This window comes from Jatrophihabitans sp. (assembly GCF_036000465.1).
GTDB lineage: Bacteria > Actinomycetota > Actinomycetes > Mycobacteriales > Jatrophihabitantaceae > Jatrophihabitans.
Genome location: NZ_DASYFV010000013.1, coordinates 1 through 114,079 on the forward strand (window position 1 = coordinate 1; position 114,079 = coordinate 114,079).

General features: G+C 72.3%; 104 protein-coding genes and 1 riboswitch (1 of these 105 cut by a window edge). Of the genes, 49 read left to right on the plus strand and 55 right to left on the minus strand.

The window, feature by feature from the left end; all coding sequences use genetic code 11:
* Positions 1-490: ATPase, T2SS/T4P/T4SS family (locus VGN18_RS04410; protein ID WP_327538429.1), on the minus strand; the 490-nt coding region annotated here is incomplete at its 3' end.
* A 376-nt stretch (positions 491-866) separates the two neighbouring features.
* Here VGN18_RS04410 and VGN18_RS04415 point away from each other — a divergent pair.
* The 6 genes from VGN18_RS04415 (at position 867) to VGN18_RS04440 (ending at position 8,036) form a co-directional block, all read left to right on the plus strand.
* The gene (locus tag VGN18_RS04415) at positions 867-1,454 is read left to right on the plus strand and encodes a hypothetical protein (RefSeq protein ID WP_327538430.1); all 588 of its coding nucleotides are present in this window, start codon (positions 867-869) and stop codon (positions 1,452-1,454) included.
* A gap of 133 nt (positions 1,455-1,587) precedes the next feature.
* Positions 1,588-2,808 (plus strand): serine/threonine-protein kinase, encoded by a 1,221-nt coding sequence (locus VGN18_RS04420; protein ID WP_327538431.1) that lies wholly within the window; start codon positions 1,588-1,590, stop codon positions 2,806-2,808.
* The gene (locus VGN18_RS04425) at positions 2,805-3,227 is read left to right on the plus strand and encodes a hypothetical protein (protein WP_327538432.1); all 423 of its coding nucleotides are present in this window, start codon (positions 2,805-2,807) and stop codon (positions 3,225-3,227) included. The genes VGN18_RS04420 and VGN18_RS04425 overlap by 4 nt, the downstream gene beginning before the upstream one ends.
* Positions 3,228-3,331: 104 nt before the next feature.
* Positions 3,332-4,705, plus strand: coding sequence for an NAD(P)/FAD-dependent oxidoreductase (locus VGN18_RS04430; protein WP_327538433.1), 1,374 nt, complete (start codon positions 3,332-3,334; stop codon positions 4,703-4,705).
* A gap of 33 nt (positions 4,706-4,738) precedes the next feature.
* Positions 4,739-5,770, plus strand: a complete 1,032-nt coding sequence (locus VGN18_RS04435) for a zinc-binding metallopeptidase family protein (protein ID WP_327538434.1) — start codon at positions 4,739-4,741, stop codon at positions 5,768-5,770.
* A gap of 76 nt (positions 5,771-5,846) precedes the next feature.
* A complete protein-coding gene (locus tag VGN18_RS04440; protein WP_327538435.1) occupies positions 5,847-8,036 on the plus strand; it encodes a putative bifunctional diguanylate cyclase/phosphodiesterase in 2,190 nt (729 codons plus the stop codon).
* Positions 8,037-8,042: 6 nt separating this feature from the next.
* Here the strand turns inward: VGN18_RS04440 and VGN18_RS04445 are convergent, their stop codons facing one another.
* The 4 genes from VGN18_RS04445 to VGN18_RS04460 form a co-directional block, all read right to left on the minus strand.
* Entirely contained in the window at positions 8,043-8,462 is a 420-nt protein-coding gene (locus tag VGN18_RS04445) for a hypothetical protein (RefSeq protein WP_327538436.1), read from the minus strand.
* 49 nt (positions 8,463-8,511) lie between these two features.
* Positions 8,512-9,177, minus strand: a complete 666-nt coding sequence (locus VGN18_RS04450) for a hypothetical protein (RefSeq protein ID WP_327538437.1) — start codon at positions 9,175-9,177, stop codon at positions 8,512-8,514.
* Between the two features lie 132 nt (positions 9,178-9,309).
* A complete protein-coding gene (locus VGN18_RS04455) occupies positions 9,310-10,797 on the minus strand; it encodes a flippase (RefSeq protein WP_327538438.1) in 1,488 nt (495 codons plus the stop codon).
* A gap of 30 nt (positions 10,798-10,827) precedes the next feature.
* Complete coding sequence (locus VGN18_RS04460; protein WP_327538439.1) at positions 10,828-11,814, minus strand: beta-ketoacyl-ACP synthase 3; 987 nt, start codon at positions 11,812-11,814, stop codon at positions 10,828-10,830.
* 94 nt (positions 11,815-11,908) lie between these two features.
* On the opposite strand from VGN18_RS04460, the gene VGN18_RS04465 reads away from it, so the two are divergent.
* Complete coding sequence (locus VGN18_RS04465) at positions 11,909-12,865, plus strand: SDR family NAD(P)-dependent oxidoreductase (protein WP_327538440.1); 957 nt, start codon at positions 11,909-11,911, stop codon at positions 12,863-12,865.
* Here the strand turns inward: VGN18_RS04465 and VGN18_RS04470 are convergent.
* Positions 12,849-13,721, minus strand: a complete 873-nt coding sequence (locus tag VGN18_RS04470; RefSeq protein WP_327538441.1) for an ROK family protein — start codon at positions 13,719-13,721, stop codon at positions 12,849-12,851. The genes VGN18_RS04465 and VGN18_RS04470 overlap by 17 nt on opposite strands.
* A gap of 88 nt (positions 13,722-13,809) precedes the next feature.
* A complete protein-coding gene (locus VGN18_RS04475; protein ID WP_327538442.1) occupies positions 13,810-15,015 on the minus strand; it encodes an acyl-CoA dehydrogenase family protein in 1,206 nt (401 codons plus the stop codon).
* Between the two features lie 216 nt (positions 15,016-15,231).
* Here VGN18_RS04475 and VGN18_RS04480 point away from each other — a divergent pair, with 216 nt between their 5' ends.
* Entirely contained in the window at positions 15,232-16,197 is a 966-nt protein-coding gene (locus VGN18_RS04480) for a family 43 glycosylhydrolase (protein ID WP_327538443.1), read from the plus strand.
* Between the two features lie 19 nt (positions 16,198-16,216).
* Here VGN18_RS04480 and VGN18_RS04485 read toward each other — a convergent pair whose 3' ends face one another.
* Complete coding sequence (locus tag VGN18_RS04485) at positions 16,217-17,629, minus strand: CYTH and CHAD domain-containing protein (protein ID WP_327538444.1); 1,413 nt, start codon at positions 17,627-17,629, stop codon at positions 16,217-16,219.
* Positions 17,630-17,688: 59 nt separating this feature from the next.
* Between VGN18_RS04485 and VGN18_RS04490 the strand changes: the two genes are divergently transcribed.
* Complete coding sequence (locus VGN18_RS04490; protein ID WP_327538445.1) at positions 17,689-18,411, plus strand: 4'-phosphopantetheinyl transferase family protein; 723 nt, start codon at positions 17,689-17,691, stop codon at positions 18,409-18,411.
* On the opposite strand, the gene VGN18_RS04495 is transcribed toward VGN18_RS04490, so the two are convergent.
* Genes VGN18_RS04495 through VGN18_RS04505 form a run of 3 tightly spaced genes read right to left on the minus strand, consistent with a single transcriptional unit; the run spans position 18,344 to position 24,649 of the window.
* Positions 18,344-19,669 carry a M1 family metallopeptidase gene (locus VGN18_RS04495; protein WP_327538446.1) on the minus strand — a complete coding sequence of 442 codons (1,326 nt, stop codon included), beginning with the start codon at positions 19,667-19,669 and terminating at the stop codon, positions 18,344-18,346. The two genes, VGN18_RS04490 and VGN18_RS04495, sit on opposite strands and share 68 nt — an antisense overlap.
* A complete protein-coding gene (locus tag VGN18_RS04500; RefSeq protein ID WP_327538447.1) occupies positions 19,666-23,550 on the minus strand; it encodes a Pls/PosA family non-ribosomal peptide synthetase in 3,885 nt (1,294 codons plus the stop codon). The genes VGN18_RS04495 and VGN18_RS04500 overlap by 4 nt, the downstream gene beginning before the upstream one ends.
* Before the next feature lie 40 nt (positions 23,551-23,590).
* Positions 23,591-24,649 carry an alpha/beta hydrolase gene (locus VGN18_RS04505; RefSeq protein WP_327538448.1) on the minus strand — a complete coding sequence of 353 codons (1,059 nt, stop codon included), beginning with the start codon at positions 24,647-24,649 and terminating at the stop codon, positions 23,591-23,593.
* Between the two features lie 154 nt (positions 24,650-24,803).
* Here VGN18_RS04505 and VGN18_RS04510 point away from each other — a divergent pair, with 154 nt between their 5' ends.
* Both VGN18_RS04510 and aqpZ read left to right on the plus strand, forming a co-directional pair.
* A complete protein-coding gene (locus VGN18_RS04510) occupies positions 24,804-26,333 on the plus strand; it encodes a catalase (RefSeq protein ID WP_327538449.1) in 1,530 nt (509 codons plus the stop codon).
* Between the two features lie 101 nt (positions 26,334-26,434).
* Complete coding sequence (gene aqpZ / locus VGN18_RS04515) at positions 26,435-27,175, plus strand: aquaporin Z (protein ID WP_327538450.1); 741 nt, start codon at positions 26,435-26,437, stop codon at positions 27,173-27,175.
* Positions 27,176-27,235: 60 nt separating this feature from the next.
* Here aqpZ and VGN18_RS04520 read toward each other — a convergent pair whose 3' ends face one another.
* Positions 27,236-28,195, minus strand: coding sequence for a CoA ester lyase (locus tag VGN18_RS04520; protein ID WP_327538451.1), 960 nt, complete (start codon positions 28,193-28,195; stop codon positions 27,236-27,238).
* A gap of 157 nt (positions 28,196-28,352) precedes the next feature.
* Here VGN18_RS04520 and VGN18_RS04525 point away from each other — a divergent pair, with 157 nt between their 5' ends.
* Both VGN18_RS04525 and VGN18_RS04530 read left to right on the plus strand, forming a co-directional pair.
* Positions 28,353-29,657: a magnesium transporter MgtE N-terminal domain-containing protein gene (locus VGN18_RS04525; protein ID WP_327538452.1), complete on the plus strand. Its 1,305-nt coding sequence runs from the start codon at positions 28,353-28,355 to the stop codon at positions 29,655-29,657.
* Positions 29,650-30,171: a DUF1003 domain-containing protein gene (locus VGN18_RS04530; RefSeq protein ID WP_327538453.1), complete on the plus strand. Its 522-nt coding sequence runs from the start codon at positions 29,650-29,652 to the stop codon at positions 30,169-30,171. The genes VGN18_RS04525 and VGN18_RS04530 overlap by 8 nt, the downstream gene beginning before the upstream one ends.
* Positions 30,172-30,173: 2 nt before the next feature.
* On the opposite strand, the gene VGN18_RS04535 is transcribed toward VGN18_RS04530, so the two are convergent.
* From VGN18_RS04535 to VGN18_RS04545, 3 genes are read right to left on the minus strand one after another with little or no spacing between them, the layout of a single operon-like run.
* A complete protein-coding gene (locus tag VGN18_RS04535; RefSeq protein WP_327538454.1) occupies positions 30,174-30,476 on the minus strand; it encodes an AzlD domain-containing protein in 303 nt (100 codons plus the stop codon).
* Positions 30,476-31,129: an AzlC family ABC transporter permease gene (locus tag VGN18_RS04540; RefSeq protein WP_327538455.1), complete on the minus strand. Its 654-nt coding sequence runs from the start codon at positions 31,127-31,129 to the stop codon at positions 30,476-30,478. The genes VGN18_RS04535 and VGN18_RS04540 overlap by 1 nt, the downstream gene beginning before the upstream one ends.
* On the minus strand, positions 31,126-31,647 hold the full coding sequence (locus VGN18_RS04545) for a MarR family winged helix-turn-helix transcriptional regulator (RefSeq protein WP_327538456.1): 522 nt from the start codon (positions 31,645-31,647) through the stop codon (positions 31,126-31,128). The genes VGN18_RS04540 and VGN18_RS04545 overlap by 4 nt, the downstream gene beginning before the upstream one ends.
* 45 nt (positions 31,648-31,692) lie before the next feature.
* Between VGN18_RS04545 and VGN18_RS04550 the strand changes: the two genes are divergently transcribed.
* Positions 31,693-32,817: an Mrp/NBP35 family ATP-binding protein gene (locus VGN18_RS04550; protein ID WP_349259835.1), complete on the plus strand. Its 1,125-nt coding sequence runs from the start codon at positions 31,693-31,695 to the stop codon at positions 32,815-32,817.
* Between the two features lie 23 nt (positions 32,818-32,840).
* Here the strand turns inward: VGN18_RS04550 and tatB are convergent, their stop codons facing one another.
* The 4 genes from tatB to sigE form a co-directional block, all read right to left on the minus strand.
* On the minus strand, positions 32,841-33,392 hold the full coding sequence (tatB, locus tag VGN18_RS04555) for a Sec-independent protein translocase protein TatB (RefSeq protein ID WP_327538458.1): 552 nt from the start codon (positions 33,390-33,392) through the stop codon (positions 32,841-32,843).
* A gap of 19 nt (positions 33,393-33,411) precedes the next feature.
* On the minus strand, positions 33,412-35,076 hold the full coding sequence (locus VGN18_RS04560; RefSeq protein ID WP_327538459.1) for a trypsin-like peptidase domain-containing protein: 1,665 nt from the start codon (positions 35,074-35,076) through the stop codon (positions 33,412-33,414).
* A gap of 111 nt (positions 35,077-35,187) precedes the next feature.
* The gene (locus tag VGN18_RS04565) at positions 35,188-35,712 is read right to left on the minus strand and encodes a hypothetical protein (protein WP_327538460.1); all 525 of its coding nucleotides are present in this window, start codon (positions 35,710-35,712) and stop codon (positions 35,188-35,190) included.
* The gene (sigE, locus tag VGN18_RS04570) at positions 35,712-36,293 is read right to left on the minus strand and encodes an RNA polymerase sigma factor SigE (RefSeq protein ID WP_327538461.1); all 582 of its coding nucleotides are present in this window, start codon (positions 36,291-36,293) and stop codon (positions 35,712-35,714) included. Before sigE ends, VGN18_RS04565 begins: the two co-directional genes overlap by 1 nt.
* 176 nt (positions 36,294-36,469) lie before the next feature.
* On the opposite strand from sigE, the gene VGN18_RS04575 reads away from it, so the two are divergent.
* From VGN18_RS04575 to VGN18_RS04600, 6 genes are read left to right on the plus strand one after another with little or no spacing between them, the layout of a single operon-like run.
* Entirely contained in the window at positions 36,470-37,831 is a 1,362-nt protein-coding gene (locus tag VGN18_RS04575; RefSeq protein WP_327538462.1) for a pyridoxal phosphate-dependent decarboxylase family protein, read from the plus strand.
* A gap of 43 nt (positions 37,832-37,874) precedes the next feature.
* The gene (locus VGN18_RS04580) at positions 37,875-38,513 is read left to right on the plus strand and encodes an O-methyltransferase (protein WP_327538463.1); all 639 of its coding nucleotides are present in this window, start codon (positions 37,875-37,877) and stop codon (positions 38,511-38,513) included.
* An 11-nt stretch (positions 38,514-38,524) separates the two neighbouring features.
* A complete protein-coding gene (locus VGN18_RS04585) occupies positions 38,525-38,803 on the plus strand; it encodes a DUF4031 domain-containing protein (protein WP_327538464.1) in 279 nt (92 codons plus the stop codon).
* A 9-nt stretch (positions 38,804-38,812) separates the two neighbouring features.
* The gene (cofD, locus tag VGN18_RS04590) at positions 38,813-39,793 is read left to right on the plus strand and encodes a 2-phospho-L-lactate transferase (RefSeq protein WP_327538465.1); all 981 of its coding nucleotides are present in this window, start codon (positions 38,813-38,815) and stop codon (positions 39,791-39,793) included.
* Positions 39,790-41,139: a coenzyme F420-0:L-glutamate ligase gene (locus VGN18_RS04595; protein WP_327538466.1), complete on the plus strand. Its 1,350-nt coding sequence runs from the start codon at positions 39,790-39,792 to the stop codon at positions 41,137-41,139. The genes cofD and VGN18_RS04595 overlap by 4 nt, the downstream gene beginning before the upstream one ends.
* A complete protein-coding gene (locus VGN18_RS04600; protein ID WP_327538467.1) occupies positions 41,132-41,947 on the plus strand; it encodes a serine hydrolase domain-containing protein in 816 nt (271 codons plus the stop codon). The genes VGN18_RS04595 and VGN18_RS04600 overlap by 8 nt, the downstream gene beginning before the upstream one ends.
* 80 nt (positions 41,948-42,027) lie before the next feature.
* Here the strand turns inward: VGN18_RS04600 and VGN18_RS04605 are convergent, their stop codons facing one another.
* The 4 genes from VGN18_RS04605 to VGN18_RS04620 all read right to left on the minus strand — a co-directional run bounded on the left by VGN18_RS04605 (position 42,028) and on the right by VGN18_RS04620 (position 46,776).
* On the minus strand, positions 42,028-42,948 hold the full coding sequence (locus VGN18_RS04605; RefSeq protein WP_327538468.1) for a hypothetical protein: 921 nt from the start codon (positions 42,946-42,948) through the stop codon (positions 42,028-42,030).
* A 70-nt stretch (positions 42,949-43,018) separates the two neighbouring features.
* Complete coding sequence (locus tag VGN18_RS04610) at positions 43,019-44,089, minus strand: NDP-sugar synthase (RefSeq protein ID WP_327538469.1); 1,071 nt, start codon at positions 44,087-44,089, stop codon at positions 43,019-43,021.
* 52 nt (positions 44,090-44,141) lie between these two features.
* A complete protein-coding gene (locus tag VGN18_RS04615) occupies positions 44,142-45,422 on the minus strand; it encodes a SpoIID/LytB domain-containing protein (protein ID WP_327538470.1) in 1,281 nt (426 codons plus the stop codon).
* Between the two features lie 100 nt (positions 45,423-45,522).
* A complete protein-coding gene (locus VGN18_RS04620) occupies positions 45,523-46,776 on the minus strand; it encodes a SpoIID/LytB domain-containing protein (RefSeq protein ID WP_327538471.1) in 1,254 nt (417 codons plus the stop codon).
* 179 nt (positions 46,777-46,955) lie between these two features.
* Between VGN18_RS04620 and VGN18_RS04625 the strand changes: the two genes are divergently transcribed.
* From VGN18_RS04625 to VGN18_RS04635, 3 genes are all read left to right on the plus strand, one after another.
* Positions 46,956-48,431, plus strand: coding sequence for an LCP family protein (locus VGN18_RS04625; RefSeq protein ID WP_327538472.1), 1,476 nt, complete (start codon positions 46,956-46,958; stop codon positions 48,429-48,431).
* A 96-nt stretch (positions 48,432-48,527) separates the two neighbouring features.
* Positions 48,528-49,757 carry an LCP family protein gene (locus VGN18_RS04630; RefSeq protein WP_327538473.1) on the plus strand — a complete coding sequence of 410 codons (1,230 nt, stop codon included), beginning with the start codon at positions 48,528-48,530 and terminating at the stop codon, positions 49,755-49,757.
* Positions 49,758-49,773: 16 nt separating this feature from the next.
* On the plus strand, positions 49,774-50,484 hold the full coding sequence (locus tag VGN18_RS04635; protein ID WP_327538474.1) for a TIGR03089 family protein: 711 nt from the start codon (positions 49,774-49,776) through the stop codon (positions 50,482-50,484).
* A gap of 9 nt (positions 50,485-50,493) precedes the next feature.
* Here VGN18_RS04635 and VGN18_RS04640 read toward each other — a convergent pair whose 3' ends face one another.
* Both VGN18_RS04640 and VGN18_RS04645 read right to left on the minus strand, forming a co-directional pair.
* On the minus strand, positions 50,494-50,991 hold the full coding sequence (locus VGN18_RS04640; RefSeq protein WP_327538475.1) for a hypothetical protein: 498 nt from the start codon (positions 50,989-50,991) through the stop codon (positions 50,494-50,496).
* 219 nt (positions 50,992-51,210) lie between these two features.
* Positions 51,211-52,374, minus strand: coding sequence for an acyl-CoA dehydrogenase (locus tag VGN18_RS04645; protein ID WP_327538476.1), 1,164 nt, complete (start codon positions 52,372-52,374; stop codon positions 51,211-51,213).
* A 247-nt stretch (positions 52,375-52,621) separates the two neighbouring features.
* Positions 52,622-52,708, plus strand: a riboswitch (ZMP/ZTP riboswitch).
* Between the two features lie 29 nt (positions 52,709-52,737).
* On the opposite strand from VGN18_RS04645, the gene VGN18_RS04650 reads away from it, so the two are divergent.
* Complete coding sequence (locus VGN18_RS04650) at positions 52,738-54,186, plus strand: glycine hydroxymethyltransferase (protein ID WP_327538477.1); 1,449 nt, start codon at positions 52,738-52,740, stop codon at positions 54,184-54,186.
* Between the two features lie 3 nt (positions 54,187-54,189).
* Here the strand turns inward: VGN18_RS04650 and VGN18_RS04655 are convergent, their stop codons facing one another.
* Both VGN18_RS04655 and VGN18_RS04660 read right to left on the minus strand, forming a co-directional pair.
* Positions 54,190-54,738 carry an NUDIX hydrolase gene (locus VGN18_RS04655; protein WP_327538478.1) on the minus strand — a complete coding sequence of 183 codons (549 nt, stop codon included), beginning with the start codon at positions 54,736-54,738 and terminating at the stop codon, positions 54,190-54,192.
* Between the two features lie 37 nt (positions 54,739-54,775).
* Positions 54,776-55,129 carry an arsenate reductase family protein gene (locus tag VGN18_RS04660; protein WP_327538479.1) on the minus strand — a complete coding sequence of 118 codons (354 nt, stop codon included), beginning with the start codon at positions 55,127-55,129 and terminating at the stop codon, positions 54,776-54,778.
* Positions 55,130-55,215: 86 nt separating this feature from the next.
* Between VGN18_RS04660 and VGN18_RS04665 the strand changes: the two genes are divergently transcribed.
* Together VGN18_RS04665 and VGN18_RS04670 are read left to right on the plus strand one after the other, a co-directional pair.
* Complete coding sequence (locus VGN18_RS04665) at positions 55,216-56,151, plus strand: asparaginase (protein WP_349259836.1); 936 nt, start codon at positions 55,216-55,218, stop codon at positions 56,149-56,151.
* Positions 56,152-56,178: 27 nt separating this feature from the next.
* Positions 56,179-57,126 carry an alpha/beta hydrolase gene (locus VGN18_RS04670; RefSeq protein WP_327538481.1) on the plus strand — a complete coding sequence of 316 codons (948 nt, stop codon included), beginning with the start codon at positions 56,179-56,181 and terminating at the stop codon, positions 57,124-57,126.
* A gap of 7 nt (positions 57,127-57,133) precedes the next feature.
* On the opposite strand, the gene VGN18_RS04675 is transcribed toward VGN18_RS04670, so the two are convergent.
* Positions 57,134-58,447 (minus strand): DUF1501 domain-containing protein, encoded by a 1,314-nt coding sequence (locus VGN18_RS04675; protein ID WP_327538482.1) that lies wholly within the window; start codon positions 58,445-58,447, stop codon positions 57,134-57,136.
* A 36-nt stretch (positions 58,448-58,483) separates the two neighbouring features.
* Entirely contained in the window at positions 58,484-59,956 is a 1,473-nt protein-coding gene (locus VGN18_RS04680; protein WP_327538483.1) for a DUF1800 domain-containing protein, read from the minus strand.
* 186 nt (positions 59,957-60,142) lie between these two features.
* Here VGN18_RS04680 and VGN18_RS04685 point away from each other — a divergent pair, with 186 nt between their 5' ends.
* The gene (locus VGN18_RS04685) at positions 60,143-60,313 is read left to right on the plus strand and encodes a hypothetical protein (protein WP_327538484.1); all 171 of its coding nucleotides are present in this window, start codon (positions 60,143-60,145) and stop codon (positions 60,311-60,313) included.
* A gap of 43 nt (positions 60,314-60,356) precedes the next feature.
* Positions 60,357-61,796: an NADP-dependent phosphogluconate dehydrogenase gene (gene gndA, locus VGN18_RS04690; protein ID WP_327538485.1), complete on the plus strand. Its 1,440-nt coding sequence runs from the start codon at positions 60,357-60,359 to the stop codon at positions 61,794-61,796.
* A 15-nt stretch (positions 61,797-61,811) separates the two neighbouring features.
* Here gndA and VGN18_RS04695 read toward each other — a convergent pair whose 3' ends face one another.
* Entirely contained in the window at positions 61,812-63,809 is a 1,998-nt protein-coding gene (locus VGN18_RS04695) for a SpoIID/LytB domain-containing protein (protein ID WP_327538486.1), read from the minus strand.
* A gap of 192 nt (positions 63,810-64,001) precedes the next feature.
* Between VGN18_RS04695 and VGN18_RS04700 the strand changes: the two genes are divergently transcribed.
* Positions 64,002-65,597, plus strand: coding sequence for a serine/threonine-protein kinase (locus VGN18_RS04700; RefSeq protein ID WP_327538487.1), 1,596 nt, complete (start codon positions 64,002-64,004; stop codon positions 65,595-65,597).
* Positions 65,598-65,600: 3 nt separating this feature from the next.
* On the opposite strand, the gene gnd is transcribed toward VGN18_RS04700, so the two are convergent.
* On the minus strand, positions 65,601-66,620 hold the full coding sequence (gene gnd / locus VGN18_RS04705) for a phosphogluconate dehydrogenase (NAD(+)-dependent, decarboxylating) (protein ID WP_327538488.1): 1,020 nt from the start codon (positions 66,618-66,620) through the stop codon (positions 65,601-65,603).
* A 3-nt stretch (positions 66,621-66,623) separates the two neighbouring features.
* A complete protein-coding gene (gene pgi / locus VGN18_RS04710) occupies positions 66,624-68,285 on the minus strand; it encodes a glucose-6-phosphate isomerase (protein WP_327538489.1) in 1,662 nt (553 codons plus the stop codon).
* 130 nt (positions 68,286-68,415) lie between these two features.
* On the opposite strand from pgi, the gene VGN18_RS04715 reads away from it, so the two are divergent.
* Complete coding sequence (locus VGN18_RS04715; protein WP_349259837.1) at positions 68,416-69,720, plus strand: UDP-glucose/GDP-mannose dehydrogenase family protein; 1,305 nt, start codon at positions 68,416-68,418, stop codon at positions 69,718-69,720.
* Positions 69,721-69,741: 21 nt separating this feature from the next.
* Here VGN18_RS04715 and VGN18_RS04720 read toward each other — a convergent pair whose 3' ends face one another.
* On the minus strand, positions 69,742-70,224 hold the full coding sequence (locus tag VGN18_RS04720) for a hypothetical protein (protein WP_327538491.1): 483 nt from the start codon (positions 70,222-70,224) through the stop codon (positions 69,742-69,744).
* A gap of 90 nt (positions 70,225-70,314) precedes the next feature.
* Between VGN18_RS04720 and VGN18_RS04725 the strand changes: the two genes are divergently transcribed.
* Entirely contained in the window at positions 70,315-71,166 is an 852-nt protein-coding gene (locus tag VGN18_RS04725; protein WP_327538492.1) for a heavy metal-binding domain-containing protein, read from the plus strand.
* Here VGN18_RS04725 and VGN18_RS04730 read toward each other — a convergent pair.
* From VGN18_RS04730 to VGN18_RS04745, 4 genes are all read right to left on the minus strand, one after another.
* Positions 71,163-71,819, minus strand: a complete 657-nt coding sequence (locus VGN18_RS04730; protein ID WP_349259838.1) for a cytidylate kinase family protein — start codon at positions 71,817-71,819, stop codon at positions 71,163-71,165. The genes VGN18_RS04725 and VGN18_RS04730 overlap by 4 nt on opposite strands.
* Positions 71,820-71,877: 58 nt before the next feature.
* The gene (locus tag VGN18_RS04735; RefSeq protein ID WP_327538494.1) at positions 71,878-72,468 is read right to left on the minus strand and encodes a DUF4232 domain-containing protein; all 591 of its coding nucleotides are present in this window, start codon (positions 72,466-72,468) and stop codon (positions 71,878-71,880) included.
* A gap of 91 nt (positions 72,469-72,559) precedes the next feature.
* Complete coding sequence (locus VGN18_RS04740) at positions 72,560-73,270, minus strand: DinB family protein (protein WP_327538495.1); 711 nt, start codon at positions 73,268-73,270, stop codon at positions 72,560-72,562.
* Positions 73,271-73,806: 536 nt separating this feature from the next.
* Complete coding sequence (locus VGN18_RS04745) at positions 73,807-74,376, minus strand: dienelactone hydrolase family protein (protein WP_327538496.1); 570 nt, start codon at positions 74,374-74,376, stop codon at positions 73,807-73,809.
* Positions 74,377-74,438: 62 nt separating this feature from the next.
* On the opposite strand from VGN18_RS04745, the gene VGN18_RS04750 reads away from it, so the two are divergent.
* The 3 genes from VGN18_RS04750 to VGN18_RS04760 are packed head-to-tail and all read left to right on the plus strand — an operon-like array spanning position 74,439 to position 77,340.
* Complete coding sequence (locus VGN18_RS04750) at positions 74,439-75,053, plus strand: transcriptional regulator (protein WP_327538497.1); 615 nt, start codon at positions 74,439-74,441, stop codon at positions 75,051-75,053.
* Positions 75,054-75,069: 16 nt separating this feature from the next.
* The gene (locus VGN18_RS04755) at positions 75,070-75,984 is read left to right on the plus strand and encodes a DMT family transporter (protein ID WP_327538498.1); all 915 of its coding nucleotides are present in this window, start codon (positions 75,070-75,072) and stop codon (positions 75,982-75,984) included.
* Between the two features lie 48 nt (positions 75,985-76,032).
* Positions 76,033-77,340, plus strand: coding sequence for a cytochrome P450 (locus VGN18_RS04760; protein WP_327538499.1), 1,308 nt, complete (start codon positions 76,033-76,035; stop codon positions 77,338-77,340).
* A 72-nt stretch (positions 77,341-77,412) separates the two neighbouring features.
* Here VGN18_RS04760 and VGN18_RS04765 read toward each other — a convergent pair whose 3' ends face one another.
* Positions 77,413-78,030, minus strand: a complete 618-nt coding sequence (locus VGN18_RS04765; protein WP_327538500.1) for an acVLRF1 family peptidyl-tRNA hydrolase — start codon at positions 78,028-78,030, stop codon at positions 77,413-77,415.
* Between the two features lie 10 nt (positions 78,031-78,040).
* Positions 78,041-79,006: a DMT family transporter gene (locus VGN18_RS04770; protein ID WP_327538501.1), complete on the minus strand. Its 966-nt coding sequence runs from the start codon at positions 79,004-79,006 to the stop codon at positions 78,041-78,043.
* A gap of 73 nt (positions 79,007-79,079) precedes the next feature.
* Here VGN18_RS04770 and VGN18_RS04775 point away from each other — a divergent pair, with 73 nt between their 5' ends.
* Positions 79,080-79,616, plus strand: a complete 537-nt coding sequence (locus tag VGN18_RS04775; protein WP_327538502.1) for a CGNR zinc finger domain-containing protein — start codon at positions 79,080-79,082, stop codon at positions 79,614-79,616.
* An 8-nt stretch (positions 79,617-79,624) separates the two neighbouring features.
* On the opposite strand, the gene VGN18_RS04780 is transcribed toward VGN18_RS04775, so the two are convergent.
* The 6 genes from VGN18_RS04780 to VGN18_RS04805 all read right to left on the minus strand — a co-directional run bounded on the left by VGN18_RS04780 (position 79,625) and on the right by VGN18_RS04805 (position 86,549).
* A complete protein-coding gene (locus VGN18_RS04780) occupies positions 79,625-80,488 on the minus strand; it encodes an ABC transporter permease (protein ID WP_327538503.1) in 864 nt (287 codons plus the stop codon).
* Between the two features lie 206 nt (positions 80,489-80,694).
* Positions 80,695-83,337: an alpha/beta fold hydrolase gene (locus tag VGN18_RS04785; RefSeq protein ID WP_327538504.1), complete on the minus strand. Its 2,643-nt coding sequence runs from the start codon at positions 83,335-83,337 to the stop codon at positions 80,695-80,697.
* Positions 83,338-83,412: 75 nt separating this feature from the next.
* Positions 83,413-84,165, minus strand: coding sequence for a hypothetical protein (locus tag VGN18_RS04790; RefSeq protein ID WP_327538505.1), 753 nt, complete (start codon positions 84,163-84,165; stop codon positions 83,413-83,415).
* Positions 84,166-84,361: 196 nt separating this feature from the next.
* Complete coding sequence (locus tag VGN18_RS04795; protein WP_327538506.1) at positions 84,362-84,847, minus strand: sigma-70 family RNA polymerase sigma factor; 486 nt, start codon at positions 84,845-84,847, stop codon at positions 84,362-84,364.
* A gap of 47 nt (positions 84,848-84,894) precedes the next feature.
* Complete coding sequence (gene purE, locus VGN18_RS04800) at positions 84,895-85,395, minus strand: 5-(carboxyamino)imidazole ribonucleotide mutase (RefSeq protein WP_327538507.1); 501 nt, start codon at positions 85,393-85,395, stop codon at positions 84,895-84,897.
* Positions 85,392-86,549 (minus strand): 5-(carboxyamino)imidazole ribonucleotide synthase, encoded by a 1,158-nt coding sequence (locus VGN18_RS04805; protein WP_327538508.1) that lies wholly within the window; start codon positions 86,547-86,549, stop codon positions 85,392-85,394. The genes purE and VGN18_RS04805 overlap by 4 nt, the downstream gene beginning before the upstream one ends.
* Before the next feature lie 134 nt (positions 86,550-86,683).
* Between VGN18_RS04805 and VGN18_RS04810 the strand changes: the two genes are divergently transcribed.
* A complete protein-coding gene (locus VGN18_RS04810) occupies positions 86,684-87,175 on the plus strand; it encodes a GtrA family protein (protein ID WP_327538509.1) in 492 nt (163 codons plus the stop codon).
* A 58-nt stretch (positions 87,176-87,233) separates the two neighbouring features.
* On the opposite strand, the gene VGN18_RS04815 is transcribed toward VGN18_RS04810, so the two are convergent.
* From VGN18_RS04815 to VGN18_RS04830, 4 genes are all read right to left on the minus strand, one after another.
* Complete coding sequence (locus VGN18_RS04815) at positions 87,234-87,707, minus strand: hypothetical protein (RefSeq protein ID WP_327538510.1); 474 nt, start codon at positions 87,705-87,707, stop codon at positions 87,234-87,236.
* A 77-nt stretch (positions 87,708-87,784) separates the two neighbouring features.
* Entirely contained in the window at positions 87,785-89,068 is a 1,284-nt protein-coding gene (locus VGN18_RS04820) for an RNA polymerase sigma factor (RefSeq protein ID WP_327538511.1), read from the minus strand.
* Complete coding sequence (locus VGN18_RS04825; RefSeq protein ID WP_327538512.1) at positions 89,065-89,487, minus strand: YciI family protein; 423 nt, start codon at positions 89,485-89,487, stop codon at positions 89,065-89,067. The genes VGN18_RS04820 and VGN18_RS04825 overlap by 4 nt, the downstream gene beginning before the upstream one ends.
* A 98-nt stretch (positions 89,488-89,585) precedes the next feature.
* A complete protein-coding gene (locus VGN18_RS04830; protein WP_327538513.1) occupies positions 89,586-89,981 on the minus strand; it encodes a hypothetical protein in 396 nt (131 codons plus the stop codon).
* A gap of 308 nt (positions 89,982-90,289) precedes the next feature.
* Here VGN18_RS04830 and VGN18_RS04835 point away from each other — a divergent pair, with 308 nt between their 5' ends.
* Positions 90,290-90,868, plus strand: a complete 579-nt coding sequence (locus tag VGN18_RS04835; RefSeq protein ID WP_327538514.1) for a TetR/AcrR family transcriptional regulator — start codon at positions 90,290-90,292, stop codon at positions 90,866-90,868.
* 3 nt (positions 90,869-90,871) lie between these two features.
* Here VGN18_RS04835 and hrpA read toward each other — a convergent pair whose 3' ends face one another.
* Positions 90,872-94,843: an ATP-dependent RNA helicase HrpA gene (hrpA, locus tag VGN18_RS04840; protein WP_327538515.1), complete on the minus strand. Its 3,972-nt coding sequence runs from the start codon at positions 94,841-94,843 to the stop codon at positions 90,872-90,874.
* 124 nt (positions 94,844-94,967) lie between these two features.
* On the opposite strand from hrpA, the gene VGN18_RS04845 reads away from it, so the two are divergent.
* Positions 94,968-96,188, plus strand: coding sequence for a peptidoglycan-binding domain-containing protein (locus VGN18_RS04845; protein ID WP_327538516.1), 1,221 nt, complete (start codon positions 94,968-94,970; stop codon positions 96,186-96,188).
* An 8-nt stretch (positions 96,189-96,196) separates the two neighbouring features.
* Here the strand turns inward: VGN18_RS04845 and VGN18_RS04850 are convergent, their stop codons facing one another.
* Positions 96,197-96,826: a maleylpyruvate isomerase family mycothiol-dependent enzyme gene (locus tag VGN18_RS04850; protein WP_327538517.1), complete on the minus strand. Its 630-nt coding sequence runs from the start codon at positions 96,824-96,826 to the stop codon at positions 96,197-96,199.
* A gap of 60 nt (positions 96,827-96,886) precedes the next feature.
* Between VGN18_RS04850 and VGN18_RS04855 the strand changes: the two genes are divergently transcribed.
* A complete protein-coding gene (locus VGN18_RS04855) occupies positions 96,887-97,177 on the plus strand; it encodes a hypothetical protein (RefSeq protein ID WP_327538518.1) in 291 nt (96 codons plus the stop codon).
* On the opposite strand, the gene VGN18_RS04860 is transcribed toward VGN18_RS04855, so the two are convergent.
* Both VGN18_RS04860 and VGN18_RS04865 read right to left on the minus strand, forming a co-directional pair.
* Positions 97,178-97,855 (minus strand): alpha/beta fold hydrolase, encoded by a 678-nt coding sequence (locus VGN18_RS04860; protein WP_327538519.1) that lies wholly within the window; start codon positions 97,853-97,855, stop codon positions 97,178-97,180.
* Positions 97,852-98,355 (minus strand): OsmC family protein, encoded by a 504-nt coding sequence (locus VGN18_RS04865; protein ID WP_327538520.1) that lies wholly within the window; start codon positions 98,353-98,355, stop codon positions 97,852-97,854. Before VGN18_RS04865 ends, VGN18_RS04860 begins: the two co-directional genes overlap by 4 nt.
* Before the next feature lie 83 nt (positions 98,356-98,438).
* Here VGN18_RS04865 and VGN18_RS04870 point away from each other — a divergent pair, with 83 nt between their 5' ends.
* The 4 genes from VGN18_RS04870 to VGN18_RS04885 all read left to right on the plus strand — a co-directional run bounded on the left by VGN18_RS04870 (position 98,439) and on the right by VGN18_RS04885 (position 103,966).
* A complete protein-coding gene (locus VGN18_RS04870) occupies positions 98,439-99,131 on the plus strand; it encodes a hypothetical protein (protein WP_327538521.1) in 693 nt (230 codons plus the stop codon).
* 44 nt (positions 99,132-99,175) lie between these two features.
* Entirely contained in the window at positions 99,176-100,756 is a 1,581-nt protein-coding gene (locus tag VGN18_RS04875; protein WP_327538522.1) for a hypothetical protein, read from the plus strand.
* A gap of 120 nt (positions 100,757-100,876) precedes the next feature.
* The gene (locus VGN18_RS04880) at positions 100,877-101,545 is read left to right on the plus strand and encodes a hypothetical protein (RefSeq protein ID WP_327538523.1); all 669 of its coding nucleotides are present in this window, start codon (positions 100,877-100,879) and stop codon (positions 101,543-101,545) included.
* A gap of 12 nt (positions 101,546-101,557) precedes the next feature.
* Positions 101,558-103,966 carry a hypothetical protein gene (locus VGN18_RS04885; protein WP_327538524.1) on the plus strand — a complete coding sequence of 803 codons (2,409 nt, stop codon included), beginning with the start codon at positions 101,558-101,560 and terminating at the stop codon, positions 103,964-103,966.
* A 7-nt stretch (positions 103,967-103,973) separates the two neighbouring features.
* On the opposite strand, the gene VGN18_RS04890 is transcribed toward VGN18_RS04885, so the two are convergent.
* Entirely contained in the window at positions 103,974-104,426 is a 453-nt protein-coding gene (locus VGN18_RS04890; protein ID WP_327538525.1) for a flavodoxin family protein, read from the minus strand.
* A gap of 21 nt (positions 104,427-104,447) precedes the next feature.
* The gene (locus VGN18_RS04895; protein WP_327538526.1) at positions 104,448-105,725 is read right to left on the minus strand and encodes a S53 family peptidase; all 1,278 of its coding nucleotides are present in this window, start codon (positions 105,723-105,725) and stop codon (positions 104,448-104,450) included.
* 132 nt (positions 105,726-105,857) lie between these two features.
* Between VGN18_RS04895 and VGN18_RS04900 the strand changes: the two genes are divergently transcribed.
* The 6 genes from VGN18_RS04900 to VGN18_RS04925 form a co-directional block, all read left to right on the plus strand.
* On the plus strand, positions 105,858-107,108 hold the full coding sequence (locus tag VGN18_RS04900) for an APC family permease (RefSeq protein ID WP_327538527.1): 1,251 nt from the start codon (positions 105,858-105,860) through the stop codon (positions 107,106-107,108).
* A 28-nt stretch (positions 107,109-107,136) separates the two neighbouring features.
* Positions 107,137-108,297, plus strand: coding sequence for a DUF5685 family protein (locus VGN18_RS04905; protein WP_327538528.1), 1,161 nt, complete (start codon positions 107,137-107,139; stop codon positions 108,295-108,297).
* Between the two features lie 32 nt (positions 108,298-108,329).
* On the plus strand, positions 108,330-109,052 hold the full coding sequence (locus tag VGN18_RS04910; protein WP_327538529.1) for a PIG-L deacetylase family protein: 723 nt from the start codon (positions 108,330-108,332) through the stop codon (positions 109,050-109,052).
* A gap of 148 nt (positions 109,053-109,200) precedes the next feature.
* Entirely contained in the window at positions 109,201-109,524 is a 324-nt protein-coding gene (locus tag VGN18_RS04915; protein WP_327538530.1) for a YciI family protein, read from the plus strand.
* The gene (locus tag VGN18_RS04920) at positions 109,521-110,738 is read left to right on the plus strand and encodes an RNA polymerase sigma factor (RefSeq protein WP_327538531.1); all 1,218 of its coding nucleotides are present in this window, start codon (positions 109,521-109,523) and stop codon (positions 110,736-110,738) included. Before VGN18_RS04915 ends, VGN18_RS04920 begins: the two co-directional genes overlap by 4 nt.
* Before the next feature lie 43 nt (positions 110,739-110,781).
* Positions 110,782-114,079: the 5' portion of an error-prone DNA polymerase gene (locus VGN18_RS04925; protein WP_327538532.1), read on the plus strand. 113 nt of this gene lie beyond the right edge of the window; only the first 3,298 of its 3,411 coding nucleotides appear in the window; its start codon is at positions 110,782-110,784; the stop codon falls past the right edge of the window.

Consider the following 114,079-nt stretch of genomic DNA (forward strand, 5'->3'; position numbering starts at 1 on the left):
TGCGGATGTTGACCGCCATGTGGCGGCGGGTGATGTTCGGGATGACGACGTGCAGGCGCGAGCCGTCGGGCAGCATCGCGTCGACGAACGGGGTGCTGAGATCGATGCGCCGCCCGGTCGGGCGCAGCATCCGCTCGACGAGTTCGGCGACCTGCTCGGCGGTCAGGATCAGGGTGGTGAGTTCGGAACGACCGCGGCGGGCGATGAACACCCGGCCCGGTTCGTTGATCCAGATCTCCTCGACCGTCGGGTCGTCGAGCAGCGGCTGCAGCGGGCCGAACCCGGCCACCGCGTCGAGCACCGCCCGGGTCGTGGCGGCGACGTCACCGAGCGGCGGCAGCGCCGAGGTGACGGAGCGGTCGCGGTACTCGCTGACGACGTCGTCGACGATGCGGCTGACGGCCTCGGGCTCGGCGATCGGATCGATGCCGCGGCGGCGGACGAGTTCGCGCACCTCGTTCTCCACGATCGCGTGTGCGGTCGCCGCCATGACCACCCCCTGAACCCGGACATTCCTCATCGATTCCTCAGAGAGTAAGCGGCAATCCGGGCGAAAGGTACTCAGATCGCGGGGCCTGTGGACAAGATCGGTGACCCTGCGTCGCATGGGGCGGGCGGGGCCGATGAGGCGTAGCCCGCGCCGATCTTCATGCCCGCACCGGGTCCGAGGTCCGTGCGGGCATGAAGATCGCGGCGGGCGGGGCGGCCGACCGGGCCCATCCCGGCCCGGCTGAGCCGAACGTCCCGACCGGTTCCCGCCCATCGGCACGGCTCCCTCACGTCGTCCGTACCTGATTCAGAGGCAACTCAGAGCGAGAAGGTGATGTGACAACAGATCAGCATCACAACAGAGGTAGGAGCCCGTCATGCGCAAGACACTCGATCGCCTGCTCGCCGCCGGAGGGATGGTCGTCGCGATCGTCCTGCTCGTTGCCGGTGGACTGCTCACCTGGGCCCACAGCTACGTCCACACCCAGGTGCACGACCAGCTCGCCAGCCAGCAGGTGTTCTTCCCGCCGAAGGGCAGCGACGCCCTGAAGCCGGCCGACATCGGCCCCTACCTGAACAAGTACGCCGGCCAGCAGCTGGTCACCGGCGACCAGGCCAAGGCCTACGCCGATCACTTCATCGCCGTTCACGTCAAGGAGATCGGTGGCGGCCAGACCTACGCCCAGCTCTCCGGCAAGGCTCTGGCCGCGCCGAACGACGCCAAGCTCAAGGCCCAGGTCGACACCGTGTTCCGCGGCGAGACGCTGCGCGGCCTGCTGCTCAACGCCTACGCCTTCGACACCATGGGCAACCTGGCCCTGACCGCGGCGATCGTCGCCTACATCGGCGCCGGACTGATGGCCGCGCTGTCCGTGCTCGGCTTCCTGCACGCCCGTCGCGTCCACTCCGGCGTGCCGCCGAAGGCCGGCACGGGAGCTCCGGCGATCGAGTCCATCCACGCTTGATCCGTCCGCCGAACGGCGGGGTCACCGCACCAGCGGTGGCCCCGCCGTTCGGCTGTGGGCGGCGGCACGGGAGGGCGGGGGGCGGGCTGGGTACGGTCTCCGGGACCCTCGACCGCCACCGGATGACGGAGCCATGACCGAGTCGCACCACCCCGCGGGAACGCCCGGCCCGGGCTCGACCCTCGGCACCGTCCTCGCCGGGCGCTACCGCCTCGAGCAGCGCGTCGGCCGCGGCGGCATGGCCGACGTCTACCGCGCCCGGGACGAGCTGCTGCACCGCACCGTGGCCGTGAAGCTGTTCCGCTTCGACACCGCCGACACCGACCGGGCCCGCATCGACGCCGAGATGCGCACCCTGGCCGGCCTGCGCCACGCCGGGCTCGTCACGCTCTACGACGCCGGCACGGACGACGACTCGGCGCCCTACCTCGTCATGGAGTTCATCGACGGGACGACGCTGCGCGACCGCATCGGCAACGGCCCGGCGCTCGCCCCGGCCGAGGTGGCCGCGCTCGGCGCCGACCTCGCCGCCTCGCTGCGCTACGTGCACGCCAACGGCGTGGTGCACCGCGACGTGAAGCCGGCGAACATCCTGCTCGACCCGCCGACCGACGGCGCCCGCCACCCGCGCCCGCGGCTCACCGACTTCGGCATCGCCCAGATCACCGACGGCGCCCGGCTGACCGCCGACGGCACCGCCCTGGGCACGCCGAACTACGTGAGCCCGGAGCAGACGACCGGCCGCCCGATCGGCCCGGCCAGCGACATCTACTCCCTCGGGCTCGTGCTGCTCGAGGCGCTGACCGGCCGGCCCGCATACCCGGGCAGCGGCGTCGAGGCCGCCCTGGCCCGCCTGCACCGCCCGCCGCTGATCCCGGCCGACCTCGGCCCGGGCTGGGGCCGGCTGCTCACCGCCATGACCGAGCTCGACCCCGCCGCGCGACCCGACATCGGCGCTGTCATCGGCGGGCTGCACGCGCTCGCCGGAGCGGGGGCGGCGGCCCCCGACGACACGATCGCCTCGTGGGAGGCGATGCCCGCGGGCGCGACCTCGGTGATGTCGGCGACGACGACCATGCTGCCGGCGGCCGGGCCGGCGCGGGACCCGCTAGGCACGACCGTGCTGCCCGTCGTGGGCGCGGCCGCGGGACGCCCCCTCCACCGGCCGCGGCGCCGCCCGAACGCGGTCTACCTCATCGGCGGGCTCATCGCTGCGGCGATCGTGGTCGTACTGCTGGTCCTCGGCCTGGGCGGGACCTCGGCCGGCACCGGCCCGAACCCCGGGCCGGCGTACCCGAGCGTGCCGGGGCAGCTCGGCCGCCACCTCGACATCCTCGAAGGGACACTGTCGTGAAGGCCCGCCTGACCGCCCTCACCCTCGGCGCCACCCTGCTCGGCGGCTGCAGCAGCAGCGGCGCGCCGGCGGCGGATTCGCTGTCCGGCCTGCGGGCCGACGTCCGGGCCGTCGCGGCAGCGTCAGCGGCCGGGCAGTACCGCAGCGCGGCGACCGCCCTGGCCCGGCTGCGGGCCGACATCGCCGCGGCCCGGGCGACCGGCGAGGTGAGCCCGGCCAAGCTGGCGGCCATCGAAGCGGCGATCCAGCCCGTCCAGACCGACGTCGCGGCCCAGCTGCAGCCCGCCGCGGCGCCGACACGGACGCCCACGCCGACACCCACGCCGACCCCGACACCGACGCACTCGCGCGTCACGCCGAAACCCGCGCCCGCGCCGCCGGCCCCGCACAAGCACAAGAAGCACCGGGGCGGCGACTGACCGCGCGACGACGTCGCTCACATGCGGGCTACCCGGCGGAATGCCTGGGTAGGCCGGAGGATTATGGCCGGTGAGGCCGCACGTACCGGTGGGCAGGAGCAACGATGGATACCAAGATCGCACAGCGCCACCACGTGGTGGTGATCGGATCCGGTTTCGGCGGACTCTTCGCCGCCAAGCGTCTCCGGCGCGCGAACGTCGACGTCACCCTGATCAGCAAGACCACCCATCACCTGTTCCAACCACTGCTCTACCAAGTGGCCACGGGCATCCTGTCCGAGGGCGAGATCGCCCCGGCCACCCGCGAGATCCTGCGGCGCCACCGCGACGTTCAGGTGCTGCTCGGCGAGGTGACCGGCATCGACCTGGCCGCGCGCACCGTCGCGTCCCAGGCGGGCGGCGTCGTCACCACCACGCCGTACGACTCGCTCATCGTCGCCGCCGGCGCCTCGTCGTCCTACTTCGGCAACGACGAGTTCGCGACGTTCGCACCCGGCCTCAAGTCGATCGACGACGCGCTCGAGATCCGCGGTCGCATCCTGTCGGCCTACGAGTTCGCCGAGCTCGAGCAGGACCCGAAGGCGCGCGAGGAGTGGCTGACCTTCGCCGTCGTCGGCGCCGGCGCCACCGGCGTCGAGATGGCCGGGCAGATCTCCGAACTCGCCCGCCGCACGCTGGTCAAGGACTACCGCTCGATCGACACCCGCAAGACCCGCATCGTGCTCGTCGACGCCCTCGACACCGTGCTCGGCGCGTTCGGCACGAAGCTGTCGGCCGGCGCGGCGTCGCAGCTGGAGAAGCTCGGTATCGAGGTGTGGCTCGACGAGAAGGTCGTGGCCGTCGACGACCGCAGCCTCACCGTCGAGGACCGCACCGGCGCGCGGGTGCGCATCCCGGCCCGCACCGTCGTCTGGGCGGCCGGCGTCAAGGGCTCCCCGCTCGCGAACTCGCTGGCCGAGCAGAGCGGCGCCGAGATGGACCGCGGCAACCGCATCAAGGTGCAGCCCGACTGCACGCTGCCGGGCCACCCGGAGGTGTTCGTCATCGGCGACATGATGTCGCTGAACGACTACCCCGGCGTCGCCCAGGTCGCGATGCAGCAGGGCAAGTACGCCGCCGACGCCATCCGCCGGCGGCTGCGCGGGAAGCCGGCCCCCAAGCCGTTCCACTACTTCGACAAGGGCAGCATGGCCACGATCTCGCGCTTCCGCGCCGTGGCCAACATCGGCAAGCTGCGCTTCGGCGGCTTCATCGCCTGGCTGCTCTGGCTCGCGATCCACGTGCTCTACCTCGTCGGGTTCAAGAACCGCGTGACGACGGTGCTGCACTGGGCGGTCAGCTTCATCGGCCGCGGCCGCAGCCAGCGCATCACCACCAGCCAGCAACTGGTCGCCCGCAACGCGGTGCAGCAGCTGGACGTGCCCGACGACGCCGCCCCGGCGCAGGTCGAGAACGCCGAACCCGTCCGCAGCGCCTGACGCCGCGACCCGACCACCGAACGGAGCCGCTCGGTGCGCGCTTTCGCCTGCCCCAACTGCCGCAGCCTGATCTTCTTCGACAACCACCGGTGCCTGACGTGTGACTCCCGGCTGGGCTTCGACCGCGGGCGCGCCGACCTCGTCGTGCTCGACGACTCGTCGACGAAGGTCCGCTGCGCCAACAGCGTGCTCGTCGACTGCAACTGGCTGGTCGACCCGGGAGCGCCGCAGGGCCTGTGCGACTGCTGCTGGCTGACCCGCACGCGCCCGGCCGACGACGACACCGACGCGCTCGCCGCGTTCGCCCGGGCCGAGCGGGCCAAGCGGCGGCTGCTGTTCCAGCTCGATCACCTGCGGCTGCCGACCACGCCGCGCAGCGCCGACCCGGGGCAGGGCCTCGCGTTCGACCTGCTCTCCAGCGCCCGCCAGAAGGTGATCACCGGCCACGCCAACGGGGTCATCACCATCGACCTCGCCGAGGGCCACGACCCGCACCGCGAGGCGTTGCGGGTGAAGCTGGCCGAGCCCTACCGGACGTTGCTCGGCCACCTGCGCCACGAGATCGGCCACTGGTACTGGAACGTGCTGGTGCGCGACACGCCCTTCCTCGACCGCTTCCGCGACCTGTTCGGCGACGAGCGGGCCGACTACGGCGAGGCGCTCAAGCAGCACTACAGCGCCGAGACCGAGACGCCCGACTGGTCGGACACGCACGTCAGCAACTACGCCGCCGCCCACCCGTGGGAGGACTGGGCCGAGACGTTCGCGCACTACCTGCACATCCGCGACACCATCCAGACGGCCGGGGCATGGGGTGTGCACACCGACGGCCCCGACCTCGACCTCAAACTCGCCTGGGACGCCCAGCTCGACGTCGACCCGCAGGAGGACGTCGACACCTTCGACGAGCTGGCCCGCTCGTGGATCGCACTGAAGATGGTGCTCAACCAGCTCAACCGCAGCATGGGCAAGGACGATCTCTATCCGTTCCGGCTCACCCCGACGGTCGTCGACAAGCTGCGGTTCGTCCACGTGGTGGTGACCTCGCACCGGGCCGACGGCTGATCCGACCCGAGATGACGATTTCGCCCCAATAGCCGAAATAGTTCAGGAAACGGGCGATCGTGCCGATCAGTCCGCCGTGTCGAAGCCCCGCCGCGCCCTGCCGATCACCGTGCTGGCCACCCTCGCGCTGGTCGCCGCCGAGTTCCTGCTGCTCACCACCGTCTACTTCCGGGCCGCCCCGGAACGCGAGCAGCGGCGGATCGCCTCGACCCTCGTGGCCGAGCTGCGGGTGGCCCGGGGCGACACGGCCCGCGCGGCGGCGCGCACCACCGCCGATCGCCTGCAGCGCCTCGGGGTCGGCCCGGGCGAGCTCGCCGCGGTGCGGTCGGCCGCGGCCGGACCCGTCGACGGGCTCCGGACGGCCGCGGCCCGGCTCGACCGCACCCTGTTCGACCGGGAGCGCGCGATCGACCGGCAGGCGGAGTGGACCTACGTCGGGCTGCTCGTGCTCGTCTCGATCGGCTGGGCGGCCTGGTTCCGCAAGCTCGTCGCGCGGCACCGCCGGCTGCAGGCCCGCGTCACCGAGCACGAGGCCCTGCAGGCGGCCGAGCAGCGGCTCGCCGCGCTGGTGCGCACCACCGCGGACGTGATCGCCGTCCTCGACGTCGACTCGGCGGTCATGTTCGTGACCGACTCGGCGCACGCCGTGCTGGGCGTCGACGCGGCCGAGCTCGTCGGCCGCCCCGCCGTCGAACTCATCGGCGACGGCGATCGCGAGCTGTTCGTGCAGCTGCTCGCGACGCTGCCGGCCGGGCAGGACCAGGCGCTCCGCCTGTGTCTGCGCAGCGCCCTGCACGTCGAGGGCAGCCTGACCAACCTGCTGGGTGACGCCGCGGTCGGCGGCTACGTGCTGACCCTGCGCGACGTCAGCGAGCGGGTGCGCCTCGAGCAGCAGCTCACCCACCAGGCCCTGCACGACCCGCTGACCGGGCTCGCCAACCGGCGGCTGTTCGCCGACCGGCTCGACCACGCGCTGGAGCGCCGCCCGGGCCCGTCCCGCAGCCTCGTCGTCCTCTACTGCGACCTCGACGACTTCAAGAACGTCAACGACAGCCTCGGCCACGGCGCCGGCGACGCGGTGCTCGCCGAGATCGCGCGGCGCAGCCGCGACGTGCTGCGCCGCGCCGACACGTTCGCCCGTCTCGGCGGCGACGAGTTCGCCGCGCTGATGGAGGACACCGACGTGTCGACCGCGGCCGAGATCGCCGAGCGGCTCGAGCACGCGATCGCGCAGCCGATCGAGTGCGACGGCCACAGCCTCGTGGTGCGGGCCAGCATCGGTCTGGCCGCCGCGCAGCCGGGCGAGATGACGGGTGACGATGCCCTGCGCAATGCCGACATCGCCATGTACCTGGCCAAGGACCGCGGCAAGGCCGGCGTGGCGGTCTACGAATCGCACCTGCACCAGCTCGCGCTCGACCGGCTCGAGGTGCGGGCCGACCTGCAGCGGGCCCTGCGCGGGGACGAGCTCGTCCTGCACTACCAACCGACGATCGATCTGCGGACGGGGGCGATCGACGGCTTCGAGGCGCTCGTGCGCTGGCAACACCCGACGCAGGGCCTGCTTCCGCCGGTGCGGTTCATCCCGATCGCCGAGGAGTCCGGCCTGATCGTGCCGCTCGGCCGGTGGGTGCTGCGGGCCGCGTGCCACGCCGCTGCGACGATGCAGTCGGCGACCGCCACGCCGAAGATCTCGGTCAACGTCGCCGCCGCGCAGCTCGCGCTGCCCGGCTTCACCGCCGAGGTGATCGCCGTGCTCGAGGAGAGCGGCCTGCCGGCCGACCGGCTCGTCCTCGAGATCACCGAGTCGGTCGTGCTCAACGACCTGGACCAGATCGCGACCCGGCTCTCGGAGCTGCGCGCGCTCGGCGTGCGCATCGCGATCGACGACTTCGGCACCGGCTTCAGCTCGCTGTCCTATCTGCGCAACCTGCCGGTCGACGTGCTTAAGGTCGACAAGTCCTTCGTCGACCGGGTGACCTCGGACGAGCAGGGCGCCTCGCTCGCCGACGCGATCATCGCGATGAGTCGCAGCCTCAACCTGACGACGGTCGCCGAGGGCATCGAGGACCCGCGCCAGGCCGAGTGGCTCAACGCCGCGCGCTGCGACTACGGCCAGGGCTACCTCTGGTCGCGGGCGGTGCCGCTCGACGAGGCCCGCGGCCTGTTGAGCGGTGCGGGGTTCGCGCCGCGGCGCCGGACCGGGCAACCGGCCGTCGCGCATCGCGCCGCCCGGACCGACATCGAGCCGCGGACGACGGCCTGACCGCCGTCAGGTGCAGAGCACGACGGTGATCGTGTGCCCGGCGGTCGGAGCCGACAACGCGGTCGTCCACGTGGCGCCCACGGTGGCCGTCACCTTGTAGTAGTAGGTGCCGAGCAAGAGGATCGGGGAGGTCCAGGTCGTGCCGACGACCCCGGACGCGGCGATCGTGTACGCACCGGCCGCCCCGGTCGTGGAGACGTAGACGTCGTACTTCGCGGCGTTGGCGACGGCCGTCCAGCTCACCGTGATCTGCAGGGAGATCAGCGAGCAGGTCGCCGTCGCCGTCGGCGCCGCCGGCACGGCCGAGCTCGCGGTCGAACCGGTCGAGCCGGTCCGCAGCGGCACCACCCAGGTGCTGCCACGGGCGGGGCCGGCGACGACCCACTGCCCCCCGACACAGACGCCGGCCAGCACGAGGCCCGCCACCCGGTACCGGACCGGGTGGCGTGTCGTCCGTCGCAGCGGCACCGTCGCCCTAGGACGTCCAGGCGTCGGTCGCCGGGCTGGTCGTCGCCGCCGAGCTGCTGGCCGACGCGGCGATCGCGGTGAGCGACGGCATCGAGAAGTACGTGGCGGCACACGCGAGCGGCGCGGTGCTGCCCATCGCGGCGTCGTCGGTCAGGGTCACGACGAGCGGGTTGTTGGCCTGGCCGCTCGCGGCCACCGTCAGCGCCGTGGTGAGCGAGTGGCTCGTCCCGCTCACGCCGGTCGCGAACGCCCACGTGACCGTGCTCGGGGTCGCGGCCGCGCAGCCGGCCTGCGCCACGCTAAGAGCGCTGTCGCTGAAGCCGGCCGCGTAGGTCGTGTTCGTCGGCAGGTTGACCCCGGTGATCGTCACCGGGAAGGTGTTCGGGTTGCTGATCGTGACGACGACATCGCCGTTGCCACCCGGGTAGAGCAGGTTGGTCGCGGCGGGTGAGGCGGTGGCGGTGATCGTCAGGTTGCTGATCGTGCCCGCCTTCGCCTGACCGTTCGAGCCGGGCGCGACCCCGACCGTCCAGTTGGTGGCGGCGATGGCGACGGCGGGGATGAGCAGCGCTCCGACGACCGCGGCCACGACGCGGACGCGGCGGGACGAGCGGCGGGGGTAGGGCAGCGGGCGACGGCGGTAGGCCCGGCGGGCGTGGTAGGCGTCGATCATGCTTGAGACATCGACGTTGCCAACGGCGGGTGAACCGGCCCGCGACGCGATGGCACGAGAACGCCGGACATTGTGGGCAATGACCGCGGGTCATGCGGTCTGCGCGTGTCATCGGACCGTCGCGCGAATGCGCTACGCCGACTCGCTCCTACGGCGCAGCAGACCGAGCATCGCCCGCACCTGGCTGGGGCGCAGCGGGCCGGCCACCACCATGCCGGCGGCGAAGACCGCCGTGAACACGGCAATCGCGACAACATCCCCCTCGCCGCCGTTGCGGGTGAGCGCCCACCCGGTGAGCGCGATGCCGGCGACGACCAGCAGCCGCCCGCTGTAGGCCCACGGCACCGCGAAGCCGGTCACGTGCCGCAGCCGGGCGAAGGCGAGCGCGACCGACAGCACCTCGGTGGCCACGAGGGCCGCTCCGGCACCCGCGGCCCCGTAGTGCGCGTCGAGGCCGATGTTCAGGCCGATGTTCACGACCAGCGACAGCAGGCTCAGCCACACCAGGAAGCGCTGGTCGTGCGCGGCCATGAGGCAGTGGGCCACGATCGTGTTCGTGAACCCGAGCGCGGTGGCGACGAAGAGGTAGCGGGCGGCGACGGTCGCGATCGGCACCGCGCTGTGCGAGGCGAACAGCGCGACGAAGTCGGCGGCGAGCACGATCCCGAACGTCGCGACCGGCACCGCGAGCAGGTTCATGAACTCGACCGCCCGGGTGGCGAAGCCGTTGAACGCGTCGCGGCCGGTCACGTGGGTGCGGATCAGGCTCGGGAAGATCGTCGCGGCGAAGACGGTGGGCACGACGCTCAGGGTCGTCGCCATGCGATAGCCCAGGCCGTACGACCCCACCTCGGTGTCGTTGCTCAGCAGGCTCAGCGCCACCCCGTCCGCGCGGTAGTAGACGACGGCGATGAGGGCGATGACCGCGAACGGTGCGCCCTCGCGGACCAGGTCGAGGATCTGGGCCCGGTCGAACACCGGACGGAACCGCCCCATCGAGCGCGAGGCGATCATCTGCACGGCGGTCGTGACGACGGTCGGCGCGACCTGCACGACGAAGAAGGGCACGAGGCCGAGATCGAGCCGGACGGCCACGATCATCATCGCGATCGAGAGCACCCGCCCGGCGAAGTCCGACAGCGCGACCGGCCCGAAGCGCGACGCGAGCTCGAAGATGGGGGCGTAGCTGGTGCCGACCGCGCGGAACAGCAGCGACGACGCGACGATGACGACGCCGAGCTGCAGCTGCGAGCGGCCGTCGTAGACGAGCACGCCGGCGACGGAGGTGATGACCCACAGCGGGACCGCGTAGATGACGCTGGTGCCGAGGTTCAGGCCGATGAGGTGCTCGACGGTGCCCCGCCCGGCCGCGGCCCGGCGCACCGTCGCGGCGTTCAGACCGATGTCGGAGAAGGCGTCGAACAGCCCGGAGAAGACCACCGCCGCGGTGAGCACGCCGTAGCGGTCGACGCCGAGGTAGCGGACCGTGATGGCGATCGAGACGACCGAGAGCAGCAGCGACGCCAGCCGGCCGACGAGCTGGATGGAGAAGCCGCGCGCGAGGCGGCCGTGATCGACCGCGTCGGACGGCCCCGCCAGCTCCGTCTCGTCCGCCCCCACGGGGTCAGCGTAGGTCAGCCGGCCGGACGCTCACGGCAGCGCGATCACCTGGGCCGCGATCGAGAGCCCGGCGCCGAAGCCGGTGAGCAGCGCGAGTTGCCCCCGTTTGGCCTGGCCCGAGTGGCGCAGCCTGGCCAGCGCGATCGGGATGGAGGCGGCCGAGGTGTTGCCCGAATCGACGATGTCGGTGGCCGTGGTGGCGTGGCCGATCTTCAGCTGTCGCTTGACCGCATCGATGATGCGCAGGTTGGCCTGGTGGGGCACGAACACCTCGATGTCGCCCACGCCGAGCCCGGCCTTGGCGATCGCGTCGGTCGCGACCTTGTGCACCTCCTCGACGGCCCACCGGAACACCTGCTGGCCGGCCATCTGCATCGTCGTCCGCCCCTCGGGGATCGTGAGCACGCCGCGCATCGCGCCGTCGCTGCTCCACGCGGCCGGGCCGATCCCCCGCCCGGCACCGTCGGCGGGCCGGACGACGGCCGCCCCCGCTCCGTCACCGAACAGGATCGAGGTGCCCATGTCGTCCGGGTCGAGCAGCGCGCTCATCCGCTCGGCGCCGACCACGAGCACCGTGCCCGCGCCGCCGGACTCGATGAGCGCCGCCGCGGTGGCCAGCGCGTAGCAGAAACCGGCGCAGGCCGAGTTGAGGTCCGACGCGGGCGCGCGCAGCCCCAGCCGGGCCGCGAGGCGGCCGGAGAGGGTCTGCTGCCCGGCCGGGCTGCCGCTGCAGGTGGCCACGATCATCGAGTCGACCTCGCCGATCGCGATGCCGGCGTCGTCGAGCGCCCGGCCGACCGCCTTCACGGCGAGATCGAGGAGGTCCTCGTGCTTCTGCAGGCGCCGCACCTGGCGGATGCCGGTGCGCTCGCGCAGCCACTCGGCGGTCTTGCCGAAGGGGGCCATCAGCGACGCCGCCGACACGACGCCGGACGGCTGCGCGCCGCCGACCCCCGTGATGCGGGCGCCGACCGAGCGGCTCGGCAACGTGAGCGTCGGATTGGCGAAGGACGTCATGCAACTACTTTGACGTCCTACTAACGAGTAGGGGTAATCGTGCGGCGCAGGTCTCGGCGAGTCCTCATCCGGCGATCCCCGTAAGGTCGGTGTCATGGCGCTGACGTCCCTGCTGGACACGCTGCTCGATCGCGCGATCGTGCCCGGGTACTCGCGCGTCGGGTTCGTCGTGCGCCGTCAGTGGTGGGCCGCCGACCTCGCGCCACAGGCCCTGGCCGGGCGCACCGTGGCCGTCACCGGCGCGAACGCCGGGCTCGGCAAGGCCACCGCCCTCGGCGCGGCGCGGCTCGGCGCCTCGGTGCGGCTGCTGTGCCGCGATCCGGCCCGCGGCCGGCAGGCCCGCGACGACATCGTCCGGCACTGCGCGGGGGCCGAGGTCGAGGTCGACGAGTGCGATCTGTCCGACCTCAAGTCCGTGCGGGCCGCGGCGTCGCGCCTGCGCAACGAGCTGCCGGCCATCCACGCGCTGGTGCACAACGCCGGGGTGCTGCCGCCCGAGCGCACCGAGACCGCCGACGGCCACGAGCTCGCCGTGGCCACCCACGTCCTCGGGCCGCACCTGCTCACCGCCGAGCTCCGGCCGCTGCTGGCCGCCGGCACGGGCGCGCGCGTCGTCTTCGTCTCCTCCGGAGGCATGTACGCCCAGCGCCTGCGCATCGACGACCCCGAGTTCCTCGAGGGCGACTACGACGGAACGGCCGCCTACGCCCGGACGAAGCGGATGCAGGTCGTGCTCGCCGAGCTGTGGGCCGAGCGCTTCGCCGACGCCGGCATCGCGGTGCACTCGATGCACCCGGGCTGGGCCCGCACCCCCGGCATCACCGATGCGCTGCCGCGCTTCGCGAAGGTCGTCGGGCCGATCCTGCGCACGGCCGACGAGGGGGCCGACACCGCGGTGTGGTTGCTCGCCGCGGAGGAGGCGGGCACCACGACCGGCCTGTTCTGGCACGACCGCCGCCCGCGTCCGACCTCGTACCTGCCCTTCACCCGGCACACGCCCGACGAGGCCGAGAAGCTCTGGGACTACTGCGCGGTCAACACACGCCTCTGACCGCGTGCCGGGCCGCGCCGATCAGGGGGGCGGTGTCGGAGTCGGTCGCGATGCGCACCTCGGGCAGGCCCGAGCCCTCGGCGCCGGCGCGGAACGCCGGCCCGATGACGTCCCACGACGCCGCCATCGATCCGCCGATGACGAGGACGTCCGGGCGGAAGCCCGACTGGCACGACCCGACCACGCGGCCGAGCTCGACGAATGCCGCATCGAGCACGCGACGGGCGCGCGCGTCGCCCGCACGCGCCGCCGCGGCGATCCCCCGCACGTCGGCGCCGGGGTCACCGCCGGCGGCGCCGAACGCCCGGCGGATCGCGCGGCGGGACACGACGTCCTCGAGGGGATGGCCGGCGATCGTGAGCCGGTGCAGCCGGCCGTCGGGCGGGAAGCCCGGGTCGACGATCTCGCCGTCGACGATCCAGCCCGAACCGATGCCGGTGCCGAGGGTGATGCCGAGGCAGCGGCGCGCGCCGCGGGCAGCCCCGGCGACGCACTCGCCGAGCGCGAACGCGTCGGCGTCGTTGAGGAAGGCGAGCGTCGCGGGCGCCGACCGCATCCGCCGGCGCAGCGCGGTGCCGACGTCCACCCCGCGCAGCGCCGCGAACTTGCCGACGCCCTCGAACAGCCCCATTCCGCGCTGGTAGTCGAACGGGTCGGGCATCGCGACGCCCCACCGGGCCGCCGGCGGCGCGTCGATCCCGGCGGCCGCCGCGGCGAAGCGGCCGATCACCGCGTCGGCGTCGGCGTCGGCCTCGAGGGCGAGCCGGACGCGGGCGGGCACCGACCAGTCCGACGGGTCGACCAGCGCGGCGCTGACATGCGTCCCGCCGATCTCCAGAACCGGGACGACGCTCATCCCGACGTTTCTACCGCAACCCGAGCCCTCCCCCTCTCGTCGACCCCACTTTGCTGCCCTGGAAATGGGTCGGCCGGAGGGGAAGGCGTCAGGTTGCCTGCTTGTACTCCTTGAGCAGGCCGCGGCTGATGATCGTCTTCTGGATCTCCGAGGTGCCCTCGCCGATGAGCAGGAACGGCGCCTCGCGCATGAGGCGCTCGATCTCGTACTCCTTGGAGTAGCCGTAGCCGCCGTGGATGCGGAACGAATCCTGGGTGACCTCGGCGCAGTACTCGGACGCGAGCAGCTTGGCCATGCCGGCCTCGACGTCGTTGCGCTCACCCGAATCCTTCAGCCGGGCCGCGTTGACCATGAGCAGGTGCGCGGCCTCGACCTTGGTGGCCATCTCGGCCAGCTTGAACGCGATGGCCTGGTGGTCGGCGATCTGCTTGCCGAACGTCTTGCGCTGCTGGGCGTAGGCGACGCCGAGCTCGAAGGCGCGGATCGAGATGCCGCAGGCGCGGGCGGCGACGTTGACGCGGCCGACCTCGACCCCGTCCATCATCTGGTAGAAGCCGCGCCCGCGACCCTTCTCCTCGCCGCCGAGGATCATGTCGGGCGAGACGCGCACGCCGTCGAGGATCATCTCGGTGGTCTCGACGCCCTTGTAGCCCATCTTGTCGATCTTGCCGGGGATGGTCAGGCCGGGCCGGGTCTCGCCGAAGCCGGCGTCCTTCTCGATGAGGAAGGTGGTCATGTTCTTGTAGACGCTCTCCTCGCCCCGGTCGTCCTTGACGAGGGTGGCGACGACGCGGGAGCCGGCGCCGTTGGTCAGCCACATCTTCGAGCCGTTGATGACGTATTCGTCGCCCTCCTTCACCGCCCGCGTCTTGATGGCCGAGACGTCGGAGCCGAGGTCGGGCTCGCTCATCGAGAACGCGCCGCGGATCTCGCCGGTGGCCATCCGCGGGAGGAAGTGCTGCTTCTGCTCCTCGGTGCCGTGCTGGGCGATCATGTAGGCGACGATGAAGTGGGTGTTGATGACGCCCGACACCGACATCCACCCGCGCGCGATCTGCTCTACGACGAGCGCGTAGGTCAGCAGCGACTCGCCGAGACCGCCGTACTCCTCGGCGATCATGAGGCCGAACAGGCCCATCTCCTTCATGCCCTCGACGATCGCCTCCGGGAACTCGTCCTTGTGCTCGAGCTCGGTGGCGTAGGGGATGATTTCCTTGTCTACGAACGTCTTGACCGCGGACAGGATCTCGGTCTGGATCTCGGTCAGTCCGGCGGTCTGGGCAAGGCGAGCCATGCGGAGTCCTCACGATTCTGGGGCACGCGCGCGGCGGCGACGCGTGTCGCGGAGATGTCCGGCAAGTATCCCCCGCACGCCCGGCCCCGCGCCCGGTGAGCGCCGGTGACATCACTCTCAGGCGGGGAGAGCTCCCCACGGCGTCGGCTTGCCGCAAACGATCTTCAGCTGTATCCCTGACATCAACTACACGCCGCCCATCAAGGAGATACGCACATGCGCGTGCTCGGCCGCACCCTGCTCGTCGCCGTCCTCGCCCTCGCCGGCCTGATCACCACGATGCCGCCTGCTTCCGCAACGACGCACCACTACTCGCGCGCGATCTCGAGCGACTTCGCCGATCCGGGCTTCGCCAAATTCGGCACGTACTACTACCTCTACAAGACGGGCGCCGGCTTCGGCACGACCGTGTCGGTGCGCCCGCAGAGCGGCTACGGCCCGACCGCCGCCTCGATGCCGCACATCCCGGCCTGGGTCGGCAAGGATCCGTCGGGCGCGCGCAAGCTGTGGGCGCCGAACGTCATCGGCATGATGCACAACGGCCACGCGCTCTACGTCATGTACTTCACCGGCTACTCGCCGTCGCACCGGGCGAACTGCATCGGCGTCGCGACGTCGAGCTCGCCCGATCGCAACTTCGTGCCCCGCTCGACGCCGACGGTGTGCGCCGACCGGGCCGGCTACGAGGCGATCGATCCGTCGGCCTACCACTCGGCCGACGGCAAGCGGTACCTGATCTACAAGGTCAACTACCGCAACGTCTCGGGCTTCGACATCCGCGCGGTGCAGATGGACAGCGCGACCGGCACGGTGCGCGTCGCCGGCGTCGCGAGCCGCTCGAAGATCGCCCCCGGATCGCGCATGGAGGCGCCGTCGGTCATCGCGCACGGCAACCGGGTCTTCATCTTCACCAGCCGCGGCAACTACGCCGACTGCACCTACTCGACCGACGTGTGGTCGGCGCCGACCTTCTGGGGCGGCACGTTCCACCGGGTGCGCACGATCATGAGCACGTCGTCGACCGGGCTGTGCGGCCCGGGCGGCGCGACGGTCATCAACGACGGCTCGACGACCCGCATCGCCTTCCACGCGTGGAAGAACGGCACGGCCGCGTCGAAGGTGCGCCAGACCTACGTCGGCGTGCTCCGGTGGACCTCGACGAACGTGCCCTACCTGTACTGATCCCCCCGTTCGCAACGCCTCATCGGGTCTCGGCGGCCCGGGTCCGCTCCCGCGCGTAGAGGACGCCGAGGGCGAAGGCGACCGCCGGGTCGGAGGTCGGCACACGGCGCAGGAAGGCGGCAGCGGTGACGAAGTCCTGCCGCTCGCCGAGGACGGTCTGGATGTCCTTGCTGCGCCGCACGAGCCGCTCGGCCGGCTTGCCGAGGGCCGGGGCGCACAGCTCGCCGACGTAGCGGGCCCGCTTGGCGGCCTTGCGTATGCGGTGGACGGCGTCGTCGCGATCGGGGTGGCGGTGCTCGGCGGCCTGGCGCTTGCGCACCGCCTTCTCGGCCGCGGCCAGGAAGGCCGCGAGGTCGGCCCGGCGCGCCCGGCCGGTGAGCGGCAGCTGCGCGTGCCAGCGGCCGAGCTCGCGCAGCAGGGTGAAGTACCGCTTCGAACGCATGGCGGCGTCGAGCCCGGCCATCGCCCGCTCCCGCTCGGCGGCGAGGGCCGTGGTCACCGCGGCCTGCACGGCCTCGCGGTCGAGTTCGGGGGGCAGCTCGGCGACCGAGCTCTCCAGATGGCCGCGGAGCACGTCCCGGTCGCGCACCTCGCCGAGCACCGCGGCGAACCACTTGAGCTCGGCGTCCAGGGCGGCGGCTGCGTCCGCGTCGAGCACCGCGCCGAACACCCGCAGGATGCTGCGGTAGCGCCGGGTCGCCACCCGGGTCACGTGGACGACGTTGGTGCCGCGGCGCAGCGCGATGTCGCCGCGCAGGATCGCCTCGTACTGCGCGTCGAGGTAGTTCCGCATCACGGTGGCCACCGGCCCGCGCTCGTCGCGCGCGGGCGGCTCGTGACCCATCGCCCGCGCCGCCTTGGACGCGATCGCGGCATCGGTCGCGCCGCGCTTGCGCAGCCACCGGGCGACGCGGGCCAGCAGCTTCTCGTCCCCGGCGAGCAGCTCGACCTCGACCTCGCGCCAGCGGCGCACACCGGCGGGTTCGCGGGCCGCCGTCGCCGTCACCGAGTCGACGACGAGCTCGGCCAGCTTCACGTCCTCGGCGTCGAGCAGGGTGTGGATCTCGCGCTCGGTCGCGATCGTCACGGTGGGCGAGAGGACGGCCCGGCCCCGGACGCCGAGCGTCGCGTCGCGCAACTCGACCGGCACACCGCGACCGCCCAGCGGCAGGCGGATCTCGATCCGCGCGTCGCCGTCGGGCACCTTGAGCTGCCAGCCGGCGTCGATGTCGCCGGTGCGGCGGCGCAGGGTCAGGCCGGCGTGCAGCAGCGACTGGTCGGCGGTGTCGAAGTACGCGCTCTCGAGCCGCACGGTCTCGGTGACGCAGCGGCCGCCGTCGGGCGCGAGCGCGGCCGGGTCGGGCAGGCGCCAGTCGTCCGGCACGTCGAACTTGAGTTCCCGCTCGCGCTGGTCGGTCGCCGATGCCGTCATTGCACAATTGTCCCGCAATCCCCTGTGCTCCGGGGAGTGCTCGACGGCAGGTGGTGCGTGTGCTCGAAGTGCTCGTCGCGACGGCGGCGCCGCGGCCGGCCGCGTCCCTCGCGCAATGGCTGCACCCTGACGAGCCGGACCGCCCGCACCGGCCGATGACCCCGATCGACCGGGACCGCTCGCTCACCGGCCGGGCGCTGCTCCGGACCCTCGTCGCCAGGGCGACCGGTCGCCCGGCGGAAGGAATCGCGTTCGAGCGGAACTGCCCCGTGTGCGGCGGCACCGACCACGGGCGGCCGCGGGTGGTCGGCGACGCCGCCACGTTCACGAGCGTCGCGCACGCCGGTGACGTCGTCGTGGCCGCGGTGGCGCGCGCGCCCCTCGGCGTGGACGTCGAGCGCGTCGACGCCGCCCGCTTCGGCGGCTTCGACGCCGTGGCCCTCACCCCGCTGGAGGGCGCGCAGCTGGCCGCGCTCGGCCCGGGCGCGCGCCCGGGCGCCCGCGCCGCCCTCTGGGTGCGCAAGGAGGCACTGCTCAAGCGGCACGAGCTCGGCCTGACCCGCGACCCGCGCAGCGTCGGGATCGGCCTCGGCGAGCCCGCCCGGGTGCTCGACGACCCGGTGGCGCCGGGCGAGCGCGTGGCCCTCGTGGACCTCGCGGTGGCCGCGGGCTACCGGGCCGCGCTGGCCGTCCGGGCGGTCGAGACGCCGTTCGTCACGATGCTCGATCCCCTGACACCGTGGGCAGCGACGGCACCTCCGGGCGGTCGAGCCAGCGGCTGACGACCTCGGACACGTCGGCGTGCGCGGCCAGGTGGTCGCGGAACGCCGCCGTGCTGACCGTCCCGTGCCGGTGGTCGGCCACCCACGACCGCAGCCAGCCGAAGAACGCGTCCGAGCCGAGGGCGCCGCGCACGGCGTGCAGGGCGAGGGCGCCGCGCTTGTAGACCCGGTCGTCGAACATCGATTCCGGCCCCGGATCGACGAGCAGCAGATCCTGGTCGGCGTCGCGCAGCCGCTTCCAGTAGCGCTGCGCGCAGGCCTGCGCCGACGGCCCGCCCGACCGCTCCGACCACAGCCACTCGGCGTAGCAGGCGAACCCCTCGTTGAGCCAGATGTCACTCCACCGCTCGATGGTCAGGCTGTTGCCGAACCACTGGTGCGCGAGCTCGTGGGCGACGAGTCGCTCCTGGCCGCGGCGGCCGTCGACCTGGTTCGCACCGAACGTCGACATGCCCTGGGCCTCGAGCGGGATCTCGAGCGGGTCGTCGGTGACCACGACGGTGTAGGCGCCGAAGGGGTAGGGGCCGAAGAGCTCCTCGAAGCAGCGCATCATCTCGCCCTGCCGGGCGAACTCGCGCCGGGTCGCGGCGGCCAGCCGGGCCGGGCGGGCGATCAGTTGGCGCGGCGTCGTGGTCTCGATCTCGCGCAGGTCGTAGTGCCCGATCTGGACGGTCGCGAGGTACGTCGCCATCGGCTCGGGCTGCTCGAAGCGCCAGGTGGTCGTGCTCGCACCGGCGCGGCGCTCGACGAGCGCGCCGTTGGCGATCACGGTGAACGGGGAGTCGCAGGTGACGCCGATGCGGTAGGTCGCCTTGTCGCTCGGCCGGTCGTTGCAGGGGAACCACGACGGCGCACCGTTGGGCTGGCCGGCGACGAGGGCCCCCTCGGACAGCTCCTCCCAGCCGACGTCGCCCCACACGCCGGACACCGGCTGCGGCTGCCCCGAGTAGGTGACGACGAGGGCGAGCGGCTCACCCGCTCGCTTCGGGCCGGGCAGCGTGATGTGCAGCTTGCCCTTGCGGTGGCGGTACTTCGCCGCGCGCTTGCCGTCGACCGTCACCTTGTCCACGGCGAGCCCGGCGAGGTCGAGGCAGACGTCCCGCGTCTCGTCGAGCACGGTCGCGGCGATACGCGCCTCGCCATCGAGCCGGTTCGAGGCCGGGCGGTAGGTGATGGTCAGGTCGTAGTGGTCGACCCCGAACCGGTCGTCGCCGCTGCCGGGCAGGTACGGGTCGCTCGAGTGCGCGCAAGCCGTCACTGCGTGGTCCAGGGGCCGATGGGGTTGCCGATCCAGCGCGTGCCGGCCGGGACGTCCTCGCCCCGCATGACCAGGGATGCCGGGCCGACCACCGTGCCGGCGCCGAGCGACGCCGCGGGCAGGATCACGCAGTGCGGGCCGAGGGTCGCGCCGTCGTCGAGCACCACCCGGTCCATCCGCATGATCCGATCGTGGAAGAGATGGGTCTGGACGACGCAGCCGCGGTTCACGGCCACTCCCTTACCCAATCGGACGAGGTCGGCCTCGGGCAACCAGTAGCTCTCGCACCACACGCCGCGCCCGATGGAGGCGCCGAGACCGCGCAGGAACACGTTCAGCACGGCGGTGCCGCTGGCGCCCCGGGCGAACCAGGGCGCGGCGACCATCTCGACGAAGGTGTCGACCACCTCGTTGCGCCACACGAACGAGCTCCAGAGCACGTGCTCGACCACGCCGGTGCGCCCGACCAGCAGCCACTTGGCCGCCACTGTGACCCCGGCGGCGACGGCCCCGGCCGCGAGCAGGATCAGACCGCCGGCGAGCGCCGCGCCGCCGGCGTCGCTGCCCGACCACACCGCGTCGATGCCCAACGCCACCCCGGCGGCGATGACGACCGTGAGGCAGGTCGGCACGATGCGGCCGAGTTCGACCAGCGCCCGGGCCGCGCGCACCCGGCCGCTCGGCGCGAACGTGCGGGCGACGTCCGCGGCATCGGGTGAACGGCGCAGCCGCACCGGCGGGCTGCCGAGCCAGGACGACCCCTTCTTGGCCTTCTCCGGCGTCGCCGACAGCACCGCGACGAGCCCGTTCTTCGGCACCGTTCGGCCGGGCGCGGCCATGCCGGAGTTGCCGAGGAACGCGCGCTTGCCGACGCGCGTGCGGTCTATGCGCAGCCAGCCACCGCACAGCTCGTAGGAGGCCAGCATGGTGTCGTCGGCCAGGAACGCGCCGTCGCCGACGGTCGTCATGCGCGGCTGCAGCAGCACGGTCGACGCCTCGACGTTGCGGCCGACCTGGGCGCCCAGCAGCCGGAGCCAGGCCGGGGTGGCCAGGCTCGAGTAGAGCGGGAAGAGCAGGGTGCGGGCCGAATCCATGACCCGCTCGACGCCCCAGACCTGCCAGCCGACGCGGCTGCGCACCGGGTAGGTGCCCGGTCGCACGCCGAGCCCGAGCAGCCGGACGACGGCGGCGTAGAGCAGCGCGAGGACGACGAGCCAGACGATCGCGGCGAGCGGCGCCGACACCAGCACCCGCAGCGTCCACCCCGCCGACGATGCGGCGCCCCGGGCCAGTGCGAACACGGTCAGCAGGCCGGGCAGGGCGGCCACGACGGGGAGCAGCGCGAACACGAGCGCGGCAACCGCGTAGACCGGCACCCAGCCGCGACCCGGGGTCGGGGGCCGCTCGGGCCAGTCGCCCTGCGCCGCCCCGACGTAGCCGGCCGGCGACCCGGCCCAGCGCTCCCCCGCCGGCACCGTGCCGGCGACGAACGCCCCGGCGTCGATCTGCGCACCCCGCCCGACCTGCGCGCCGGGCCCGAGCGTCGAGCGGGCGCCGATACAGGCGTCGACGCCGATCGCGATGCGGCCGACGTGCAGCACGTCGCCGTCGAGCCAGTAACCGGACAGGTCGACCTCGGGTTCGATCGCGCAGCCGTCGCCGAGGGTCAGCAGGCCGGTGATCGGCGGGACGGTGTGCAGGTCGACCCCGCGGCCGATGCGGGCCCCGAGGGCGCGGGCGTAGAGGGCCACCCACGGTGCCCCGGCCAGGTTCACCGCCCCGACGGCGTCGGCGAGCCGCTCGGCGCTCCACAGCCGCAGGTGCACCGTCCCACCTCGCGGGTACTCGCCCGGGGTCACGCCGCGCAGCAGCAACCGGGCGGCGGAGGCGGCGACCGCCATGCGTCCGAACGGGCTGAGGAACAGCAACGTCCCCACCGCGACCCACCACCACGACGCGGTCGGCAGCCAGGGCCGTCCCACCAGGTTGTTCAGCGCGGCCAGCACCGTCAGCCACTGCAGGCCGGTGAGGGTGGCCACGAGCGCGGTGACGGCGATCTGGATCGTCTGGGCCCGGCGCGGCACAGGCGCCACCGCGCGGTGCTCGACCGGCGCGATCTCCTCGGCGTCGCCGAGGAACGCGGCCAGGTCGCCGATCGCCGGGTGGCGGTAGACGTCGCCGACGGTCACCTTCGGGAAGCGGGTGCGGACCCGCGACACGAACTGGGCCGCCGACAGGCTGCCGCCGCCGTGGGCGAAGAAGTCGTCGTCCGGGCCGGTGACGGGCAGGCCGAGCACGACGGCCCACTCGTCGGCGAGCCAGGCCGCCGTGCCGATGAGGCCGTGCTCGGGGGCGTCGTCGGGACCGATCCCGGCGAGCGGCCAGGGCAGGGCGTCGCGATCGATCTTGCCCGAGGTCCGGGTGGGCAGGTGGTCGACGGCGGCGAGCGTCGGCACGAGCGCGGCCGGCAGTTCGCGGCGGAGCAACCGGGCCGTCGCGGCCCGGTCGAACGCGTCGGGCTGCTCGGGCACGACGTAGCCGACGAGCAGCGGCGTGCCGGCCGGGCTGACCCGCACGGCGGCCGCGGCCGCGGTGACGCCGTCGAGGCGCAGCAGGGCCTGGTCGATCTCGCCGAGCTCGATGCGCCGTCCGCCGACCTTCACCTGGTCGTCGGCCCGGCCGACGAACAGCAGCCCGTCCGGGTCGAAGCGCACGACATCCCCGCTGCGGTACGCGCGCTCCCAGCCGAGCGCCGGCAGCGGGGCGTACTTCTCGGCGTCCTTGGCCGGGTCGAGGTAGCGGGCCAGCCCGACGCCGCCGATGATCAGCTGGCCGCTCTGCCCCGGCGCGACCGGACGCTCGTCCGCGTCGACGACGGCGAGCTCCCAGCCGTCGAGCGGCAGCCCGATCCGCACCGGCTCGTCGTCGCGCAGCAGGGCGGCGCAGGCGACGACGGTGGCCTCGGTGGGGCCGTAGGTGTTCCACACCTCGCGACCGTCGTCGGTGAGCCGCTCGGCCAGCTCGGGCGGGCAGGCCTCGCCGCCGAAGATGAGCAGCCGCACGGCGTCGAGCGACTCCTGCGGCCAGAGCGCGGCCAGGGTCGGGACGGTCGACACGACGGTGACGCGCTGCGACACCAGCCACGCCCCGAGGTCGACGCCGCTGCGCACGAGCGACCGCGGCGCCGGCACCAGGCAGGCGCCGTGGCGCCAGGCGAGCCACATCTCCTCGCAGGAGGCGTCGAAGGCGACCGACAGGCCGGCCAGCACGCGGTCGCCCGGGCCGATGGGGGCGTCCTGGACGAAGAGCCGGGCCTCGGCGTCGACGAACGCGGCGGCGCTGCGGTGGCTCACGGCCACGCCCTTGGGCGCGCCCGTCGAACCCGAGGTGAAGATGATCCAGGCGTCGTCGGCCGGGTCCGGCACGGCGAGCGGCCCGCGGTCGGACGGTGCGGGGTCGGACGGTGCGGGGTCGGACGGTGCAGGGTCGGCCGGGGCGAGCAGCGCCGGGTCGTCGATCACCACGCCGACCGACGCCTCGCCGAACACGATCCGGGCGCGCTCGTCCGGGTCGTCGGCGTCGACCGGGACGTAGGCCGCACCGCAGCGCAGGGTGGCGAGGATCGCCAGGTAGAGAGTGCGGTCGCCCGAGGGCAACCGGATGCCGACGCGCTCGCCGCGGGCCACGCCGAGGGCGGCCAGGGCCCGCGCGGCGTCCTCGACCTGCGCGATCAGGCCGCGGTAGGTGACCACCCCGGTGCCGTCGTCGATCGCCGGCGCGTCCGGATGCGCCGCGGCCGTCGCGTCCAGGATGTCGATCAGGGTCCGCGGGTCCGCCGCGGCATTCGCCGATCCGAGCACCACCACCCTGCCATCGGACATCCGGCGAACCTACGAGGGCAAGGTGAACAACCGGCGCTGCCTACCCGACGGCGACCTTGGCCAGGAACTCCTCGAGGTGCACCCAGGTCGTGTCGCGCGCGTCCGGGCCGGTGAGCACGCCCAGGTGGCTGCCGGGCGCGGTCTCGAAGCGCACGTCGGCCCCGGTGAGCACGGCGGTCGCCGCCTGCACGCAGGCCACCGGCGCGATGACGTCGGACGCGCCGGCGACGACGAGCACCTGCTGCGTGACATCGGAGAGCTCGACCGTGCGCTCGCGCAGGGTCAGCCGGCCCCGGGCCAGCTCGTTGCGCAGCACGATGCGGTCGTAGAGCTGGGCGTAGAGGCGGCCCGGGTAGCCCGGCATCGCGCCGATGAACCGGTCGACGGCCTCCATGCGGCCGAGGGTGTCGGCGTCGTGCAGGTTGCGCAGGACGAACCACGGCTTGGTGATCTCGCGCTGCAGGGCGGTGGCCTTGAAGCTGGCCCGCACGGCCCAGCCCGGCAGCCCGCCGGCGGCGCGGAACGCCGAGGTCAGCACCCGGCCGCCGGTCACCCGGGCGACCGTGCGGATCGGCGCGAGGTAGGGGATGAGGCTGTAGTCGATGGGCGTGCCGACGGCGGCGATCGCCCGCAGCGGCAGTTCGGGGTGCGCGGCCGCGGTCAGGAGGGTGAGCGTGCCGCCGAGGCTCCAGGTCACGACGTCCACCGGCGCGCCGCCGTGCCGCGCCGACACCCGCTCGACGGTGTCGGGCAGGATCCCGTCGATCCAGTCCTCGAAGCCCATCCGGCGGTCGTCGAAGGAGATGTCACCGAAGTCGATCACGTAGAGCGGCCGGTCGAGGCCGAGCAGGAAGCCGGCCAGGCTCTGCCCCTCGCGCAGGTCGAAGCAGCTGATCGACACGGCCAGCGGCGGCACCAGCAGGATCGGCTCGCCGGTCACCGCCGGATCGCTGTAGCGGCGCAGGGTGGCGTGCGGCGCGTCGTGGACGACCTCGGAGGGGACGGGCCGGTGCGTCTCGACCCCGCCGCGGATGTAGTGCGACCACGCGTTGCCGGCCACGCGCGTGGCGGCGTCGATGCGGGCGAGGGGCGAGGTCACGGCCGTCCTTCGGTCGGAGAAGTGTCCGGTACATGATGTACCGACAATCCGCAGCGGTGCGCCGGATGTGACGACCTCGACACCCGACCTCTACGTCCCCTGTGCGTCCCGGCGGATCGGTTGGCCGGATCGATCATGCGGGTAGGCCGATCCCATGACCCCGACGCAGAGCAAGTACACGACCACCAACGCCGGTGCCCCGGTCGCGAGCGACGAGCACTCGCTGACCCAGGGCGCGGCCGGCGGCATCCTGCTGCACGACCACTACCTCATCGAGAAGATGGCGCAGTTCAACCGCGAGCGCGTGCCCGAGCGCGTGGTGCACGCCAAGGGCGGCGGCGCGTTCGGGGAGTTCGTGGTCACGCACGACGTCAGCCGCTACACGAAGGCGCACTTCCTGCAGCCGGGGCGCCGCACCGAGATGCTCGCCCGCTTCTCGACCGTCGCGGGCGAGCAGGGCTCCCCCGACAGCTGGCGCGACCCGCGCGGCTTCGCGCTGAAGTTCTACACCGAGGAGGGCAACTACGACCTCGTCGGCAACAACACCCCCGTCTTCTTCGTCAAGGACCCGATGAAGTTCCAGGACTTCATCCGCTCGCAGAAGCGGCTGCCGGCGTCGGGGCTGCGCGACAACAACATGCAGTGGGACTTCTGGACCCTCTCGCCCGAGTCGGCGCACCAGGTCACCTGGCTGATGAGCGACCGCGGCATCCCGCGCACCTGGCGTCACATGGACGGCTTCAGCAGTCACGCCTACCAGTGGATCAACGCCGCCGGCGAGCGGTTCTGGGTGAAGTACCACTTCAAGACCGACCAGGGCATCGAGTTCCTCGAGCAGGCGAAGGCCGACGAACTGGCCGGCTCGTCGCCGGACGACCACCGGCAGGACCTCTACGGCTCGATCGAGAAGGGCGACTTCCCGTCCTGGACGTTGAAGGTGCAGATCATGGCCGAGGCCGAGGCCGACGGGTACCGGTTCAACCCGTTCGACCTGACCAAGGTGTGGTCGCAGCGCGACTACCCGCTGATCGAGGTCGGGACGATGACGCTCAACCGCAACCCGCAGAACTTCTTCGCCGAGATCGAGCAGTCGTCGTTCGAGCCGTCGAACTTCGTGCCGGGCATCGACACCTCGCCCGACAAGATGCTGCTCGGCCGCATCTTCAGCTACTCCGACGCGCACCGCTACCGCATCGGCACCAATTACGCCCAGCTGCCGGTGAACCAGCCGAAGGCGGCGCAGCAGGTGAACTCCTACAGCAAGGACGGGGCGATGCGCTACGGCTTCAACGACCCGGCCGAGCCGGTGTACGCGCCGAACTCCTACGGCGGCGCGCACGCCGACCCCGCGCGTGAGGACGGCGCCGGCTGGAACGCGGGCGGCGACATGGTGCGCTCGCCGTACGTGCAGCACGCCGAGGACGACGACTACGGCCAGGCCGGCACGCTCGTGCGCGAGGTGCTCGACGACGCCGCGCGCGAGCGGCTCGTCGGCAACATCACCGGTCACGTCCTCAACGGCGTGAAGGAGGACCTGCTCCCTCGCGTCTTCGAGTACTGGACGAACATCGACGCCGAGCTCGGCAAGCGGGTCGAGGAGTCCGTCCGCTCGCAACAGGCCGACAGCGCGCCGACGACCTCACCCGGCCCGACGACCCCGGGCGACGAGGCCGAGAAGGTCTGACCCGACCGGGACCTGCGACCCCTCGCCGGGGCCAGGCGGCGGTGCCACGATCAAGAAGTCCGGGCAACTTCCGGTGGCCCCGGGGCACTGCGGAGGTCGTCATGACCGAATCACTGGCTCGTCGCCTGGGGGCGGAGTTCCTCGGCACCTTCGTCCTGGTCTTCGTCGGGTGCGGCGCCGCGATCCTCGACGCCGGCAACAAGGGCATCGACCTGCTCGGCGTCGCATTCGCGTTCGGCATCGCCGTGATGGTGATGATCTACGCGGTGGGCGCGATCTCCGGCGGGCACTTCAACCCGGCGGTGACGGTCGGCCTCGCGGTGGCGAAGCGGTTCCCGTGGTCGGACGTCGTCGCCTACGTCATCACCCAGGTCGTCGCCGCGATCGCGGCGTCGCTGGTGTTGCTCGGGGTGGCATCGGGCCAGGACGGGTTCTCGGCCAAGGCCTCGGGTTTCGCCTCCAACGGCTACGGAGACCACTCGCCGGCGCACTACAAACTCGCGGCCGTGCTCCTCGTCGAAGTCGTGCTGACCGCGATCTTCCTCTACGTGATCATCGGCGCCACCGACGTCCGGGCGCCGGCCGGCTTCGCCGGGATCGCCATCGGCTTCACGCTGGTGATGATCCACATCGTGTCGATCCCGGTGTCCAACACGTCGGTCAATCCGGCCCGATCGTCCGGCCCGGCATTGATCCAGCACGGTTGGGCGCTCGGGCAGCTGTGGTTGTTCTGGCTGGCGCCGCTGATCGGGGCCGCCATCGCCGGGGCGACGTACCGCGCCATCGTCGGTGAGCGCGCGGTCTCCCCGGAGGAGCCGCTCGCCTCGGAGGCGACGGTCTGAGAGACCGCGCCGGCCGCGGATCCTCTCGGGATCCGCGGCCGGCGTCGTTCCAGGGGAGTGTCAGCTCTCCGGCGGTTCGAACTTCGAGGTGCGCTCCATGCCCGCGGCGCGGCCCTTGGCCGAGATGACGAGTGCCATCTTGCGCGAGGCCTCGTCGATCATCTCGTCGCCCAGCATGGCCGAGCCCTTCATGCCGCCGGCCTCGGACGTGCAGTAGTCGTAGGCGTCGAGGATCAGCTCGGCGTGGTCGTAGTCGTCCTGGCTCGGCGCGTAGACCTCGTTGGCGATGCCGACCTGATCGGGGTGCAGCACCCACTTGCCGTCGAAGCCGAGGGCGGCACTTCGCGACGCGACGCGCTTGAAGCCCTCGGGGTCGCGGATCTGCAGGTAGGGCCCGTCGATGGCCTGCTTGTTGTTGGCCCGCGCGGCCATAAGGATCGACATCAGGATGTGGTGGTAGGCGTCGCCGACGTCGTAGCCGGGCGGCTGCTCACCGACGACCAGCGACTTCATGTTGATGCTGGCCATGAAGTCGGCCGGACCGAAGATGATGGTCTCGACGCGCGGGCTCGCCTTGGCGATCGCGTCGACGGCGATGAGCCCCTGCGCGTTCTCGATCTGCGCCTCGATGCCGATCTTGCCGACCTCGAAGCCCATCGTCTTCTCGATCTGGGTCAGCAGGATGTCGAGCGCGACGACCTGGTCGGCGCTCTGCACCTTCGGCAGCATGATGCAGTCGAGGTTCGGGCCGGCACCCTCGACGACCTCGACGACGTCGCGGTAGGTCCAGTGCGTCGTCCAGTCGTTGACGCGGACGACGCGGATCTTGTCGCCCCACCCGCCGTCGTTCAGCGCGGCGACGATGTTCTTGCGCGCGCCCGGCTTGGCCAGCGGCGCGCAGGCGTCCTCGAGGTCGAGGAAGACCTGGTCGGCGTTCAGTCCCTTCGCCTTCTCGAGGAAGCGCGGGTTGCTTCCGGGAACGGCGAGACACGAGCGGCGCGGGCGCAGGGTTTCGGTCATGGGTGTCAGCTTGCCCGGAGCCGTTGCGCGCGCCAACTCGCTGTCGGAGGTCTCACACACGCCCCCGGGGCGCCCCGTCGGCGCGGCCCGGGGGTAGACGCGGCCGTTTCGTAAGGGCGACCGTCTAACCTGCAGTCGTGGGTTTCGGAGACATGGCGTGAGCACCGCGACGCGGGTGTTCCTGGCCCGTCTCGCCGGCATCGACGTCTTCGACCCCCACGGCGACCAGCTGGGCAAGGTCCGCGACGCCGTGACGATGCTGCGGGCCGACCGGCAGCCGCCGCGGATCCTCGGTCTCGTGGTCGAGTTGGTCCACCGGCATCGCATCTTCGTGCCGATGGGACGCGTGACCCGCATCGAGCCCGATCAGGTCGTGCTCGCCTCCGGCACGGTGAACATGAAGCGCTTCGAGCGGCGCAGCACCGAGATCCTCGTGCTGAGCGAGCTGCTGGACCGCTCGGTGACCATCCGGGAGAGCAACCAGCCGGCCAGCGTGGTCGATGCCGCCATGGAACCGAACCGCACGCGCGACTGGGTGATCACCCGGCTCGCTGTGCGCACGCAGGGCGCCCGGCTGACCCGGCGCCGGGGCGAGCTGTTCCAGGTCGAGTGGAACGAGGTCGACGGGCTGGCGCTGACCGAGTCGCGCCAGGGCACCGACACCGTCCTGGCGATGCTGTCGGAGATGCGCCCGGCCGACGTCGCGACCGCTTTGCAGGACATGACCGACAAGCGACGCATCGAGGTCGCCACCGCCCTCGACGACGAGCGGCTGGCCGACGTCCTGCAGGAGCTGCCCGAGGACGACCAGGTCGAGCTGCTGCGCCAGCTGGCCGACGAGCGGGCCGCCGACGTGCTCGAGGCGATGGACGACGACGACGCCGCCGACCTGCTGGGCGAGATGCCGCCGGCCGACCAGGAGCGCCTGCTCGAGCTCATGGAGCCCGAGGACGCCGAACCCGTCCGCCGGCTGATGACCTACGCCGACTACACCGCCGGTGGTCTGATGACCTCCGAGCCGGTGATCATGCTGCCCGACGCCACCGTGGCCGAGGCCCTCGCCCGGGTGCGCAACCCCGAGCTCTCCCCCGCGATCGCCGCGCAGGTGTACATCGTGCGCCCGCCCCAGGCGACCCCGACCGGTCGCTTCCTCGGCACCGCGCACATCCAGCGGCTGCTGCGCGAACCGCCGTCGGCCCTGGTCAGCGGCGTCTGCGACAAGAGCCCCGGGGCACTGCGTCCCGACGCCTCGCTCGTCGAGGTGACCCGCCATCTCGCGGCCTACAACCTCGTCGCCGTGCCGGTGGTCGACGACCACGACCGGCTGCTCGGCGCGGTCTCGGTCGACGACGTGCTCGACCACCTGCTGCCGGAGAACTGGCGCGACAACGACCGCGAGCCCGACCTCGTGAACGGCGCCGGCCCGGAACTCGACTCGGTGCGGGCGGTCGTCGATGGCTGAGTCCCGCGCCCGCCTCGACCAGCCGCTCGGCGACCGCCGCGGCCCCCGGCTGCGCTACGACGCCGAGGCCTTCGGTCGCTCGACCGAGCGCATCGCCCGCTTCCTCGGCACCGGCCGGTACCTGGTCTACCAATCGGTGTTCATCCTGATCTGGGTCCTGCTCAACACGATCCCGGGGATCCTGCACTTCGACCCGTACACCTTCACCTTCCTGACCCTGATCCTGTCCCTGCAGGCCGCCTACGCCGCGCCCCTGATCCTGCTCGCGCAGAACCGGCAGGACGACCGCGACCGCGTCAACCTCGAGGCCGACCGCGACGAGGCGCGCCAGGCGAAGGCCGACCTCGACTATTTGGCCCGCGAGATCGCGGCGATCCGGATGGCGCTCGGCGAGGTGGCCACCCGCGACTTCCTGCGTTCGGAGGTGTCTCGCATCGTCGACGATCGGGACGAGGACCCGAAGGCGGAGAAGCGGGACCGGAAGAAGAAGAACGCCGAGCAGTCCGCCGGCTGACGTCACGCCAGGCGCAGCAGCGCCGCGGTGAGGGCGGCGGCCACGATCACGACGAGGAACGGCGCCCGCCGCCAGACCGCCACCGCGCCGACGGCGAACCCGGCGAGGCGCGGGCCGTCGAGCTCGACGTGCCGCCCGTTCGCCACCGCCTCGACGACGACGAGCCCGGCGAGCAGCGCCACCGGCAGCAGCTCGACGACGCGGCGGGTGCGCGGATGGTCGAGCACCCGGTCGGGCACGAGGTAGCCGAGCAGCTTCAGCAGGTAGCACCCGACGGCGGTGCCGATGACGAGGGCCCAGAGCATCAGGGGCGCTCCGTCGCCAGCAGCAGCGCCGCGCACGCCGCGAGCACCGGCACCCCGGGCGGGGTGAACGGGATCAGCGCGCCGGCGATGACCGCCGCGCCGATCGCGATGCGCCGCTCGACCCGTCCGGCCCGCAGGCGCGGCGCGAGCAGGGCGAGGAACGCGGCCGGGACGACGGCGTCGAGCCCGATGCGGGCCGGGTCGACCACCGCGCCGACCAGCGCGCCGACGAACGTCGTGAGGTTCCAGAAGACGAAGACGCCGCCGAAGGTCCACCAGAAGGCGACGCGGGAGAGGTCGGGATCGCGCTGGGCCACGGCCATCGCGGTCGACTCGTCGATCGTGCCGTGCGCGGCGGCGAGCCGGCGCACGCCCCGCACCCGCAGGACGGGGGCCAGCCGCATGGCGTACAGGCTGTTGCGCGACCCGAGCAGCAGGCCGCTCGCGAGGGCTGCCGCCAGCCCGCCACCACCGGCCACGACCCCGACGACGGCGAACTGCGTGCCGCCGGTGAACGCCAGCAGCGAGAGCAGGCAGGTCTGCAGCACCGACAGGCCGGCCGACACCGAGGCCGCCCCGAACGCGAACCCGTAGGCGCCGACGGCGATGCCGACACTCAGGGAGTCGCGGACGACCGTGCGCCGCTCGCTCACTCCGAGGAGGGGGGTTCGGACGCCGTCGCGGCCTCCGGCGGGACGGTCGTGTCCGGCGCGGCCAGGCGGCCGAGCAGCTCGCTCAACACGCGCAACTCGTCATCGCTGAACTTCGCCAGCCAGTGCTGCTGGACCCCGCCCAGGTGGATCGGCACGACCCGGCGCAGCGCCTCGAACCCCTCGCGGGTGAGCACGGTGTAGGTGCCGCGGGCGTCGTCACGGGACGGCTCGCGCCGCACGTAGCCCTCGGCCTGCAACCGGTCGACGAGCCGGGTCAGACCGGAGCGCGACAGCAGCACCCGATCGGCGAGATCGGCCATGCGCAGCCGGCGCCCGGGGGCCTCGGCCAGCTGGAGCAGCACGTCGTACCAGCCGATCGGCACCCCCCGCCCGACGAGCTCCTGCTCGAGCTGGCGGGTGACCGTCGCGTGCGCGCGCAGGAACGAGCGCCACACGCCGACCCGCCAGTCGGACGGGCGCAGTGGCGCAGGCGTCTCTCCCGAGGGCTGCGGCTTCATGATCGTCTGATCCTACGTAGAATCGGCGTCGTGCCACAGCCTGTAATGCCGTCCGAATCGTCCGTTCGCGCCGCGCTTGCGACGGTCGACGATCCCGAGATCCGCAAGCCCATCACCGAACTCGGGATGGTCGAGTCGGTGGTGATCGCCGACACCGGCGCGGTCACCGTCGGCGTGCTGCTGACGGTGCCGGGCTGCCCGATGAAGGCCGAGCTCACCCGCGGAGTGACCGAGGCCGTTTCCCGGGTCGAGGGCGTCACGGCGGTCGATGTGCGGCTCGGCGTCATGTCCGACGCGCAGCGGGGCGAGCTCAAGCAGACGCTGCGCGGCGACGCCCCGGCCAACGAGATCCCGTTCGCCCAGCCCGGCTCGCGCACCCGCGTCTACGCCGTCGCCTCAGGCAAGGGCGGCGTCGGCAAGTCGTCGGTCACGGTGAACCTGGCGGTCGCGCTCGCGGCCAAGGGGCTGTCGGTCGGTGTCGTCGACGCCGACATCTACGGCTTCTCGGTGCCCCGCATGCTCGGCGTCACCGGCAAGCCGACCCAGGTCGATCAGATGATCATGCCGCCGGTCGCGCACGACGTGAAGGTCATCTCGATCGGCATGTTCACCCCTGGCAACACCGCCGTGGTCTGGCGCGGGCCGATGTTGCACCGCGCGCTGCAGCAGTTCCTGGCCGACGTCTTCTGGGGCGATCTCGACGTCCTGCTCATGGACCTCCCGCCCGGCACCGGCGACATCGCCATCTCGGTCGCCCAGCTCGTCCCGACCGCCGAGCTGCTCGTCGTCACCACCCCTCAGCTCGCCGCCCGCGAGGTCGCCGAGCGGGCCGGCTCGATCGCCCTGCAGACGCACCAGCAGATCGTCGGCGTCGTCGAGAACATGAGCTGGCTCGACCTGCCCGACGGCTCGCGGATGGAGCTGTTCGGCAGCGGCGGCGGTCAGGCCGTGGCCGACTCGCTGGCCGAGACCACCGGCACGCGCGTGCCGCTGCTGGGCCAGGTGCCGATCGACCAGCTCGTGCGCGAGGGCGGCGACGACGGCACGCCGGTCATCCTGCGCTCGCCCGAATCGCCGGCCGCGGTGGCGCTGCGGGGCGTGGCCGACGCCCTGGCGGCCCGCCAGCAGAGCATCGTCGGACGCTCGCTCGGGCTCACGCCCGTCCGCTGATCCGCTACGTCGCGGCGGCGCCCCTAGGTCGCGTCGGCATCGTAGGGCGTTGCCGGTGGCGGCGGCGCCGCCGGACGCGGGCGGGGACGGGGTCGCTCGCCCGGCGCCCGCGGCGCGGGCGGTGACGCCGCAGCCGGCGGCGACATCGGTTGCGAGACCGGCTTCGTCATCGTGACCGGCGAGTCGACCGGGCCCGCGCCGTTCGGGCTGTGACGCCCCCGGATCTCGTCCCCCACATCGCGCATGACCGTGCGCGGGTCGGCCGCCTTGAGGTCCTCGTCGCCGAAGATCGCGTCGCGGACGGCGGTGCGCGGATTGAGCTTGCTCAGGTTGAAGTCCTCGCCGAGGACGGCCCGGCTCACCACCGTGCGCGGATTCAGGTTGCGCAGGTCGACGTCGGCGAACTCGGGGCCGAGCTCGTCGCGCAGTTGCTGCCGGGCGCCGGTCGCGAGCTCGCGCAGGGTGCGGATCAGCTGGGCGGCCTCGCGGGCCAGCCCGGGCAGTCGATCGGGTCCGAGTACGACGAGGCCGACGATGGCGAGCACCATCAGTTCCATCGGCCCGATGTTGAACATCTGTGCCCTTCCGCGCGCCTCAGCCCAGCGTCACCGTAGTGGTGACCTTGTCGGCCGAGTTCTTACGGTAGTACGTCACCTGGATGCGGTCGCCCGGGTTGTGCGCCTGCGCGATCACGATGATCTCGTCGAAGGTGTGGATCACCTTGCCGTCGGCGGCCACGATGACGTCGCCCTGGTGCAGCCCGGCCTTGGCCGCCGGGCCGCCGGGCGAGATCTGCACGATGTACCCGCCGACCTGCACCCCGGCCAGCGCCGTCTTGCCCTGGGCGCCGAACGAGCCGTGCACCGCCTTGCCGGTGTGGATCAGCTGCAGCGCGACCTCGCGGGCGGCGTTGATCGGGATCGCGTAGCCGATGCCGGTCGTCGCGCTCTGCGACCCGCTGGGCCCGGTGCTGCCGAGCGCCGCGGCCGAGTTGATGCCGATGACCGCGCCGCTCGAGTTGACGAGCGCACCGCCGGAGTTGCCCGGGTTGATCGGCGCATCGGTCTGTATGGCGTCGAGGTAGGCGTCGGACGAGCCGTCGTCGGAGTAGACGTGCACCGGACGGTCGAGGGCCGACACGATGCCGGAGGTGACCGTGCCCTGCAGCCCGAGGGGCGAGCCGATCGCGATGACCGGGTCGCCGACCGCGACGTCGGAGGAGTTGCCGAGCTGGGCCACCGTCAGCTGGTCGTTGGTCACCTTGATGACGGCGAGGTCGCTGACGGAGTCGCGCCCCACGATCGTCGCCGCGGCGGTGGCCTCGTTGCTGAAGGTGACGACGATGCTGGCGCCCTTGACCCCGACGGCGCCGGAGATCACGTGGTTGTTGGTGAGGACGTCGCCGTCGGAGTCGATGACGACGCCGGAACCGATCGCGAACTCGTCGGGCGTCTTCACCGCGATCGAGACGACGGCCGGGCCGACCCGCTTCGCGATGCCGGCGACCGAGGTGGCCGGACGCGAGGTCGGCGTCTTCACCTGGGCGATCGAAACGTCGGGACGGTGCAGGGCGTCGGTCACGTGCTCGGTCAGGTACCAGCCGACCCCGCCGCCGATGAGCCCGGCGACGAGCGCGATGACCAGTGTCAGCGCGAGCGTCGGCAGCCCGAACCGGCCGCGGCGCACGTTGTCCGGCGGCTCGAGATCCTCGTCCCCGGTCTCGTCGAGCGGCTCGTCGTCGAGCGCCGTCTCGGAATCCTGGTCGGGTTCGACCTGGGCCGGCGCGCCCCCGCTGAACACGGCGCCACGGCCGAGCCAGAACGGCGAGGACGGGTCACGCCACGGGTCGCGCGGGGCGTCGGACTTCCACCAGGGCGACTCGGCGGGTGGACCGGCCGGTCGGATGCGGGTGCCCGGTTCGGGGTCGAAGCCGCCCTGCGCCTGCGGGGTGGCCCCGAAGGAGTCGGAGAAGAACTTGGGCACCGGCGGGTTGTAGCTCAGCCGCGGCGCGATCCGCTCACCCGGGGCGGGGGCGAACGCGGCATCGGGGGCGGGGCGACCGAACACGGCCTGGTCGGCCGGCGAGACGGTCGGCGGCGGCGGGTTGTAGACCGGGCTCGGCGGTCGCGGCGCGAAGCCACCGTCGACGCCGTCCGGCCGGGCGTACTCCCGGGCCTCCGGAGCGGCGTGCCGCGCGTCGGTCGAGGGGTCGGCCGGACGGTCGGGGTGCCCGACACCGTCCCGATCGCCCTCGTTCACGTCACTCCTCGCCGTCCGCCGATGCATCGAGTCTGCCTCAGCCCGGCGGCCCGGTGCGAGCCGGCCGCGAGGCATGCATCAGCGATTCGCAGCATCGGGCGGCTCGGGCGGTCAGCGGTTGGTGTTGCGGAACACGCCGACCTGGGTGATGACCGGGCCGTCGTCGAGAGGACCGGGGACGCCGGTGCGGACCGTGCTGCCGCTGCCGGGCTGGGCCGGGGTGGCCACCCGCTGGGCCACCGAACCCGCGGTCAGCGCGCCCGCGAGGGCGACGACGGCCGCGGTGGTGACGATGGGGCGGGTGCGGTGCGACGGGCGCGGCGAAGGGGAAGGGACGAACGCCGCCACCGGGGCGAAGGTGGCCAGCATCGTCGAGCCGTCGGGCGCGAGCACGGTCGGCAGGGTGGTGATCTCGGTGGTCTGCGGGACCGTGCGCAGCCGGTCGAGCAGGCTGGTGGGCAGGGGCGGCGCCGCGGCCGCGCGGAGGGCCCAGACCGCCTCGCGCTGCACCTTCACCGCATGCGCGCACTCGGCGCAGGCGGCGGTGTGCCGGCCGGCGCGATCGCGCGCATGACCCGACAGGACGCCGTCGGCGAATGCCGCGACCGCCTCGTCGGAGAGGTGCTGGGAGCCCACTACGCCGATGCCTCGCTCAGATCGCGCTCGACACCGGGCTCGGCCGGGCGCAGCCCCGGGGCCCGGTGGGCCAGCGCCTCGCGCAGCAGGACGCGGCCACGGTGGATGCGGGAGCGGACGGTGCCGACCTTGATGCCGAGGGTGGCCGCGATCTCCTCGTAGGAGAGCTGCTCGAGGTCGCACAGCACCACGGCGACGCGGAAGTCCGGCGGCAGCGCGTCGAGCGCGGCCTGGATCTCGGGGTCGAGGTGCATCTCGTCGTAGGTCTGCTCCGGGCCGGGGTCGGCCCCGGCGAGGCGGTCACCGGCGTCCTCGGGCAGCGCGTCGAAGCGGATGCGCTGCCGGCGGCGGACCATGTCGAGGAAGAGGTTGGTGGTGATGCGGTGCAGCCAGCCCTCGAAGGTGCCGGGCTTGTACTCGGCGAGCGAGCGGAACACCCGCACGAAGGTCTCCTGGGTGAGGTCCTCGGCGTCGGCCCGGTTGCCGGACAGCCGGTAGGCCAGTCGGTAGACCCGATCGGCGTGCTCGCGCACCACCTCGTCCCAGCTGGGCGGAACCCAGACCGGACTCTCGATCGTCATGCCGTCGCCTCACTCTCGCACCGGCCGGACGCCGTCAGACGCCCGCTCCGGTTCGAGAAAACCAGAGAAACCTGTATGCCAGCTAAACGCAAGGACCGAGCCGGACGTTCCCGCCCGGAGCGAGAATCCCGGGCGCGGCGCGGGGCCCGCAAGGCGGCGACGTACGCTCATGCGCCGTGCACCGTTTCACGCCCGACGACGAGAAGACCACGCGGACGCTGGCGGACTTCTGCCTCAACCGTCTTGCCATGCAGGCGCCGATCGACCGGCCCCGCACCCCCGAGGAGCTCGAGGACACCGCGGGGGCGACCGTGACCCCCAAGGGCATCGGCTCGGGCGAAGCCCTGCGGGTCTGGCGCGACATCCTCGGCCCGGCCTGCCTGTCCGTCGACCACCCGCGCTACCTGTCCTTCATCCCGAGCGCGCCGACCAAGGCCGCGGCCGGGTTCGACATGCTCGTCGGCGCCACGTCGATGTACTCCGGCTCCTGGCTCGAGGGCTCCGGCGCCGTCTACGCCGAGAACCAGGCGCTGCGCTGGCTGGCCGACCTCGCCGGGCTGCCCCACGAGTCGGGCGGCGCGTTCGTGCAGGGCGGCACCATCGGGAACCTGTCGGCGCTCGTCGCGGCCCGCGAGTCGGCGCTGCACAAGCGCGGCGGCAAGCGGCCGCGCCGCTGGTCGGTGTGCATCACCGAGGAGTCGCACTCCTCGATCAAGCACGCCGTCCGCATCGTCATGGACGCCGACCTGATCGAGGTCCCGCGCGACGAGCGCGGCCGGATGGTCGGCTCGGCCCTGCGCGAGACGGTCGAGGCGCTGCCCGCGGACGTCCGCGACGGCATCTTCGCCGTGGTCGCGACGGCGGGCACGACGAACCTCGGCATCGTCGACGACATCGCCGGCGTGGCCGAGGTGACGCAGGAGCACGGCTGGTGGCTGCACGTCGACGGCGCCTACGGCGGCGCCGGGCTGGCCGCGCCGAGCGTGCGGCACCTCTTCGACGGCGTCGAGCACGCCGACTCGTTCATCGTCGATCCGCACAAGTGGCTGTTCGCGCCGTTCGACTGCTGCGCGCTGATCTACCGCGACCCGGTGCAGGCCCGAGTCGCGCACACCCAGCACGCCAGCTACCTGGACGCGGTCAACGTCGAGGGCGAGTGGAACCCGTCGGACTTCGCGATCCAGCTCACCCGCCGAGCCCGCGGCCTGCCGTTCTGGTTCTCCCTCGCCGTGCACGGCACCGACGCCTACGTCGAGGCGATCGAGCAGACGCTGGCGGTCACGCGCGCCGGCAAGGAACTCATCGACTCCCGCGACCACGTGCGCCTGCTCGTCGAGCCCGACCTCAGCGTGCTGGTGTTCGAGCGCATCGGCTGGGACGCCGACCAGTACGCCCGCTGGAGCAGCCGGATCCTCGACGAGCAGATCGGCTTCGTCACCCCTACGAAGCACGCCGGCGAGGTCTGCACCCGCTTCGCGATCGTCAACCCGCTGACCACCATCGACGACCTGACCCTGCTGATCGACTCGATGCACTGAGTGGCGGCCCGGTTCTGAGCCGGCGCGGCGATAGGCTCCGGCCATGGCCGACGCGATGCTCTCCGTAGCCAGCCTGTCCTACGCCGAGTCGTTCGTGGCCGAGGACGACATCACCGCCCGCGCGCGCGAGCGCGGTGCGGAGTTCGGCTGCACCCCGATCGGACCCGCCGGTGGCGCCGCCCTGCGCGTGCTGGCCGCCGCCACCGGCGCCCGCAGCGTCGTCGAGGTCGGCACAGGTGCGGGGGTGTCGGGTCTGTACCTGCTCGGCGGCATGGCCGCCGACGGCGTGCTGACCACCATCGACGTCGAGGGCGAGCACCAGCGCGCGGCCAAGGAGGCGTTCACCGAGTCCGGCATCGCCCCCGGCCGGTTCCGGCTCATCAACGGCTCGGCCGCCGAGGTGCTGCCCCGCCTGCGCGACGCCGCCTACGACCTCGTGTTCGTCGACGCCGACAAGACCGCCTACGCGGTCTACTACGAGCAGGCGCTGCGGTTGCTGCGCCCCGGCGGGATCGTCGCGTTCGACAACGCCCTGTGGCACGACCGGGTCGCCGACGCCGCCCAGCGCGACCCCGAGACCTCGGTGATCCGCGACCTCGGCAAGGCGGTGCGCGACGACGACCGGCTGATCTCGGCGCTGCTGCCGGTCGGCGACGGGTTGCTGGTGGCCGCCCGGCGCTAGGTTCGGACGCGATGGCCTGCTACGTCGACACCGTGCGCTCGTACCCGAGTGCCGGGCTGCGGTTCACCGAGTTCTGCCACCTGCTCGCCGACACCCGCGACGAGCTGCACGAGATGGCCGACCTCATCGGCATGCCGCGCCGCTTCTTCCAGGACCATCCGTGGCGCTGGCACTACGACCTGCCCGAGCACGTGCGGGTGATCGCGGTCGAGCTCGGCGCGGTCGAGGTGACCTTGCACGACGTGGGCGCGCTGTTGAAGCGTCGGAAGACCGAAATCGGTATCGCGTAGGTTCGACGCGTGCGGATTGCAGTCCTGGCCGGTGGCATCGGCGGCGCCCGTTTCCTGCGTGGAGTCCGGGCCGCGTGCCCCGACGACGACGTGACCGCGGTGGTGAACACCGGCGACGACGTCACCCTGCACGGGCTGCGCATCTGCCCCGATCTCGACAGCGTCATGTACACCCTCGGCGGGGCCCACGACTCGGAGCGCGGGTGGGGCCGCAAGGACGAGACCTGGCGGATCAAGGAGGAGCTGACCGTCTACGGCGCGCAGCCCACCTGGTTCAGCCTGGGCGACCTCGACATCGCCACCCACCTCGTCCGCACCCGCATGCTCGAGGCCGGCTACCCGCTCAGCGACGTCACCGCCGCGCTGTGCCGGCGCTGGCAGCCCGGCGTCCGGTTGCTGCCGATGAGCGACGAGCGCTGCGAGACGCACGTGGTGGTCGACCTGCCCGACGAGGACGACGAGGGCAACCCCGGTACCGGCCCGGCGAAGCGCCGGGCGATCCACTTCCAGGAATGGTGGGTGCGGCACCGCGCGGCGCTGCCGGCCCAGGCGTTCGTCCAGGTCGGCGTCGACGACGCGACGCCCGCGCCCGGTGTGGTCGAGGCGATCACCGCGGCCGATGTCGTGCTCGTCGCGCCGAGCAACCCGGTCGTGTCGATCGGGACGATCCTCGGCGTGGCCGGCATCCGCGAGGCGCTGGCCGCGGGGCCGGCGCCGGTGATCGGGGTTTCCCCCATCGTCGGCGGCGCCCCGGTGCGGGGCATGGCCGACGCCTGCCTGCCGGTGCTCGGGGTCGAGGTGAGCGCCGAGGGCGTGGGCCGGCACTACGGCGGGCGGGCCGACGGCGGCCTGCTCGACGGTTGGCTGGTGCACGACACCGACGCCGCGTCGGTGCCCGGCGTCGAGGTGCGCGCCGTGCCGCTGATGATGACCGACGACGACGCGACGGCCGCGATGGTGAAGGCCGCGCTGGAGCTGGCCCACCTATGACGATCGACGGCGACCACGCGGTCCCGCGGCTGGAGATCCTGCCCGTCCTCGGCATCGGCGAGCTGCGCCCGGGCGACGACCTCGCCGCGGTGATCGGCGCGCACGCCGAGTTGCAGGACGGCGACGTCCTCGTGGTGACGTCCAAGATCGTGTCGAAGGTCGAGGGCCGCCTCGTCGTCCTCGACACCGACGACCCGGACGCGCGCGAGGCCGCCCGCCAGGCCGCGATCGACGCCGAGACGGTGCGCGTCGTCGCCCGGCGCGGCCCGCTGCGCATCGTGCAGACCCGGCACGGGCTGGTGATGGCCGCGGCCGGGGTCGACGCCTCGAACGTCGCGCGGTCCGAGCTCGCGCTGCTGCCGATCGACCCCGACTCCTCGGCCCAGCTGATCCGCGACGGCCTGCGCGAGCAGTTCGGCGTCGAGGTCGGCGTGGTCATCACCGACACCATGGGCCGGCCGTGGCGCGAGGGCCTGACCGACGCCGCGATCGGCGTGGCCGGGCTTACCGCGGTCACCGACCCGCGCGGGCGGGCCGACGTCTACGGCAACCTGCTGGGCGTGACCCGGGTCGCGATCGCCGACGAGATCGCGGCGGCGGGCGACCTGGTGAAGGGCAAGCTCGCCGGCATCCCGGTCGCCGTCGTGCGAGGCCTCGCTCCCGACGGGAAGCTGCCCGACGACGGGCACGGCAGCCGCCAGCTCATCCGCGGCGCCGACGACGACCTGTTCCGGCTCGGCACGGCCGAGGCGATCGCGACCGGTCGCGAGGACGTCGGCTGGGCCGGCGGCGCGGCGCCCGGCCTGCACCTCGACGCCACCGCCGTCATCACCGCGATGGCCCCGGACGACACCCAGGACGCCGCGGTGCGCCAGGGCTTCCTCGGCTTCCTCGCCGCGCGTCCCGACGCCATGTGGCGCTCGTGCACGCCGGGCCACCTGACCGCGAGCGCGCTGGTCGTCGACCCCTCGCGCGAGGCGGTGCTGCTCACCCTGCACCCGCGCGCCGGCATGTGGGTGCAGGTCGGCGGCCACTGCGAGCCGGGTGACCACAGCGTCCTCGACGCCGCCGCCCGCGAGGCCCGCGAGGAGAGCGGCATCGGCGCGCTGTCCTTCGATCCCGTGCCGCTCGGCCTCGACATCCACCCGATCACCTGCTCGCTCGGCGTCCCGACCCGGCACTTCGACGTCCGGTTCCTCGCCATCGCCCCGTCCGGCGCCGAGCCGGTGCGCAGCGAGGAGTCGCTGGATCTCCGCTGGTTCTGGTGGGACGAGCTGCCGCCCGGTTCGTCGCCGGAGCTGCCCCGGCTCGTCGCGGCGGCGCGGGACCGCCTCGGTCATGGCTGAACCGCTCGACGCCGTCGCCGACTGGCCGGTCGACACCGCCGCGGCCGCGATCGTCGGCCCGGCGGGCATCGTCGCCACCCACGGCCCCCTCGATCATGCGTTCCCGCTCGCCTCGGTGACCAAGCCGCTGGCCGCGCTCGCCGTCCTCGTGGCGGTCGAGGAGGAGGCGGTCTCGCTCGACGACCCGGCCGACGAGGAGCTGCTGCCCGGCGCGACGTTGCGGCACCTGCTCGCGCACGCATCGGGGATGGCGCCGGAGAAGCCGATGCGCTCGTTCCCGCCGGCCGTGCGCCGCGTCTACTCCAACGCCGGCATCGAGCGGGCGGCATGGCTCGTCGAGCAGGCGGCCGGCATGCCGTTCGCCGACTACCTGCGCGAGGCCGTGCTCGACCCGCTCTCGCTGGACGGCACGTCGCTGCCGGGCTCGCCCGCGCGCGACGGCGTCTCGACCGTCACCGACCTCGCCCGCGTCGCGCAGGAGCTGCTGTCGTCGACCGGGCTGCTGAGCGCGCCGACGCTGGCCGACCTGCGCACCGTCCAGTTCCCGGGCCTGCGCGGCGTGCTGCCCGGCTTCGGCGGCCGGGACCCGAACGACTGGGGGCTTGGCTTCGAGGTCCGCGGCACGAAGTCGCCGCACTGGACCGGCAGCACGAACTCGCCCGAGACCTACGGCCACTTCGGGCAGAGCGGCACGCTGATCTGGATCGACCCGGTCGCCCGCCTCGGCCTCGTCGCCCTCACCGACCGCGACTTCGGCGACTGGGCCAAGCAGGCCTGGCCGGCCCTGGCCGACGCCGTCCTCGCGTAGGCCCGGAGAACGCTCTTGTCCGCCCGTGTGGCTGTGATCTGCGCGGACATCACAGCCACACGAGCGGACAAGAGCCTCAGTCAGATGGCGCGGATGTCGGTGTAGTTGAACCGGGGGCCGAAGCGCGGGGCGGCGATGCCGGTGCGCTCGATCAGGCGCATGACCCGCTGCCGCTGACCGGCCCACGGGGCGAGCAGGTCGAGCATCTCCTCGTCGGTACCGCGGGCGCGTCCGGTGAGCAGGTGCACCACCATGTTGGGCAGGTGGTAGTCGCCGACACTGACGGCGTCGGGGTGGCCGAGGGCGCGTTGCACCGTCTCGGCGGCGGTCCACAGCCCGATGCCCGGGATCACCTGCAGCCGGGCCATCGCGGCGTCGTGCGTCATCGCGACGCACTCCTCGAGCCGGTTCGCCACCGCCGCGGCCGCGCGGATCGCACGCTGCCGCTTGCCGTCGACACCGAAGCGGTGCCACTCCCAGGTCGGCAGGTCGAGCAGGACGCGGGGCGGCGGGGGCACCCGCATGCCCTCGGCCGGGCCCGGGGCCGGTTCCCCGTAGCGCTGCAGCATGAGCCGCCACGACCGTCGCGCCTCGTTGCCGGTGACCTTCTGCTCCAGCACGGCCGGCACGAGCGCGTCGAGGACGAGGCGGGTGCGGGCCAGCCGCAGACCGCCGGCGGCGCGGTGCACCCGGTGCAGCACCGGCACCGACGAGACGTCGAGCCCGGACCAGTCGTCGCCCTCGCCCAGCAGTTCGGGCAGGCCGTCCAGCAGCCAGGCCGCGCCCAGGCCCCAGGCGTGCGCCTCGACGACGCTGCCGCCGCGCACCCCGAGCGCCAGTGTGCCGGCGCCGTCAGGCGTCAGGCAGGCCCGCCAGAAGCGGCCGGCGGCGTCGAGGCGGTGGGCGGGATCGCCGGTGCCGCGGCGCAACGGGCCGAGTGTGGCGCGCAGGTCGACGGGGCGTCCGGCGTCCCAGACGCGCTCGAGCCCCGCTGCACTCATCCGCTTGCTCTTGCTCCGCTCGGTTCGGCCGGGAGACGGCTGGGCGCACGGCTCGCTCCGCACGCGTCGCTCACAGATCCGACGAGAACCGGATCGCGCCGTCGGCGAGCGTGACGTCGGGCCAGACGCGTGCGCCGGACCGCAGCTCCAGGCGGGCGCCGAGATCGGCGCGGTCGCCGATGACGGAGTCCTCGACCACGGTGCCCTCACCGATCGAGGCCCCGGCGCCGACGATCGAGCGGCGCACGACCGCCCCCGCGGCGATCCGGGCGCCGTCGAAGACGACCGAGCCGTCGACCACGGCGTCGGCCCCGACGATCGCGCCGCGGCCGATGGTGGTGCCGCCCGACAGCCTCGCCGACGGGTCGACCTCCGCGCCGTCCAGAACGAGCGACTCCCCCGGCGCGGCGACGGCCGGCGACGGCGCGATGCCGCGCACCAGATCGGCCGAACCCGCCACGAAGTCGGCCGGCGTGCCGAAGTCACGCCAGTAGCCCTCGCGCACGTGGCCGTAGACGTAGGCGCCGGAGGCGAGGACGTCGGGGAACGTCTCGCGCTCGACCGACACCGGGCGTCCGGTCGGGATGGTGTCGATGATCTCGCGGCGGAAGACGTAGAGCCCGGCGTTGATCTGGTCGGTGACCGGGTTGGGGTCCTTCTCGAGGAAGGCGGTCACGCGCCCCTCGTCGTCGGTCGGGACGCAGCCGAACGCCCGCGGATCGTCGACCCGCGTCAGGCACAGAGTCACGTCGGCGTTGCGCCGCTTGTGCTCGGCGACGAGCTCGACGAGGTCGACCCCGACCAGGTTGTCACCGTTGAACACCAGCACGGTGTCGCCCCGCAACGCGTCGGCGACGTTGCGGATGCCCCCGCCGGTGCCCAGCGGCTCGGTCTCGACGACGTACTCGAGCTCGACACCGAGCTCCGAACCGTCACCGAAGTGCTCCTCGAAGACCTCGGCCTGGAACGAGGTGCCCAGCACGATGTGCGTGATGCCGGCCGCGCGCAGCCGGCTGATGACGTGGGTCAGGAACGGCACGCCGGCGGTGGGCAGCATCGGCTTGGGGGCCGAGAGGGTCAGCGGCCGCAGCCGCGTACCCAGCCCGCCCACCAGAATGACCGCGTCGGTGCCTGTCACCATCGCCCCCTTCGACTCGCCCGAGAGCCTTTCACACGGGACGGACACCCGCCGGTCAACCCCGCGAGACGGTGAACCAGGTCGTGCCGAGACCGAAGACGTCCTCGAAGCGGCTCACCGATACCGGCACGACCCGGGTGACGCCGGCGGCGTCGCGGCCGACGACGTACCCGGCGCGCCTAGACGCGTCGACGACGACGTGCCCGCCCCAGGCGCCATGCCCGTCCCGATGCGCGACGGCGATGCGGGTCAGCGTCTTCAGCCCGAAGTACCGGGCGATCGAGGCCCGGGACACCGTCGTCGTCCGCAGCAGGTACGGATCACCCGACGCCGCGTTGTCGTACGGGTCGACCCGGGCCATCAGGTAGCGCAGGCCGCCGGCGACGGTCCAGCCGCCGTTCGACGCGCTGAACTGGGCCAGGATCGGGGCGCCGCGGTAGGTGAGCACCTGGTGGGCCGTGGCCCGGGCCGCCTCGGGGAAGTCGGTCCACGCCAGCCGGTGGGTGCGGTCGTAGTGCGCGTGCCCGCCGTAGACCTGGCACATGGACGTGGCGCAGATGTCGTAGGCGGCCCGGCCCGAGTGCAGCATCTCGTACAGCGCGTAGGTGCGGGCGGCGACGGCCTGGGCGTAGACGGCCTGGGCGGACCAGGCCGCCGGCATCTCCCGCGGCACCACGCCGGCGGTGTAGCGGTCGAGGCCGACGCGGTTGACCGTGAACACCCCGCCGCCGGAGCGCCGGACGGCCCGCAGCGTCCCGTAGTAGAGGGTGCTCGAGCCGTCGGGCGCGCACAACCGGGTCGGGAACCCGTCGGCACGGTGGAACTCGGCGCCGTCGGCCAGGTGGGTGCGCACCGTCGTCCACGTCGAGCCCGGCCCCGCGGCGAGCCGCTGAAGGGTGAGCCCGACGGCACCGGCCGCCACGAGGCGGTACAGCCGCAGCCCGCGGTAGGGCAGCAATCCGCGGACGCCGGTGACGACGAGGTACGGGTCCGCCGACACCGTCGTCGTCGGGCCGAACCCGCTCAACTTCACCCGCAGGACTCGATCGGCGACGGTCGCCAGACGCGTGCCCGGGTAGTAGAAGGCGACGATCTGACGGTAGGTGCGCCCGGCGAGGGCGGCGCCGCGCGCGCCGTACTGGCTCATCCCGTGGCCGTGGCCGTTGCCCCGGCTCTGCACCCGCACGGCGACGTCGGCGGGCGCCAGGGTGACGATCTCGGCCCGCGCCGGGGCGGCGACGAATGCCGGGACGGCCGCGGTGGCGGCCAGGGAGAGGCCGACGGCCACGCGGCGCAGTCGGTGGGAGGTCGAGGCGGGGGTGGTGGATCGGAGCATGAGACGAACTTTCGAGATCAGCCCCGCCGAAGACTCCCGCGCGGATCAGCTTACGGGGCCGTCCGGTCGCCCGGCCAGCCCCGCAACCCGGTGAAGATCGCTACGCGACGACCTGCAGCCAGCTCGTGTGCATGCCGAACGCCGCGCTGAGCCCGGCCCCCGTCGTCGACACGACCACGGTCTGGCCGGCTGCGGTCACGCCACGGACCTGCGCCGTCAACACCCGGCCGCCCCATGTGCCGTGACCGTCGCGCTGGGTGATGGCGATGCCGGTCAGCTCGGCCAGACCGAAGTAGCGCGCGACCGACGGCGTCGCCGGCTTCATCGTGTAGAGCGTCCAGGGGTTGCGCGCGGAGCGCGACGTGTCGTACGGGTCCGCGTGCGCCGACAGGTAGGGCTTGTTGCCGTCGACGATCCAGCCGCCGTTCGAGCCGTCGAACTGGGCGAAGATCGGCAGGCCCTGGAAGTAGAGGACCTGGTTCCAGTCGCCCCGCACGGCGTCCGGGTTGTCCCGGCCGATGAGCACGCCCCGGGCGTCGAGCACGAGGTGGCCCTTGTAGACCTGGCAGTGATTGGTGTCGCAGATGTCCCACTGTGCCGTGCTCGGGTGCACGATCGCGTACCGCCCGTAGGTGCGGGCGGCGACGGCCTGCGCCTGGGTCGCGGCGTGGGCCCACGCCGCGGGCATCTCGCGGGCGGCGACACCGGCGGTGTAGGCGTCGAGCGTGAGGGTGTTGACGATGCGGACCCCGCCGCCGGCCCCGGTCGGGTTCACCCGATAGGCCCGCAGGGTGCCGTAGTAGTAGTTGCTCGCGCCGGTGGGCGAGTAGAGACGCGTCACGTAGTGGGCGCCCCGGTAGAACCACGCGCCGTCGCGCAGCCCGGGCCGGTAGTCGCGCCAGGTCGCGCCGGCGGTCGAGCGCAACTGCTGCAGCGTCAGGCCCGTGGCGGCGTCGGCGACGAGCCGGTAGCGCCGCACCCCCGTCGTAGGCAGGTAGCCCTTGACGCCCGAGACCGTGAGACGCCCCTCGGCCGCGACCTCGGGCGCCGTGCCGTGCCCGGAGATCTTGACCCGGATCCAGCTCGGCCGGAGCGTCGTCAGGGTGGCGTGGGGGTAGTAGAAGGACAGGATCTGGCGGTAGGTGCGGCCCAGGCCGGCGGCGCCGCGCGCGCCGTACTGGCTCATGCCGCGGCCGTGACCGGTGCCCTTGGCGTAGACGGTGACGCTCCCGGTGGGCGAGACCGCGGTGAAGGTCGTGATGGCCGCCCCGGCCGGGACCGAAGCGATTTCCACAGCGGTGACGACCGTCGCGACGGTCATGAGGGCAGGCAGCAGTGCGCGCCGAACGAGCATGAGGGTGATCCGATCCCTGAATTGCCCGGTGGTTAACCGGAATTTCACATGAGCGTAGGGAAGTTGATCTCATCCGTCCATTCGGCCCCGGGGTCCCGTGCGTACCGGTTCGGGACCGCACGGACGAACCACCGCCCGCCTGACCGGTTCGGTCGGACCCGCCGGTTAGCCTCGTCTCGATGTCAGTCGATCCGGGTGGTTACCGACCTGCGACCGCGCTGCCCGCCGGCCTCCCCCACGGCGTGCGGGTGGGGGCGCGGGCCTTCGCCGCGTCGCTGTCGTTGCTGATCATCGTGGCCAGTGGCCTCGCGTGGGTGACGTTCAAGAACTTCACCGCGAGCGTCCCCCACGGCGACAAGGTGCCCGCGCTCGTCAGCGGCGAGACCGATCCCGACGGCAGCGCCACCAACATCCTGCTGATCGGCAACGACACCCGGGCGGGCGCGACCCGGGCCGAGTTGAACGCGCTGCACACCGGCCACGACACCACGACCGTCAACGCCGACACGATGATGGTCATGCACGTGCCGGCCGATGGTTCCCGGCCGACCCTCGTGTCCTTCCCGCGCGACTCGTGGGTGACGATCCCCGGCTACGGCAAGGGCAAGATCAACGCGGCCTATCCGAGCGCGTACAACACCGCCCGCGACGCCCACAAGAACGAGAAGGAAGCCGAGAGCGCCGGCATCATCGAGACGATCCGCACGATCCACGCGCTGACGGGTCTGCACATCGACCACTACATGCAGGTCAACCTGCTCGGCTTCTACCGCATCAGCGAGGCGATCGGCGGGGTGACCGTGTGCCTCAAGGCGGCGCAGAACGCGACGACCGATGCCGACGCCTACGGCCACGGGTACTCGGGCATCAACCTGCCCAAGGGGGTGTCGGTCATCAAGGGCGCGCAGGCCCTGGCGTTCGTTCGCCAGCGGCACGGCTTGCCGCAGGGCGACCTCGACCGCATCAAACGGCAGCAGTACTTCCTCAAGGCGGCGTTCTCGAAGGTCACCTCGGCCGGCACGCTGCTCAACCCGTTCAAGATGCGCGACCTGCTCCGGGCCGTCGGCCAGTCGTTGCTCACCGACCCCGACCTCGACCTGCTGTCCCTCGCCCAGCAGTTGCAGTCGCTGACGAGCGGCAAGATCGATTTCGCGACGATCCCCAACAACGGCCCGAAGCTCATCTACCCCGACGGTGTCGAGACCTCGATCGTCGAGGTCGACACCGCGGCCGTCCCGGCGTTCGTCAGCCACCTGTCCGGCAAGTCGGACTCCGCCCTGAAGCAGGCGAAGGCAGCGGCCCCGTCGACCGTGACCGTCGACGTGCTCAACGGCAACGGCACCGCCAAGGTCGGCAGCCGCAACGCCGACGCGCTGAAGCGCCTGGGTTTCCGGATCAACACGATCGACTCGACGGCCACCACCGCGGCCACGACCGTGGAGTACCCGAGCGGCAAGGAGGCCGCGGCCAAGGCGGTGCTGGCCGCCGTCCCCCGGGCGAAAGCCGTCGAAACGCCCAGCGTGTCCCGCGTGACCCTCGTGATCGGCACCAACAGCGTCATGGTGACGGGCGTCGCGACGCCGGTCACGAGCCGCCCCGCCGTCCCCGGTTCGACGCCGCCGAAACCCGCCGGCGGCCTAGGCTGCATCGACTGAACGACCGGCGCTACCCGGCTGGACTGATCGACTCACCGCTCCCGTCGGACGCCCGATCAGTCGGTTAACAGAGCCCGTACTTGTACTCTCGATGGGGTGTCCGACTCCCTGCCTCCCCACCTGGATCCGCGCGGCCGTCGCCGGGCCCAGGGCCGGGCCCGCTCGCGGGGCAACGTGGCCCGCCCGATCGGCCGGGTCGTCGGCGCGGCGCTGTCCGCCGGGCTGCTCGTCCTCGCCGGCTATACCTGGTCGACCTTCCGCAACATCGACAGCGGTGTCACGCGCCTGCAGGTGTCGGTCGGCTCGAAGCCCACCTCGGCGCCGCAGCACTACAACACCCAGGACCAGAACATCCTGCTCGTCGGCAACGACGACCGCACCAACATGACGCCGGCCGAGCGCTCCGCCCTGCGGGTCGGCAACGAGACGGGCAGCAAGGCCACCGACACGATGATGATCGTGCACATCCCGGCGAACGGCAGCAAGGCCACGCTCATCTCGCTGCCGCGCGACTCGTACGTCGACATCCCCGGCTTCGGCAAGAACAAGCTCAACGCGGCCTACGTCTTCGGCTACGGGCAGCCGAAGGACGGCGCCACGATCGACCAGCGCCGCTCGGCCGGCGCCAACCTGTTGATCCAGACGATCAGCAACCTGACCGGGCTGACCATCGATCACTACATCCAGGTGAGCCTGCTCGGGTTCTACGAGATCAGCAATGCGATCGGCGGCGTCCCGATCACTCTGTGCGCCGATGTCGACGACACCTACGCGCACAACCAGCAGACCGGCGTCGGCGGCGGCTCGGGCTTCAAGATGACCAAGGGTCGCCACGTGATCCAGGGCGTGCAGGCGCTGGAGTTCGTGCGCCAGCGGCACAACTTCCCGGGCGATCGCGAGGACCTCGACCGCGTGCGCCGCCAGCAGTACTTCCTCACCGCCGCGTTCCGCCAGGTGGCCTCCGTGGGCATCCTGTTCAAGCTCAAGGCGCTCGGCGACGCCGTCAAGCGCAACATCTACCTGGATCCGGGTCTGAACCTGATCGACCTCGCGCACCAGATGGAGAACCTCAGCGCGAACAACATCTCCGGCCGGACGATCCCGACGACGAACGCCACGTCGCCCGGCGGGCTCAGCATCCTGGCCGTCAATCCGGCCCAGGTGCGGCGGTTCATTGACAGCGTGATCAACCCGCCGTCCGCGTCGTCGTCATCGTCGACCGCGGCGAAGCCGTCGACCAGCGCCAAACCGTCGACCAGCGCCCCGGCGTCGGGCTCGGCGTCGAGCTCGGCCCCGGACGCGATCGACTCCAAGTGCATCTACTGATGCCGTCCGCACCGCGGTGACCCCGGAACAGCGTTTCGCGGAGCTCCTCGCCGCCGGCGCATCGTTGCCGTTCGTCACCTATTACGACGAGGCGAGCGGTGAGCGGTCGGAGCTCTCGGCCAAGTCGCTCGCGAACTGGGTGGCGAAGACCCATCACCTGCTCGGCGACGAGCTCGGGCTCGGCGTCGGCGATACGGCGCTGGTCGCACTGCCCGCGCACTGGATCTCGGTGCCGGCGATCCTCGGCTGCCTCACCGCCGGGTTGCATGTGGTGAGCGAGGGCGATGCGGACGTCGCGTTCGTGGCCCCGGCGACCCTGGACGGCACCGCCTCGATCCCCGACGTCTTCGTGATCGCGCCCGACTCGGCCGCGGTCGGCTTCCGGGGCGCCCCCCCGGGCGACGCGCAGGACTACGTGGCGGCCGTCCGGCCCCAGGCCGACAAGTGGGCCGGGGTTCAGCTCCGCGGCACCGGCGCCGACGCGGGGGTGGCGGCCCGTTCCCGCGCCGAGGTCGACGCGGTCGCCCTCGCGCGGGCGGCCGAGTTCGGGCTCACGGCGGGCGGGCGACTGCTCACGACCCGCGACTGGTCCTCGAGCGCCGACTGGATCGACGCCGTCCTCGCCCCGCTCGCCGTCGGTGGCTCGGTGGTGATCGTGCGCAACGCCTCCGACGACGAGCTGATCGAGCGGCGGATGCAGCAGGAGCGGGCGACCGCCCGGATCTGAGGCCCGGGCTCAGCCGTCGGCAGCGACCTGCATGTGACCGAAGATCTCGCGCCACGGGCGGATCGACCGCCGCATCGTGGCGAGGTCGGCGACGGCCAGGCCGAGACCGGCCAGGGCGGTGGCGCCGCCCGCGACCCCGCCGACGACGGAGGACACGCCGCCTGCAGCGGCGGCCGGGCCGGGCGACTGCACCCGGCGCTGGGCGTCGGCCCGGGCGGCCTCGAGGGCGGCGAGCTGGCGGTCGCTGAACTTCGGCGAGAGCGACGCCCCGATGCCGACGATCGAGAACTTGCGACCCGACACCGTCAGGAACATCGTCGACAGCTTGCTGAACTTCGCCGACACCTCGCCGGTCGGCACGTCGAACACCATCTCCGTGGCGGTCCACATCCGCAGCCGGCCGTCGACGAGTTGCAGGACCACCGGCACCGTCTTGCGGCCGTTGATCGGACTCCGGCGCCAGTAGACGCCGCTGGTGAAGGAGATCGTGTCGGGGGCGGCGTCCATGACCCGAGACCCTACGTGATCTTTCGTCCAGTTTGCGACGAAGCCCGGGAGGGCACAGCCGACTACGCGATCGACGAGTAGGGACGCCGGCGGTCATGTCCGCCCGCCGCGCGCCCTTGATCATCTCGCTCGGAGCAGGCCCACAGACCTGGTGCGGGCGAGTTGATCAACGTGGGCGATCCGCCGCGGTTGATCGAGAGGGCCTGCCGGTGAGCCCCGCTACTTGAGCAGGTTGCGGGCCATCACCATGCGGTTGATCTGGTTCGTGCCCTCGTAGATCTGGGTGATCTTCGCGTCGCGCATCATCCGCTCGACCGGGAAGTCGCGGGTGTAGCCGGCGCCGCCGAAGAGCTGCACGGCATCGGTGGTCACCGACATCGCGGTGTCGGAGGCGAAGACCTTCGCGGCGGACGACGTGAACGTCAGGTTCGGCTCGTGGCGCTGGGCGCGACCGGCAGCGGCGTAGACGAGGTGACGCGCGGCCTCGATGCGCATCGCCATGTCGGCGACCATGAACTGGATGCCCTGGAAGTCGCTGATGCGCCGGCCGAACTGCTTGCGCTCCTTGATGTAGGCGACGGAGGCATCGAGCGCACCCTGCGCGATGCCGAGCGCCTGCGCGCCGATGGCCAGGCGCGTGTGGTCGAGGGTGCGCAGCGCGGTCTTGAAGCCGGTGCCGGGCTCGCCGATGATCCGGTCGGCCGGGATGGTGCAGTTCTCGAAGTAGATCTCGCAGGTCGGGCTGCCCTTGATGCCGAGCTTGCGCTCCTTGGCGCCGACCGAGAAGCCCGGGTCGTCCTTGTGCACGACGAAGGCCGAGATGCCGTTGGCGCCCTTCTCCGGATCGGTGACGGCCATGACCGTGTACCAGGACGAGACGCCGGCGTTGGTGATCCAGCACTTGGTGCCGTTCAGCACCCAGGTGTCACCGTCGCGGACGGCCTTGGTGCGCATCGACGCGGCGTCCGAGCCCGCCTCGCGCTCGGACAGCGCATAGCTGATCATCGCCTCGCCCGACGCGATGCTCGGGAGCACCTGCTGCTTCAGCTCCTCCGAGCCGGACAGGATGATCGGCTGCGAGCCGAGCTTGTTGACCGCCGGGATCAGCGAGGACGACGCGCAGGCGCGGGCAACCTCCTCGATGACGATGCAGGCCGAGATGTCGTCGGCGCCCATGCCGCCGTACTGCTCGTCGATGTGCACGGCCTGGAAGCCGGCCCGCACGAGCGCGTCGAGCACGTCGTGCGGGAACTCGGCGGTCTCGTCGACCTCGGCTGCGCGCGGCGCGATCTTGTCGTCGGCGAGCTGGCGGACCGCCTTGCGCAGGAGCTGCTGCTCCTCGCTGAGCATGTACTGGTCGAACGTCGTCTCAGAGGCACCCATGCACTCGATAGTAGGACGCCCTAGTAGTTTCCGCCGAGCCCGCGGGCGCAGTTCACACCCGACCGCTCGCCACCAGCGCCTGCATCGGGACGGCCGTCGCGTCCCCGTCCCGGAACTGCGACGTCAGCTCCCCTACCGTGTCCGGTCAACGGGCGCGGCTGGACCGACGCGCAGTTGGCCGGCTGGCTCGGCCGTTTGTGGATCGGCGCGCTCACCGGGCCACGGGAGCCGTGAACCGGCTATCCTGACCGCGAGCCGTGACTGGCGCTTGCATAAGGTGGGTCCACCACCGGGAAGCGGCTCGGAACCACCGCCGCGCGCCTGGGTGCCCGTCCTGAAATCGTCCAGCCAGGAGGCGCAACCATGTCCCAGCCGTTCGACGCGACCACCGCGTCCGCCGCGTACCAGAACGCCCTGCAGATCATCGAGGCCGTCGAGCCCACGGTGGCCGGCGCGATCCGCAGCGAGCTCGCCGACCAGCGGGCCTCGCTCAAGCTGATCGCCAGCGAGAACTACGCCTCCCCGGCCACGCTGCTGACAATGGGCACGTGGCTGTCGGACAAGTACGCCGAGGGGACGATCGGGCACCGCTTCTACGCCGCGTGCCAGAACATCGACACCGTCGAGAAGGCGGCGGCCGATCACGCGACGGCGTTGTTCGGCGCGCCGCACGCCTACGTGCAGCCACACTCGGGCATCGACGCGAACCTCGTCGCCTTCTGGGCGATCCTGGCCAACCGCATCGAGTCGCCGGCCCTGGCCGCGCACGGTGCGAAGCACGTCAACGACCTCTCCGAAGCCGACTGGCAGGAGCTGCGCCGGGCCCTGGGCGACCAGCGCGCGCTGGGCATGTCGCTCGACGCCGGCGGCCACCTGACCCACGGCTTCCGGCCGAACATCAGCGGCAAGATGTTCCACCAGTCGTCGTACGGGACGGACCCGGAGACCGGCCTGCTCGACTACAGCGAGGTCCGGGCGATCGCTCGCGAGTTCAAGCCGTTGGTGCTCATCGCCGGCTACTCGGCCTACCCGCGCAAGGTCAACTTCGCGACCATGCGCGAGATCGCCGACGAGGTCGGGGCCACGCTGATGGTCGACATGGCGCACTTCGCCGGGCTCGTCGCGGGCAAGGTCTTCACCGGCGACTTCGACCCGGTGCCGCACGCGCACGTCGTCACCACCACCACGCACAAGTCGCTGCGCGGCCCGCGCGGCGGCATGGTGCTGTGCCAGCCCGAGTACGCCGACTCGGTCGACCGCGGCTGCCCGATGGTGCTCGGCGGCCCGCTGGGGCACGTCATGGCGGCCAAGGCGGTGGCGCTGGCCGAGGCCCGGCAACCGTCGTTCCAGACCTACGCGCGCAACGTCGCCGACAACGCGGTGACGCTCGCCGAGGGCCTGACCAAGCGCGGCGTCCGGCTCGTCACCGGCGGCACCGAGAACCACCTCGTGCTGCTCGACGTCACGTCGTTCGGGCTCACCGGACGCCAGGCCGAGTCGGCGCTGCTCGACTCGGGCATCGTCACCAACCGCAACGCGATCCCCCGCGACCCGAACGGTGCCTGGTACACCTCGGGCGTGCGCATCGGCACCCCGGCGCTCACCTCGCGCGGCTTCGGGGCCGAGGAGTTCGACCGCGTCGCCGAGCTCATCGTCGACGTGCTCACCGCCACCTCGCCGACCGCGGCCGCCTCGGGCGGTTCCTCCAAGGCGAAGTACACGATCGCCGACGGCGTGGCCGGCAAGACCCACTCGGCGGCCGACGAGATGCTCGCCGCCAACCCGCTCTACCCGGGTCTCGACCTCGGCTGAGGCTCAGCTCGGAACGCTCGACTCCTCGACGGTCGGCAGGGCTACCGGCCACGTCGCGGGCTCGTCGACGAGCGCCCAGATTCCTACCAGCAGGGCCGGCCAGATCTCCTCCTCGGAAGCGGCGATCTCGGCCCGGGTCCACCAGCGGTGCTGCTGCAAGGTGACCCGCTCCTCGTCGGTGTGCCCGGCGGTGTCGATGTCGAACGCGGGCACGCGTATCGCGTAGAACGCGTCGTCCTGCTCGACGATCTGGTCGCTGTAGCCGTGCCGCACGTGGCGGCGCGCGATCGGGCCGAGGACGTCGGCGCGCGCGATGGTGAACCCGGTCTCCTCCGCGATCTCGCGCACGACCGCGTCGAGCTCGGACTCGCCGTCGTCGATGCCGCCGCCCGGCAGGATCCACCAGCGTCCGCCGGTACCGGGGTCGCTGTCCTGGAAGAGGAACACGCGCTCGTCGGGGTCGACGAGCAGCACCCGCACGGTGGCCCGGGTGACCTGCCGCCGCCGCGCCGGGTCCTCGGCCGGCACGAACGTTCGCTGTTCGCCGTTCATCGATCCTCACCCCGACCGCTCGCTCCGCAAGCGTCGCTCACAGGACCGACCGCACGGCATCGTCGGTGCGCCCGACCACGGTCGTGCCGTCGTCGGCCGTGATGATCGGACGCTGGATGAGCGTCGGGTGCTCGGCCAGCGCGGCGATCCAGCGGTCGCGCGCGGCGGCGGCACGCGGCCAGTCGCGCAGACCGAGCTCCGCCGCCACCGGCTCACCGGTGCGGGTGATGTCCCACGGCTCGAGGCCGAGACGGGCAATGACCCCGCGCAGTTCGTCGGCCGTCGGCGGGTCGTCGAGGTAGCGGCGCACGGTGTACTCGGCGCCGGCCTCGTCGAGCAGCGACGCCGCCGCGCGGCACTTCGAGCAGGCCGGGTTGAGCCAGATCTCCATGGCCCGAGTGTGCTCGATCGCGCCGTCGGTACGGTGGGTGGGTGCCCGCCGCCATCACCGCGTTCTTCCTCGGCGGCACGATCAGCATGAGCGGCACGACCGGCGACGGCAGCGGGGCGGTCACCCGCTTCGGCGCGGCCGAACTGGTGGCCGCGGTGCCCGCACTCGCCGACCTCGACGTCACCCTGGACGCCCGCGACTTCACGCGGGTGCCGAGCGCGTGCATCCGCCCCTCGGACATCTCCCGGCTGGTCGACGACGCCGCCGCGAGCGGTGCGGACGGCATCGTCGTCGTACAGGGCACCGACACGCTCGAGGAGACCAGCTACCTGTTCGACCTGCTCTGGCCGCACGACACCCCGGTGGTCTTCACCGGCGCCATGCGCAACCCGACGCTCGCCGGCCCGGACGGCCCGGCCAACCTCCTGGCGGCGGTGACGACGGCGGCCGAGCCGCGCTTCCGCGGCCTCGGCGCGCTGGTCGCGTTCAACGACGAGATCCACGCGGCGCGCTACGTGCGCAAGACCCACAGCACCAACGTCTCGACGTTCGCCTCCCCCAACGCCGGCCCGATCGGGCTCCTGGTCGAGGGCCGCGCGGTGCCCATCGCAACGATCCCGCGGCGGCGCACCCACGCCCCGACCGAGCTGCTGACCCACAGCGTCCCGATCTTCACCGTCGGGCTCGGCGACGACGGTGCCCTGCTGCGCACTGCCGAGGTCGACGGTCTGGTCGTCGCCGGCTTCGGCGTGGGCCACGTCCCGGACCGCCTCGCCGGCACGATCGGCGCGTTCACCGGCGACGGCCCCGTCGTGCTCGCCACCCGCGCCGCCGCCGGTCCGGTGCTGGAGCGCACCTACGGCTACGAGGGGTCCGAGCGCGACCTGCTGGCCCGCGGCCTGATCAGCGCCGGCCTGCTGGACGCCTTCAAGGCCCGCCTCCTGCTGCTGGTGTGCCTGGCCTGCGGCTACGACGACGCCACGATCCGCGCCGTGTTCGCCGAGGCGTCCGGACTGGGCTGACGCCCGCGCCCGTGCCAGGATCGGGACATGCCTCTCGACCCGAACATCGCCGGCTTCCTGCAGTTCATCGAGAGCGAGGGCGTACCCGCCATCGCCGACAGCACCGTCGACGAGGCGCGCGCGGCGATCCGCCAGCTGCTGGTCGAACTGCGCGACCCGTCGACGCTGGCCCAGGTCGGGTCGATCGAGGACGCCACCGTGGGCGACGGCATCCCGGTGCGGGTGTACCGGCCCGAGGGCGACGGCCCGTTCCCGACGATCGTCTACTTCCACGGCGGCGGGTTCGTGATCGGCGACCGCGACACCCACGACGGCGTGTGCCGCCAGGAGTGTCGCGACATCGGCGCCGTCGTCGTCAGCGTCGACTACCGCCTAGCGCCCGAGCACCGCTTCCCGGCGGCGGTCCGCGACTGCTACGCCGCGCTGAACTGGGTGGCCGAGCACATCGACGAGTACGGCGGCGACGCGGCGCGCCTCGTCGTCGGCGGCGACAGCGCGGGCGGCAACCTCGCCGCGGTGTGCGCCCAGAAGGCCCACGCCGACGGTCTCGCGCTGGCCGCGCAGCTGCTCGTGTACCCCGCGGTCGACATGCTCGGCGACTACCCGTCGCGCGCGGAGAACGCCGAGGGCTACTTCCTCACCGTCGCCGACATGAACTGGTTCGGCGGGCACTACCTCGGCATCGACGAGAGCGACCCGGCGGCGGCCGAGCTCGCGGTCGATCCCGAGCTCTCGCCGCTGCACGCGGAGAGCCTCGACGGCCTGGCCCCGGCCGTGGTCGCCACCGCCGAGTTCGACCCGCTGCGCGATGAGGGCAACCTCTACGCGCAGCAACTCGAGAAGGCCGGCGTGAAGGTCGAGCACCGGCAGTTCGCGGGGCTCATCCACGGCTTCTACGGCATGGAACTGCTCAGCCCGGCGATCGCCGACGCCAGCGACTGGATCAACGCCCGGGTGAAGGAACTGCTCGCCTGAGCCCGGCTCACGCGGTGGTGGCCACCCCGATCGGCGCCACTGTGTGCCCGGGGAACACCGTCGACAGCGCACCGACCCCGAGCCGCTTCTGCACGAGCTCGCCGAGTACGTCGAACGGGCTGTTGAGCCCGGCCACGTCGCCGTTGTCGAGGGTCGCGGCGGAGAGCCCGTTCCACTTGCCGAGGACGCCGCTGGACGCGAGCCCGCCACCGAGCAGCCAGATGAGCCCACCGTGGCCGTGGTCGGCGCCGGCGCTGTCGTTCATGTAGACCCGCCGACCGAACTCGGTCATGACCGCCACGGTCACCCGCGACCGTCGGGCCGGGCCGAGGTCGTCCATGAAGGCCCGCAGCGCGGCCGCGGTGTCGTCGAGCAGACCGTCAAGCTCGTTGACCTCATTGGTGTGGGTGTCCCACCCGCCGACATCGACGGTCGCCACCTGCAGGCCGACGTCGGCCTTGAGGATCTTCGCGAAGTCCTTGAGCGCGTCGGAGAACGACCCGCCCGGGTAGGTGGCGGTGTTGGCCGTCGCCCGGATCTGCGCGGCCGTGCCCAGCGCCGAGATCGTCACCGGGACGTCGGTCCCGAGCGGACCACCGACGCCGCGGTAGAGGTCGAGGACGGCTTTCTGGGCCTGCGCCCGCATCCCGTCCCATCCCGGGAACTGGAAGTCGTCGAGCGAGCCGAGGGTGAGCGACGGCTGCATGCCGATGAGCGAGTCGGGCGTCGACCATCCCTCGGTCACGGCGCGGAAGGTCGTGCCCGGCCCGAGCAGTTCGAGCACCCGCTCGAGCCAGCCCGACGTCGCCCGGTCGGTGCCGCCGCGCTCGAGGAACGCCTGGGCCTGGAAGTGGCTGCGGCTGACGCCGGGCGACGACACCGCGGGCACGAACGCCATCTCGCCGCTCGCCCACAGCGCGTCGAAGAGCGGCTGCAGCTTCTTGTTCAGCCCCCAGCCGGTGGCGCCGGGCAGGGCGATCAGGTCGCTGTCGGCCGGCACGAGGTCACCGCGCACGGTCTTGAGGAAGTCGAGGCCCAGCGCCGAGTTGTTCGGCGCGAGGATCCGCAGCCCGTCGGCGGCGCCGCGCAGGAAGACCACGAGCAGCGTCCGCTCGGTCCCGGAGGGCACCGCGGCGTAGGCGGCCCGGCTCGTCACGAGCTGGCTGCCGAGCGCGGCGACCCCGGCCATGCCGATGCCGGCGAGGAAGCGGCGGCGCGTCCACCCGCTCGTGCCCCACGCGGCGTCCTGGGCGCAGAGGTCGGCGCGGACCTGCTCGGCCCGCAGCCGCAGGGCGGTGTCGAGATCGTTCGTCGGGGTCATCGGGGCTCCGGGGCGGTCGGGCGGTTCGGGACGGGGTCAGCGCAGCGCATGGTGCGGGCCGTCGAGGATGGTGGCGGCGAGCAGGCTGTCCCACCACTGCAGGATCGAGCGGGACATCGGCGTCCTCGCCGGCTCACCGAGGAAGGTCTGCAGGACCGACCGGTGGGTCGACGACAGCGTCGTGCCGGTGAGGGTGCGCCCGAGCCGCACGATCGCGTCGCCGCTGTTGGCCGGCACGCCGCCGTACAGCGCGGCGATGTTGGCCGCCCGCAGCCCGTTCCACCAGCCCCCCGCGATGCCGAGGTGCATCTCCCAGGTGCGCAGCAGCGTGCCGGCCGAGCGCCACGCCGAGGCGACGTCCGGGTAGCCGTCGGGCGTCGGCCATTCGAGCGGCGTGTTGCCCATCTGCGCCGTGACCCAGTGCAGCGTGTCGAGCGCGTCGGGCAGGTTCGAGACGCCGACGCCGGTCGTGCGCACCGTCGCGACGACGTTCTCGGCCGGGCGGCGCACCTTGCGTCCGCGGGACTGCCAGAACTCGGCCGAGCGCAGGATCGTCGACACCATCGGCAGGATCTGCGTCCTGTTGGCCAGGTAGGCGTGGGCCACCGCGTTGACGAGTCCGGCCGAGGGCGTGTCCGAGACGAGGCGGGTGCAGAGCTTCTGGGCCAGCCGGGTCGCGGTGAAGGGGTGCGCAGCGAGGTAGCGGATCATGTTGTCGCCGGCCCGCTCGCCGTCCTCGGCCCGCAGGTTGGCGTCGGTGAAGCCGAGCACCGTCACCTTGCCGGTGGCGTGGATGTACTCGTCGTAGACGTAGCGGAAGTTGTCGTCCAGGGTGCGACCGGACAGCAGCCGGGCCGCGTTCTTCACGTCGTTCTCGGTGTAGCGCAGGCCGACGGTGTGCAGCTCGAGCAGTTCGCGGCCGTAGTTCTCGTTGATCGCCGTCTTGTTCGACTCGGCCAGGTTCAGGTACAGCAGCATGGCCGGGTTCTTCGCCGAGGCCAGCAGCATGTTGGTGTAGGAGCCCATCGCGAAGCGGCGCACGACATCGCGGTCGTGGGTGTGGCGGGTGTTCCAGAGGTCGCCGTTGTGGTTGGGCACGTTGAGGTGGTTGGAGAAGAAGTCGACGAGCACCTCGTAGAGCTGGGCGATGCTCCAGGTCTGCAGCCCGAGGGTGGCGTTCGTCAGCTGGTCCATCGCCTCCCAGCCGTACTCGTTGCCGTTGCGGATCAGCCACTGCCGCACGTCGTAGGGGTTCATCGCCAGCAGCGGGCACAGGGCGTTGACGTACCGGTTGCCGCGGTAGGTGCTGTAGTTGGCGCCCCGGCCGACCTGCAGCTTGTAGAACGCGTCCGGCCCGTAGCGCCCGACGTAGGCGCGGTCGCCGGGGGTCGCCCCGAAGGTGGTGCGGGCGAGGAGATGCTCGACCGGATTCCAGGTGAGCGGAGCGACCGCGGTGTGGACCGAGTGCGAGATCGCCGACGCGAGCGACGGGTAGATCGTGGTGGTCATACGGGGCTCGACTTTCGCAGGGCTCGACAGTCCGACGTGGTCCGGGCCCCGCGCCCGAGCGCATCCAGCTACCCCGCGCCGTGTGAGACTAGCGTTAACTTGACCATGTCGATAGAGGCCGGTCGCCCCTGCGCACGACGCTCCCGGCGTGCGATGCTGAACGCGTCCCGTCCGAGGGAGGCCGTCGTGTGGCAGCTGTACGTCCTGTTCTTCGCCTGCGCCGCCTGCCTGCTGTACTGGTTCTCCTCGGTGGCCCAGCGGATCGAGAACGACACCCGGGGCATGCTCGACGAGTCGTCACGCGCCCCGTACGGCACCAAGTTCTGGGCGATCCTGACCTTCAACGACCGCGAGTAGTCCCGATCAGCGCCCGGTGGTGCCACCGCACTACGTTGGGAGCATGAGCGACGCAACCGCCACCATCGGGGTCACCGGACTGGCCGTCATGGGCCGCAACCTGGCCCGCAACCTCGCCCGGCACGGCCACACGGTGGCCCTGCACAACCGCACCTCCGCCCGCACGAAGAGCCTGGTCGAGCAGCACGGCGACGAGGGCACGTTCGTGCCGAGCGAGTCGATGGAGGAGTTCGTCGCCTCGCTGACCACGCCGCGGGCGATCATCGTCATGGTCAAGGCGGGCGAGCCGACCGACGCCGTCATCGACGAGCTGATCCCGCTGCTCGACGAGGGCGACATCATCGTCGACTGCGGCAACGCGCACTACGCCGACACCCGCCGCCGCGAGCACGACCTGCGCGAGCACGGCATCCACTTCGTCGGCTGCGGCGTCTCCGGCGGCGAGGAGGGCGCGCTCAACGGGCCGTCGATCATGCCGGGCGGCTCGGCCGAGTCCTACGAGAAGCTCGGCCCGATCTTCGAGTCGATCGCCGCCGTCGTCGACGACACCCCGTGCTGCGTGCACGTCGGCCCCGACGCCGCCGGGCACTTCGTGAAGATGGTGCACAACGGCATCGAGTACGCCGACATGCAGCTCATCGCCGAGGCCTACGACCTGCTGCGGCACGGCCTCGCGGCATCCCCGGGCGAGATCGCCGGCATCTTCGGCACCTGGAACGAGGGCGACCTCGAGTCCTTCCTCATCGAGATCACCGCGGCCGTGCTGTCGCAGGAGGACGCCGCGACCGGCAAGCCCTTCGTCGACGTCGTGCTCGACCAGGCCGAGCAGAAGGGCACGGGACGCTGGACGGTGCAGAGCGCCCTCGACCTCGGCGTCCCCATCACCGGCATCGCCGAGGCGACGTTCGCCCGCGCACTGTCCGGGCACGCCGAGCAGCGCGGGCCGGCCCAGCAGGCGTTCGGCTCCGCGGTCGCCGCCATCGACGTGCCCGACCGCGACGCGTTCATCGAGGACGTCCGGCTCGCGCTCTACGCCTCGAAGGTCGTCGCCTACGCGCAGGGCTTCGACCACATCGCCGCCGGCAGTGCCGAGCACGACTGGAACGTCGACCGCGGCGCCATGGCCACCATCTGGCGTGGCGGCTGCATCATCCGGGCCCGCTTCCTCAACCGCATCCGCGAGGCCTACGACGAGAACCCGGAGCTGCCGTCGCTGCTGGTGGCGCCCTACTTCGCCGAGGCCGTCCGTTCGGGCGTCGACGCGTGGCGGCGGGTCGTCGCCGCGGCCGCGACCGCGGGCATCCCCACGCCGGCGTTCTCGTCGTCGCTCGCCTACTACGACGGCCTGCGCCGCGACCGGCTGCCGGCGGCGCTCATCCAGGGCCTGCGCGACAACTTCGGCGCGCACACCTACCGCCGCGTCGACAAGGACGGCTCGTTCCACACCGAGTGGGCCGGCGACAAGCTCGAGCACGACGCCTGAGCCTCACGCCGGCCGCTACGGCGTACCGATGGGGCTGGACGGTCGGAAGCCGCCCGATCCGTTGCCCGGGTAGAGGTAGGCCGTGTTCGCGGTGGACACCCCCACGAGGTCGGGGTGGTGGTCGCCGTCCAGGTCGTGGCCCGCGGCGAGCACGCGGAACGACCCCCAGCCGGTGCCGATCTGGCGGGCCCGGAGGAAACCGCCGTGCCCGTTGCCCGGGTACAGCCACAGCGTGTTGTCGCTCGTGCGGCGGCCGATGAGGTCGACCGGCCCGTCGCCGTTCCAGTCACCCGGGCCCACCAGCGCGGAGAACGCCCAGAACCCCGTGCCGACCTGACGCGCCGGGAGGAAACCGCCGTGCCCGTCCCCCGGGTAGAGCCACAGCGACCCGTCGCTGGTGCGTCTTGCCAGCAGGTCGGGATGCCCGTCACCGTTCCAGTCACCGGGGCCGATCAGGGCGGAGAACGCCCAGAAGCCGGTGCCGATCCGGCGACCGGCGAGGAACCCTCCGTGCCCGGTACCCGGGTAGAGCCACAGCGAGCCGTCCGAGGTCCGCCGCCCGATGATGTCGGGGGCGCCGTCGCCGTTCCAGTCGCCCGGGGCCAGCAGCGCCGAGAACGCCCAGAAGCCGGTGCCGATCCGCTGCCGGGTGCCGAGCACGGCCCCGCCGGCGCCCGGGTAGAGCCACAGCTCGCCCGACGGCGTGCGGGTGATGAGGTCGTCGCGGGTGTCACCGTTCCAGTCGTGCACGCCGAGCACGGCGTCATAGCCCGACCATCCGGCGTTGGCCGGCGCCCACCAGGTGCTCCGCAACCCGGTAACCGAGCGGAACGTGTCGCCGTCGACGGTGGCCTGCCCGCCGCTGCCGTGCAGCACGATGGACGTCACCCGGCCACCCCATTCGCCGTTGCCGTCGCGCAGGACGGTGACCGAGCGCAGCGTGCCGATGCTCGGGTAGGCCGCCTGCACCGTGGCCGTGAGGATCGTGTCGGTCCAGGTGTGCGCGGTGCTCGGCACGACGCCGTCGTAGGGGTCGGGGTACGCCCGCAGGTAGGGCTGCCCACCGTCCGCGGTCCAGCCCCCGTTGCTGGCGCTGAACTGGGTGAACGCGAGGGCGCTGCTGTAGAGGCGCACCTGGCCGCGGGTGGCAGTGACGGCGGTGTCGGACGAGGTTGCCTCGAAGCTGCGCAGCAACGACCCGCCGAGGGTGTACTCGGCGGCACCGGAGAAGACCTGGCAGCTGGTGGAGTCGCAGGTGTCGTAGGCGGAGCCCGCCGGCTCGTGGGCGCGGTCGTAGAGGGCGTACGTGCGGGCCGCGACCGCCTGCGCCTGCAGCGCCGCGGCCGACCAACCGGCCGGCATCTCCGACGGCACCACCGAGCGGAGGTAGTCGGGCAGCGACGTGACGACCACGGTGCGTTGGCCGGGCGACGCCCCGGTCGGCACGGCCCGCACGCTGCCGCGGTACTCGCGCAGCGTCGAGCCGAGGACGACCCGCACCGTGCCGGCTCCGGCGAACTCGACGGTGCCGGCGTGCGCGCTCTTCCCGCCGATGACGAACGTGCGCCAGGTCGACCCGGTCAGACCCTGCACGTACGTGCCCGCCGCGGCGCGGACCGCTCGCCACCGGGTGACCGTCGCCGAGGCCAGGGTGGTGGGCAGCGTGACGGTGCCGTCGGCGGTTGCCGCCCTCAGGCCGGAGCGCGGGGCCACTTCGAGGGGCGCGGGGGCCGCGGTGATCCAGACGCGCAGCGCGGGTTCGGTGAGGGTCGCCGCGGCGGTGCCCGGGTAGTAGAACGCGAGGATGTGAGCGGCATCGAGCCCGCGCAACGCGGCGCCGTACGCGCCGTACTGCGACAACCCGTGCCCGTGACCGTTGCCGTGCCCGACGATCGACAGCGATCCGGTACTCGGCCAGGAGAACGTCTGCGGGGCCGCGGCCGCCCGGGCCGGAACGGTTCCCAGGGCAAGGACGGTCGCCGCGCTCGCGACCAGTGCACTCCACCGACGCACGACGACCTCCAGGAGCAGCGGTTGAGCAGGGTTGCGGTGGCCCGGCCACCGCTGACCAGGCTAGGCGATGGATTGATCATGCGAACAGGGGCGGACGCCCCGGGCGGGCGGGACACGTGGAGCGACCTCCGGCTTTGGGTAGGTAGCGTCATGAGTCGCCCCCGTCCTCCGAGCCGTGTGAGGTAGATGCTTGTGTCGCGCCCCGATGTCCTCATCGCCGACCGGTACCGGTTGGTCGAGCGCATCGCGGCCGGTGGCATGGGCAGCGTGTGGGAGGCCTGGGACGAGCGCCTGCACCGCCGCGTCGCGCTGAAGCAGCTGCACCCGCAGCCCGGCCTGAGCAAGGCCGACGCCGCGCTGGCCGGCAACCGCGCGATGCGCGAGGCCCGCATCACCGCCCGCCTGCACCACGCGCACGCGGTGCCGGTCTACGACGTCGTCGACTTCGAGGGTCAGCCCTGCCTGATCATGCAGTACCTGCCGTCGCGGAGCTTGCAGTCGCTGCTGACCGAGCGCGGCGTGCTCGAGGTCGACGAGGTCGCCCGCATCGGCAGCCAGGTCGCCTCCGCGCTCGCGGCCGCCCACCAGGCCGGCATCGTCCACCGTGACGTCAAGCCGGGCAACGTTTTGATCGACGAGGACGGCTCGGCCAAACTCACCGACTTCGGCATCTCGCACGCCCTGGGCGACGTGAGCCTGACCTCGACCGGCATGGTCACCGGCACGCCTGCGTTCCTGGCCCCGGAGGTCGCGCGCGGGATCGAATCCGGCTTCGCCTCGGACGTCTTCTCCCTCGGCTCGACGCTCTACGCCGCGCTGGAGGGCACCCCACCGTTCGGCACCGGCGAGAACCCGATGGCCACGCTGCACCGGGTGGCTTCGGGCGAGATCGCACCGCCACAGCGCAGTGGCCCGCTGACCGGCGAGCTGCAGCGCATGCTGTCGGTCGATCCGGCCCGGCGCCCGACCATGCAGGAGGCCGCGGCCCGGCTGGCCGCCATCTCCGCGGGCGGCGCGGTCGGCGACACCACCGAACGTCTCGCCGCGCCGCTGCCCGAGGGTCCTTCGCCGTCACGCACGATGACCCTGCCCGCGGCCCGACCCGAGCGACCGGCCGGGCCGCCGGTCGGGCCTCCGCCGCCGGTACGCCGCCCGGTCGCCCCCTACGCCGAGCCGCCGCGCGACAAGGGTCCCCGGCGCAACCGCACCGCCGCGGCCATCGGGCTCGTCGCGCTGCTGCTCGTCGCCGGTCTGGTGGTGCTGGTGATCAGCCAGCTCACCGGCAGCGACAGCGGCGCGGGCACGGCGGCCTCGAACCCGCCGACCCGCGCGTCGCGCCCGGCGCCGGCGACCCCGGCGCAGCGCTCGACGTCACGCCCGCCGTCGAGCAGCTCGTCCGCCCCCACCTCGTCCGCCCCGAACTCGTCCTCCCCCGCCCCGACGACCTCGGCGACGAAGTCGAAGGGCAACGGCCGGGGGTCGACGCGAGCCCAGCTCGCCCAGGCCGTGACCGACTACTACGGGCTGCTGCCGGGCAACACCGACGCCGCCTGGTCGCGGCTCACGCCGTCGTTCCAGCAGAGCCGGGCCGGCGGTCGCCAGCAGTACGACCAGTTCTGGAGCGGGTTCTCCGCCGTCTCGACGTCGAACGTGTCGGCCGACGCCAAGGCGAACACGGTGACGGCCCACGTCACCTACACGCGCAAGGACGGCTCGACGACGTCGGAGACCGACACCTTCGGCCTGGTGTCCCAGGACGGCGTCTGGAAGATCGACAGCCAGAACTGACGTCTACTCGCCGGTCGGCAGCTCGATGTGCCCGCCGAACGCCTGGCGCATCGCCGAGAGCAGCTTGTCGGCGTAGACGGCCTCGCCGCGGCTGCTGAACCGGGCGAACAGCGACGCCGACAGCACCGGCACCGGCACGCCCTCGTCGATGGCGGCCTTGATCGTCCAGCGCCCCTCTCCGGAGTCCGAGACGCGACCGGCGATGCCGTCGAGCTCGGGGTTGCCGTGCAGCGCCCCGGCGGTGAGGTCCAGCAGCCAGGACGCGACCACCGAGCCGCGCCTCCAGACCTCGGCGACCTTGGGCAGGTCGAGGTCGTACTGGTAGTACTGCGGCTGCTCGAGCGGGGTCTCCTCGGCCGAGTGCGTCTGCTCCTTCGAGCCCGAGTTCGCCTTGGCCAGCACGTTGAGGCCCTCGGCGTAGGCGGCCATCATGCCGTACTCGATGCCGTTGTGGACCATCTTGACGAAGTGCCCCGAGCCGGCCGGACCGCAGTGCAGGTAGCCCTGCTCCTCGGGAGCGGGATCGCCACTGCGACCGGCCGTGCGCTCGATGTGGCCGATGCCGGGGGCGATGCTCGCGAACAGCGGCTCGCAGTGCTGGTAGGCCTTCTCGTCGCCGCCGATCATCAGGCAGTAGCCGCGCTCGAGACCCCACACGCCACCGCTGGTGCCGACGTCGAGGTAGTCGATGCCGCGCTGCTTGAGCGCGATCGCGCGGTCGTAGTCCTCGCGATAGTTGGAGTTGCCGCCGTTGATGATGATGTCGCCCTCGTCCATCAGGTCGGCGAGCTGCTCCACCACCTTGTCGGTGATGCCGGCCGGGATCATCACCCAGGCCACGCGCGGCTTGTCGAGCTTCTGCACGAACTCTTCGAGCGTCTTCGCCCCGACCGCGCCGTCGCTGACCAGCTGGTCGACGGTGTCCGGGTTGGTGTCGAAGGCGACCGACGTGTGGCCGTCCCGCATGACGCGCCGGATGATGTTGGCGCCCATCCGTCCGAGACCGATCATTCCGAGCTGCATTGTTCAGGCTCCTTCGGCGCGCGAGGCGCGGTAGCGGCGGATGAGCGCGTTGGTCGAGCTGTCGTGCGAGAGATCGGGTTCGTCGCCGGCGACGAGTTCGGCGGCCACCTTCTTGGCCAGGACCTTGCCGAGTTCGACGCCCCACTGGTCGAAGGAGTTGACCGACCAGATCGTGCCCTGGACGAACACGCTGTGCTCGTAGAGGGCGATGAGCGTGCCGAGCGCGTGCGGGGTCAGGCGGTCGAGCAGCAGCGTGTTGGACGGGCGGTTGCCCTCGAAGACGCGGTGCGGCACCAGCCAGTCGTCGGTGCCCTCGGCCTTCACCTGCTCGGCGGTCTTGCCGAAGGCGAGTGCCTCGCCCTGGGCGAAGACGTTGGCGGTGAGCAGGTCGTGGTGCGTGGCACCGTCGGCCGCCTCGAGCGGGTTGAGCGAGTGCGCGAAGCCGATGAAGTCGGCCGGGATGAGCTCGGTGCCCTGGTGGATCAGCTGGTAGAAGCTGTGCTGACCGTTGGTGCCGGGCTCGCCCCAGTAGACCGGGCCGGTGGCGTAGTCGACCGTCGCGCCGGCGAGCGTGACGTGCTTGCCGTTGGACTCCATGGTCAGCTGCTGCAGGTAGGCCGGGAATCGCTTGAGGTACTGGTCGTACGGCAGCACCGCCTGCGTCTGGGCGTCGAAGAAGTCGGCGTACCAGACGGTCAGCAGGCCGAGCAGCACCGGCAGGTTTTCGGCGAACGGCGCGGTGCGGAAGTGCTCGTCCATGGCGTGGAAGCCGGCCAACAGCTCGCCGAAGCCGTCGGGCCCGACGGCGATCATCGTCGACAGCCCGATGGCGGAGTCCATCGAGTAGCGGCCGCCCACCCAGTCCCAGAAGCCGAACATGTTCATGACGTCGATGCCGAACTCCGACACCGCGTCGCCGTTGGTCGACACCGCGACGAAGTGCTTGGCGATGGCCGAGCGGTCGTCCAGCGCGGCCAGGATCCACTCGCGGGCGGTCTCGGCGTTGGTCATCGTCTCGAGCGTCGTGAACGTCTTGGACGACACGATGAACAGCGTCTCGGCGGGGTCGAGGTCACGGGTGGCCTCGGCGAAGTCGGTGCCGTCGACGTTGGACACGAACCGGAACGTGAGATCGCGCTGGCTGTAGTGGCGCAGCGCCTCGTAGGCCATGACCGGGCCGAGGTCGGAGCCGCCGATGCCGATGTTGACGATGTTGCGGATCGGCTGGCCGGTGTGGCCGCGCCACTTCCCGCTGCGGACGCGATCGGCGAACTCGGCCATGCGGCCCAGTACCTCGTGGACCGCGGGCACGACGTCGACGCCGTCGACCCGGATCTGCTCGCCCTTCGGTGCCCGCAGGGCGACGTGCAGCACGGCGCGATCCTCGGTGACGTTGATCTTCTCGCCGGCGAACATGGCGTCGATGCGGCCGCGCAGATCGGACTCGTCGGCCAGCTGTCGCAGCAGGGCGAGGGTCTCACCGGTGACCCGGTTCTTGGAGTAGTCGAGGTAGATGCCGACCGCGTCGAGGCTCATGGTCGCGCCGCGGTCGGGGTCGGCGGCGAAGAGCTCCCGCAGGTGGGTGGACGCGATCTCGGCATGGTGCGCCTGCAGCGCGGCCCACGCCGGGCGGTCCCGCAGCGGTTCGGGGGTGGATGCGGTCATACGATGCTCGCGAGGTTGATGAAACGCATGCCCCATCCCTACCAGAGTCGGGGACGAGCGGAGTAGCTGCCGATAACGTTTTCTTCGTTCGCGCCCGACCTTGGAGGACACCATCAGCGCTCGCCCTCGCCTGTCCGTGATCGGCACCGGCTACCTCGGCGCGACCCACGCCGTCTGCATGGTGGAGCTGGGCTACGAGGTCATCGGGCTCGACGTCGACCAGTCCAAGATCGACCGGCTGACCGCGGGCGAGGTGCCGTTCTTCGAGCCGGAGCTGCCCGAGCTGCTCAAGAAGCACATCGACGGCGGCCGGCTGCACTTCACGACGTCCTACGAAGAGGTCGCCGAGTTCGCCGACGTGCACTTCGTCTGCGTGGGTACGCCGCAGCGCGCCGGCGAGCTCGCCGCCGACATGACCTACGTCGAGGCCGCGTTCTCCTCGCTCGCCCCGCACCTGACCCGCAAGGTGCTGGTGGTCGGCAAGTCGACCGTGCCGGCCGGCACGGCCGCGCGCATGGAGGCGCTGCTGCACGAGCTCGCGCCCAACCCCGAGGTCGAGCTGGCCTGGAACCCCGAGTTCCTGCGCGAGGGCTTCGCCGTGCAGGACACGCTGCGACCCGACCGCCTCGTGATGGGCGTGCAGACCGAGTGGGCCGAGTCGCAGCTGCGGGCGGCGTTCGAGCCGGTCATCGCGACCGGCACGCCCGTCGTCGTCACCGACTTCGCCACCGCCGAGCTGGTCAAGGTGGCCGCCAATTCCTTCCTCGCCACCAAGATCTCGTTCATCAACGCGATGGCCGAGGTGTGCGAGACCACCGGGGCTGACGTGACCAAGCTCGCCGACGCGATCGGGCACGACGCCCGCATCGGTCGCCGCTTCCTCAATGCCGGCCTCGGCTTCGGCGGCGGCTGCCTGCCGAAGGACATCCGCGCCTTCATCGCCCGCGCCGGCGAGCTCGGGGTCGACCAGGCCGTGTCGTTCCTGCACGAGGTCGACAGCATCAACCTGCGCCGCCGCGCCCGCACCGTCGACCTCGGCCTCGACCTGCTGGACGGGTCGTACCGCGGCGCCAAGGTGGCCTGCCTCGGCGCGGCGTTCAAGCCGAACTCCGACGACATCCGCGAATCCCCCGCCCTCGACGTCGCGGCCGCGATCGGGCGGCGCGACGCCGAGGTCGTCATCTACGACCCGCAGGCCATCGAGACGGCCCGGGCCAAGTACCCCGAGCTGTCGTACGCCAGCTCGCTCGAGGACGCCCTGGACGGCGCCGACATCGTCTTCCTGCTCACCGAGTGGGACGAGTTCAAGAACATGCACCCCGGCGTCATCGGCAAGCTGGTCACCCGCCGCAACATCGTCGACGGCCGCAACGTGCTGAACCCGGTGCAGTGGCGCGCCGCCGGCTGGCAGTACCGCGCCCTCGGCCGCCCCTGACGCGGGTCGACGTGCGCGACGTCAGCTCAGCAGCGCCCGTTCGAGCGCGGTTCGGGCGGCCTCGTCGTCGCGGGTCACCTGTTCGAGCACGTCGCCCAATTCGTCGAGCCACTGTGCGACCGGGACGGGCGTGGTCGAGAGCACGACGCCACGCACCGTGTGCCCGACGAGCGCCTCGGTGACGCCGAGAGCGGACTGCCGGAAGGAGAGCAGGCGCTCGCCGGCGGTGATGGTGATGCCGATCGGCTCGCCGGCCCGTCCGGAAAGCCGCTGCCCCAGCGAGCGGCGCCGCTCCAGGGTGACCATCGACGCGGGCAGTGCCCCGCCGAGCGTGGTGATCAGCACGCGGCCGAGCATCGCGATCTCGACGCGCCGGAAGTGGGCGACGACCAGGTCGCCGAGCGGCCCGGGCGGCTGCTCGACGTGGGGCGGATCCGGCTGGCGCGGCGGGGGCGATGTCGGCAGGTCGAGCGAGGTGCCCTGGCTCGGATCGGGCGGCTGCATGACCGCACTGTAGAACCGCGACGCCGCTCGGGCTCATTCTCATCATCGGCCCCCTACGCTCGGCACGACGCCACACCCCTGGGAGCGCACATGGCGATGTTCGGCCGCAACGACGATGCGAGCACAGCCGCGAACTGGGAGCCGGACGCGGCCGACAGCCGACTGGCCGCCACCGCCGGCGCCGCGCCGAACGCGGTGTTCACCTCGGACCTATCGGTGTCGGAGTACGTGCTGATCAACGAGGCGGGCTTCGAGCCGCTCGGTTTCGTGGTCGGCTCGTCGATCTACCACATCGGCATCCAGGTCAGCCGCTGGGGACAGAACCAGGAGTTGACCGTCCTGACCCAGGCCATGTACTCCGCCCGCGAGCTGGCCATGAGCCGGATGCAGGCCGAGGCCGACCGGCTCGGTGCCGACGGCGTCGTCGGCGTGACCCTGCGCGCCCAGCAGTACGTGTGGGGCCAGGGCGTTCTGGAATTCATCGCCACCGGCACCGCCGTCCGGGCGCTGCGCGGCCAGGGTGCGCACCGCCGCCCCGACGGCCGCGCGTTCTCCTCCGACCTGTCCGCGCAGGACTTCTACCGCCTGCTGGCCGCCGGCTCGGTTCCGGTCGCCTTCGTCCTCGGCACCTGCGTCTATCACATCGCGCATCAGGGCGTGATGCAGTCACTGCGCCAGGCCGGCGTCAACCAGGAGATGGTGACCTTCACCCAGGGCGTGTACCAGGCCCGCGAGCTCTCGCTGGGCCGCATGCAGTACGAGGCGACGCAGGCGCAGGCCAGCGGCATCGTCGGGGTCTCGGTCGAGGTCCACAACCACGTCTGGGGCGAGCACGCGACGGAGTTCTTCGCGACCGGCACCGCCATCCGGCAGCTCGATCCGACGCACCACCTGCCCGACACCGCGCCGAAACCGACCTTCACCCTCGGTCTCGACCTCTAGGCCGTCGGGGATCGGGTTTCCCAGACCGGCCGGGCGGGCCGGTCGTTGCGCACGACGATGTCGGCGCGATCCTCCGGGCGGACCGTGGCGAAGTAGAACTGCTGGGAAGGGATGTAGCGCTCGCGCCAGCGCCGCTCGATGTCGGCGGCCGACCTCGCCGCGCGTTCGCGGATGAGGGCGCGATCGACGGTCTTGTCGAATCCGGTCGACACGAACACGCGCAGCTCCCACCGATCGACGAGTTCGGGCCTCAGCAGGAACACGCCGTCGAAGATCAGCACGGCGTCGGCGCCGGCCGTTGTGACCGGCGGATGCAGCGGGGTGTCGGTGGCGCGGTCGTAGACCGCCCGCCGGAACCGCCGGTCACCGCCGGGGCCGAGCGGATCGAGAAGGACCCGCTTCAGGGCGTCGTAGTCGTGAGTCTCGAAGTAGCACCCAACGGCTGAGTACTCGCCGCGTCGGTACCGCTGCGCCTCGGGGTAGAGGAAGTCCTCGATCGTCGCGCGGATGACCTCGCGGCCCCGGGCCTGCAGTACGGAGGCCAGCTCGTCGGCGAGTGTCGTCTTGCCCGCGGCGGGTGGTCCGTCGATGGCGACCCGGACCGGATGCGCCCGCGGGAGGTTGCCGACAGCGCCGGCGACATCGTCGAGCATCTCCGCGCGAGTACCCACGTCCCCGTCCTGACGCCGTCAAGGTCCACTGCGGCCCACGTCAGCCCCGCTCGAGCCGGGCGGTGGTCGGCTCGAAGGGCGAGATCTCGACGGTGTTCCCCGGGTCGCTCGCACCGCCGACGCAGTGATCGATGGAGAGGACGAGCCAGCTCGCGGGCGGAGTGAGCACCGTGCCCTGACCTGGCAGCGCGACGGTCATCCCGGTCGCGCTTTCGGTGATGCCCCGGTCGCAGCGGTACTTGGCGACGAGGAAGTACGCGACTCTCCCGGGACCGAGAGTCACCGGTTGCGGCCGACGATGCGTCACGTACCGGCCGTTGCCCGAGACGTAGGCGAACGGGACCGGCGTGCCGCGCGCGAAGAACTCGACCACCGGGAAGCCGATGAGGGTGCAGCGCGTCGCGCCGGCGTGCACCGCGAGTATCAGGCCGTGCTCGCCGGTGGCCGGCGACAGGCGCGGACCTTCGTGGATTCCCAGCGTCGCCGGCCCGCAGGACCCGATCGCGGAGGGAGCCCCGGGGGTCGAGCGCGAGGACGAGACATGCGCCGCTGTACCGGTTGAACAGCCAACCGCTGCGCCCAGAACAGTCGAAAGGATCAGCGCGGCTCGGACCGCGATGAGGCCGGTCATCGCTCCACCTCCCCCACTCACCAGGAAGACGCTTCGAGCTCGCGATCCGTTGCGGTCCAGCGCGCGGCCGGCGCTCCCGAGCGAGTCGGAATCAGCCTTCGAGAAGATCGAGATCTCGGGCGCAGAACCCGTGGTGGGCCCACTCCTCGTTCAGGACCACGTGCACGCACTCGAGCACCGACTTCCCCCTCGCGTACGGCGGCCATCCCGGTCCCGCGGGTACCGGCGCAGCCGCCGACAGTTGATCGAACGACACCGTAGCCAACCAGCGCTCCAACTCGGCCGCCTGCTCGTCGCGCGTGGCCAACACGTCGTCGAGCGAGGGAGTCGCCGTTCGATCAAGACCTTGCTCCTCCTGACCGGGCACGAAGTCCGAGGCCAATCCGATCGGGGTGAAGGGTCGGGACGATCCGAGGCAGCAGCGACGGAACCACGAGTCGTGCACGAAGACCAGATGGCGCAGCGTCTCCACCACCGACCACTCGCCACCGACACGCTGATGCTCCGCGCCCTGCGGCATGCCCCGCAGGCGCACGACCGTCGTCGTCCAGTCGGCCCGCAGTCGACGTGCACCTTCCCGCAGGTCGGCCGGGGCGCTCGATCGGATCAACAGCCGCACCGGATGCCGCCGGTCGAGCTCGGCCTCGACGTAGGACGCCACCTCGACCCCGTTGACCACCAGGTTGCTGACCAGCCCGTCGATGACGGCGTCCTGCATCACCACACCGATCAGGCGCGCACGGGTGAGATCGCACTCGCGGAACTCGGCATCGGTGAGGTCCTGATCACTGAATCTCGCCACGTCGTCCAGTATTCATCGCCCGGCCGACACCGGCACGTGACTCGTCTTCGCGGCCGGCAGTACCTTGCGCGGTTGCCGGTTGTGCGGGATCACTGTGCCGTGACGCCAGACCACACGGTCGTCCGGGCGTCGAGAGCCGGGAGGGTGTCCGGTGGGGTACCTCATGGGTGCGGTAGTCCGGGTGGCTCGCGTCGCGAGCGAGCGCGTGGCGAGGTTGCTGCGCGGGACGAGGATCGAGCGCAGCCGCGCGGAAGCGGAGTACCCGCTCACCGGGAACGACCCGACGGGCCGCATCACCACGCGAGGCGTGTAGTCAACCGGGCTGCTACACCTCGAGCCGACCATCACCCCTGCCTGACCCCGTCACCGAGGCCCACCCGGGCTCCCGGCCAATTGTCTCGATCACCGCTCGATCGTCCCGGGACATGCGCCCGAACGCTGCGATCACGCCGCTGATTCAGCGCGGCTGCCGACGCCGGATGAGCACGTGGTCAACGCCGAGACTCCGTCCGCCGCGCCTGGCCCTCTCGGGCTCGTCAGGCCGAGGCGAGGAAGCCCCGTACGCGCTCGATGAGCAGCGCGGAGGCCACCGGGTCGTACGCGGCCAGGGACGAGTCGGCGAACAGGTGCTGATCGCCCGGGTACACGAACAGTTCAGCCTCCGCGGTCGAGGCGGCGAGTTCGCGCGCGGCCGGCAGATCCTCGTCGAAGAACTCGTCGCCTTCCTTGCCGTGGATCTGCACCGGTACCCCCTCGGGCCACGTCGGGGTGAACTCCGAGACGGGCAGGCAGGAGTACATGAGCAGTGCCCCGCGCGCCCCGGGCCGGGTCTGCGCCAGCCGCTGGGCGATCGTCACCCCGAAGGAGAACCCGGCGTACACGAGCGCGGGGCCGAGGTCGTCGGCCAGGGCAGCACCCCGCTCGCGGATCGAGTCCAGACCGAGCTCGCGCGCGAACGCGAACCCGTCCTCGATGCTGGCGAAGACGTGGCCGTCGAACAGGTCCGGGGTGTGCACGGTGTGCCCGACCTGCCGGAGGTCGTCGGCAAAGGCTCGGACGCCGTCGGTCAAGCCCTGGATGTGGTGGTAGAGCACGACCTCGGCCATAGAGGATCCTCCGCTAACGATCGAATAATCTGGAACGTTCGGAAACGCTAGTCTGTTGACTCGTGACGCACAACCCGCCCGACTACGAGCTCGCCGATCGGCTCGCGCTGACCGGACCGGACCAGGTCAAGGCCATCGGGCACCCGCTGCGCACCACGATCCTGCAGCTTCTCCACGAGCGGGCGGCAACCGTGTCGGAGCTGGCCCAGGCGGTCGGACGGCCCAAGAGCACGGTCGCGCACCACGTGGAGGTCCTGACGCGGAACGGCTTGACCAGGGTGGTGCGCACGCGGAGGGTGCGGGCCGTCGAGGAGCGTTTCTACGGACGCACCGCGCGGATGTTCTTCGTGGCGGCCGAAGCGTCGCCCGCCGGCGAGGGCCTGCCCGGCGACTTCAACGACTTCGAGGTGGCCGCACGAGAATCCGCCACTGCGTTCGAGCAGGGACGTCTCTGGGGATTCATCCGCCACGCGCGCGTGACCGAGGACCAGGCTTCGCGGTTCTGGCAGCGCATGGTCGAGCTGGTCGACGAATTCGACAGAATGCCGAGATCGGGCGCCACCACCTACGGATTCGCGGTCGGCCTCTACCCGACGAGCGGCCCGTTCCTGGTTTCGGCACAATCACCTCAGGATCAAGGTGGTAGCACCGGGTCCTCGAACAGTCCGGGCCGGTAGAAGCAGGAGATGCGGAATGGATGCGTTTCCGCATTTCCATCGGCACCTGCCGGCGGACGTGGCGATCGCCGCCGGCCTGGCCCTGTTGTCGGCGTTGGCGTTCGCCGTCGCGATCGTGGCCCAGCAGCGAGCGGCGGCCCGCGTCTCCGACGAGGCCGCGCGCAGCAGCGATTTCGCGCGGCATCTCCTCCGCGATCCGCGTTGGGTCGCCGGGATCGCCGGCAACGCGGTGGGGTTCACCCTGCAGGCGCTCGCTCTGCACTACGGATCACTGTTGGTCGTGCAGCCGCTGCTGGTCGCCTCGTTCCTCTTCGCCCTCCCCCTCTCGGCACGCCTGTCGCACGCCCGGCTGCCGAGGTCGGTCTGGCTGTGGGAGATCGTGCTGGCCGTGTCGTTGACCGTCTTCGTGATCATCGGCGACGCCAATCACGGCGCCGATCACGCCACTCGAGGGCGGTGGCTGGCCGCGAGCGTGGTCATGGGGCCGCTGCTCGTCGCCTGCCTGCTCCTGGGTCGCCGAGCCCAGGGAGCAGCCCGGTCCAGTTCGCTGGCGATCGGGGTAGGGCTGCTCGGCGGCGTCCTCGCCGTGCTCACCAAGACGGTCGTGGCCGAACTGAGCCACAGCCTCGTCGCCGCGGTCTCGTCCTGGCCGCTCTACGCCCTCATCGTGGTCGGGCTGTCCGGCACCTACCTGCAACAACTGTCGTTCCAGGCGGGAGATCTGCACACGTCGCTGCCGATCATCACCGTGCTCGAACCGATCGTCGCTGCGATCATGGGCCTGACGATGTTCCACGAGCGGTTACGGGTTGCCGGTGTGCGGACGGTGCTGCTCGCGGCCGCCGTCGTGATCATGGTGATCGCCACGGTGGCCGTCGCCCGCAGCGAAGCCAGCTACCAGGAAGGGCCCACTGACGATGCGTCCGGATAAGTCGGCCGACACGCGCGGTCGTCGGCCGCGGACTCGAAGGGTGCAGCCATGACATGGCGAATCACGTGGGCGCGGACCACGAGCCGGGTCAAGCGACGGACACTCGGCCTGCTGCTGTGGCTCTCGCGAGGAGCGGCGTCGGACCCCGCGGCGATGCTGTCGCGCTTCTCCGACGAGGCCCTGATGCCGCTTCGACGGATCGGGCTCGATCCCGTCCCCGAGCTGGCCGCGGCCAACGAGCGCGGCCCGGTGACGCGGCTGAAGCTACCGCTGGGCCTGCGAGGCTGGCTGATCACCGGCTACGACGAGACCCGGGCTGTGCTGGGCGCCGGTCCGACCGCGTTCAGTAACGACTTCACCAACATGGTCGGCAAGGTCGGGATCGCCGCCGACCAGGACCCGGGCGGCCTGGGGTTCACCGACCCGCCCCAGCACACCCGGTTGCGGCACCTGCTCACGCCGCACTTCACCACCCGTGCCCTTGCGGCTTGGGCGCCGCGGATCACGCAGATCGTCGACGACGCGCTCGACGAGCTTGCCCGCGAGGGTGCGGACGGGGCCACGGTCGACCTCCAGCGTCACTTCGCGACCCAGATCCCGTCCCGGACGATCATGGAACTGCTGGGCGTGCCGGAATCCGAGCGCGAGGACTTTCAGCGCTTCAGCACGGCCCGCTTCGACGTCAGCTCGGGCGCGGTCGGCTCGTTGGACGTGATCGGCGAGGCGGTCGAATACCTGCGGAGGATCGTTGCCGAGCAGCGACGCGACCCGGGCGAAGGCCTGATCGGACAGATACTGCGCGATCACGGGGACCGGATCGACGACGTCGAGCTCGCCGGCCTCGTCGACGGCGTCCTCACCGGCGGGCTCGAGACCACGGTCAGCATGTTGAGCCTCGGCACGCTGGTCATGCTCCAGCGACCGGATCTCGCCGAATCGATTCGCGCCGACGAGGTCGGCACCGAGGCATTCGTCGAGGAACTGCTGCGCTACCTCACGGTCGTCCAGGTCGGGTTCCCGCGATTCGCGCGCCGCGACATGATGCTCGGCGGCCATCACCTGCTCGCGGGAGACATCGTCGTCCCCTCGCTCATCGGCGCCAACCGGGACCGCCGCCGCGGCGACGCGCTGGACGAGGTGCAACCGGGGCGCCCGGCCAACGGGCACCTGGCATTCGGACACGGCCTGCACCGTTGCGTCGGGGCTGAGCTCGCCCGGCTCGAGTTGCGGCTCGCCTACCCAGCACTGGCCCGACGCTTCCCGCACGTCCGCCTCGCGATCGAACCGACCGAATTGGCCTTCCGCGAACTGTCCGTCGTCTACGGGCTGACCGAGTTGCCGGTCGTCCTGGCCTAGCTGCCCCGAGCGCCCCTCCCGCTCGAGGCAGGGGTCCGTTCGGACGTGCCGTCGCGAGCCGACCGCCCGGGCTCACGGGACGAGCGAGATCCGAGCCACGCGGAACTGCTCGGGCATGGTTTCGAGCACGCGCAGCTTGGGGTCCTTGACGTTGAGCCAGGGGTCGGTGAGCAGCGGCTCGAGGCGGGTCAGGCGCGGGTCGGCCAGGACGGCCTTCACGGCCGGACGGTCGCCGCCGGCGACGACCGCGTCCAGATCGGTCACCGAACCCAGCACTCGCGCCACGGCGTCGGCGGCGTCGGCGAAGGCGGCGCTCGACTGGTTGGCTCGCCGCCGGGCGTAGCGCTGCTGCGACCAGCCGCCCGCCTTCGTCGTGCCCTGGACGTAGCTCGACCCGACCTTGGACGCGACCAGCCGCTCGCCCTCGAACAACCCGGCGGCGTGCCCGCCCCGGCGCACCAGCACCACGCCGATACGACGGGCGCGGGTGACGTGCTCGACCAGCGAACCGGTGAGCGGCGCGAACGGGACGTCGATCCAGGCCCGGGCGCCGTCGGCGCCGGTGAGCGCGACCACGGTCGGCGAGGCGACGGTCTCCGTGTCCCCGTGCCGCTCGGCGAAGCCGGCGAGCCAGCGCTCGAGCCGGCCGGCGGCGACGGTGACCGTCCGGACGCCCGCGGGTGCTTCCACCCGGCCGAGCCTACGGCGCGACGGGCAGCGGGATCTCGCGCTGCTCGAGGGTGGCCTCGACCTCGGCCGGCAGCTCGTCCGGATCACCCGCCCGCACCAACGCGATGCCGGCGAGCACGATCACGCCGCCGACCGCCTGCAGCACCCCCGGCCGCTGGCCCAGCAGCACCCAGGCGAACACGATCGCGAACAGCACCTCGGAGAGCCCGACGAACGAGGCCACGCGCGGGCCGAGGCGGCGGGCCGCACCGATGCCGGCGACGTAGGCGATCACAGCCGCGACGAGCGACATACCGACGACCGGCACGACCCAACTCGTGTGGTGCCCGTTGAACGAGACGTCCGACGAGGCCGTGCGGATCGACACGAGACCGACGAGTCCGGCGACGGCCAGCGTGAGCGCGCCCATGACCATGCCGGCCCAGGCCATCACGATGGGCGGCAGCAGGTCGCCGGCGTGAGCGGAGAGGATGAAGTAGGTCGCGAGCCCGGCCGCGGCGGTCAGGCCCCACGCGACCCCGACCAGGGACACCCGCTGCGCGCCGGTGAGGTCCAGGACGAGCACCAGGCCGCCGATGGCGAGCGCGCCGCCGGTGACGGTGAGCCGGCTCGGCCGCTGCCCGTGCCGCAGCCACATCCAGGCGACGACGAGCACCGTGCCGGAGTACTCCAGCAGCAGCGCGACGCCGACCGACAGATGCTCGATGGCGTTGAAGAAGAACAGCTGGCACCCGGCCACGGCGATCAGGCCGTAGGCCACGACCGCGCCCCAGTGGCGCCGCAGCAGCGCCCAACGACCGCGGAGCTGCACGAGCGCGGGGACGGTGAGGATCAGGGCGGCCAGGGCGATGCGCACGGTCACCGCGCCGCCCGGCGTCCAGCCCGCGCCCATCAGCGCTGCGCCGAACGGCCCCGACGTGCCGAACGTGGCCGCCGACGTCACCGCCAGGCCGAGACCGATCGCACCGGCGCGCATGGCCGACGTCCTTCCGTAAGAGGTGAAAAGCCTTATGCTGGTGACGGTAGCCGTTGCGCCCGAAAGGAGTCAAATGCTTTTTGCCCATGACACTGAAGTCGCGCTCGCCGCCGCCACCGGCCTGATCAACACCGAGTACGACGGCGGGCTGGAAACCCTCGCCGACCTGGAGGCCTTCCTCGACGAGTGGGGCATCACCGGATCGCGCCGGCGCACCCGGGCCGAGCTGGCCGAGGTGCAGGCGCTGCGCCCCCGGCTGCGGCAGATCTGGTTCGAGAACGAGGACGGCGCGGTCGCGATCGTCAACGCGCTGCTGCGCGAGGCGAACGCGCTCCCCCACCTCGTCAAGCACGACGAGTGGGCCTATCACCTGCACGCGACCCGCCCCGAGGCGCCGCTCGTCGACCGGATGGCCGTCGAGGCGGCCATGGCCCTCGTCGACGTGATCCGCACCGGCGAGCTCGCCCGGCTGCGCGTCTGCGCCGCGGACGACTGCGACGACGTGCTGGTCGACCTGTCCAAGAACCGCTCGCGGCGCTTCTGCGAGAAGGGCTGCGGCAACCGCGCGAACGTGGCCGCCTACCGCGCCCGCCAGGCGGCGGGCGGGTAGATCGCGACCTACGAGGTGATGTCCTTACGGTCGAACCGCAGCCAGGCCCAGCCCAGGAAGATCGCGGTGTAGACGCAGGCCAGGCCGGCCCCGCGCAGCATGTCGTCGTAGCGGATCGGCGTGCTCAGCGAATCGATCCAGGCGTACTGGAAGTGCGTCGGCAGGTAGTTGCGGTAGCTCCCGAGCGCGGTGATCTGGTCGAGGATCGTCGACACCACCGCCAGCATCACCGCGCCGCCGACCGCCCCGAGCGGGTTGTCGACCGTGAGGCTGAGCAGGAACGCCAGCGACGCGACGATCATCAGCACGATGCAGATGTAGCCGACGATGACGGCGATGCGCAGCACCGACTCACCCACGGAGAACGAGCCACCGATCGGCGACTGCGCCGGCGACCACCCGAAGAACAGCCCCCCGACGATGAACGCCCACAGCGGCAGCAGCACGTTCGCCGCCACAGCCAGCGAGGCCGAGACGATGAGCTTCTGCTTCAGCAGGCGGGAACGGGGCACCGGTTGGGCCAGCAGGTAGCGCAGCGACGACCAGCTGGCCTCGCTCGCCACGGTGTCGCCGAAGAACAGGGCCACCACCACGATCAGCAGGAAACCGACCGCGGCGAACTCGGTGAACAGCGCGAAGTTGAAGCCGCCTGCCGTCGCCAGCCCGACCAGCTGGGGCGCCTGGCTGTCGGCACTCCCGCCGACCTTGAACGCGATCGCGATGATGATCGGCAGGATCAGCAGCAACCCGAAGGTGATCTGGGTGCGGCGCCGCCGCAGCTGGCGGGTGAACTCCACCCGCAGCCGCAGCGTCCTGCGCGGGTCGTAGGAGTGCGGCCGTTCCGGCTCCAGGACCGCGAGCCGGTCGTGCACCCCGCGGCGCGTCGCCGCGTGCCGGGACAGCTCCCGATCGGTGCGGCGCCCGGCCCCGTTGGCACTCGGCGCGGCAACGTTCGTCCCGCTCGATCCCGCGTTCGCTCCGCGAGCGTCACTCGATCCCGCATTCGCTCCGCGAGCGTCACTCGATCCCGTCGCTCCGCGAGCGTCACTCGATCCCGTATTCGCTCCGCGAGCGTCACTCATTCGTCCGCTCCGATCATTTCCAGGAACACGTCCTCCAACGCCCTTCGCGCCGGTACCAGGTGCGAGCCGATGCCGACCTCGGCCAGCACCCGCGCCGCCTCGGTCGGGTCGTCGACGGCGAGTTGCATGCCGCCGGCGCCGGCGATCTCGGCGACCGAACCCGACGCCACGAGCCGTCCCTTGTGCATGACGACGACGTGGGTGCAGGTCTGCTCCACCTCGGCCAGCAGGTGGCTCGAGACGACCACGGTGCGCCCGGTCTGCGCGTACTGCTGCAGCACCTCGCGCATCTCGGCGATCTGCGGCGGGTCGAGTCCGTTGGTGGGTTCGTCGAGGACGAGGACCTCGGGCAGTCCGAGCATGGCCTGGGCGATGCCGAGGCGCTGCTTCATGCCGTGGCTGTACGTCTTGACCTTGCGGTCGACCGACGCGCCGAGCCCGGCGATGTCGAGCGCGGTCTCGAACTCGGCCTCCTCGATCGGCCGGCCCGTGGCAGCCCAGTACAGCCGCAGGTTGTCCCGGCCGGAGAGGTGGGGCAGGAAGCCCGGCCCCTCGATGAAGGCGCCGAGGCGCGAGAGCACGGGCGCGCCCGGCACGACCGGCTCACCGAAGACGTGGATCTGCCCCTCGGTCGGCGTGATCAGCCCGACCAGCACGCGCAGCGCGGTGGTCTTGCCGGCCCCGTTCGGGCCGAGCAGCCCGACCACCTGGCCGTGCTCGACCCGGAAGCTGACGTGGTCGACGGCGCGGTAGCCCCCCGCGTACTCCTTGACCAGCCCCTCGATGCTGATCGGGGTGTTCGCCAGCTCGGGGACGGTCTTGAGCACGAGTCGGCGTCGCACGATTATGCCGCCGACGACGCCGCCGACCAGCAGCAGCGCGAGCAGCCCGACGATGAGCCACGCGAGCGGGTGGCCCGCGCTGATCGGCGATCCGCTGACCGTCGGCAGGGTCACCGCCGCGGTGCCGCCGGCCAGCGCGATCGTGTACGTCGTCGCCTTCTGCGGCACCGCGTAGGCGAAGTCGGTGGTGGCGACGCTGAGGACGAGCCGGTGCTTGGTGAGCACATTGCGCACGACGGACGGCAGCTGGATCGTGACCGTCGCCGGCACGCCGGCCCGCAGGCCCGCCAGCCGCAGCGGTGTCACCAGCTGCGACGGCAGGGTCGCGGTGCCGTCGTCGGACAGGTCGCGCAGACCCGCGAACAGCACGGCGTCGCCACTGCTCTTCGGGATCACGGTGATGCGGACGCTGGGTGCGCCGGCGATGGACACCGCCTTGGTCAAGGCGCTTGACGAGAAGTAGGCCGTCTGACCCGGCGACGACGGCAGCAGTGCGAGCGCGTTGTCGAAGCGGTTCGAGATGCCGCCGAGGCCGGGGATGCTCGTGATCGCCGCCGGCACCCCACCGGCCGGGGCGCTGACCTCCTGGGGCGGTCCGGCGAGGTCGACGGTGGTCGTGCGGCGGGCGATGCCGTCGATGCCGGGGTAGCCGGTGGCGCGGCGGGTCTGCTCCGTGGCGCTGCCGGTCTCGACCGACACGATGCCGGCCTGCTCGGAGAACTGGAACGGTTGCGGGCCGCTGAGCGAGCCGCCGAACACCTTGCCGAACCAGCTGACGCCGGCGTTGATGACATCGGTCGTGCCGCCGCCATCGGCGTCGTGACCGCCCTGCCGCCAGACGACGCTCACCGGGGTGCCGTTGGCCGCGATGCCGCGCGCGTTCGCGTCGGCCTCGCTCAGGGGGAACAGCGAGTCCTGCTCACCCTGGACGAGTTGCGTCGGCGCCTTGATCCGGTTGATGACCGTGGCCGGGCTCGCCTGCCGCATCAGCCTCAGCATCGCGGCGGACGGCGTGCCCGTGGCGGCCGACTCCTGGTAGGCCGCGCACACCGACGGCGCGAACCGGCCACACGTGACGCTGCTCGGGCCGCCCGCGGCCGACTCCGACCGACCGGCGCGACCGCCGGCGAGTGAGCTCAGCACGTTGCGTCCGCTGCTGAAGGCGTTGCCGAAGAGCTGGCCGAGCCAGAGCTTCTTGAACACCCCGGCGCCCGGGCCGGCCCCGTTGGGGAAGAACGCATGGGTGAGGTCGTTCCAGGTGATGTCGGCCGACACGGCTCGTACCTGCGGATCGGCGGCGGCCAGCAGCAGCGACAGCCCGCCGCCGTACGACGACCCGGCGGCCGCGATCTGCGGACCCTTCGCGTCCTTCTTCACCTCGGGCAGGTGGGCGAGGTAGTCGACCAGCTTCCGGGCGTCGGCGATCTCGTAGTCGGGCGAGGCGAAGTGGATCAGACCGCCCGACCGCCCGAAGCCACGCGCGCTGTAGGTGAGCACCACGTAGCCGTCCTGCGCGAAGGTCTTCGCCTCGCTGTCCAGCCCGGTCTTGCTGCCGCCGAACCCCTGCGAGAGCAGGATCGCCGGCGCCGGCGTCGAGTCGGGCAGGTAGAGCGTGGTGTCGAGCCGAACCGGTGTCGCACCCTCGGGCGTGCCGGGGAGGAACTGGGCCCGGGTCGCGACCGACGACGCCGCGACCGCGCCCAGCACGATGCCGCCGATCGCGAGCACCAGGACGACGACCAGCCCGATGCGGACGGTGCGCGAGCGCAGACGTTCCCGGAGCGCAGGCAGCTTCATCAGGCCACCCTACGGACGCCCGTTAGGTGATTGCTCTCAGGGATCACCCTGGTTGTCCCCTGGAGATCGGCCCGATCAGCGCAGGCCCCGCGCGATCTTCACCAGCTCGGTCGCCGACAGTATCGGCGCGCCGGGGTCGGCCGCGTCGGAGGCGGAACACACCTGGCGGGCGATACCCGGACGGGTCGGCCACGTGATGCACCGGCCGTTCTCGTCCACGTGCACCTCGGCCCGGCCGCCGGCCACCTCGGTCACGAGCTCGGGCGCGTTGTCGTAGCTGCTCAGCTCGCGGGGCGGGCCCACCGACACGGTGAGCTGGAGCTGCCCGCGGACGAACACCCGGCCGCCGTTCAGCACCTGGGGCGTCAGGGATGCCGGGATCACCCGGACCTGGCGATAGCCCGCGGGCAGGTAGGTCGGCGTGGGCAGGTCGGACGGGTCGATCACCGGCACGACGGAGCGGTCAACGGCATTGACGATGCTCCGCTGACCGAGCGGCCTCGACAGGTGCAGCGTGAACCGCTGGAAGTCCGGCGGCGGCAGGAAGCACGGCACCGTCGGCTGCGCCGCGAGCTGGTAGATCTCCGCGCTCACCGTCACCTGGCTGTCCGACTCACCGGACACCGTCGCCGACGGGCGGATCCGGACGCACTGGTACTTGCCCGAGTCGGGGAACACCCGGATCAGGACCTGCAACGTCGTGGAGGCCTGCGCGTCGACGAAGGCGGCTTCGGCCTCGGCCGGCCCCCGGTGGTAGACGTGCCCGCGATAGGTGACCGTCGGCGGCTGGGCCGGAGCGGTGCGATGCCCCGGCGACTTCCAGGCCACCGCGGCCGCGACACCGGCGTGGTGACGACCGCGGCCGCCACCGCGGCCCAGCGCAGGGCGGAGCGGCGGGTGTGCTCGTGCCTCTCGTCGTTCGTGGCGAGATCGAGGGCCTCGTCGAAGTCGAGCAACGAGTAGTCGTCGGCCTCACGCCGCGCCGCGTCGGCGCGCAGCCGGTTCTCGAGATCGAGGTCGCTCATCAGTAGTCCTCTCCGAGCTCGCGGCGCAGGCGGGCCCGCGCGTCGGACAATGTCGATTTGACCGTCCCGGCGCTGCACGACATCACGTCCGCGATGTCGGCGACCGGGAGGCCGAGGTAGTAGTGCAGCGTGATCGCCGGGCGCTGGCGATCGGTCAGCCGGGCCAGGGCGGAGCGCAGGTCGACATCGACCTCGGGGCGCGTCTCCTCACCGGCCTCGTCGAGCAACTCGAGAGCCGGTCGCAGGCGCCGGTAGCCCTTCCGGGCCTGATCGGCGACGATCGCCAGCAGCCAGTTGCGGGCCGTGCCGCGGCTCGGGTCGAACTGGGCCCGTTTGCGCCAGGCCGCCGCCAACGCCTCCTGCAGCGCGTCGTCGCCGTCGTTGTCGGGCGCGAGCCGGTTGGCCAACGTCGACATCACCGACCAGTGCGGCCGGACGAGTTCGGCGAACGCGTCGCGGTGGGTCGCCGCCGGCGGCGACGTCAAGGCTGTCTTCACACCCTCTCTACCCGGCCGCCCGCCGATCGGTTGGGTCATTCAGCCAATCTCGCCTGCAGGGCGACGTCCTTCGCCTGGGCTGTCGCGGCCAGCTCGATCTGGAAGGCGCGCATGCGCTCGGCCAGGACGGCGTCGGACGCGGCGAGGATGCGCACGGCGAGCAGGCCGGCGTTGCGCGCGCCGGCGATCGACACCGTCGCCACCGGCACCCCGGCCGGCATCTGGACAATGGACAGCAGCGAGTCCATGCCGTCGAGGTACTTCAGCGGCACCGGCACGCCGATCACCGGCAGCGTGGTCATCGACGCGACCATGCCCGGCAGGTGCGCCGCGCCGCCCGCCCCGGCGATGATCACCTTGAGCCCGCGCCCGGCCGCGTCGCGCGCGTAGTCGGCCATGCCGAGCGGAGTCCGGTGCGCCGAGACGACCCGCACCTCGTGCGGCACCCCGAACTCGGCCAGCGCCTCGGCGGCGAGTCCCATGACGTCGAAGTCGGAATCCGACCCCATGATCACGCCGACCAACGGATCGGTCATCGAGCGTCCCCGTTCATGAGGTAGTCCGCGGCGGCGCGGGCGCGGGCGCGGACGGAGTCGAGTTCGTCGCCGAGCGCGGTCACGTGTCCGACCTTGCGGCCGGGCCGGAACTGCTTGCCGTAGAGGTGGATCTTCACGTCCGGCCACCGGGCCATGAGGTGGTGCACCCGCTCGTCGAGGCCCTTGGGCACGACGTCGTCGGGGCCGCCGAGCAGGTTGGCCATGACCGTCACCGGCGCGGTCGGGGATGTCGCGCCGAGCGGGTAGTCGAGCACGGCCCGCAGGTGCTGCTCGAACTGCGAGGTGCGGGCACCCTCGATCGTCCAGTGCGCCGAGTTGTGCGGCCGCATCGCCAGCTCGTTCACGACCAGGCCGTCCGCCGTCTCGAACAGCTCGACCGCGAGCATGCCGGTGACCCCGAGCTCCTGCGCGATCCGCAGCGCGAGGGCCTGCGCCTCCTCGGCGGTGTCCTCGTCCAGGTCCGGGGCGGGCGCCAGCACCTCGACGCAGATGCCGTCGCGCTGCACGGTCTCGACCACCGGCCAGACCGACCCCTGCCCGAACGGCGAGCGGGCGACATCGACCGCGAGTTCGCGGACGATCGCCACCTTCTCCTCCACGATGAGCGCCGTCCCGGACCCGAGCACCTCGGCGGCCTCGGCGAGCGAGCCGACCACCCACACGCCCTTGCCGTCGTAGCCGCCGGAACTCGCCTTGAGCACCACCGGCCAGCCGGTCGCGGCGGCGAACTCGTCGAGCTCGCGTTCCGACGCCACCGTCGCCCACCGGGGGCACGGCACGCCCAGCTCGGTGAGCCGGCGCCGCATGGCCGATTTGTCCTGGGCGAACTGCAGCGCGTCCGGCCCCGGGTGCACCACCACGCCGTCGGCCACGAGCGCCCGGATGTGCTCGTTCGGCACGTGCTCGTGGTCGAAGGTGACGACGTCGCACCCGCGGGCGAAGGCGCGCAGGTCGTCGAGCGAGCGGTAGTCGCCCACCACGACGTCGGACGCGACGAGCGCGGCGCCGTCGTCGACGGTGTCGGCCAGCACCCGCAACGACTGACCGAGGGCGATCGCCGCCTGGTGGGTCATGCGGGCGAGTTGGCCGCCACCGACCATGCCGACGACGGGGAGTCCGGTGCGCGCGTCCACGCCGGTGAGCCTATGTCGTGGCCGTCGCGGGGCCGGGAGCGGACCGCACAACGCCCGGCCGGTTTCGATCAGCCTGGCTCGGGGCTGTGCGCGCACCTGGCCCGGAACACCCGCGGCGGTACAGTTGCGCAGTCATGACAACGCTCCGGCCTTCCTCCCTGCGCGATCACCTGCGCGGGTCCTGGCGCATCCTGCTCAAGGAACTGACCGCGTTCGGCCTCATCGGCGCGCTCGCGCTCGTGATCGACGTCGGGCTGTTCACCGCACTGTCGCCGCACGGTGCCCTCAAGGCCAAGGCGGTTTCGACCGCCGTCTCGACGACCTTCGCCTACTTCGGCAACCGCCACCTGTCGTTCTCGCACCGTGCCCGCACGAGCCTGGGCCGCGAGACCGCCACCTTCTTCGGCATCAACCTGATCACGCTCGTGTTCTCCGAGCTGATCATCGCCCTGTTCGTCTACCCGCTGGGCTACGACCATGCGAGCGGCATGGTCGCCTTCATCAACCTGGTGACGATCGGGCTGGGCACGATCTTCCGATTCTGGGCCTACAAGCGGTTCGTGTTCCTGCACCCGGACAAGGTGCACGCCCACGACGTCGACCTGGACGAGGAACTCGCCGAGTAGTCGGTCCCGCCGGCCCCTCCGCCGCTATACCGATCAATCGCCTCCGCCGCTATACCGATCAATCGCCTCCGCCGATGTCTGTCTGGTACGCCTCGTAGACGAGGTCGGCCCCCCGCTGGCGGTGCCGCACGAGGTGACCCAGCAGCCGGGTCGCGCGCTCGCGCAGCTCGGCGACGTCGGCGGGCGCGACCGGCGGCGAGCTGTCGGCCACCAGCATCGCGATCTCCTCGGCGATCTGGGCGTGCTCGGCGGTCAGTGCCCCGACGGCGTTCGCCAGCCGCAGGTCCCCGCCGAGGATCGACTGGTGCAGCCCGTGCGGGCCCTCGGTCACCTCGACGTGTGCGCCGAAATCGCCGGCCACGGTGAGCAGGACGTCGTGGACCGCCTCACCCCAGACGACGGCCCGCCCGGCCGCGGGGGCGGCCAGCGTGTTCTCCAGGCTGTTGAGGGTCTCGCGGAGCTCGGCCCGGCGGATGCGGACGGCGTCGAGCTCGGTGCGGGTCGCAACGTCGGGGCTGACGGACGGATCCATGGCGCCTCCCGGGGGCTCGCCCCCATCGTTACCCGGGCCTCGGCTCCCGTCTACCCCGTCGCGGCGCGCCCAGCGGATTACTGGAGGGAACAGTCCGCGGCCCGCGCGAGGAGCAGGTCGCGCTCCTGCTCGTTGGCGGTCATCCCGGCCGCCCGCTCGAACTCGACCCGCGCCTCGGGCAGGCGCCCCAGCTTGTGCAGCAGGTCGCCCCGGACGGCGGGCACGAAGTGGTAGTTCCGCAGCGCCGGCACGTCGTCGGCGATCAGGTCGTCGACGACGGCAAGCCCGGCCAGCGGCCCGTCGGCCATGGAGACCGCGACCGCGCGGTTCAGCTCGACGATCGGGGATTCGGTGGCCTCGACGAGCTCGCCGTAGAGCGAGGCGATGCGCACCCAGTCGGTGGCCTCGGCCGAGCCGGCCCGGGCGTGGCAGGCGGCGATCGCGGCCTGCAGCACGTAGAGCCCGTGCGGGTCGAGGGTCTCGGCCCGGGCGAGCGCGGCCAGGGCGTGGGCGATCAGGGTGTGGTCCCAGCGGCTGCGGTCCTGGTCGAGCAGCGTGATGGGCGAGCCGTCGCGCGCGACCCGGGCCCGCAACCGCGACGCCTGGATCTCCATGAGCGCGACGAGCCCGTGCGTCTCGGCGGCGCCGGGCGAGAGCGCGGCCAGCATCCGGCCGAGCCGCATGGCCTCCTCGCACAGCACCGGACGCGTCCACGTCGCCCCCGACGACGCGGTGTACCCCTCGTTGAACATCAGGTAGACGACCTCGAGCACTGCGGCGAGGCGGCCGACGAGCTCGTCGCCGATCGGGACCTCGAACGGCACGCCGGCGTCGGCCAGCGTCTTCTTGGCCCGGGTGATGCGGGCCGCCATGGTCGGCGTCGTGACCAGGAACGCGCGGGCGATCTCCTCGGTCGTCAGGCCGCCGACCATCCGCAGCGTGAGCGCCACCCGGGCCTCGGCCGGCAGCACGGGATGGCAGGCGGTGAACATCAGCCGCAGCACGTCGTCGGACACGTGCGGCTCGATCTCGATGTCGCTCATCGGATCCTCGCTCAGCGTCGGGTTCGCGGCACTCGCGTCGCGCCCGATCTCCTCGAGCTTGCGTTCGTAGGTGACCTGGCGGCGCACGCCGTCGACCCAGCGACGCCGGGCCACGGCGGTGAGCCAGGCGCCCGGGTTGTCCGGGACGCCCGACTCGGGCCACTGTTCGAGCGCGGCGACCAGCGCGTCCTGCGCGAGGTCCTCGGCCAGCCCGACGTCGCGCACGGTGCGGGCCAGGCCCGCGATGAGCCGGGCCGCTTCGATGCGCCAGACGGCTTCGACCCGTCTGACCGCGGCGGCGGGGTCCGCCGGGCTCACGCGCGGTCGGCGACCTGGTCCCGCAGGGCCTGCTCGCGCTCGCGCAGCTCCGGGGTCAACGCGTCGCCGAAATCCTCGGCCTCGAAGACCGGGCGCACCTCGACCTCGGCGTCGACGAAGGGCGAGCGCTGCAACCACTCGACCGCCTCCTCCAGCGAGGCGACCTGCCAGATCCAGTAGCCGGCGACGAGCTCCTTGGTCTCGGCGAACGGTCCGTCGATCACGGTCGACGCCGTGTCCTTGCCGCGGAAGCGCACCCGCTTGCCCTGGGAGCTGTCCTTGAGCCCGTCGGCGGCGAGCAGGACGCCGGCCTTGACCAGCTCCTCGTTGAACTTGCCCATCTCGTTGAGCTGGTCGGCGGTGGGCAGCACGCCCGCCTCGGACTCCTCGCTGGCCTTGACCAGAACCATGACTCGCATCTCGATCTCCTCGCTCTCCGGCGCCGGATCAGCCCGGCCTCACGAACGCGTCGAACGTCCGGCCCGGAATTCGACAGCACGGCCAAGATACGTTCCGATCAGCGCCGCTCCCGCCGCCAGACGATCTTCAGGCCCGACCAGTCGGCGTCGATCGCCGCGACCTTCACGTCGACCAGGCCGAGCGGCAGGACGCACTCGCGGATCGCGTTCTCGCTCAGGTCGCTGACGTGACCGGCGGCGCGCCGGGGCCAGGCGATCCAGAGCGCGCCGGCCGGTCGGATGGCGTCGGACCAGGCGGCCACCCGGCCGGGCAGGGCGTCGACCGAGCGGACGAACGCGATGACGACGTCGGCCGGTTCACCCTCGGCCACGGCTTCGACCGGCGGCGGGTCCTGCAGCGTCCACCCCGCGGGCGGGTCGTCGAGTCCGAGCCGGGTGCCGGGGCGCAGGCCGAGCTTGCGCGCCTGCGGCGTGCCCGAGTAGCCGGACGTCATGGCGTCACTATCGCGCAGGAGGCGGCCTCGCGGTCGGCGGAGGAGGGGTGCTGCCGAAGCGGCGGAAGATACGGCGCGTACGCCGGCAACCCCCCAGGCGTTGCCACGGGAGCGAGCACCACACCCGTGACCCAGTTGCCAGCGCCAGGACACAACACCCCGAGCACCGCCGCCCCGACAGCCCGTCCGGCGGCAACAACGCGGTTGCACGCATCCCCCGATGCGCGTGCCACGCGTTCTCGTCACCACGGACTGAGGCGACGGTAGCAGCCGTTTGAACATCGTTCAATGGCCGTTACTGTGCGCATGTGGATGCACGAGCAATCACCCTGGCCGCGCTCGACGTGCTCGACGAGCTCGGCTTCGAGGGATTCACCATGCGAGCGGTCGCGACCCGACTCGACGTGCAGGTCGGCGGCCTCTACTACCACTTCCCGGACAAGGCCCAGCTGATCCAGGCCATGACCGACGAGCTGTGTTCGCGGATGACCGCGAGCGACCCCGAGGGCGACTGGCACACCCAGGCCGTGGCGCAGTGCCGGCAGATGAGGCACGCGATGCTGGCCATCCGGGACGGCGCCCGGCTGCTGGTCACCGGCCCGTTCGTGGGCAGCTCGGTGGCGCTGCAGGTGTTCGAGCACCTGCTGACGATCCTCGCCTCCGGGGTCGAGGACGACCGGCTCGGCATCGCCGGCGAGACGCTCGTCGGCTACATCATCGGCTACGTGCTGCAGGAACAGGCCTCGGCGGCGATCGGTCCGGAGCCGCTGCTCGAGTCGATCTCGCCGGTCGAGCACCCGACGATCGTCCAGCAGTACGGCTCGATCCCGGCCGACGACCGCTTCACCTCCGCGATCGAGGCGATCATCGCCGGCTTCGAGAAGTAGCTGCTACGGGCTGATCGCGTCGATCGCGCGGTAGATGCGCTTCTCGCTGACCGGGCGCGCCGTGCCGAGCTGCTGGGCCCACAGGCTGACCCGAAGTTCCTCGATGAGACGGCCGACGTCGCGGACGTCCTCGGCCGCGGACCGGGTCGCCGGCAGCGCCGCCACCAGCTCGTCGTAGACCTCCTGCACCTGGTGCACCCGGATCATCCGGCCGCGGTCGGCCTCGACGTCGCGCGGCAGGAGTTCGAGGCGACGCTGCATGGCCGTGACGTAGCGGGCGAGGTCGGCGAGGTGGGCGCGGCCGGTGCGGGCGACGAAGCCCACGGGCAGCAGCCGGCGGAACTGGTCGCGGATGTCGGCGATCGCGTCGGCGTGCGGCTTCGGGGGTTGGGCGGGTAGCGCCAGCCGTACCTCGTGCGCGGCGGCCAGCACCTTCTCGACGAGCCCGACCACGGCGGCGGTCTCGCCGGGCAGCCGGTCGGCCACGCGGGTGCGGACGTCGTGGAACTCGGCCCGGCTCCACGGCGCGGCGCTGGTCAGCGCGTCGACGGCGGCGTCGGCGCAGTCGTCGAGCAGCGCCGGCAGCGAGCCGTCGGGATTCGTGCCGAGCACCAGCCGGGCCCGGGTCGACAGCGTCCGCTCGACGCTCTTGACCGGGGACGCGACGGCGAGGCGCAGCAGCCGGCGTACCCCGAGCCCCATCGCGGCCCGCTGCTCGGCCGGCGAGGCGAACACGCGGATGCCGACGGAGGTGCCCTCGTCGACGAAGGCGGGGAATCCCCGGACGGCGTGCGCGCCGCTGGTGCGCTCGACCACGCGCGGCAGCGGGTCGAGGTCGCCGGGCCAGGCCGTCAGGCCGGTGCGTTCGAGCTCGCCCGCGACGGCGGCGGCCACCGCCGCGCGCACCGGCGCGGCCAGCTCGGCCTGCAGCGCCGGGAGGTCCTTGCCCGTCGCGACGACGGTGCCGTCGGCGGCCTCGACGGCGAAGGTGATGCGCAGGTGCGTCGGCAGCTTGTCGAGGTCGAAGGCGGTGATCGGGACGAGCACGCCGGTGCGCCGCTGCAACTCACGCTGCACGCCGTCGAGCAGCGGCTCCTGCCCCGGGGTCAGCTCGGCCAGCACGGCCCGGGCGGTGTCGGGCACGGGCACGAAGTTGCGGCGCAGGTCCTTCGGCAGCGCGCGGAGCAGGGCGATGACGAGCTCCTCGCGCAGCGCGGGCACCTGCCAGGCGAACTCGTCGCCGCCGAGGCGGGCCAGCACGTCGACCGGCACGTGCACGGTGACACCGTCGTCGGCGGCGCCCGGCTCGAAGCGATAGCTGACCGGCAGCGCCAGGTCGCCGGCCTGCCAGACGTCCGGGCTCTCGGCGTCGGCCTCCTCGTGCCGCAGCAGGTCGTCGCGGGTGAGCGTCAGCAGGTCGGGCGTCTCGTGCCGCGCCGACTTCCACCACGCGTCGAAGTGCCGGCCCGAGACGACGTCGGCCGGCACGCGGGCGTCGAAGAACGCGTAGACCTCCTCGTCGCCGACGAGCAGGTCGCGGCGGCGGGCCCGCTCCTCGACCGCCTCGAGCTCGGCCCGCAGCGCCTCGTTGGCGGCGAAGAAGCGGTGCCGGGTCGTCCAGTCACCCTCGACGAGCGCGTGCCGAAGGAACAGGTCACGGGCCTCGGCGGGCTCGACGCTCGCGTAGCCGACGCGGCGACGCGGTACGAGCGGCAGCCCGTAGAGCGTCACCCGCTCGTAGGCCATGGCCGCGCCGCGCTGGGCGTCCCAGTGCGGCTCGCTGTACGAGCGGGCAACGAGGTGGCCGGCGATGCGCTCGACCGCCTCCGGCTCGATGCGGGCGGCTGTACGACCGAACAGCCGGCTCGTCTCGACGAGGTCGGCCACGACGATCCAGCGCGGCGGTCGCTTGGTGAGCACCGAGCCGGGCGCGAGGACGAAAAGGGAGTTGCGGGCGCCGGCATACTCGCGCGACGGCCGCTGACCGCGAGCACTGCTCTCGGACTTGCGAGCAGTGCTCTCGGTCGGCTCCTCGCGCTGACCGATGTGCGACAGGAGCCCGGCGAGCAGGGCGGCGTGCACCCGGTCAGCCGGGGCCCGCTCACCCGGATCGGCCTCGACGATGTCCAGTCCGCGAGCGATCGCACGCAGCTGGCCGACGAGGTCCTGCCACTCGCGGATGCGCAGGTAGTGCAGGAACTCGTCGCGGCACATGCGGCGGAACTGGTTGCCCGATCGCTCCTGCCGCTGCTCGCGCAGGTAGTCCCACAGGTTCAGGAAGGAGATGAAGTCGGAGAACTCGTCGGCGAACCGGGCGTGCTTCTGCTTGGCCGCCTCCTCGCGGTCGGACGGCCGCTCACGCGGGTCGGGGATCGACAGCGCGGCGGCGATGACCAGCACCTCGCGCACGCAGCCCTCGTCGGCCGCCTGCAGGATCATCCGGCCGATGCGCGGGTCGACCGGCAGCTGCGCGAGGCGACGTCCGACGGTGGTGATCGCGCCCTCGGAGTCGAACGCGCCGAGCTCCTGCAGCAGGGTGGTGCCGTCGCGCACGCTGCGCTTGTCGGGCGGGTCGACGAACGGGAAGTCGGCGACGTCGCCGAGCTGCAGCGCGGCCATCTGCAGGATCACCGACGCGAGGTTCGTGCGCAGGATCTCCGGCTCGGTGTAGCGCGGGCGCGCCTCGAAGTCGGCCTCGCTGTAGAGCCGGATCGCGATGCCGTCGGCAACCCGGCCGCACCGCCCGGCCCGCTGCGACGCCGAGGCCTGCGAGATCGGCTCGATGGGCAGCCGCTGCACCTTGGTGCGGCGGCTGTAGCGCGAGATGCGGGCGGTGCCCGGGTCCACGACGTAGTGGATGCCGGGCACGGTCAGCGACGTCTCGGCCACGTTCGTGGCGAGCACGATGCGACGCCCGGTGTGCGGCTCGAAGACACGCTGCTGCTCGGCCGTGGGCAGGCGCGCGTACAGCGGCAGCACCTCGGTGGTGTTCTCGTCGAACTCGGCCCGCAGCGCCTCGGCGGTGTCGCGGATCTCCCGCTCCCCGGACAGGAAGACGAGCACGTCACCCGGCAACTCATGTTCGAGCTCGCGGACGGCATCGACGATCGCCTCGGTCTGGTCGCGCATCTCGCTGCGATGCACGACGTCGTGATCGGGGTCGTCAGGGTCGTCGTCCTCCCGATCGGGGAGGTCGGGTTCGAGCGGCCGGTAGCGAATCTCGACCGGGTAGGTGCGACCCGACACCTCGACGATCGGCGCATCGCCGAAGTGGGTGGCGAAGCGTTCGGGCTCGATCGTCGCGCTGGTGACGATCACCTTGAGATCGGGACGCCGCGGCAGCAGTTGGGCGAGGTAGCCGAGCAGGAAGTCGATGTTGAGGCTGCGCTCGTGGGCCTCGTCCAGGATGAGGGTGTCGTAGCGCAACAGGCGGCGGTCGCGCTGCATCTCGGCGAGCAGGATGCCGTCGGTCATCAGCTTCACGAGCGTGCGGTCGCTCGCCTGATCGGTGAAGCGGACGGTGTAGCCGACGGCCTCGCCCAGCGGGGTGTGCAGCTCGTCGGCGATGCGCTGGGCGACGGTGCGGGCGGCGAGCCGGCGGGGCTGGGTGTGGCCTATCGTGCCGCGGATGCCGCGCCCGAGCTCGAGGCAGATCTTGGGCAGCTGCGTCGTCTTGCCCGAGCCGGTCTCGCCGGCGACGACCACGACCTGGTTCTCCCGGATGGCAGCGGCGATGTCGTCGCGCCGTGCGCTCACCGGCAGGTCGGGGTAGGTGATCGTCGGGACGGCCGCCTCGCGGGTGGCGATCACCTGCTCGCCACGGGCGATCTGCTCACCCAGCTTGGCCAGCTCGCGGTCGCGGTTCCCCGCCCGGCGCAGCTGTTCCAGGCGGCGCCGGATGCGGGCCTCGTCGCGCAGCGTCAGCCCACTCAGCCGGGCGCGCAGCTCGCCGGGCGTGAGGGACGGAGCGGACACTCGGTCCACGATATGCGGCCCGGCCGACCCGATTCGCCACGAGTTCGCGTATCAGCGCCGCCGGGTGCGACTCCTCCCTCGCGAGCACGGCCACGAGGCCCCCGGCAGGAGAAGGAGAACGGTCATGGGCGGATTGATCGAAGAGGGCGAGCACATCGTCAACCGGGTCATCGACCCCACCCTCGACGCGGCCGGGGAGGAGATCCGCGACTACCTGCTGCCCGGGCACGGGAACCACCCCAGCACGCCGCCGCCCGCTGCCGGCCCGACCAACGTCTACAACGGCCCGGTCACGATCACCAACTCCGACAGCCACAACGACAGTCACAACACTTCGGACAGCCACAACAGCTCGGTCGACGTCACGACCTCGGACAGCCACAACACGACGTCGTCCGACAGCCACAACGTCACGACCGCCGACAGCCACAACACGTCGGACAGCCACAACACCGACTCGCACAACACCGACTCGCACAACACCCGCGGCAGCGGCGGCACGCCGCCCGGCAACAGCGGCGGCAGCCACTACGGCCCCGGCTACCTCGGCCCGGGCAGCCACGGCCTCGAGGTGTCGCGCTGGCAGGAGCAGCTCAACCAGGTCATGGGCACATCCCTGACCGTCGACGGCGCCTTCGGGCACGCCACCCAGGCTGCGACGATCCAGTTCCAGCAGGCCTACGGTCTCGCCGCCGACGGCGTCGTCGGCCCGCAGACCGAGGGCATGATGCAGAGCCTGTTCGCCACGACGGCGCAGACCGACCAGCCCGGCTACGGCGACCAGGCGGTGTCCCCGGGCGCGCCCTACCACCCGTCGACGCACGGGCAGTTCGACCCGAACCAGCACGGCGCGTTCCACCCGGACAGCCATGGCGCGTTCCACCCCGACGTCCACGGTCAGTTCAACCCGAACGTGCACGGCGAGTTCCACGCCGAGATGCACGGCCAGTTCGACCCGAACGTGCACGGGACCTTCCACCCCGACTGGCACGGCCAGTTCAACCCGTACATGCACGGCGGCTACCACCCGCAGTGGCACGGCGAGTTCCACCCGGACACGCACGGCCAGTTCCACCCGCAGTCCCACGGCGACTTCCACCCCGACACGCACGGGCCCTTCCACCCACAGGTGCACGGCGCTTATGACAAGCAGCTACACGGCGAGTACCACCCTGACGTGCACGGGCAGTTCCACCCGGAGACCCACGGGCAGTTCCACCCGGACGTCCACGGCGCGTATCACCCGGACGTCCACGGGAAGTTCGACAAGCAGCTGCACGGCGAGTTCGACGAGTCGACGCACGGCAGCTACCACCCCGAGCTGCACGGCGAGCTCGTCACCTGAGTCGGGGTCTACAGCCGGGCGGCGAGCACGTCGCGACCTGGTCCGCCGAGGGCGGCAAGCGTCGCGCGCCGCCCGGTGACGGCCATGATGAGGTCGGCCGCGCGACCGGTGACCGCCTGGCCCTCGCCCCAGCGCCGGTGGAGGTCGGTCGGCTGCAGGCTGAGGCCGTCGAGCAGGCCGCGCGGGACGAAGCCGTAGGGCGACGCGGCGAGGAAGTCGAGCGCCACCTCGAGATCGACGGCCGGCGGCGCGTACGGCAGCCCGAGCGGGATGCGGATGTCACCGCCGTGGACGAGCAGGTCGACCAAGGGCCCGGCGGCCCCGACACGCGGCGGACGCTTGCGGCTCTCGGCGTGGGTGCGCAGGTTCGCCGCGACCTCGGCCACCGGCGCCTTCGCCAGCTGCCGCGCCACGGCGTCGTTGGCCCGATGGAAGCTGCCGCGGTTCTTGAGCAGGGCGAGCGCGAACTTCTGCGGCGGGACGAGGGGCAGCACGGTCAGGTGCGCGGCGACGGTGCGCACGTCCCACTTTCCGCACAGGCTCGGCGTCGCCAGCTGGGTCTCGTCCAAGGTCTCGAGCAGGTCGGCGAGGGCCCGCCGGTGCTCGGCGCAGCGCTGCACTATCTCCGAGGTCTCCACCCGCGCAGTATGTCGTCACAGCCGTGTCCGCGCCGGACAAGATCGGGGTAGGCCCCAGCCATGACCGAACCCACTGATCAGCAGATCCCGGCCGAGCCGCACGACGGCATCGACGCCTTCAACAATCCCGACGCCCGCGCCTACGAGGAGAACCAGAGCTCGCCGCTCGCCCGCGCCTCGGCCGGTGGGCCGCCGCCGACCGACGCGCCGCCCGCCGGCGAGGCACCCGAGGTCGGTGGCACCGGCGCCGGCGACCCGCTCGAGGGCGTGCGTATCACTGACGAGGACGCCGCCGAGGCGGTCGACGGCGACGACGGACCCGAGCACCCCGGGGTACGTCGCTCGAGCTGATCACGCGTCCAGGTAGCTCGCCAGCCGGTCGGCCAACTCGGCCGGCCGGCTGAGCGCGACGAGGTGCCCGCCCGGCATCACGTCGGCCTCGAGGCCCAGCCGCTCGCGGGCGACCCGACGCTGGAACTCGACCGGGAAGAAGCGGTCGTCGGCGCCGGCCAGCACGTGGATCGGGACGTCGGGCCAGCGCTCGAACTCGCACGGCTGGCCGAACGGGGTGTCCGACGGGCCACGCTGCTCGGACGCCCCGCTCGCCGCCACGTCGTCCGGGACGTCGTGCAGGAAGTGCGTGACCTCGTCGAAGTCGGTGCCGCGGCCGGCGGCCTCGTCGGCGGCGAGCCGCGCTTCGGGCTGTCCGGTCGCCTCCCACCACGCCCCCGGCGTCTCGCCCGGCAGCGGCACCATCGCGTTCAGCAGCACGATCATGCGGACCGGCACCCGGGCCGCCACCATCGGCACGGTGAAGCCGCCCATCGACTGGCCGACCAGGACGAGGTCGTCGCGGTCGTCGCCGATCGCGGCGAGCGTGATGTCGGAGTATTCGGGCAGCCCGAGGTCCGGGTCGTCCTCACGGATGTCGACCGCGACGGCCGAGTGGCCGCGCCGCTCGAGCTCGGGTACGAGCCGGTGCCAGTACCACCCCGCGCCCCCTGCTCCCGGGACGAGGACGAACCTCATGCCGACATCGTGGCGTGCACCGGCGGCGCGCTCCGGATCGTCTGGAGCACCACGCAGTAGCGCTCGGTGAGCTTGTGCAGGGTGGCGAGCTGGTCGGCGTCCGCGTCGGTGTCGAGGTCGAAGGTCAGCCGGATGTCGGTGAAGCCGACGGGCGCGGCCTTGTCCACTGCGAGCGTGCCGCGGAAGTCGAGGTCGCCCTCGGCCCGCACGGTGCCACCGCGGACGTCGAGCCCGAGCGAGGTGGCGACCGCGCGGAGCGTCACGCCGGCGCAGGCGACGAGCGCCTCGAGCAGCATGTCGCCCGAGCAGAGCTGGGTGCCGTCACCCCCGGTCGCGGGGTGCAGGCCGGCCTCGGCCATCGCGCGTCCGGTCTCGAGTGAGCACGAGACGCCCTCGCCCAGCCGGCCCGTGGCCGAGAGCGTGATCCGCGCGGCGTCCGGGTCGTCGCGGTAGCGCTGCTTGAGCGGATCCTGGATCTCGCGGAGCGTCGGTGTCGTCATCGCCCCGACGCTAGTCCGGCGGGCCGGCTCGCGACACGCCGGAGCCGATTGACGATTTAGAACGCCTGTTCGATGATTGAGTGATGCTCGACGTCGCGATCCGCAAGCCGGACGGCAGCACCGCTGTCGACTGGCAGCACGTCGGCGTCCGCACGGCTCCCCCGCTGCCGGTCGCCCCGGCGCTGCACACCATCCTGCCCGACGGCCTGCGCCGCGGCAGCACGGTCAGCGTCGCCGGCTCGATGTCCCTGCTGCTCGCGCTGCTCGGCGCCGCCTCGGCCGACGGCGCCTGGGCCGCGCTCGTCGGGTTCCCGCGGATCAGCGCCGAGGCGGCGCGCGAGTACGGCATCGACCTCGCCCGGCTCGCGCTCGTCCCCGATCCCGGCCTGGTCCAGGGCGGGTGGACCACGGCGGTCGGCGCCCTGCTCGACGCCGTCGACATCGTGGCTGCCCGGCCGCCGCGGGGGCGCGGGGTGGTGCCGGGCGACGTCCGGCGCCTCGCCGCCCGCGCCCGCAGCAAGGACGCCGTGCTCATGCCCTACGTGCTCGATCCGGCCGGCTGGCCCGGCGCCGACGTGCGCCTGCAGGCCGTCGGCGGCGAGTGGACCGGCATCGGCGCCGGCACCGGCCGGCTGCGGGCCCGCCGGGTCGAGGTCACCGCCGGCGGCCGCGGCCCCGCCGCCCGCTCCCGCTCGGCCAGCCTGTGGCTCCCCGCCCCCGGCGGCGGCATCGACGAAGCCACCCCGCTCGCTCCCGTCATCGATCTCGCCGGTTAGCAGCTGATCTTCATGCCCACATCCGGCCCCAGCCCCGTCCGACCATGAAGATCGACGAGGGGACGGCGGCGCCTCCCCGGCGGATCAGTGTCTGGTGTCCTGACTGGCCGGTCACCACGGCTCGGATCGAGGCTGGTCTCGAGCCGGAGACCCCGGCCGCCGTCGTCACCGCGAACCGGGTGGTCGCGTGCTCGCACTCGGCGCGGGCCCACGGGGTGCGGCGCGGTCTGCGGCGGCGCGAGGCACAGGCCCGCTGCCCCGAGCTTGCGGTGCTGGGCCGTGACGAGTCGGCCGAGGCGCGCACCTTCGAGCCGGTCGTGGCCGCGCTCGAGGCGATCGCACCCGGCGTCGAGATCACCCGGCCCGGGCTGGCCGCGATCGGCGTGCGCGGCCCGACCCGCTACTTCGGCGGCGAGACCGGGGTGCTGCACGCGCTGTCCCGCGGGGTGGCCGGCCTGCCTGCGCTGGGCGGGGCCGACCTCCTCATCGGCATCGCCGACGGCTCGTTCGCGGCCGAGCAGGCAGCCCGTCGCGGGCTGATCATCGACCCCGGCGGCTCGCCCGCGTTCCTCGAGAACCTGCCGATCGAGACGCTCGACCCGTCCGGTGCGTCCCCGCTGATCGACCTGCTGCGCCGCCTCGGCATCCGCACCCTCGGCGCCTTCGCCGCGCTGCCGGGCGCCGACGTCCTGGCCCGCTTCGGGCCCGTCGGCGTGTGGGCGCACCGCGAGGCGAGCGGGCGTGACGACCGTCCGCTGTCGGCCCGCCGGCCGCCGGTCGAGTTCACCGTCACCCTCGATCTCGAACCGGCCGTCGACCGCGTCGACACCGTCGCGTTCTCGGCCCGCGGCATCGCCGAGCAGTTCGTCACCGACCTCGGCGCGCACGGGCTGGCCTGCACCTGCCTCGAACTGCAGGCGCTGAGCGAGAACGGCGAGGAGACCGTGCGGCGCTGGCGGCACGCCGGGGTGCTGTCCACCGTCGACGTCCTCGACCGGGTGCGCTGGCAGCTCGAGGGGTGGCTGTCCGGGAACCACCGGCCGACCGGCGGCGTCAGCCGGGTGCGGCTGGTGCCGCTCGAGGTCGTGCCCACCGGCACCCACCAGCAGGCGCTCTGGGGTGGCTCGGGCGCCGAGGACGAGCGGGCCGCCCGCGCGCTGGCGCGGGTGCAGACCCTGCTCGGCCACGGTTCGGTGCTGACCCCGGTGCTCGACGGCGGCCGCGACCCCGGTCAGCGCACCCGCCTCGTGCCGTGGGGCGACGAGCCGCTGCCGCTGCACTCGCCCGAGCAGCCCTGGCCCGGACAGCTCCCCGCGCCGGCACCGTCGGTGCTGCTCGACCCGCCGCGTCCGGCCCAGGTGCTCGACGCGTCGCGCCGGCCGGTGCGCGTCACCGAGCGTGGCGCGATGCCGGCCCCGCCCGAGCTGTTCGCGATGGGCAGTGACACCCCGGTCGCCGTCGCGTCGTGGGCCGGGCCGTGGCCGGTCGACGAGCGGTGGTGGAGCCCCGAGTCGGCCCGGCGGGTCGTCCGCTGCCAGATCGTCGACGTCCGGGGCCGGGCCTATCTCGTCACCGGGTCGATGGACGACACCCCGCGCTGGCAGGTCGACGCGATCTACGACTGAGCGATGCACGCCACGCCCGGAGATCATCTCTTCGTGTGAATTCGACGTGCACCGCGGGTAGTGCTCACAGCGATCACGACACCACGGGCCACAACTGCCCGCCCGGGAGGGAGAACCGACATGAGCGCAGACCTGAATCCGATCAGTGCCGCCGAGCTCGAGGCGGAGTCCGGCACCGCGCTGCCGGACAAGGAGGTCATGTCGCTGCTCGATCTCAACGCCAACCTCGACCTGGCTCTCGACGTCGCGGCGCCGATCGACCTCGCCGTCGGCGCGAACGCCAACGTCGCCGCGCCGATCAACGCCTCGGTCGGCGCGAACGTCCTCTCGCTCGACTCGAGCGCCGGCGCGGAGGCGCTGCAGGCATCGGAGGTCCACCAGGGCGTCGTCGGCGACGCGACGGCGACGTCGCACCAGCTCAGCGGCATCGACCAGGGCACCCAGCCGGTCGACGGCTCGACCACGCCCGCCGGCTCGCCCGCCCCGGCCGGCGGGTCGACCGCCCCGGCGGTCTCCACCCCGGATCCGAGCTCGCCCGGAGCACTCGACGGGAACCTGCTCAACGTCAACGTCAACCTCAACGGCGACCTGCACATGGCGGCCCCGATCGACGGCGCGGTGGCGGCCAACGCGAACGTCGCCGCGCCGATCGACGCCTCGGTCTCGGCCAACGTCGGCTCGGTCGGTTCCGACGCGACGGCCATCGCGCACCAGTCGAGCATCATCGACCAGAGCATCGACGGCAACGCGTCGGCTACGGCCGACCAGAGCTCGAACATCAAGCAGTAACGCGTCACGCGAGTGACCGCCCTCGACCACCATCCCGCGGGTGCTGACGACGACCGGACGACGTCGTCGTCAGCGCCTGCGTCCACGCTGGACGCGCCGGAGGACCGGATTCCCCGGCGCGCGGCCGACCTGCAGCTCATCGGCGAGATGCCCGGCTCGGGCTATCGCGCGGCCCCGTCGTTGGTGCGCCGCGGGGACGGGCAGACCCTGCAGCTCACCGCGCTGCTCTACCTCGTGCTCGAGTCGATCGACGGCACGCGGGACTACGCCGAGGTTGCCGAGGTCGTCAGCGAGCGCTTCGGCCGCCTCGTCACCGGTGACCAGATCCAGGGCCTCGTCGACGGCAAGCTGCGTCCACTCGGGGTCGTCTGCAAGGCCGACGGTTCCGAACCGGAGGTCCGCAAGGCGAACCCCCTGCTCGCCCTGCGTTTCCGCGCCGTCGTCTCCGACCCCGCGGTCACCCGGCGGATCACCGCTCCGTTCGCGCGCCTGTTCAACCCGCTCGTCGTCGTCGCGGTGCTCGTCGCGTTCGTACTCGTCTGCAAGTGGGTGCTGTTCGACCGCGGGCTCGGTTTCGCCGCCCATCAGGCGTTCGCGCGACCCGGGCTGCTGCTGACCGTCTTCGCGATCACCGTCGTCTCGGCCGGCTTCCACGAATTCGGTCACGCCGCCGCCGCCCGCTACGGCGGCGCCACCCCCGGCGCCATGGGGGCCGGCCTGTATCTCGTTTGGCCCGCCTTCTACACCGACGTCACCGACAGCTATCGCCTCGGCCGGGCCGGTCGGCTCCGCACCGACCTCGGCGGGCTGTACTTCAACGCCCTGCTCTCCGTCGTCATGTTCGGGCTGTGGGCGGTCACGGGCTGGGACGCCCTGCTGCTCGTCATCGGCGCCCAGATCATCCAGATGGTGCGGCAGTTGCCGCCCATGGTGCGCTTCGACGGCTACCACATCCTGGCCGACCTCACCGGCGTCCCCGACCTCTTCCACCGCATCAAGCCGACGCTGGCCGGCCTGAACCCGCGCCGGTGGGGCAGCCCCGAGTCGAAGGTGCTCAAGCCGTGGGCGAAGGCCGTCGTGACGGTGTGGGTACTCCTCGTCGTGCCGCTGATGGTGCTGACGGTGCTCGTCACGCTGGTCACCCTCCCCCGCGTCCTCGCCAGCGCGGCCGCGAGCGTGCGCACGCAATGGACCGGCATGTGGACGATGTTCGGCGACGGCGACGTGCCCGGCGGGCTCGCCAAGCTGCTCGGCGTCATCGCGGTCGGGCTGCCGATCTTCGGCATCGCCTACATCCTCACGCGGTCGGTGAAGCAGCTGGCCCGCAAGGTCTGGACGGCGACGGCCGGCCAGCCGGTCAAGCGCGCGGTGGCGCTTGTGGTCGCGGCGGCCGTCGTCGCCGCGCTCGCCTTCGTCTGGTGGCCCCGAGGCAACTACCGGGTGATCCAGTACTACGAGCGCGGCACGGTGCAGGACGCCGTGGCGGCCGCGTTCCATCCCGGCTCGATCGGCGCCGGATCGGCGTCCGGCCTGGCGGTAGGCCGCCAGGCATCGGCGACCACGGTGTGGCCCGCCGGCGCCGGCGCGCTGCCCACCCGGCAGAAGCCGGCGCTGTCACTGGTGCTCGTCCCCCGCTCGCGGACTACGCCGGCCGGCACCCCGGCCCCGACCTGGGTGTTCCCGTTCAACCGCCCGCGGCCGCCCGGCCTCGGCGACAACCAGAGCCTGGCTGTGAACACGAAGGACGGATCGGTCGTCTACGACGTCGCGTTCGCGATGGTGTGGGCCGACCACGACACCGTGCTGAACAAGAACGAGGCGTACGCGTTCTCGAGCTGCCGGAACTGCCGCACGACCGCGGTCAGCTTCCAGATCGTGCTGATCGTCGGCCACGCGAGTGTGGTCGTTCCGCAGAACATCGCCGGTTCGGTGAACTACAACTGCATCTCGTGCCTGACGCAGGCCCTGGCCCTGCAGCTCGCAGTCACGCTGCCCAACGTGCCGGGCACCGCCGAGACGCACGACATCACCGAACTGTGGCGGCAGATCTACGCGTTCAGCAAGACACTCACCTCGCTGCCGTTCACCGAGATCCAGCAACGCCTGGCCGACTACGAGAAGCAGATGCTCGCGGTGATCGACAAGTACGCGCCGCCGAAACCGGCTCCGACCGGAGCCGCCGCGTCGACGACGGCCGCGCCGTCCGCGCCGTCCGGGGCGGCGTCGACGGGGACGGGAGCCGGCCCGGGCGATCCGTCCGATCCGGCGATCTCGACCGCGCCCGCAGTCCCGGTTCCCGGGTCGGCGGGCAGCACGTCGACCGACAGCGGTGCCGGCGCGAGCACCTCCGGTTCGCCCACCTCCGCGTCCTCGACGGACGCCCCGGCCAGCTCGTCACCGGTGGCGCCCGCCTCGCCGTGACGTCGTCTCAGCCGAGCAGCGACGCCGCGACCGTCGCGCCGAGTTCCCAGCACGCCGCGGTGGCCGCCCTGTCCGCCCCGCCGACGACGGTCACCGGCTTCACGACCTGCTCCCAGCCGAGGCCCTTCGTGATCGACTCGGCCGCCCGGACCGCGCCGGCCGTGTCGTTGTTGCCATGCACGTACAGCCCGTAGGGCGCGCCCGGCTTGGCCGTCAACGTCGGGTAGTAGATGCCGTCGAAGAAGTGCTTCATCGCACCGGACAGGTAGCCGATGTTGGCCGGCGTCCCCAGCACGAAGCCGTCGGCCTCGAGCACGTCGACCGGCGACGCGGTGAGTGCCGGCCGCACCCGCACCTCGACGCCCTCGATGCCGTCGGCCGACGTCCCCGAGAGCACTGCTTCCAGAAGCTCGTGCAGGGTCGGCGACGTGGTGTGGTGGACGACGAGCAGGACGGGCACGAGGCCAATCTACAAACGGTCCTAGAACCCGCCGAGGCCGTTCGGCGTGCCGAAGCCGGTCGGGCCGTCGTACCCGGCGGTGCCGGTGCACAGGTAGCTGCCGCCGCAGCTGCCGTTCGAGCCCGAGGTCACGTCGAACAGCGACCCGGTGTGCGAGTACGGGTACGAGCCGGCCGTGACCGGGTTGCCGGCGAGTGCGTAGACCGAGGCGATGATCGGCGACGACAGGCTGGTGCCCCCGACCTGGGCCCACCCGTCGAGGCCCTGTCCCAGCCCGAGGCCGAGCAGCAGGTCGCACAGCGCCGAGGTGCCGCAGCTGTTGTAGGTGTCGTAAACGCCGAGCCCGGAGGCCGGGTCGGCATCGGCCGCGACGTCGGCGACGGTGCGCTTCGCACAGCCGGGGTCGTGCTGCCATGACGGCTTGGGCTCGTAGGCCGAGCAGCCGCTGCCGGCACCCGACCAGACCGTCTCGTTCCAGCCCCGCGCGTTGCCCGCCGCCGTCAGGGTGGTGCCCCCGACCGCGGTGACGTACGGCGACGACGCCGGCCACGAGACCCCGTAACCCGAGTCGCCGCTCGAGGCGGTGATGGCGACGCCGGGGTGGTTCAGGTGGCTGTCGGCGGCCAGGATCGTGGAGTCCTCGGCGCCGCCGTAGCTGTTCGACACGGCGACGGCGCCGAGTCGGACCGCGGTGTCGACGGCGGTCATCAGCGGCGTGGTGTCCGGGGTGCTCGCCTCGACGAGCAGGATGTGGCAGTCGGGGCACGTGGCCGAGACGGCGTCGAGGTCGAGGCTGATCTCCTCGGCCCAGCCGTAGTCACCGGCCGGCAGCGGCGACGCCGCACCGTTCTGGTTCACCTTGCGGAAGCAGCCGTTCGCGGTCGTGCACGCCGGCAGGCCGTAGGCGGTGCGGTAGGTGGCGAGGTCGGACTCCGCGTTCGGGTCGTCGTAGGCGTCGACGATCGCGACCGTGCGGCCGTTGGCGTGCAGGCCGGCCAGTTTGTAGGCCGACTGGAGCTGAACCGGCCCGAGCCCCACCGGACCCGCCATGATCCTCGGCCCGATCGCCCCGGACGCCGTCCGCACGCGACCGAAGCACGTCGCCGCGACCGCCGCCCGCGGGTGAGCGGCCGGCAGCAGCTGCTGCGACACGCGGTTCACCGGATTGGCGCAGCCGAAGTCCGCGAACGAAGCCGGACCGGAGCGAGCGGCGACCGCCGGGGGCGCGACCGCGGCGGTCACCGCGGCGACGAGGGACACGAGCAGCACCAGGCCACGAACTCGGGCGTGAGGGGTCATAGATTCCACCTGACGGTCCTGCGTCGGTGATCGCGCGGCAACGGCGACGCACGGAGACTGACGGCGGTTTGTCGCAAGAGTCGGACATAGCGTGATACCGCCGGAGGGATCCGGCAAGTCGAAAGGGCACCGATGACCCGCACACTGCAACGACGTCTCGGGGTGGGCGACGCCGTCACCGTGGGGCTGGGGTCGATGCTCGGTGCCGGGGTGTTCGCCGCCTTCGGTCCCGCGGCCCGGGCGGCCGGTGCCGGGCTGCTGATCGGGCTCGCCCTCGCCGCGGTCGTGGCCTACTGCAACGCGACGTCGTCGGCCCGCCTGGCCGCGCTCTACCCGGAGTCCGGCGGCACCTACGTCTACGGCCGGCGCCGGCTCGGGCCGTTCTGGGGTCACCTCGCCGGGTGGTCGTTCGTCGTGGGCAAGACGGCCAGTTGTGCCGCGATGGCGCTGACCTTCGCGTCGTACGCCGCCCCGTCCCACCTCCGCCTGGTCGGTGCACTCGCCGTGGCCGCCCTCACCGCACTCACCCTGCGCGGCGTGCAGAAGTCCGCCTTGGCGACGCGGGTGATCGTCGGCGTCGTGCTGGTCGTGCTGCTCCTCGTCGTCGTGGCCTGCCTCGCCGGCGGCACGGCGACGACGGCGCACCTGGAGCTCACCGGCGCCGGTCTGCACGGCGTGCTCCAGGCCGCCGGCCTGCTGTTCTTCGCGTTCGCCGGCTACGCCCGGATCGCCACGCTCGGCGAGGAGGTGCGCGACCCGGCCCGGACGATCCCGCGGGCGATCACCGTCGCGCTCGCGATCGTCGTGGTGGTCTATGCGCTGGTCGCCGTTGCGGCGCTGGCGGCGGCCGGTCCGGCCGTGCTGGCCCACTCGGCCGCGCCGTTGCGCACGGCCGTCGAACTCGGCGACCTGCACCGGCTCGGCCCGGTCGTCCGCATCGGCGGTGCGGTCGCCGCCCTCGGCTCGCTGCTCGCCCTGCTGCTCGGGGTGTCGCGCACGACGCTGGCGATGGCCCGCGACCGGCACCTGCCCGGCGTGCTGGCGTTCGTCCATCCGCGCCATGCCGTTCCCCAGCACGCCGAACTCGCCGTCGGCGCCGTCGTCGTCGTCCTCGTACTCACCGCGGACCTCCGCTCGGCCATCGGCTTCTCCTCGTTCGGCGTCCTCGCCTACTACGCGGTCGCGAACGCGAGTGCCCTCACCCTGCGGGCCGACGAGCACCGACCGCCCCGCTGGCTCCCGGTGCTCGGCGTCATCGGCTGCGTGGTCCTCGCGGCCAGCCTGCCCGCGGTGTCGGTCGTGACGGGCGCGGGCGTCCTGCTGCTCGGCGGCCTCGCCTACCTCGTGACCCGCCGACACGGCGGCGCGTCGACACCAGCATGATCACCTCGGCGCCGCTAACGTGTGATCAATGTTCGGGATCATCCGTCCCTGTCGGAACCGGTTGAGCGAGGAGCTGCGCCTGGCCTGGCTGGCCCACCTGTGCGGCATGTGCCTGTCGCTGCGGGATCGGCACGGCCAGCTCTCGCGCCTGGTCACCAACTTCGACGCCGTCGTCGTCTCCGCCCTCGTCGAGGCCCAGACCGGTACGGACGGGCGTCGCCGCGAGGCCGGCCCCTGCGCGCTGCGCGGAATGCGCTCGGCCTCGGTGGCCGTCGGCGGATCGGCCGAGCTCGCCGCGTCGGTGTCGCTGCTGCTGGCGTCGGCCAAGATCGACGACCACCTCGTCGACGGCGACATCGCCGGAGCGGTGCGGACCCGCGCGGCCCGGGCCGCGGCCGGGCGCTGGTCGCGAGCCGGGCGCGCGAGCGGCGCCGCTCTCGGACTGGACGGCGAACTGCTCCTCGCGGCCGTCGCCGACCAGGCCGACGTCGAGGCGGCACCGCGCAGCATCCTCGAAGTGACGGCGCCGACCGAGACCGCGACCGCCCTCGCCTTCCGGCACACGGCCGTCGTCGCCGAGCAGCCCGGCAACATCGAGGCGCTCGCCGAGGCGGGCCGGTTGTTCGGGCGGGTCGCCCACCTGCTCGACGCCGTCGAGGATCTGCACGCCGACCGAGCGCTCCGGGCCTGGAACCCGATCCTCGCCCTCGGAATCAGCCCCCACGAGCTACGCCGGCTCTGCGACGACGCCGCGCTCGGCATCCGGCTCGCCCTGCGTGACGCCACGTTCGCCGACGGCCGGCTCGTGCACGCCCTTCTCGTGCACGAGGTCACGGCGGCGATCGACCGCACCTTCGCCACCGCCGGTCGACCGGCGCCGCTGACCCCGCCCCCGTCACCGGACCAGCAGCCGCCCGGCGGACCGCCCATACCTCCGGGTACGGGCTGGGAGGCTCCGCCGGAGACGCCGAAGCAGCGCAACCCGGTGCTCGGCTGCCTGGGCTGGCTCGTCGTCTGCGGCACCTGCCAGGCCTGCTGCGCCGGCGAGTTCACCGACCCGTGCAGCGGCCGGAAGCGGGCCGGCCTGTGTCGCGGCGACGGCGGCAGCTCCTGCGGCGACTGCTGGTGCCCCGGCGACTGCGACTGCGACTGTTGTTGCGACGGGTGTGACTGCGACTGCGGCTGCTGACATCGCAGCTTCCCGCGGCGTAGTTTCCGATCATGAGCAGCGAACTCACACCGATCGACGAGAACTGGTCCCGGGGGCTGGCGATCGTCGCGCACCCCGACGACCTGGAGTACGGCACGGCAGCGGCGATCGCGCGCTGGACGAGCCAGGGCAAGCAGATCGTCTACTGCCTGGCCACCAGCGGGGAGGCGGGCATCGACGGGATCGAGCCCGAGCGGTGCGGCCCGTTGCGCGAGCAGGAGGAACGCAACTCGGCGGCCGCGGTCGGCGTCGACACGGTCGAGTTCCTCGGCCATCCCGACGGGATGCTGGAGTACGGGTTGCCGCTGCGGCGCGACATCGCCCGCGCCGTCCGCCGGCATCGCCCCGACGTCGTCATCACGGGCTACTACGGCGAATCCTGGGCTCCGGGAATGGTCAATCAGGCTGACCATATTGCCCTCGGGCGATGCGTCGTCGACGGGGTGCGCGACGCCGGCAACCGGTGGGTGTTCCGCGAGTTGCTCGACGAGGGCCTGGAGCCGGTCAAGGTCTCGACGATCCTGGTCGGCAGCCCCGCCGGCACCCACGGTGTCGACGTCACCGATCACTTCGACGCCGGCGTCGCCTCCCTCGAGGCGCACGGCGAGTACCTGCGGGGTCTGGGCGACCACCCGATGGCCGACCCGCGCGAGTTCCTCGAAGCCTTCGCCCGGCAGACCGGCAGCGGTCTGGGCTGCGCGTTCGGCGTCGCCTTCGAGATCATCACGCCGTGATCAGCCGCGGCCAGCGAGCGGGACTCGGACATCCGATCCTCGCCGCACTGGACAGGAGGCGGGACGGCACTGTCGGATCACGGCGGGGCCGTTCGTAGTAGGGGTGAGCGGCCACCATGAGGGGCCCCGAACGCAGGAGATGAGCCGGATGCAGTACCTGATTTCCGTGATCGACGCCGACGCCGGTATGGCCACTCCCGACGAGGACGCGGCCATCGACGAGTTCAACGACCGACTGAGGGCCGAGGGTTACTGGGTCTTCGCCGGTGGTCTCGGGTCGCACGACAATGCCACCGTCATCGACAACCGCGGGCCGGAAACAGTGATCACCGACGGCCCGTTCGTCGAGACGAAGGAACACCTGGCCGGCTTCTGGATCATCGAGGCGCCCGACCTTGACGTCGCGATCAAGCTCGCCACCGAGGGCTCGAAGGCGTGCAACCGGAAGATCGAGGTCCGTCCCTTCCTATGAGCGACGTCCTCGCCGAGGTTCATCGGGCGGAGTGGGCCCGCCTGGTCGCGACCCTGACCCGGCGCTTCGGTGACCTCGACATCGCCGAGGAGGCCGCGGCCGAGGCGTTCGCTGCGGCCGTCGAGCGCTGGCCGACCGACGGCGTGCCGCCGAATCCCGGCGGCTGGCTGACCACGACCGCCAACCGGCGCGCGATCGACCGGATCCGGCGCGAGAGCAAGCGGGACGACAAGCAGAAGGCGGCGGGGATGCTCTACGACGACGACCCGCCGGCGGCGGAGGACGCGATCGGGGACGAGCGGTTGCGGTTGATCTTCACCTGCTGCCATCCGGCGCTGGGCATGGAGGCCCGCGTGGCCCTCACCCTTCGCCTGATCGGCGGGCTGACCGTGCCCGAGATCGCCCGCGCCTTCCTCATGCAGGAGGCGGCGTTGGGGCAGCGGATCACCCGGGCCAAGGCGAAGATCAAGGCGACGCGCATCCCCTATCGCGTGCCCGCCGCCGAGGACCTGCCGTCCCGCGTCGCCGGCGTTCTCGCCGTCCTCTTCCTGGTCTTCAACGAGGGCTACCTGGCGAGCGGTCCCGACACCGATCCCGTGCGGCACGAACTGACCGCCGAGGCGATCCGCCTCACCCGACTCGTGCGCACACTGCTGCCCGACAACGGCGAGGTGGCCGGGCTGCTGGCGCTGATGCTGCTCACCGAGGCGCGCCGGCCCGCCCGGGTGTCGGCGAGCGGCGAACTCGTCACCCTGGACGAGCAGGACCGGAGCGCGTGGGACGCCGCCCTGATCGCCGAGGGGCACCAGCTGGTGCGCGAGCGGCTGGCCAGCGGGATGGCCCCGGGCCGCTACCAGATCCTCGCCGCGATCAACGCCGTGCACACGTCGGCCCGCCAGGCCCGCGACACCGACTGGTCCCAGATCGTGGCCCTCTACGACCAGCTCGTCCGCGTCGACCCGTCGCCGATCGTCGCCCTCAACCGGGCCGTCGCCGTCGCCGAGCTGGACGGGGCAGAGGTCGCCCTCGCCGCGGTCGGCCGGCTCGCCGATCCGCTGGACGCGTATCACGCCTTCCACGCCACCCGGGCCGAGCTGCTGCGCCGGACCGGCCGCAGCGCCGAGTCGCGCGCGGCCTACGACCGCGCCCTCGAGCTGGCCGGCAACACCGCCGAGACCGCCTACCTGATCCGGCGCCGCGATCAGCTGGGGTAGATGGCCTCTCGCATCATTCGAACGTCTGATCTATTGTCTCGGAATGGGTTGGGAGAATCCGGAGATCCCGTGGCGGGAGCTCGAGCGGCGGCTGTCCGGCCGCCCGGCTCCGGCCGATTCGCGCGATCCGGCCCTGGCCGGCGACGGTGGCGACTCCCCCGCCTGGTCACGCAAACGCGAGCACTACGTCGCCGCGCCGGTCGAGCGGCCGACCACCCGGGTGCCCTACGCCGAGCTGCACGCGCACTCGTCGTTCAGCTTCCTCGACGGCGCCTCCTCACCCGAGGAGTTGGCCGAGGAGGCCGTGCGGCTCGGGCTCGAGGCGCTGACCCTCACCGACCACGACGGCGTCTACGGCCTCGTCCGCTTCGCCGAGGCGGCCGAGGCGCACGGGCTGGCCACGGCGTTCGGCGCCGAGCTCTCGCTCGACGTCCCCCTGCCGAGTTCGCTGGCCGAGCGGTCGATCGCAGCGAGGGTCGGCGTCCCCGATCCACCGGGCGAGCACCTGCTCGTGCTCGCCCGCGATCCGACCGGCTATGCCGCGATGTCGCGCGCCATCGGCACGGCGCACCTGCGCGGCGGGGCGAAGGGACGTCCGGTCTACGACGAGCTCGAGGATCTCGGCGCGCTGGCCGACGGGCACTGGCTGGTGCTCACCGGCTGCCGCAAGGGTTCGGTGCGGCAGGCGCTCGACCGCGGCGGCCCGGTGCGCGCGCGGCGTGCGCTCGACCGCCTCATCACCTGCTTCGGGCGCGAGAACGTCGCCGTCGAGCTGATCCACGAGCTCGATCCGCTCGCCGACGAACGCTTCGACGCGCTGGCCGAACTCGCCGACACGGCCGGGTTGCCGATCGTCGCCACCACCGCGGCGCACTACCACGGGCCGCCGCGCCGACCGCTCGCCACGGCGCTGGCCGCGGTGCGGGCGCGCTCGTCGCTCGACGAGATCGACGGCTGGCTGCCGTCGTGGTCGGGGCAGCACCTGCGCAGCGGCGACGAGATGGCCGCGCGCTTCGCCCGCTGGCCCGGGGCGGTCGACAACGCCGTCCGGCTGGCCCGCGAGATCACCTTCCCGCTGCAGCTCATCGCCCCTGACCTGCCGCCGTTCCCGGTGCCGGCCGGGCACACCGAGATGACCTACCTGCGCGAGCTCACCTACGCCGGCGCGGCGAAGTGGTTCCGCGGCAAGCCGCACGAGACCGAGGCGTACGCGATGATCGAGCACGAGCTCGCGATCATCGAGGAGCTGCACTTCCCCGGCTACTTCCTCGTCGTCTGGGACATCGCCCGCTTCTGCCGGTCGAAGGGCATCCTGTGCCAGGGCCGGGGCTCGGCCGCGAACTCGGCCGTCTGCTACGCCCTCGAGATCACCGCCGTCGACGCCGTCTACTACGGGCTGATGTTCGAGCGCTTCCTCGCCCCCGAGCGGGGCGAGCCGCCGGACATCGACCTCGACATCGAGTCCGACCGCCGCGAGGAGGCGATCCAGTACGTCTACGAGCTGCACGGACGCGAGCACGCCGCCCAGGTCGCGAACGTCATCACCTACCGGCCGAAGTCGGCGGTGCGCGACATCGCCAAGGCCCTCGGCTACTCGCCGGGCCAGCAGGACGCGTGGAGCAAGGAGATCGAGCGCGGCTACTACTGGAACCACACGACCGACAACGGCACGCTGCCGCCGACGACGATCACCACCGAGCAGGAACTCGCCGACGTCCCTGACCTGGTCGTGCGCCTCGCGGCGGAACTGCAGAACGCACCGCGGCATCTCGGCATCCACTCCGGCGGCATGGTCATGTGCGACCGGCCCGTCATCGAGGTGTGCCCGGTCGAGTGGGGACGCATGGCCAACCGCTCGGTGCTGCAGTGGGACAAGGACGACTGCGCCCAGATCGGGCTGGTGAAGTTCGACCTGCTCGGCCTCGGCATGTTGTCGGCCATCCAGTACTGCTTCGCACTGATCACGCAGCACCACGGCACCACCTACGAGCTCGCGACCATCCCGCAGGAGGCGCCGTGCGTCTACGACATGCTCTGCGCCGCCGACTCGATCGGGGTGTTCCAGGTCGAGTCCCGCGCGCAGATGGCCACGCTGCCGCGGCTCAAGCCGCGCACCTTCTACGACCTCGCCTGCGAGGTGGCGCTCATCCGTCCCGGCCCGATCCAGGGCGATTCGGTGCACCCGTTCATCCGGCGCAAGAACGGCGAGGAGGCCGTCACCTACCCGCACCCCCGGTTGAAGGTCGCGCTCGAGCGGACGTACGGCATCCCGCTGTTCCAGGAGCAGTTGATGCAGATCGCGGTGTCGGTGGCCGACTTCTCGCCGGCCGAGGCCGACCGGCTGCGCCGCGCGATGGGGTCGAAACGGGGCAAGGACAAGATCGAGGCGATGCGCATCCGGCTCTTCGACGGCATGGCCGGCAACGGCATCACCGGCGCGGTCGCCGAGCAGATCTACGAGCGCATCAAGGCCTTCGCCGCGTTCGGGTTCGCCGAGTCGCACTCGATCTCGTTCGCGTTGCTAGTCTACGCGTCGTCCTGGCTCAAGCTGCACTACCCGGCCGCATTCTGCGCCGCGCTGGTCAACGCGCAGCCGATGGGCTTCTACTCGCCGCAGTCGCTCGTGCACGACGCGAAGCGGCACGGCGTCGAGGTGCGCTCACCGTCGCTGGCCGAGTCACTGGCCGGGGCATCGCTGGAGCCGGCCGACGGACCGTCGCAGTGTGCCTGCCTGGACGCGCCGCAGCCGGCCGTGCGGCTCGGGCTCTCCTCGATCCGCACGATCGGCACCGAGCTCGCCGAGGCGATCGTCGCCTCGCGCGAGGCCGGCGGGCCGTTCACCTCGATGAGCGATCTCTCGCGCCGGGTCGGGCTCTCGGCCGACCAGATGGAGGCCCTGGCCACCGCGGGGGCGCTCGACTGCTTCGGCGGCACGCGCCGCGATGCGCTGTGGGGGGCGGGTGCGGCGTCCACCGCGCGGCCGGGCCAGCTCGACCTCGCCACCTTCGACGAGAAGGCGCCCGCCGCCCTGCCGGCGATGACCGCGCCCGAGCAGCTGATCGCCGACATGTGGGCCACCGGCGTCACCCCTGAGCTGTACCCGACGGCGCTGATCCGGCCGCGGCTCGACGCGCTCGGCATCGTCACCGCGCGCGGGTTGCGCTCGATCGATAACCGCACCCGGGTCACCGTCGGCGGCGTGGTCACGCACCGCCAGCGCCCGGCCACCGCCCGCGGCGTCACGTTCCTCAACCTCGAGGACGAGACCGGAATGGTCAACGTGATTGTCGAAGAGGCGGTGTGGCACCGCTACCGTCGCGTCGCTCGCGAGTCGGGCGGGC

Excerpts from the sequence above, each read along its gene's own strand:
- VGN18_RS04870 (WP_327538521.1), top strand. The coding sequence starts at position 98,439 with ATGCTCGACGTCGCGATCCGCAAGCCGGACGGCAGCACCGCTGTCGAC.
- VGN18_RS04755 (WP_327538498.1), top strand. The coding sequence starts at position 75,070 with ATGGATGCGTTTCCGCATTTCCATCGGCACCTGCCGGCGGACGTGGCG.
- VGN18_RS04815 (WP_327538510.1), bottom strand. The coding sequence starts at position 87,707 with ATGGATCCGTCCGTCAGCCCCGACGTTGCGACCCGCACCGAGCTCGAC.
- VGN18_RS04920 (WP_327538531.1), top strand. The coding sequence starts at position 109,521 with ATGAGCGACGTCCTCGCCGAGGTTCATCGGGCGGAGTGGGCCCGCCTG.
- VGN18_RS04485 (WP_327538444.1), bottom strand. The coding sequence starts at position 17,629 with ATGACGGCATCGGCGACCGACCAGCGCGAGCGGGAACTCAAGTTCGAC.
- VGN18_RS04670 (WP_327538481.1), top strand. The coding sequence starts at position 56,179 with ATGCCTCTCGACCCGAACATCGCCGGCTTCCTGCAGTTCATCGAGAGC.
- VGN18_RS04450 (WP_327538437.1), bottom strand. The coding sequence starts at position 9,177 with ATGATCGACGCCTACCACGCCCGCCGGGCCTACCGCCGTCGCCCGCTG.
- VGN18_RS04520 (WP_327538451.1), bottom strand. The coding sequence starts at position 28,195 with ATGACCGAAACCCTGCGCCCGCGCCGCTCGTGTCTCGCCGTTCCCGGA.
- VGN18_RS04730 (WP_349259838.1), bottom strand. The coding sequence starts at position 71,819 with ATGCTCGACGATGTCGCCGGCGCTGTCGGCAACCTCCCGCGGGCGCAT.
- VGN18_RS04600 (WP_327538467.1), top strand. The coding sequence starts at position 41,132 with ATGGCTGAACCGCTCGACGCCGTCGCCGACTGGCCGGTCGACACCGCC.
- aqpZ (WP_327538450.1), top strand. The coding sequence starts at position 26,435 with ATGACCGAATCACTGGCTCGTCGCCTGGGGGCGGAGTTCCTCGGCACC.
- pgi (WP_327538489.1), bottom strand. The coding sequence starts at position 68,285 with ATGACCGCATCCACCCCCGAACCGCTGCGGGACCGCCCGGCGTGGGCC.
- VGN18_RS04585 (WP_327538464.1), top strand. The coding sequence starts at position 38,525 with ATGGCCTGCTACGTCGACACCGTGCGCTCGTACCCGAGTGCCGGGCTG.
- VGN18_RS04725 (WP_327538492.1), top strand. The coding sequence starts at position 70,315 with ATGGCGATGTTCGGCCGCAACGACGATGCGAGCACAGCCGCGAACTGG.
- VGN18_RS04875 (WP_327538522.1), top strand. The coding sequence starts at position 99,176 with ATGAAGATCGACGAGGGGACGGCGGCGCCTCCCCGGCGGATCAGTGTC.
- VGN18_RS04650 (WP_327538477.1), top strand. The coding sequence starts at position 52,738 with ATGTCCCAGCCGTTCGACGCGACCACCGCGTCCGCCGCGTACCAGAAC.
- VGN18_RS04620 (WP_327538471.1), bottom strand. The coding sequence starts at position 46,776 with ATGCTCGTTCGGCGCGCACTGCTGCCTGCCCTCATGACCGTCGCGACG.
- VGN18_RS04880 (WP_327538523.1), top strand. The coding sequence starts at position 100,877 with ATGAGCGCAGACCTGAATCCGATCAGTGCCGCCGAGCTCGAGGCGGAG.
- VGN18_RS04825 (WP_327538512.1), bottom strand. The coding sequence starts at position 89,487 with ATGCGAGTCATGGTTCTGGTCAAGGCCAGCGAGGAGTCCGAGGCGGGC.
- VGN18_RS04895 (WP_327538526.1), bottom strand. The coding sequence starts at position 105,725 with ATGACCCCTCACGCCCGAGTTCGTGGCCTGGTGCTGCTCGTGTCCCTC.
- VGN18_RS04500 (WP_327538447.1), bottom strand. The coding sequence starts at position 23,550 with ATGTCCGATGGCAGGGTGGTGGTGCTCGGATCGGCGAATGCCGCGGCG.
- VGN18_RS04865 (WP_327538520.1), bottom strand. The coding sequence starts at position 98,355 with ATGACGACACCGACGCTCCGCGAGATCCAGGATCCGCTCAAGCAGCGC.
- VGN18_RS04545 (WP_327538456.1), bottom strand. The coding sequence starts at position 31,647 with ATGAAGCCGCAGCCCTCGGGAGAGACGCCTGCGCCACTGCGCCCGTCC.
- VGN18_RS04645 (WP_327538476.1), bottom strand. The coding sequence starts at position 52,374 with ATGGGTGCCTCTGAGACGACGTTCGACCAGTACATGCTCAGCGAGGAG.
- VGN18_RS04530 (WP_327538453.1), top strand. The coding sequence starts at position 29,650 with ATGGCTGAGTCCCGCGCCCGCCTCGACCAGCCGCTCGGCGACCGCCGC.
- VGN18_RS04775 (WP_327538502.1), top strand. The coding sequence starts at position 79,080 with ATGCTTTTTGCCCATGACACTGAAGTCGCGCTCGCCGCCGCCACCGGC.
- VGN18_RS04665 (WP_349259836.1), top strand. The coding sequence starts at position 55,216 with ATGAGCGGCACGACCGGCGACGGCAGCGGGGCGGTCACCCGCTTCGGC.
- VGN18_RS04745 (WP_327538496.1), bottom strand. The coding sequence starts at position 74,376 with ATGGCCGAGGTCGTGCTCTACCACCACATCCAGGGCTTGACCGACGGC.
- VGN18_RS04475 (WP_327538442.1), bottom strand. The coding sequence starts at position 15,015 with ATGGCTCGCCTTGCCCAGACCGCCGGACTGACCGAGATCCAGACCGAG.
- VGN18_RS04660 (WP_327538479.1), bottom strand. The coding sequence starts at position 55,129 with ATGGAGATCTGGCTCAACCCGGCCTGCTCGAAGTGCCGCGCGGCGGCG.
- VGN18_RS04720 (WP_327538491.1), bottom strand. The coding sequence starts at position 70,224 with ATGCAGCCGCCCGATCCGAGCCAGGGCACCTCGCTCGACCTGCCGACA.
- VGN18_RS04610 (WP_327538469.1), bottom strand. The coding sequence starts at position 44,089 with ATGGTGACAGGCACCGACGCGGTCATTCTGGTGGGCGGGCTGGGTACG.
- VGN18_RS04910 (WP_327538529.1), top strand. The coding sequence starts at position 108,330 with ATGAGCAGCGAACTCACACCGATCGACGAGAACTGGTCCCGGGGGCTG.
- VGN18_RS04900 (WP_327538527.1), top strand. The coding sequence starts at position 105,858 with ATGACCCGCACACTGCAACGACGTCTCGGGGTGGGCGACGCCGTCACC.
- tatB (WP_327538458.1), bottom strand. The coding sequence starts at position 33,392 with ATGTTCAACATCGGGCCGATGGAACTGATGGTGCTCGCCATCGTCGGC.
- VGN18_RS04770 (WP_327538501.1), bottom strand. The coding sequence starts at position 79,006 with ATGCGCGCCGGTGCGATCGGTCTCGGCCTGGCGGTGACGTCGGCGGCC.
- VGN18_RS04810 (WP_327538509.1), top strand. The coding sequence starts at position 86,684 with ATGACAACGCTCCGGCCTTCCTCCCTGCGCGATCACCTGCGCGGGTCC.
- VGN18_RS04550 (WP_349259835.1), top strand. The coding sequence starts at position 31,693 with ATGCCGTCCGAATCGTCCGTTCGCGCCGCGCTTGCGACGGTCGACGAT.
- VGN18_RS04655 (WP_327538478.1), bottom strand. The coding sequence starts at position 54,738 with ATGAACGGCGAACAGCGAACGTTCGTGCCGGCCGAGGACCCGGCGCGG.
- VGN18_RS04860 (WP_327538519.1), bottom strand. The coding sequence starts at position 97,855 with ATGAGGTTCGTCCTCGTCCCGGGAGCAGGGGGCGCGGGGTGGTACTGG.
- VGN18_RS04785 (WP_327538504.1), bottom strand. The coding sequence starts at position 83,337 with ATGAAGCTGCCTGCGCTCCGGGAACGTCTGCGCTCGCGCACCGTCCGC.
- gnd (WP_327538488.1), bottom strand. The coding sequence starts at position 66,620 with ATGCAGCTCGGAATGATCGGTCTCGGACGGATGGGCGCCAACATCATC.
- VGN18_RS04830 (WP_327538513.1), bottom strand. The coding sequence starts at position 89,981 with ATGACGTCCGGCTACTCGGGCACGCCGCAGGCGCGCAAGCTCGGCCTG.
- VGN18_RS04855 (WP_327538518.1), top strand. The coding sequence starts at position 96,887 with ATGACCGAACCCACTGATCAGCAGATCCCGGCCGAGCCGCACGACGGC.
- VGN18_RS04680 (WP_327538483.1), bottom strand. The coding sequence starts at position 59,956 with ATGACCACCACGATCTACCCGTCGCTCGCGTCGGCGATCTCGCACTCG.
- VGN18_RS04480 (WP_327538443.1), top strand. The coding sequence starts at position 15,232 with ATGCGCGTGCTCGGCCGCACCCTGCTCGTCGCCGTCCTCGCCCTCGCC.
- VGN18_RS04415 (WP_327538430.1), top strand. The coding sequence starts at position 867 with ATGCGCAAGACACTCGATCGCCTGCTCGCCGCCGGAGGGATGGTCGTC.
- VGN18_RS04460 (WP_327538439.1), bottom strand. The coding sequence starts at position 11,814 with ATGACGTCCTTCGCCAATCCGACGCTCACGTTGCCGAGCCGCTCGGTC.
- VGN18_RS04615 (WP_327538470.1), bottom strand. The coding sequence starts at position 45,422 with ATGCTCCGATCCACCACCCCCGCCTCGACCTCCCACCGACTGCGCCGC.
- VGN18_RS04605 (WP_327538468.1), bottom strand. The coding sequence starts at position 42,948 with ATGAGTGCAGCGGGGCTCGAGCGCGTCTGGGACGCCGGACGCCCCGTC.
- sigE (WP_327538461.1), bottom strand. The coding sequence starts at position 36,293 with ATGACGATCGAGAGTCCGGTCTGGGTTCCGCCCAGCTGGGACGAGGTG.
- VGN18_RS04640 (WP_327538475.1), bottom strand. The coding sequence starts at position 50,991 with ATGGACGCCGCCCCCGACACGATCTCCTTCACCAGCGGCGTCTACTGG.
- gndA (WP_327538485.1), top strand. The coding sequence starts at position 60,357 with ATGAGCGACGCAACCGCCACCATCGGGGTCACCGGACTGGCCGTCATG.
- VGN18_RS04845 (WP_327538516.1), top strand. The coding sequence starts at position 94,968 with ATGGGCGGATTGATCGAAGAGGGCGAGCACATCGTCAACCGGGTCATC.
- VGN18_RS04905 (WP_327538528.1), top strand. The coding sequence starts at position 107,137 with ATGTTCGGGATCATCCGTCCCTGTCGGAACCGGTTGAGCGAGGAGCTG.
- VGN18_RS04430 (WP_327538433.1), top strand. The coding sequence starts at position 3,332 with ATGGATACCAAGATCGCACAGCGCCACCACGTGGTGGTGATCGGATCC.
- VGN18_RS04915 (WP_327538530.1), top strand. The coding sequence starts at position 109,201 with ATGCAGTACCTGATTTCCGTGATCGACGCCGACGCCGGTATGGCCACT.
- VGN18_RS04625 (WP_327538472.1), top strand. The coding sequence starts at position 46,956 with ATGTCAGTCGATCCGGGTGGTTACCGACCTGCGACCGCGCTGCCCGCC.
- VGN18_RS04470 (WP_327538441.1), bottom strand. The coding sequence starts at position 13,721 with ATGAGCGTCGTCCCGGTTCTGGAGATCGGCGGGACGCATGTCAGCGCC.
- VGN18_RS04595 (WP_327538466.1), top strand. The coding sequence starts at position 39,790 with ATGACGATCGACGGCGACCACGCGGTCCCGCGGCTGGAGATCCTGCCC.
- purE (WP_327538507.1), bottom strand. The coding sequence starts at position 85,395 with ATGACCGATCCGTTGGTCGGCGTGATCATGGGGTCGGATTCCGACTTC.
- VGN18_RS04465 (WP_327538440.1), top strand. The coding sequence starts at position 11,909 with ATGGCGCTGACGTCCCTGCTGGACACGCTGCTCGATCGCGCGATCGTG.
- VGN18_RS04735 (WP_327538494.1), bottom strand. The coding sequence starts at position 72,468 with ATGACCGGCCTCATCGCGGTCCGAGCCGCGCTGATCCTTTCGACTGTT.
- VGN18_RS04420 (WP_327538431.1), top strand. The coding sequence starts at position 1,588 with ATGACCGAGTCGCACCACCCCGCGGGAACGCCCGGCCCGGGCTCGACC.
- VGN18_RS04580 (WP_327538463.1), top strand. The coding sequence starts at position 37,875 with ATGGCCGACGCGATGCTCTCCGTAGCCAGCCTGTCCTACGCCGAGTCG.
- VGN18_RS04510 (WP_327538449.1), top strand. The coding sequence starts at position 24,804 with ATGACCCCGACGCAGAGCAAGTACACGACCACCAACGCCGGTGCCCCG.
- VGN18_RS04760 (WP_327538499.1), top strand. The coding sequence starts at position 76,033 with ATGACATGGCGAATCACGTGGGCGCGGACCACGAGCCGGGTCAAGCGA.
- VGN18_RS04535 (WP_327538454.1), bottom strand. The coding sequence starts at position 30,476 with ATGCTCTGGGCCCTCGTCATCGGCACCGCCGTCGGGTGCTACCTGCTG.
- VGN18_RS04675 (WP_327538482.1), bottom strand. The coding sequence starts at position 58,447 with ATGACCCCGACGAACGATCTCGACACCGCCCTGCGGCTGCGGGCCGAG.